100 protein-coding genes and 9 pseudogenes (2 of these 109 only partly in view) are annotated in these 115,343 nt (G+C 63.1%); 20 read left to right on the top strand and 89 right to left on the bottom strand.

The annotated features are described in order from the left end of the window. Positions 1-1,137, bottom strand: partial view of a phytoene desaturase family protein gene (locus QGN31_RS25400; RefSeq protein WP_043955550.1) — the 5' portion only. The gene continues 192 nt to the left of window position 1, outside the view; only the first 1,137 of its 1,329 coding nucleotides appear in the window; it begins with the start codon at positions 1,135-1,137; its stop codon lies off the left edge, out of view. 71 nt (positions 1,138-1,208) lie between these two features. Here QGN31_RS25400 and QGN31_RS25405 point away from each other — a divergent pair, with 71 nt between their 5' ends. Continuing rightward, complete coding sequence (locus QGN31_RS25405; protein WP_014941038.1) at positions 1,209-1,796, top strand: TetR/AcrR family transcriptional regulator; 588 nt, start codon at positions 1,209-1,211, stop codon at positions 1,794-1,796. Here QGN31_RS25405 and QGN31_RS25410 read toward each other — a convergent pair. The 4 genes from QGN31_RS25410 to QGN31_RS25425 all read right to left on the bottom strand — a co-directional run bounded on the left by QGN31_RS25410 (position 1,789) and on the right by QGN31_RS25425 (position 5,717). Continuing rightward, positions 1,789-2,622 (bottom strand): mycofactocin-coupled SDR family oxidoreductase, encoded by an 834-nt coding sequence (locus QGN31_RS25410; RefSeq protein WP_014941037.1) that lies wholly within the window; start codon positions 2,620-2,622, stop codon positions 1,789-1,791. The genes QGN31_RS25405 and QGN31_RS25410 overlap by 8 nt on opposite strands. A gap of 53 nt (positions 2,623-2,675) precedes the next feature. Next, a complete protein-coding gene (locus QGN31_RS25415) occupies positions 2,676-3,869 on the bottom strand; it encodes a cytochrome P450 (protein WP_007170537.1) in 1,194 nt (397 codons plus the stop codon). Positions 3,870-4,011: 142 nt separating this feature from the next. Further along, positions 4,012-5,124 carry a homogentisate 1,2-dioxygenase gene (locus QGN31_RS25420; protein WP_014941035.1) on the bottom strand — a complete coding sequence of 371 codons (1,113 nt, stop codon included), beginning with the start codon at positions 5,122-5,124 and terminating at the stop codon, positions 4,012-4,014. A gap of 35 nt (positions 5,125-5,159) precedes the next feature. Next, complete coding sequence (locus QGN31_RS25425; protein WP_014941034.1) at positions 5,160-5,717, bottom strand: MarR family winged helix-turn-helix transcriptional regulator; 558 nt, start codon at positions 5,715-5,717, stop codon at positions 5,160-5,162. A 111-nt stretch (positions 5,718-5,828) separates the two neighbouring features. On the opposite strand from QGN31_RS25425, the gene QGN31_RS25430 reads away from it, so the two are divergent. Beyond that, positions 5,829-6,944, top strand: a complete 1,116-nt coding sequence (locus QGN31_RS25430) for a CaiB/BaiF CoA transferase family protein (RefSeq protein WP_014941033.1) — start codon at positions 5,829-5,831, stop codon at positions 6,942-6,944. 10 nt (positions 6,945-6,954) lie between these two features. Here the strand turns inward: QGN31_RS25430 and QGN31_RS25435 are convergent, their stop codons facing one another. The 14 genes from QGN31_RS25435 to QGN31_RS25500 form a co-directional block, all read right to left on the bottom strand. Next, complete coding sequence (locus QGN31_RS25435; RefSeq protein WP_014711232.1) at positions 6,955-7,092, bottom strand: ferredoxin; 138 nt, start codon at positions 7,090-7,092, stop codon at positions 6,955-6,957. A gap of 73 nt (positions 7,093-7,165) precedes the next feature. Next, positions 7,166-8,725 (bottom strand): aldehyde dehydrogenase family protein, encoded by a 1,560-nt coding sequence (locus tag QGN31_RS25440; RefSeq protein ID WP_043954260.1) that lies wholly within the window; start codon positions 8,723-8,725, stop codon positions 7,166-7,168. Between the two features lie 147 nt (positions 8,726-8,872). Further along, positions 8,873-9,760: an FAS1-like dehydratase domain-containing protein gene (locus tag QGN31_RS25445; RefSeq protein WP_043954258.1), complete on the bottom strand. Its 888-nt coding sequence runs from the start codon at positions 9,758-9,760 to the stop codon at positions 8,873-8,875. 44 nt (positions 9,761-9,804) lie between these two features. After that, entirely contained in the window at positions 9,805-11,421 is a 1,617-nt protein-coding gene (locus QGN31_RS25450) for an FAD-dependent oxidoreductase (RefSeq protein ID WP_014941030.1), read from the bottom strand. Between the two features lie 12 nt (positions 11,422-11,433). After that, a complete protein-coding gene (locus QGN31_RS25455; RefSeq protein ID WP_007170544.1) occupies positions 11,434-11,625 on the bottom strand; it encodes a ferredoxin in 192 nt (63 codons plus the stop codon). Then, positions 11,625-13,010 (bottom strand): aldehyde dehydrogenase family protein, encoded by a 1,386-nt coding sequence (locus tag QGN31_RS25460; RefSeq protein ID WP_014941029.1) that lies wholly within the window; start codon positions 13,008-13,010, stop codon positions 11,625-11,627. Before QGN31_RS25460 ends, QGN31_RS25455 begins: the two co-directional genes overlap by 1 nt. 39 nt (positions 13,011-13,049) lie before the next feature. Continuing rightward, on the bottom strand, positions 13,050-13,841 hold the full coding sequence (locus tag QGN31_RS25465) for a coniferyl-alcohol dehydrogenase (RefSeq protein ID WP_014941028.1): 792 nt from the start codon (positions 13,839-13,841) through the stop codon (positions 13,050-13,052). Positions 13,842-13,848: 7 nt separating this feature from the next. After that, positions 13,849-15,114 carry a cytochrome P450 gene (locus QGN31_RS25470; protein WP_014941027.1) on the bottom strand — a complete coding sequence of 422 codons (1,266 nt, stop codon included), beginning with the start codon at positions 15,112-15,114 and terminating at the stop codon, positions 13,849-13,851. Beyond that, complete coding sequence (locus tag QGN31_RS25475; protein ID WP_083862978.1) at positions 15,111-16,649, bottom strand: acyl-CoA synthetase; 1,539 nt, start codon at positions 16,647-16,649, stop codon at positions 15,111-15,113. The genes QGN31_RS25470 and QGN31_RS25475 overlap by 4 nt, the downstream gene beginning before the upstream one ends. Positions 16,650-16,653: 4 nt before the next feature. Continuing rightward, the gene (locus tag QGN31_RS25480; RefSeq protein ID WP_014941025.1) at positions 16,654-17,058 is read right to left on the bottom strand and encodes an SCP2 sterol-binding domain-containing protein; all 405 of its coding nucleotides are present in this window, start codon (positions 17,056-17,058) and stop codon (positions 16,654-16,656) included. Between the two features lie 187 nt (positions 17,059-17,245). Beyond that, on the bottom strand, positions 17,246-18,316 hold the full coding sequence (locus QGN31_RS25485) for an ABC transporter ATP-binding protein (protein WP_014941024.1): 1,071 nt from the start codon (positions 18,314-18,316) through the stop codon (positions 17,246-17,248). 176 nt (positions 18,317-18,492) lie between these two features. Further along, positions 18,493-19,611: a phosphotransferase family protein gene (locus QGN31_RS25490; RefSeq protein ID WP_014941023.1), complete on the bottom strand. Its 1,119-nt coding sequence runs from the start codon at positions 19,609-19,611 to the stop codon at positions 18,493-18,495. 9 nt (positions 19,612-19,620) lie between these two features. After that, on the bottom strand, positions 19,621-21,267 hold the full coding sequence (locus QGN31_RS25495) for a phytoene desaturase family protein (protein WP_043954255.1): 1,647 nt from the start codon (positions 21,265-21,267) through the stop codon (positions 19,621-19,623). Then, positions 21,267-22,313, bottom strand: a complete 1,047-nt coding sequence (locus tag QGN31_RS25500) for a DUF7064 domain-containing protein (protein WP_014941021.1) — start codon at positions 22,311-22,313, stop codon at positions 21,267-21,269. Before QGN31_RS25500 ends, QGN31_RS25495 begins: the two co-directional genes overlap by 1 nt. Before the next feature lie 298 nt (positions 22,314-22,611). Here QGN31_RS25500 and QGN31_RS25505 point away from each other — a divergent pair, with 298 nt between their 5' ends. Continuing rightward, complete coding sequence (locus QGN31_RS25505) at positions 22,612-23,259, top strand: TetR/AcrR family transcriptional regulator (RefSeq protein WP_014711219.1); 648 nt, start codon at positions 22,612-22,614, stop codon at positions 23,257-23,259. 51 nt (positions 23,260-23,310) lie between these two features. On the opposite strand, the gene QGN31_RS25510 is transcribed toward QGN31_RS25505, so the two are convergent. Genes QGN31_RS25510 through QGN31_RS25555 form a run of 10 tightly spaced genes read right to left on the bottom strand, consistent with a single transcriptional unit; the run spans position 23,311 to position 33,168 of the window. Beyond that, positions 23,311-24,507, bottom strand: a complete 1,197-nt coding sequence (locus tag QGN31_RS25510) for an acetyl-CoA acetyltransferase (protein ID WP_043954253.1) — start codon at positions 24,505-24,507, stop codon at positions 23,311-23,313. Then, positions 24,500-25,858, bottom strand: coding sequence for an OB-fold domain-containing protein (locus tag QGN31_RS25515; RefSeq protein ID WP_014941018.1), 1,359 nt, complete (start codon positions 25,856-25,858; stop codon positions 24,500-24,502). The genes QGN31_RS25510 and QGN31_RS25515 overlap by 8 nt, the downstream gene beginning before the upstream one ends. Before the next feature lie 46 nt (positions 25,859-25,904). Further along, positions 25,905-27,116, bottom strand: coding sequence for an acetyl-CoA C-acetyltransferase (locus QGN31_RS25520; protein ID WP_014941017.1), 1,212 nt, complete (start codon positions 27,114-27,116; stop codon positions 25,905-25,907). Next, positions 27,113-27,367, bottom strand: a complete 255-nt coding sequence (locus QGN31_RS25525; protein WP_014941016.1) for a hypothetical protein — start codon at positions 27,365-27,367, stop codon at positions 27,113-27,115. Before QGN31_RS25525 ends, QGN31_RS25520 begins: the two co-directional genes overlap by 4 nt. Positions 27,368-27,374: 7 nt before the next feature. After that, complete coding sequence (locus QGN31_RS25530; RefSeq protein ID WP_014941015.1) at positions 27,375-27,905, bottom strand: aromatic-ring-hydroxylating dioxygenase subunit beta; 531 nt, start codon at positions 27,903-27,905, stop codon at positions 27,375-27,377. Further along, positions 27,902-29,173, bottom strand: coding sequence for an aromatic ring-hydroxylating oxygenase subunit alpha (locus QGN31_RS25535; protein ID WP_014941014.1), 1,272 nt, complete (start codon positions 29,171-29,173; stop codon positions 27,902-27,904). Before QGN31_RS25535 ends, QGN31_RS25530 begins: the two co-directional genes overlap by 4 nt. Continuing rightward, on the bottom strand, positions 29,170-30,819 hold the full coding sequence (locus tag QGN31_RS25540; RefSeq protein WP_014941013.1) for a class I adenylate-forming enzyme family protein: 1,650 nt from the start codon (positions 30,817-30,819) through the stop codon (positions 29,170-29,172). Before QGN31_RS25540 ends, QGN31_RS25535 begins: the two co-directional genes overlap by 4 nt. Beyond that, positions 30,816-31,601: an enoyl-CoA hydratase/isomerase family protein gene (locus QGN31_RS25545; RefSeq protein ID WP_014941012.1), complete on the bottom strand. Its 786-nt coding sequence runs from the start codon at positions 31,599-31,601 to the stop codon at positions 30,816-30,818. Before QGN31_RS25545 ends, QGN31_RS25540 begins: the two co-directional genes overlap by 4 nt. Next, the gene (locus QGN31_RS25550) at positions 31,598-32,401 is read right to left on the bottom strand and encodes an enoyl-CoA hydratase/isomerase family protein (protein WP_014941011.1); all 804 of its coding nucleotides are present in this window, start codon (positions 32,399-32,401) and stop codon (positions 31,598-31,600) included. Before QGN31_RS25550 ends, QGN31_RS25545 begins: the two co-directional genes overlap by 4 nt. After that, the gene (locus QGN31_RS25555) at positions 32,398-33,168 is read right to left on the bottom strand and encodes an enoyl-CoA hydratase/isomerase family protein (RefSeq protein ID WP_014941010.1); all 771 of its coding nucleotides are present in this window, start codon (positions 33,166-33,168) and stop codon (positions 32,398-32,400) included. The genes QGN31_RS25550 and QGN31_RS25555 overlap by 4 nt, the downstream gene beginning before the upstream one ends. A 294-nt stretch (positions 33,169-33,462) precedes the next feature. Here QGN31_RS25555 and QGN31_RS25560 point away from each other — a divergent pair, with 294 nt between their 5' ends. After that, on the top strand, positions 33,463-34,260 hold the full coding sequence (locus QGN31_RS25560) for an SDR family NAD(P)-dependent oxidoreductase (protein WP_043954249.1): 798 nt from the start codon (positions 33,463-33,465) through the stop codon (positions 34,258-34,260). 99 nt (positions 34,261-34,359) lie between these two features. Here QGN31_RS25560 and QGN31_RS25565 read toward each other — a convergent pair whose 3' ends face one another. The 15 genes from QGN31_RS25565 to QGN31_RS25640 form a co-directional block, all read right to left on the bottom strand. After that, the gene (locus QGN31_RS25565) at positions 34,360-34,875 is read right to left on the bottom strand and encodes a hypothetical protein (protein WP_014941008.1); all 516 of its coding nucleotides are present in this window, start codon (positions 34,873-34,875) and stop codon (positions 34,360-34,362) included. 189 nt (positions 34,876-35,064) lie between these two features. Next, the gene (locus tag QGN31_RS25570) at positions 35,065-35,418 is read right to left on the bottom strand and encodes a hypothetical protein (RefSeq protein ID WP_083863033.1); all 354 of its coding nucleotides are present in this window, start codon (positions 35,416-35,418) and stop codon (positions 35,065-35,067) included. A 68-nt stretch (positions 35,419-35,486) separates the two neighbouring features. Continuing rightward, on the bottom strand, positions 35,487-36,077 hold the full coding sequence (locus tag QGN31_RS25575; RefSeq protein ID WP_233425303.1) for a hypothetical protein: 591 nt from the start codon (positions 36,075-36,077) through the stop codon (positions 35,487-35,489). A 39-nt stretch (positions 36,078-36,116) separates the two neighbouring features. Continuing rightward, positions 36,117-36,698, bottom strand: a complete 582-nt coding sequence (locus QGN31_RS25580) for a hypothetical protein (RefSeq protein WP_043954245.1) — start codon at positions 36,696-36,698, stop codon at positions 36,117-36,119. Positions 36,699-36,782: 84 nt separating this feature from the next. Next, entirely contained in the window at positions 36,783-37,496 is a 714-nt protein-coding gene (locus tag QGN31_RS25585; protein ID WP_014941006.1) for a hypothetical protein, read from the bottom strand. Positions 37,497-37,529: 33 nt separating this feature from the next. Beyond that, a complete protein-coding gene (locus QGN31_RS25590) occupies positions 37,530-38,483 on the bottom strand; it encodes an MlaD family protein (RefSeq protein ID WP_014941005.1) in 954 nt (317 codons plus the stop codon). Further along, positions 38,480-39,475: an MlaD family protein gene (locus QGN31_RS25595; RefSeq protein WP_176218135.1), complete on the bottom strand. Its 996-nt coding sequence runs from the start codon at positions 39,473-39,475 to the stop codon at positions 38,480-38,482. The genes QGN31_RS25590 and QGN31_RS25595 overlap by 4 nt, the downstream gene beginning before the upstream one ends. Further along, positions 39,472-40,503 carry an MlaD family protein gene (locus QGN31_RS25600; protein WP_014941004.1) on the bottom strand — a complete coding sequence of 344 codons (1,032 nt, stop codon included), beginning with the start codon at positions 40,501-40,503 and terminating at the stop codon, positions 39,472-39,474. Before QGN31_RS25600 ends, QGN31_RS25595 begins: the two co-directional genes overlap by 4 nt. Before the next feature lie 89 nt (positions 40,504-40,592). Beyond that, positions 40,593-41,555: an MlaD family protein gene (locus QGN31_RS25605; RefSeq protein WP_014941003.1), complete on the bottom strand. Its 963-nt coding sequence runs from the start codon at positions 41,553-41,555 to the stop codon at positions 40,593-40,595. Beyond that, positions 41,552-42,613, bottom strand: coding sequence for an MlaD family protein (locus tag QGN31_RS25610; protein WP_014941002.1), 1,062 nt, complete (start codon positions 42,611-42,613; stop codon positions 41,552-41,554). The genes QGN31_RS25605 and QGN31_RS25610 overlap by 4 nt, the downstream gene beginning before the upstream one ends. Further along, positions 42,610-43,695 (bottom strand): hypothetical protein, encoded by a 1,086-nt coding sequence (locus QGN31_RS25615; RefSeq protein ID WP_014941001.1) that lies wholly within the window; start codon positions 43,693-43,695, stop codon positions 42,610-42,612. The genes QGN31_RS25610 and QGN31_RS25615 overlap by 4 nt, the downstream gene beginning before the upstream one ends. Before the next feature lie 21 nt (positions 43,696-43,716). Continuing rightward, a complete protein-coding gene (locus tag QGN31_RS25620; protein ID WP_014941000.1) occupies positions 43,717-44,481 on the bottom strand; it encodes an ABC transporter permease in 765 nt (254 codons plus the stop codon). Between the two features lie 110 nt (positions 44,482-44,591). Continuing rightward, positions 44,592-45,578: an MlaE family ABC transporter permease gene (locus tag QGN31_RS25625; protein WP_043954238.1), complete on the bottom strand. Its 987-nt coding sequence runs from the start codon at positions 45,576-45,578 to the stop codon at positions 44,592-44,594. Between the two features lie 1,050 nt (positions 45,579-46,628). Continuing rightward, complete coding sequence (locus QGN31_RS25635; protein ID WP_014940998.1) at positions 46,629-46,958, bottom strand: YciI family protein; 330 nt, start codon at positions 46,956-46,958, stop codon at positions 46,629-46,631. 291 nt (positions 46,959-47,249) lie between these two features. Beyond that, positions 47,250-48,890: a 2-oxo acid dehydrogenase subunit E2 gene (locus QGN31_RS25640; RefSeq protein ID WP_014940996.1), complete on the bottom strand. Its 1,641-nt coding sequence runs from the start codon at positions 48,888-48,890 to the stop codon at positions 47,250-47,252. A 257-nt stretch (positions 48,891-49,147) separates the two neighbouring features. Between QGN31_RS25640 and QGN31_RS25645 the strand changes: the two genes are divergently transcribed. Beyond that, complete coding sequence (locus QGN31_RS25645) at positions 49,148-49,918, top strand: TetR/AcrR family transcriptional regulator (protein ID WP_139811232.1); 771 nt, start codon at positions 49,148-49,150, stop codon at positions 49,916-49,918. 57 nt (positions 49,919-49,975) lie between these two features. Here the strand turns inward: QGN31_RS25645 and QGN31_RS25650 are convergent, their stop codons facing one another. From QGN31_RS25650 to QGN31_RS25670, 5 genes are all read right to left on the bottom strand, one after another. Next, complete coding sequence (locus tag QGN31_RS25650; protein WP_014940994.1) at positions 49,976-50,512, bottom strand: chromate resistance protein ChrB domain-containing protein; 537 nt, start codon at positions 50,510-50,512, stop codon at positions 49,976-49,978. Positions 50,513-50,518: 6 nt separating this feature from the next. Then, the gene (locus QGN31_RS25655) at positions 50,519-52,231 is read right to left on the bottom strand and encodes an AMP-binding protein (protein ID WP_014940993.1); all 1,713 of its coding nucleotides are present in this window, start codon (positions 52,229-52,231) and stop codon (positions 50,519-50,521) included. Then, positions 52,204-53,496 carry an alpha/beta hydrolase gene (locus tag QGN31_RS25660; protein WP_014940992.1) on the bottom strand — a complete coding sequence of 431 codons (1,293 nt, stop codon included), beginning with the start codon at positions 53,494-53,496 and terminating at the stop codon, positions 52,204-52,206. Before QGN31_RS25660 ends, QGN31_RS25655 begins: the two co-directional genes overlap by 28 nt. A gap of 22 nt (positions 53,497-53,518) precedes the next feature. Then, positions 53,519-53,908 carry an acyl-CoA thioesterase gene (locus tag QGN31_RS25665; protein ID WP_139811233.1) on the bottom strand — a complete coding sequence of 130 codons (390 nt, stop codon included), beginning with the start codon at positions 53,906-53,908 and terminating at the stop codon, positions 53,519-53,521. A gap of 115 nt (positions 53,909-54,023) precedes the next feature. Beyond that, positions 54,024-55,211, bottom strand: coding sequence for an acyl-CoA dehydrogenase family protein (locus QGN31_RS25670; protein WP_014940990.1), 1,188 nt, complete (start codon positions 55,209-55,211; stop codon positions 54,024-54,026). A gap of 186 nt (positions 55,212-55,397) precedes the next feature. Between QGN31_RS25670 and QGN31_RS25675 the strand changes: the two genes are divergently transcribed. From QGN31_RS25675 to QGN31_RS25690, 4 genes are all read left to right on the top strand, one after another. Then, positions 55,398-56,366: a VOC family protein gene (locus QGN31_RS25675; protein ID WP_014940989.1), complete on the top strand. Its 969-nt coding sequence runs from the start codon at positions 55,398-55,400 to the stop codon at positions 56,364-56,366. 48 nt (positions 56,367-56,414) lie between these two features. Further along, the gene (locus tag QGN31_RS25680) at positions 56,415-57,296 is read left to right on the top strand and encodes an NAD(P)-dependent oxidoreductase (RefSeq protein ID WP_014940988.1); all 882 of its coding nucleotides are present in this window, start codon (positions 56,415-56,417) and stop codon (positions 57,294-57,296) included. Between the two features lie 40 nt (positions 57,297-57,336). Then, positions 57,337-58,326, top strand: a complete 990-nt coding sequence (locus QGN31_RS25685; protein WP_014940987.1) for a fumarylacetoacetate hydrolase family protein — start codon at positions 57,337-57,339, stop codon at positions 58,324-58,326. Positions 58,327-58,396: 70 nt separating this feature from the next. Next, positions 58,397-60,376 (top strand): heme-binding protein, encoded by a 1,980-nt coding sequence (locus tag QGN31_RS25690; protein WP_014940986.1) that lies wholly within the window; start codon positions 58,397-58,399, stop codon positions 60,374-60,376. A 122-nt stretch (positions 60,377-60,498) separates the two neighbouring features. On the opposite strand, the pseudogene QGN31_RS26395 reads toward QGN31_RS25690, so the two are convergent. The 7 genes and pseudogenes from QGN31_RS26395 to QGN31_RS25715 form a co-directional block, all read right to left on the bottom strand. Beyond that, a pseudogene (locus tag QGN31_RS26395) lies at positions 60,499-60,694 on the bottom strand (IS30 family transposase); the annotation flags it as partial. 170 nt (positions 60,695-60,864) lie between these two features. Then, positions 60,865-62,283, bottom strand: a complete 1,419-nt coding sequence (locus QGN31_RS25695) for an FAD-binding oxidoreductase (protein WP_014940985.1) — start codon at positions 62,281-62,283, stop codon at positions 60,865-60,867. Between the two features lie 90 nt (positions 62,284-62,373). Beyond that, entirely contained in the window at positions 62,374-62,616 is a 243-nt protein-coding gene (locus QGN31_RS25700; protein WP_014940984.1) for a hypothetical protein, read from the bottom strand. Continuing rightward, complete coding sequence (locus tag QGN31_RS25705) at positions 62,613-63,266, bottom strand: VOC family protein (RefSeq protein ID WP_043954233.1); 654 nt, start codon at positions 63,264-63,266, stop codon at positions 62,613-62,615. Before QGN31_RS25705 ends, QGN31_RS25700 begins: the two co-directional genes overlap by 4 nt. Positions 63,267-63,369: 103 nt before the next feature. Then, positions 63,370-63,564: a ferredoxin gene (locus QGN31_RS26400; protein WP_083862977.1), complete on the bottom strand. Its 195-nt coding sequence runs from the start codon at positions 63,562-63,564 to the stop codon at positions 63,370-63,372. Positions 63,565-63,566: 2 nt separating this feature from the next. Then, entirely contained in the window at positions 63,567-64,766 is a 1,200-nt protein-coding gene (locus QGN31_RS25710; protein WP_014940981.1) for a cytochrome P450, read from the bottom strand. A 39-nt stretch (positions 64,767-64,805) separates the two neighbouring features. Next, positions 64,806-65,735 (bottom strand): PDR/VanB family oxidoreductase, encoded by a 930-nt coding sequence (locus QGN31_RS25715; protein WP_014940980.1) that lies wholly within the window; start codon positions 65,733-65,735, stop codon positions 64,806-64,808. A gap of 710 nt (positions 65,736-66,445) precedes the next feature. On the opposite strand from QGN31_RS25715, the gene QGN31_RS25720 reads away from it, so the two are divergent. The 4 genes from QGN31_RS25720 (at position 66,446) to QGN31_RS25735 (ending at position 71,797) form a co-directional block, all read left to right on the top strand. Continuing rightward, positions 66,446-68,587, top strand: a complete 2,142-nt coding sequence (locus QGN31_RS25720) for a transketolase-like TK C-terminal-containing protein (protein ID WP_237394103.1) — start codon at positions 66,446-66,448, stop codon at positions 68,585-68,587. Between the two features lie 48 nt (positions 68,588-68,635). Beyond that, entirely contained in the window at positions 68,636-69,847 is a 1,212-nt protein-coding gene (locus QGN31_RS25725) for a CaiB/BaiF CoA transferase family protein (protein ID WP_014940978.1), read from the top strand. A 2-nt stretch (positions 69,848-69,849) separates the two neighbouring features. Beyond that, positions 69,850-70,764, top strand: coding sequence for a hydroxymethylglutaryl-CoA lyase (locus QGN31_RS25730; protein WP_043954231.1), 915 nt, complete (start codon positions 69,850-69,852; stop codon positions 70,762-70,764). Between the two features lie 115 nt (positions 70,765-70,879). Next, positions 70,880-71,797 carry an adenylate/guanylate cyclase domain-containing protein gene (locus tag QGN31_RS25735; RefSeq protein WP_014940976.1) on the top strand — a complete coding sequence of 306 codons (918 nt, stop codon included), beginning with the start codon at positions 70,880-70,882 and terminating at the stop codon, positions 71,795-71,797. A gap of 45 nt (positions 71,798-71,842) precedes the next feature. Here the strand turns inward: QGN31_RS25735 and QGN31_RS25740 are convergent, their stop codons facing one another. From QGN31_RS25740 to QGN31_RS25755, 4 genes are all read right to left on the bottom strand, one after another. Next, positions 71,843-72,709: a hypothetical protein gene (locus QGN31_RS25740; protein WP_014940975.1), complete on the bottom strand. Its 867-nt coding sequence runs from the start codon at positions 72,707-72,709 to the stop codon at positions 71,843-71,845. 613 nt (positions 72,710-73,322) lie between these two features. Beyond that, positions 73,323-73,817, bottom strand: a complete 495-nt coding sequence (locus QGN31_RS25745; protein WP_043954227.1) for a flavin reductase family protein — start codon at positions 73,815-73,817, stop codon at positions 73,323-73,325. A 93-nt stretch (positions 73,818-73,910) separates the two neighbouring features. After that, entirely contained in the window at positions 73,911-74,570 is a 660-nt protein-coding gene (locus QGN31_RS25750; RefSeq protein WP_014940972.1) for an NUDIX hydrolase, read from the bottom strand. Then, positions 74,567-75,439: an SDR family oxidoreductase gene (locus tag QGN31_RS25755; RefSeq protein WP_014940971.1), complete on the bottom strand. Its 873-nt coding sequence runs from the start codon at positions 75,437-75,439 to the stop codon at positions 74,567-74,569. Before QGN31_RS25755 ends, QGN31_RS25750 begins: the two co-directional genes overlap by 4 nt. Positions 75,440-75,808: 369 nt before the next feature. On the opposite strand from QGN31_RS25755, the gene QGN31_RS25760 reads away from it, so the two are divergent. Next, positions 75,809-76,450 (top strand): TetR/AcrR family transcriptional regulator, encoded by a 642-nt coding sequence (locus QGN31_RS25760; RefSeq protein ID WP_233425301.1) that lies wholly within the window; start codon positions 75,809-75,811, stop codon positions 76,448-76,450. 330 nt (positions 76,451-76,780) lie between these two features. After that, positions 76,781-76,928 (top strand): annotated as a pseudogene (locus tag QGN31_RS25765) (acyl-CoA dehydrogenase family protein); the annotation flags it as partial. A 303-nt stretch (positions 76,929-77,231) separates the two neighbouring features. Here the strand turns inward: QGN31_RS25765 and QGN31_RS25770 are convergent. The 6 genes and pseudogenes from QGN31_RS25770 to fabG all read right to left on the bottom strand — a co-directional run bounded on the left by QGN31_RS25770 (position 77,232) and on the right by fabG (position 83,006). After that, positions 77,232-78,413, bottom strand: a pseudogene (locus tag QGN31_RS25770) (acetyl-CoA hydrolase/transferase C-terminal domain-containing protein). Continuing rightward, the gene (locus QGN31_RS25775) at positions 78,410-79,267 is read right to left on the bottom strand and encodes an HpcH/HpaI aldolase/citrate lyase family protein (RefSeq protein ID WP_014940969.1); all 858 of its coding nucleotides are present in this window, start codon (positions 79,265-79,267) and stop codon (positions 78,410-78,412) included. The pseudogene QGN31_RS25770 and the gene QGN31_RS25775 overlap by 4 nt, the downstream one beginning before the upstream one ends. A 128-nt stretch (positions 79,268-79,395) precedes the next feature. Beyond that, complete coding sequence (locus QGN31_RS25780) at positions 79,396-79,848, bottom strand: MaoC family dehydratase (protein ID WP_014940968.1); 453 nt, start codon at positions 79,846-79,848, stop codon at positions 79,396-79,398. A gap of 870 nt (positions 79,849-80,718) precedes the next feature. Beyond that, positions 80,719-81,510 (bottom strand): annotated as a pseudogene (locus QGN31_RS25785) (enoyl-CoA hydratase/isomerase family protein). Positions 81,511-81,520: 10 nt separating this feature from the next. Then, positions 81,521-82,285 (bottom strand): annotated as a pseudogene (locus QGN31_RS25790) (enoyl-CoA hydratase/isomerase family protein). Continuing rightward, positions 82,282-83,006 (bottom strand): annotated as a pseudogene (gene fabG, locus QGN31_RS25795) (3-oxoacyl-ACP reductase FabG). The pseudogenes QGN31_RS25790 and fabG overlap by 4 nt, the downstream one beginning before the upstream one ends. Before the next feature lie 124 nt (positions 83,007-83,130). Between fabG and QGN31_RS25800 the strand changes: the two are divergent. Further along, entirely contained in the window at positions 83,131-83,928 is a 798-nt protein-coding gene (locus QGN31_RS25800; RefSeq protein ID WP_043955543.1) for an SDR family NAD(P)-dependent oxidoreductase, read from the top strand. 395 nt (positions 83,929-84,323) lie between these two features. Here the strand turns inward: QGN31_RS25800 and QGN31_RS25805 are convergent, their stop codons facing one another. Further along, positions 84,324-85,019, bottom strand: a complete 696-nt coding sequence (locus QGN31_RS25805) for a histidine phosphatase family protein (RefSeq protein ID WP_043954225.1) — start codon at positions 85,017-85,019, stop codon at positions 84,324-84,326. Positions 85,020-85,541: 522 nt separating this feature from the next. On the opposite strand from QGN31_RS25805, the gene QGN31_RS25810 reads away from it, so the two are divergent. Beyond that, a complete protein-coding gene (locus QGN31_RS25810) occupies positions 85,542-86,612 on the top strand; it encodes an ABC transporter ATP-binding protein (protein WP_014940957.1) in 1,071 nt (356 codons plus the stop codon). 358 nt (positions 86,613-86,970) lie between these two features. Here the strand turns inward: QGN31_RS25810 and QGN31_RS25815 are convergent, their stop codons facing one another. The 7 genes from QGN31_RS25815 to QGN31_RS25845 all read right to left on the bottom strand — a co-directional run bounded on the left by QGN31_RS25815 (position 86,971) and on the right by QGN31_RS25845 (position 94,078). Further along, the gene (locus tag QGN31_RS25815; RefSeq protein WP_014940956.1) at positions 86,971-88,359 is read right to left on the bottom strand and encodes an AAA family ATPase; all 1,389 of its coding nucleotides are present in this window, start codon (positions 88,357-88,359) and stop codon (positions 86,971-86,973) included. A gap of 152 nt (positions 88,360-88,511) precedes the next feature. Next, on the bottom strand, positions 88,512-89,324 hold the full coding sequence (locus QGN31_RS25820; RefSeq protein ID WP_326544667.1) for a hypothetical protein: 813 nt from the start codon (positions 89,322-89,324) through the stop codon (positions 88,512-88,514). 56 nt (positions 89,325-89,380) lie between these two features. Then, positions 89,381-89,719 carry a DUF3024 domain-containing protein gene (locus QGN31_RS25825; protein ID WP_014941576.1) on the bottom strand — a complete coding sequence of 113 codons (339 nt, stop codon included), beginning with the start codon at positions 89,717-89,719 and terminating at the stop codon, positions 89,381-89,383. A 5-nt stretch (positions 89,720-89,724) separates the two neighbouring features. After that, complete coding sequence (locus QGN31_RS25830) at positions 89,725-90,303, bottom strand: hypothetical protein (protein ID WP_014941577.1); 579 nt, start codon at positions 90,301-90,303, stop codon at positions 89,725-89,727. A 39-nt stretch (positions 90,304-90,342) separates the two neighbouring features. Continuing rightward, positions 90,343-91,146: an IS21-like element helper ATPase IstB gene (gene istB / locus QGN31_RS25835; protein ID WP_014941578.1), complete on the bottom strand. Its 804-nt coding sequence runs from the start codon at positions 91,144-91,146 to the stop codon at positions 90,343-90,345. After that, on the bottom strand, positions 91,143-92,735 hold the full coding sequence (gene istA / locus QGN31_RS25840; protein WP_043955664.1) for an IS21 family transposase: 1,593 nt from the start codon (positions 92,733-92,735) through the stop codon (positions 91,143-91,145). Before istA ends, istB (QGN31_RS25835) begins: the two co-directional genes overlap by 4 nt. 1,040 nt (positions 92,736-93,775) lie before the next feature. Next, complete coding sequence (locus tag QGN31_RS25845) at positions 93,776-94,078, bottom strand: helix-turn-helix domain-containing protein (RefSeq protein WP_043954221.1); 303 nt, start codon at positions 94,076-94,078, stop codon at positions 93,776-93,778. A 119-nt stretch (positions 94,079-94,197) separates the two neighbouring features. On the opposite strand from QGN31_RS25845, the pseudogene QGN31_RS26405 reads away from it, so the two are divergent. The 3 genes and pseudogenes from QGN31_RS26405 to QGN31_RS25855 form a co-directional block, all read left to right on the top strand. Continuing rightward, positions 94,198-94,554 (top strand): annotated as a pseudogene (locus tag QGN31_RS26405) (TniQ family protein); the annotation flags it as partial. Positions 94,555-94,636: 82 nt separating this feature from the next. Then, positions 94,637-94,813 (top strand): hypothetical protein, encoded by a 177-nt coding sequence (locus QGN31_RS25850; RefSeq protein ID WP_233425299.1) that lies wholly within the window; start codon positions 94,637-94,639, stop codon positions 94,811-94,813. Then, the gene (locus QGN31_RS25855) at positions 94,810-96,351 is read left to right on the top strand and encodes a hypothetical protein (RefSeq protein WP_233425298.1); all 1,542 of its coding nucleotides are present in this window, start codon (positions 94,810-94,812) and stop codon (positions 96,349-96,351) included. The genes QGN31_RS25850 and QGN31_RS25855 overlap by 4 nt, the downstream gene beginning before the upstream one ends. 1,277 nt (positions 96,352-97,628) lie before the next feature. On the opposite strand, the pseudogene QGN31_RS25860 reads toward QGN31_RS25855, so the two are convergent. The 15 genes and pseudogenes from QGN31_RS25860 to dnaB all read right to left on the bottom strand — a co-directional run. Continuing rightward, positions 97,629-98,223: pseudogene (locus tag QGN31_RS25860) on the bottom strand (ATP-binding protein); the annotation flags it as partial. A 72-nt stretch (positions 98,224-98,295) separates the two neighbouring features. Next, complete coding sequence (locus QGN31_RS25865; RefSeq protein ID WP_233425347.1) at positions 98,296-100,083, bottom strand: hypothetical protein; 1,788 nt, start codon at positions 100,081-100,083, stop codon at positions 98,296-98,298. Between the two features lie 150 nt (positions 100,084-100,233). Beyond that, positions 100,234-100,620: pseudogene (locus QGN31_RS25870) on the bottom strand (TniQ family protein); the annotation flags it as partial. Between the two features lie 18 nt (positions 100,621-100,638). Then, on the bottom strand, positions 100,639-101,796 hold the full coding sequence (locus QGN31_RS25875; RefSeq protein WP_043954217.1) for an AAA family ATPase: 1,158 nt from the start codon (positions 101,794-101,796) through the stop codon (positions 100,639-100,641). Then, positions 101,793-102,212 (bottom strand): hypothetical protein, encoded by a 420-nt coding sequence (locus QGN31_RS25880; RefSeq protein ID WP_043954216.1) that lies wholly within the window; start codon positions 102,210-102,212, stop codon positions 101,793-101,795. The genes QGN31_RS25875 and QGN31_RS25880 overlap by 4 nt, the downstream gene beginning before the upstream one ends. A 62-nt stretch (positions 102,213-102,274) precedes the next feature. Next, positions 102,275-103,126 carry an IS21-like element helper ATPase IstB gene (gene istB / locus QGN31_RS25885; RefSeq protein ID WP_014941758.1) on the bottom strand — a complete coding sequence of 284 codons (852 nt, stop codon included), beginning with the start codon at positions 103,124-103,126 and terminating at the stop codon, positions 102,275-102,277. After that, positions 103,123-104,484 carry a Mu transposase domain-containing protein gene (locus tag QGN31_RS25890; RefSeq protein WP_014940946.1) on the bottom strand — a complete coding sequence of 454 codons (1,362 nt, stop codon included), beginning with the start codon at positions 104,482-104,484 and terminating at the stop codon, positions 103,123-103,125. The genes istB (QGN31_RS25885) and QGN31_RS25890 overlap by 4 nt, the downstream gene beginning before the upstream one ends. Before the next feature lie 108 nt (positions 104,485-104,592). Further along, complete coding sequence (locus tag QGN31_RS25895) at positions 104,593-106,332, bottom strand: DDE-type integrase/transposase/recombinase (RefSeq protein WP_202321301.1); 1,740 nt, start codon at positions 106,330-106,332, stop codon at positions 104,593-104,595. Beyond that, positions 106,329-107,069, bottom strand: coding sequence for a TnsA-like heteromeric transposase endonuclease subunit (locus QGN31_RS25900; protein WP_233425297.1), 741 nt, complete (start codon positions 107,067-107,069; stop codon positions 106,329-106,331). The genes QGN31_RS25895 and QGN31_RS25900 overlap by 4 nt, the downstream gene beginning before the upstream one ends. A 391-nt stretch (positions 107,070-107,460) precedes the next feature. Further along, positions 107,461-107,817, bottom strand: a complete 357-nt coding sequence (locus tag QGN31_RS25905; protein WP_014940943.1) for a hypothetical protein — start codon at positions 107,815-107,817, stop codon at positions 107,461-107,463. Between the two features lie 340 nt (positions 107,818-108,157). Further along, entirely contained in the window at positions 108,158-108,913 is a 756-nt protein-coding gene (locus QGN31_RS25910) for a TatD family hydrolase (protein ID WP_043954212.1), read from the bottom strand. Continuing rightward, positions 108,910-110,187: a queuosine biosynthesis protein queC gene (locus QGN31_RS25915; RefSeq protein WP_083862972.1), complete on the bottom strand. Its 1,278-nt coding sequence runs from the start codon at positions 110,185-110,187 to the stop codon at positions 108,910-108,912. Before QGN31_RS25915 ends, QGN31_RS25910 begins: the two co-directional genes overlap by 4 nt. After that, positions 110,184-110,813, bottom strand: a complete 630-nt coding sequence (locus tag QGN31_RS25920; protein WP_158020461.1) for a hypothetical protein — start codon at positions 110,811-110,813, stop codon at positions 110,184-110,186. Before QGN31_RS25920 ends, QGN31_RS25915 begins: the two co-directional genes overlap by 4 nt. Positions 110,814-111,065: 252 nt before the next feature. Next, complete coding sequence (locus tag QGN31_RS25925; protein ID WP_014940939.1) at positions 111,066-112,790, bottom strand: KAP family P-loop NTPase fold protein; 1,725 nt, start codon at positions 112,788-112,790, stop codon at positions 111,066-111,068. A gap of 593 nt (positions 112,791-113,383) precedes the next feature. Next, positions 113,384-115,343, bottom strand: the 3' portion of a protein-coding gene (dnaB, locus tag QGN31_RS25930; protein WP_014940938.1) for a replicative DNA helicase. It continues 668 nt past the right edge of the window; 1,960 of the gene's 2,628 nt are visible here — the last part of the coding sequence; the start codon falls outside the window, past its right edge; its stop codon occupies positions 113,384-113,386.

Below are 115,343 nucleotides of genomic sequence, written 5' to 3' on the forward strand. Positions count from 1 at the left end.
CCAGTCCTCCCCTGCGCAGATCTCGACCGACAAGATGCGGGCGGAGTCGAAGCCCGGAAAGTGTTCGTGCAGATCCGCTTTCAGCAACTCGACCTCGTGGTCGACGTCGAAATCGCCGGTCGCGGGGTGCGGCGTGGAGGCCGCCGCGTACAGGTTCCATCCTGCCGGCGCCATCTCCGGACATGTCGCGGTGAGATTGGCGGCGTAGGCCAGCCGGCGGGTAGGGCCGAAGAACACCAGCCCGGTGACCGAGCCCAACGGCTGCTCGCTGGCAAAATTGACGGTGATCAGGGTGCTCGGGTTCGACTGTGCCCGAACATGGTCGGCGTAACCACCGGGCAAGTTGACGTCGCCGCACATGCGTACCGTCGCAACCGGTCCGGCGTTGCTGACCACCACGCGGGCGCTGATGCGGACCGTCCCGTCGGGCCGGCGGATCGTGGCACCGTCGACCCGACCCGAATCGTCGAATGTCAACGCGACGACCTGGCTGTTAAGCCAGAGCGTGCCGCCGTTGTGCTCGAAGTGATCTGCCAGCTGCCGCCACGGTCCGATGCTGCCCTCCGGATGCATGGCGTAGGTGTCGAGCGCCTTGGGCTTGGTGAGGTAGTCGAAGAATACGGCTGCCTCGACATCGCTGGGTTCGGCGGCGAACATCGCGCTGGTGAGGTTGCGAACCAATCCATGGAGGAAGGCCCCGGCCCGCAGGCGGGACAGCCACTGCGCGGTGCTGATACCGCGTGGCGGACGCATCCGTGGCGCGCGGCGAGCGACGGCGCCGACTAGCGCGAGCAGCGCGCGAAACATCAGGCCCGTCAGCCCGCTCATCATCGGCACATCCCAGCGGCCCAGCCGCAGCACTAGAGGCCGTTTGGGCGTCCGCGCGTTGATGGTGAGGCCGAGATCCTCGAACAGCTTGGCGTTTTCACCACCGAGCTCGATGATCAAGGCACCGGTGTTGACCCGGAATCCGTCGACATCAATGGTGGAAGCCCGCCCGCCGACACGGTCGTATCTTTCCACCAGCAGGGTCGTGAAGCCGCTGGCGTTCAGCCGGGCCGCGGCGGCCATTCCGCCGGCCCCGGCGCCAATCACTATCGCGTCGTAGGTCGCCAGGCTCTCTGCGTGATTGGTCACCACTGCCTCCCACAGGTCGTAAAGTTGCTGGGATGACTCAACCTGGCGCTCGCCGCGGACCCGGCCGTCCGTTGGGCGCCGACGGAGCCGAAACCCGGCTCAAGATTCTGCACAGTGCCCGAGAAGTGTTCAGCACCATAGGATTCGACCGTGCCAGCCTTCGGCAGATCGCCGAGGAAGCCGGCTTCACCCGCAACGCGATCGCCAACTATTACCCGAGCAAGATCGAGTTGTACCGGGCCGCTTTGGCATCCGTGCACGAGGTGGTGATCTCGGAGATCCTCGGCCCGGCGCTGTGCCAGACCGGCTCGATCGACCGCCGGATCGTGGCGGTCTTCGACCGTGCGGTGGCGACCATCCGGATTGACCAGACCTTCGTGCGCTTCTTCGTCACGTCGACGGCCGACGCGATCCATCACCCGGATCTGCGGGACCAGGCCATGCAGCCTCTGGTCGCGGTACGCGAGCACTTTGCTGCGGCACTGGCAGCGGCGCAACGCGACGGCGAAGTCGACGCCGGCATCGACACCGAAGCCACCACGCAGGTCCTGGTCGACCTGCTGTGGGGACTTGCCGTCGACGCCGGTTTTTACTCTGACCAACACCGGACCCGTCGAACACTGGAGGCGCTCGAGCGGATCGTCGTGGCACTCACTTGATGGAGGCACCGGCGTCGATCGGCAGCGACACCCCCGTGATGTAGCGAGCTTCATCGCTGGCCAAAAACAGCACCGCATTGGTGACGTCGATACTTTCGATCCACGGAATGGCCAGTGCGTTCATCTCGGTAGCCGGTACCGCGAACTTCTCCCGGGTGGGATTCGGGTCATCGGGGAGGAATACGCGGTATGTCGGCTCATTCTGGATCATGTCGGTGTCGACATTGGTCGGGTGGACGCTGTTGACCCGAATGTTGAACGGCGCCAACTCAAGTGCCAGTGTCTTCATCAACCCAACGACGCCGTGCTTGGCCGACACATAATGCGCTAGTCCGGGTTGGGCGATCAGGCCAGCGATGCTACTGGTCAGCACGATGGATCCACCGTTTCCGGCAGCGATCATGTGCGGAATGGCCGCCTTGGTGGTCCGCCACGATCCGCTGAGATTGATGTCGATCATCTCTGTCCAGGTCTGCTCCGTCAGTTCGAACGACGGACCGACAGAAAGGATGCCGGCGTTCGCGGACACGATGTCCAGACGGCCGAGTTCGCTCACCCCCTCGCCGACTGCCGCTGTCAACGCCTCGCCGTCGCGAACGTCGACCTGGCGAGCGACCACGCGTCGGCCTCGAGCTTTGATCTCGCGGGCGGTCTCGTCCAGATCAGCAGGAGTGGCCAACGGGTAGGGCGCAGACTCAACCTGGGCGGCGATGTCGAGCGCGATGATGTCGGCGCCCTCGTCGGCCAACCGCAGGGCGTGGCTGCGCCCCTGCCCGCGGGCGGCGCCGGTGATCAGTGCGACCTTGCCCTCGACGCGTCCGGTCATAGGGTTCTCCTCGTTGAAAGATGTTGTGGGGAAGAGGGATTGACAGCGAGTGTCTAGACCTTGTCGAAAATCAGCGGAACACGGTCCGGGTAGTTGGCGATTCCGGGCACCCACTTCAGGTCGGCCGGGTCTGCGTCCAGCCGGAAGTTGGTGACGCGAGCGAGCAATTCCTCGAACGCGATGGCGATCTCTACCCGGGCCAGGTGCATGCCGATGCAACGGTGGATTCCCAGGCCGAAACCGGCGTTGCCACCGCGGGGCGGATCGAACTGCAACTGGTCGGCATTGGGGAACTTGGCGTCGTCGCGGTTGGCCGAATCGAACCGGATGAGCAGACGCTCGCCCTTTTTGACCGGGCACCCGGCGATCTCGGTGTCCTTCATGACGGTGCGCCCGAACGTCCCCACCGGCGACGTCAGGCGGATGAACTCGTCCATGTCGTTGCGCACCCAACGGGGGTCTCGGACCCGTTGCTCGAGTTCGGGATTGAGCGCCATGTACATCGCGATGGCGCCGATCGCAGACCGGGTGGTGTCCAGCCCGCCGAGGAACAACACCGAGATCGCACCGAGTGCCTGCTCGTTGGTCAACCGCTCGCCATTGATAGTCCCGGTCGCCAGCGCCCGTAGGATGCCGTCCTCTTCCGGCGGATTCTCGATCGCCGCAAACAAGTACTCCGCCGAAAGCATCCCGAGGTTCATGAACGACTCCTCGGTGCCGTCCTCGGTAACCCGGTACACGATCTCTTTTGCGCGTTCCATCTTGGACATGTCGTTCTCGTTGAACACCATCCGCGCCAAGATGCGGGAGACGAACGGGCTCGCAAACTCGCTGAGCAACTCGACCTTGCCGTTTTCGATGAATCCGTCAATCAGCTCATTGGCGGTTTTGCGCATCTCGTCGGCGTATGTCAGCGCGAACTTGCGGGTGAGGTATGGGCTGAGCAGCGCGCGGAAGCCGGTGTGCTCGGGCGGGTCGGAATCCAGCGGACCCAACCGCACCGGCGCGGGAGCCGGCGATCCGCCCACCGAGGAGAACGTTTCTGGATCCTCGAGCACTCGCCGGACATCTTCGTAGCGCGTGATCATCCACATCGGCCCGGTGAGCTCGGTCTCGGTCCGCACCACCGGACAGTGCTGCCGCGCGTAGGCGAACGCGTCGTACTTCCACTCGACGTGGTCGCGATCGAACGGATCGTAAGACTCCAGCAGCGCGGCGAGGTCGCGGTCAGTACGTGCAGAGGTCATCGCATAGCTCCCCAAAGGTCGACAGCTTCGTCACTACCGTCACCGTGTTCAAACGCTGTTCGGTATTAATTGGCCACGATGCCATATGTCTTGCATCACGTCTAGGCCGGGGTGTGACGTGGCTCGTCAAGACGGCGAGAGGTCAGCCCTGCAGCACCGGGTCGAGCTTGAGTGGGCGCGAGGCCTCGACCATGATGATTTCCCACTCGATGCGCGGGTGCTGCTCCCACTCCCGCCGGGACTTGATCCGGGCCCGATCAGGGAAGCCGTGGTGGATGCCCTGCGGATCGTGACTGACCAGGCCGGCCTTCAACGGTCGACCGAGAGACTTGCCGCCGTGAATAAGCGCGATCTCGTCATAATCGGCGTTGCGGTGGAACCACGGGATGCGTTCGACACCCTGCACCGACTCGAACGGTCGCGGCAGCAGATTGATGATGTTGATGCCCTCCGCCACCAGGAAGCAATGCATCGACGGCGGGAGGTGCAGGCTGTCAGACATGATCACGTTCCAGTCGCGAATGTTGAATGCGAATGGGAAGTAGTCGCCCTTCCACCCCTCTACATCGCACGGGTGCGAGGCGGCGTAGATCGATGAATATTCGCCGTCGTATTTGACCCTGATCTCGTACTCGTGCTGGTCGGATGTCACCGGCACCGGTTCGGGTACGCGCACGACATCAGGGTCGAACGGAGCGTGCCGGCCCAGGCCGACGTACGTCGGCGCCCGCAACTCGCCGACTGTTTCGATGCCGAACAGCATGGTCTCACCGGGATCGACCACCCAACGATGGGTGACGGCCTTCGGGAGCACGACATAGTCGCCCTGCTCGTAGCTGATCGGCCCGAATTCAGTCTCGACTGTCCCCGAGCCGCGGTGCACGAACCAGCATTCGTCGCCGTCGACGTTGCGCCGGTAGAAGGGCATCGCTTCGGAACGCCGGGACAGCCAGATCGTCGCGTCGGCGTTGTAGTACAGCCGCTGCGCTGCGCCCCGGGCGTCGGTGAGGTCGTCGGTCTTGATATCGGTCAATACCGCGGAGGTGGACTTGAAGCGGCCTTCGGTGCGAAAGACCGTCGGGTCGTTGGAGCGATACAGAACCGCTTCACGTCCGTCGAAGCCGTGCCGGGTCAGTTCGTCGTCTTTGAGCAACGTCCCGTTTGAACTCGAGTCCGGCAGGTCGCGATGGGCCTGCCGGCTTGTCTTGCCCTTGCTGTGCTGGATCAGGGTTCGCATGTTCATGCCCTGCAGCATACGAATATGTCAAGTTTTTGACAATCGCCATTTGGTTATGGGGTCCGCCGATCCGCGACGGTGGCCAAAAGGCGGCTGAGCAAGCGCTGTTCGGACGCGTCCAGGACCGAGAGCCACTGCCGCTCGCGGTCGGCCTGTTCGCGGATCGCATCGCGTAATTCCGTCCGTCCTCGCTCGGTCAACTCCAGCCGGACCAGCCGCCGATCGTGGCTGTCTCTGGCGCGGTCCACCAGGCCGTCGCGCTCCAAAGTGTTCAGCGCACTCGAGATCGCTGCGCGCGATCCGCCGGACAGCCGGGCCACGTCGCGTTGCTCAACAGTGCCGAACACCCACAGCACGTTCATGATCCGAAAGCCCGCCCATGTCCACCCACGCCGGCGGTGCAAGACCTCGAAGTCCTGCGAGATTCGGGCGTGCAGCCGAGAGAGGTTGAAGACCAACTCCGCGTGCTCGGAAGCGTCGGCACCGACCGCGCCTTCCGCACGCAACCGATGCGTGAGCAGCGCCCGATACGCCTCGACGCTCGTCGGGTTGCTCGCGTGGGACTGCGCTCGGCTGCCCCGGGGATCGTCCGACTTCGGCCCAGGCTTCATCGGCGCGAACCTACGCGCCGTCGTCCGACCACACAACCAAACTTTGTTTGATACTTTGATGGCGTGACAGGCGATTCCCCAATTTCGACCGAAGCTCCCCCGCTGAGCGGAGTGCGGGTCCTCGACCTCAGCGCACTCGGGCCGGGCCCGTTCTGTTCCATGCTGCTCGCGGACTTCGGCGCTGATGTCGTCGCCGTCGAACGACCGGGCGTCCCGCTCCCCTTCGATCCGGCCGCGAATCTGTCCCGGGGCAAGCGCTCAGCGGCCATCGACCTGCGCGCGCCCCGCGGTGCCGAGGTGATCGCCCGACTTGCCGACCACGCCGACGTGCTGCTGGAGAGCAACCGTCCCGGCACCATGGAGCGGCGCGGGCTGGGCCCGGACGTACTGTGCGCCCGAAACCCCCGGCTGATCTATGCGAGGTTGACCGGATGGGGCCAGGATGGGCCGTACAGCGACCGGGCCGGGCACGACATCAACTACACGGCGGTAGCGGGCACCCTCGGCACCATCGGCTCCGAAAAGCCTGTCACCCCCCTGGCCTACGTGGGTGACCTGGCAGGCGGGTCGCTGGTCACCGCCCTCGGAATCATGATGGCGCTCTTCGAACGGACCCGCACCGGCAAAGGGCAGGTGATCGACGGCGCTATCGTCGACGGCGCAGCCCTGCTTGCCGCGATCCACCTCGCGGAACTGAATAGCGGGCTGTGGTCCGGTCGCGGCAAGCACCTGTTGTCCGGCGGAGCGCCGTTCTACGGCGTTTACGAATGCGAAGACGGCCGATTTTTTGCCGTTGGCGCGATCGAACCCAAGTTCTACGCGCAATTCTTATCCGCGCTGGACATCGAGGACATCGCCTTAGCCGCTCAACTGGATCCGACCGGCTGGGCGCAGCTACGGGAGCGGATCGCCGAGGCGTTCCGGTCCAAAGCCCGCTCGCACTGGTCGGCGGTGTTCGCTGACATCGATGGCTGCGGCGCGCCAGTGCTGGAACTGGACGAATTGGCCGACGACCCGCACTTGCGGGCCCGCAACACGATCCTGGCAAGCGACGACGGGACAGTCACAGTGGCACCGGCGCCGCGGCTATCCCGCACCCCGGCACGCCTGCGACCGGCACCGGCCAGCCGGGGCGCCGACACGTCAGCGGTGCTCGGCGAGGCCGGCTTCACCGCAGACGAGATCCGTGAGCTGCAGGCGGACGGCACCATCACCACGACGGCTTGACGACCGACACTCAGTCGGACAGCCGGATCGCATTCTCAGGGCAGCTGAAGACCGCTTCGTCGACGTCGGGCGATGACCCGGCCTCGTCGTCCAATACCTTGCCGAAGCCGTCGTCGTCCATGTCGAAATGGGTCGGGGCGATCAGCACGCAGCGACCATGACCCTGGCATTTGCCGCTATCGATCGTTATTCGTGACACACCCATCTCCGCTCCTCAGAAATCATTTCGGTCCGCGCAGCCCAAGCCGGCGACGCCAGTCATGCGCCCCGGTGAGCCGGATCAGCCGCTTCTGCAGGCGACTCATCCGAGGCACGTAGGGATACCAGTGCGGCTCGGACTTGAGCCGGAACCGCTCGGAGACAATCGCCTGTTGCCGGCAGAATTTCAACATTCCCGCGGCTCCCCCGTTGCGACCCCCGACGCCAGAGGACTTCCAGCCGACCATCGGCAACGGGATGAGCATGGTGGCCGTCAGCGCGCTGTTGATGTTGACCGCGCCGGTCTCGAGTCGGCGCGCCACCCGGTCAGCGCGTTGCTCGTCGGCAGTCCAGACACTGGCCGCCAGCCCGTACGACGAGTCATTGGCGAGGCGGATCGCCTCCTCATCGTCCTTGACCTTCATCACCGGCAGCGTCGGACCGAACGTCTCCTCGCGCATGCACAGCATCGAATGATCGACCCCGGTCAGCACGGTCGGTTCGAAGAACAGACCCTCGTCTTTACGCCGGCCGCCGGTAACCGCGACCGCCCCGCGTTCGACGGCTTCGCCGACGTGGCGCTCGACGATCTGCACTTGGCGTTCGTTGGCCATCGCACCGATCTCGGTGGTGTAGCTGCCGTCGGGATCCATGCCTTGCCGCAGGGCTCGGACCTTGGCCACCAGCTTGTCGACGAACTCGTCGTAAACCCGCTCCTGGACGTAGATTCGCTCGACGGACACGCAGATCTGGCCCGAATTCCACAGGCCGCCCCAGACTGCGCCGCTGGTCGCGCGATCGATGTCAGCGTCGTCCAAGACGATCATCGCGTCTTTGCCGCCCAACTCCACGCTGTGCGGGATGAGGCGTTCGCCGGCACGAGCGGCGATCTTTCGCCCGGTCGCGATCGATCCGGTGAACTGGATCATGTCGACTTCGTCGAGCACCGCGGTTCCGGCGGCTCCACCACCGGTGACACACGCGATCACAGGGGGAGCGCCGAGTTCCTCGATCCAGCCGCGAGTGACCTCTGACCACGTCAACGGTGTCACCTCGGACGGCTTGAAGAGCACCGCGGCCCCGGCCATCAGTGCCGGGATGCCGTCGACGATCGGAGTCGCCAGCGGACCATTCCACGGTGTGATGATGCCAACGAGTGGGTGCGGCCGGATGAACACCCGCAGGTTCTTCGTCAACGACACCGGGCCGTCACGCTTCACCGCCCGATCCGCAAGGAAGTCGGCCGCGTGCTTGGTGAAGTAGTTGATGGTGTCGACGGCCACCGCGATCTCCATCGCCGCATCGCCCCACGACTTGCCGGTTTCCTCCTGCATGGTGCCGACCAGCCGGTCTTCGTTGTCCAATATCCAGTCGAGGAATCGGAGCAGATGCTTCTTGCGGCCGTGCGGCCCGAGCTCCTCCCACGCCGGCTGGGCGGCGCGCAGCCGGGCGGCCACCTCGTGCACCTCGGCTGCCGACATCTCGGGGACACTGCCGACAATTCGTCCATCCGCCGGACAGCGCACCACGATCCGGGCCGCTGCCGTGTCCGGATCCCCGACCTCTCGTGCGGTTGCCGTCATCGTGGACTGTCCTTTCCTCGCGAAACCGTCGAGCGCCGCACCATCACCGGATCCGAGAATACCTAACGCTGTTTGGTGGCTGGTGGCCAGCATGACATATGTTGCGCGCAACGTCGAGAGCGTCGGAACGCAGAATGTCGAGCAACTTCAGCGCAATTCAACGTCAACGGTGGCGCGGTCGCGGCCGTCGTCGCCAGTCGCCGACAGGGCGACAGACGGGCTGTCCGACGCCAACCGCTTCAGCTGCGCGGATTGCCCGCAGAACAGCGGCGCGACATTCCGGTGGCGCACGCGGTGCACACCGGCGTCCGGCGTTTCCAACCGCACGATCTCGGCAAGCGCTAACGTCACGAGCGGCCCGTGCACCACAAGCCCCGGATATCCCTCGGCACGGGTCGCGTACGGCCAGTCGTAGTGAATGCGATGGGCATTGGCGGTTGCGGCACTGAATCGCATCAGCAACGACGGATCCGTTTTGAACTCCCACTCCCACTCGCCGGTGCGCCGCAGTGGCGACGGTGTCGGAGGGCTGATCGCGGCGTCAGCGGGATCGGAACCGCCGGAGGTCTGCGACGCCGCCTCCCGGAAGATCAGGTTCTGACGCTCAACGACGGCCAGGTCGGAATGGTCGTTGTACAAGTGCGTCGTCACCCGCACGATGACCAGAGAGCCGGACCGGCCGGTCTTCTCCTCAACGCCATCCACCCACGACTCGCGTCGTATGACGCGACCGACGGTGAGCGCAGCGTGCAATTCGATCTCACCGCCGGCGAACATCCGCCGTGGCAAGTCGATCGGCGGCAGGAACCTACCGCGTCGCGGATGGCCGTCGGACGACAGCGCAGAGGATGAACACCACTGCGGTAGCGCGACCCAGTGCCAGAGCGGCGGCAACTCATCACCCGGTAACGGGGCCGGGTTGCTGTCGTCGAAGAGGGCCGACAGGGCCGCCACACGACCAGCGTCTACGACCACGTCCTCGCGGACGGTCTGCGGCTCCCATCGCGGGTCAATCACTAATGCACTATGGCTCATGGTCTTTCGCTACTTGTGTTGAGGCGGTGATCTGCAAGCAGAAATTAGCAGGCCGCGTCTCTCGAGTTGGCGGCGCTGAGCAGTTCAGCAATGTCAACGAATTTCACGCGTGGCCGCGAAGTTTCGCGACCCCGTTCGCGTTCGGCGGCGTCGATGGCACGCCAACCCTGCCAGTCGACGGGCTCGGCCCCTCGTTCCACGAGCAGATCGGCCATGGCGTCCCGGTCTGCGACCTCACGATCCAGCAAGCCCGAATCATAGTCCTCCCAGAGCTTTTGGACCGTCTGCTCGGCACAGCTCCGATTGGTCCCGATCACGCCGCGCGGACCACGCTTGATCCATCCTGTGACATATACGCCGGGGACGTGCTGGCCGTCCTTGCGAAGTACTCTGCCGTGTTCGTTGGATACCACGCCGTTCGCGTCGTCGAAGGGCACACCGTCGATCGGCACACCCCGCTGTCCGATCGAACGTAGGATCAGCCGGCTCTCGATCACTTCGCTTTCCCCGCCTGCATGCACCACGCGAAGACTCTCGGCATGCTCTTCGCCACCCACTTCCACGGGTGAGACCATGAAACGGAACACGATCCGCTTGTTCTGCGGCTGCGTCGGCCGTTGAGTGAACTCGCGCGCGATCTCCAACTTCATGCGTGTCTCGACGTCGTCGTCGTCGTGCGCGTCGAGTTCGTCGCTGTCAACGATGACATCGACCCCCGGCAGATGGCCCAGCGCCAGAAACTCGCCGACCGAGAAGGCGGCCTCCCTTAGCCCTCGGCGCGCCAAGATGACCACTTCGTCAATTGCGCTGTCCGACAACTTATCCAACGCATGCTGTGCAATGTCGGTCTTCGCGAGATCCTCCGGCGCCATCAGCAAGATCCGGGCCACGTCCAGTGCGACATTGCCGTTGCCGATGATCACCGCCCGCTCTGCAGACAGGTCGAACGTGGTGTCAGCGTGGTCGGGGTGCCCGTTGTACCAGCCGACGAAGTCCGCGGCGGCATAACTTCCGGGCAGCTTCTCCCCCGGGATACCGAGGTCGCGGCCCTTCGGTGCCCCCACCGCGTAGATCACGGCATGATGGTGCGCCAGCAGATCTTCGTGCGTGATCGTCATACCGACCTCGACGTTGAAGTGGCACTCGAAGCGCGGGCTCGCGAACGCGGGATCGAAGAGCTTGACCACCGCCTTGGTGTGCTGATGATCCGGCGCCACTCCGGTGCGCACGAGACCGAACGGCGTCGCAAGCCGATCGAACATATTTACTTCCACGCCGGCGACGCGGGTCAGCTCCGCTGCGGCGTAACAGGCTGCCGGTCCTGCCCCGACGATCGCGACCCGTAACGAGCCCCGCTCCACGGCGGGATGATCAGTACCGGCTCGCTGCGAATCCATCGCCAAGGGATGGTGTTCGAAGTAGCTCGAATTGATGTCTTTGAACCGCTCCAGCTCAGGCGGCAGCTCCTCCTCGTAGTAGATCGCGTCGACGGGACACGCGTCGACGCACGCGCCGCAGTCGATGCACGTGACCGGGTCGATATAGAGCATCTCGGTACCGGTGATTTCACCCGACGCTCCCACCGGCCTGATGCAGTCCACCGGGCACACCGGCACGCAACTGGCGTCCTTGCAGCAACTTTGGGTGATGACGTAAGTCATTGCAGATGCTCCCTATTCATCGATAGACAGCGCGCCGGTCGGACAGTTGTTCACCGCCTCTTCGACTTCTGCCCTTTCGCCCTGCGCTGGTTCGGATTTGATGGCGTGCGCCTGGCCGTCGTCGCCGATCTCGAACACCGACGGTGCGGTGACCTCACACAACCCGATTCCTGAACACTTGGTGGTGTCAACCTTGACTTTCATCAGAACAATCTCCGCATGATGTTGAGGGCGAGTCGGCTGTAGGGCGGGTAGACCAGACGCGGATCGGGCTTCGCCGTTTTGGACAGCACCGCGCGGCGGTGGCTGAGCGTTTCGAAGCCCCATCTACCATGGTAGGCGCCCATACCGCTGGCGCCCACACCGCCAAACGGCAGCGACGGCACCAGACAATGCATAGCAACGTGATTGATCACCGCGCCGCCGGATGGAATGCGATCAACAAGGCCGCGGCTAGCGCGTCCGGAGCCAAAAACGTATAGCGCCAATGGTTTCGGTCGGCCGTTGACGAAGTCGACTGCTTGGTCGACTGACCTGTAGGTGATGATCGGCAGAAGCGGACCGAAGATCTCGTCGGCCATGACCGGGTCGCTGGGTGACGGATCAACGATGACGGTCGGTTCGATGCGCAGCGTGCTGCTGTCCCAATGGCCGCCGGCGGCCACTTCGCCTTCGGTGCTGCCGATCAGCGAGACCAGCCGGTCGAATTGACCCTGGTTGACTATCGGTACCCCCAGACCACCTTCGTCCGAACGAAAGTCGCGAAGGTTGCCGACGATCTTGCCGACGAGTTCGTTGGCGATGCTGTGATCGGCGAGCACGTAATCCGGCGCGATGCACGTCTGACCGGAGTTCAGCAGTTTGACCCATGCGATGCGACGGGCGGCGACATCGATATCGGCATCGGCCGTGACGATCACCGGGCTCTTGCCGCCCAGCTCCAGCGTGACCGGGGTGAGCGTTGGTGCCGCCGCGGCCATGATCTTCTTGCCGACTTCGGTTCCGCCGGTGAAAAGAGCGTGGTCGAAGCCCGCCGCCAGCAAGTCTTGGGTGACCGCGGCGTCACCTTCCACGACACGTACGGCCTCGGAGTCGACGTACTGGCTGAGCTGTCGCGCCAACAACGCCGATGTGGCAGGCGCGAGTTCGGACGGCTTGATCACGGCGCAGTTGCCGGCCGCCACCGCGGCGACCAGCGGCGCCAGACTCAGATACAGCGGATAGTTCCACGGACCGATGATCAGCACAGCGCCCAACGGGTCGTATTGCACCCATGCCCGGCCAGGCAACTGCGCCATCGGCAACGATTCCCGTCGCCGGCGCATCCACTTCTTCAGGTGCTTGCGCGCATAGACGGCCTCGCCCTTGGTCGAGGCGATATCGCCCAGCCAGGCCTCCGCAGGGCTGCGGCCGAGGTCATCGGCCAAGGCCGCAGCGATCGCGGGCTCGCGCTCCTCGACGAACCGCTCGATGCCGCGTAGCTGTTCTAGTCGCCACTGCAAGCCCCGCGTTCGACCGCCGTCGAAAACTGTCCGAAGATCGGCGAGCACGTTGGCGCCAGCGGTGATCTTCGGTGCCGAGATAGTCACAGATTCTCCTGAGCGGTATAGGTTCTTCTTTGGGCGGTATCAGATTTCGGGCGCGGGGACTACGCCACTCGCGACCGCTCCGCTGATTCCGCCATCGACCGCGATAGCCTGGCCGTTGACCCAGCGAGCGTCGTCGCCGGCCAGAAAAAGCACCACGTCGGCAACGTCGCCCGGATCGGCGTGACGCCCGAGCAGATTCTTCAATCCGTCGAGCGTGTCTTTGCCCATCGATTCTTCGAAGTCGACCAAGATCGGAGTTTCGACCGGTCCGGGCAGCACCGCGTTGATCCGAAAACCCATCTCTGCCACCGCCAAACCCATCGACATGGTGTAGACGGTGGAAACTTCCTTCGAGAAATTGTAGGCGTTACCCTGCTGCGGGTTGGCCTTGAACCACGCCGCGCCCTCCTCAAAGGTGTCGGTCGCCAACAGATCCCGGATCAGGTTGAGCCGTTCCGGCCAGCCGAACCCTGCCGTCGACGACACGATGGTGATCGCGGCGCCCGGCTTCAGTCGTTCGAAGAGCGACTCCGTCACGTGACGAACCGCAAGGCTGTTGACGGCCAGCACCAGGTCGGCCGGCGCGGTTCCCGGTATACCGGCGATGTTCATCAAGCCGTCGAATTCTCCGTCGAGTTGCTCCACCGCCGTGTCGATGCTGTGGGGGTTCGCCAAATCGACTTCGATGTGTCGGGTCACCGGCGCTGTCGGTTGGTTGCGGTCCAGGCAGTGCACCTCCGCTCCTGCGGACAGCAAACGTTCTGCCACCGCGTGTCCGATGCCTGATGCGGCGCCGGTGACGACGTAGCGTTTCCCGGAAAAGTCGGCCATAGCTCTCCTAGTCGATCGTGTAGGGCAGGGATTTGACTGCGGTGATGAAGTTTCCGGTCAAATACTCGGGCTCGCCGACCCGCAGGCCCGGCGCCCGGAAGATCAGCTCGCGGAACATCGACTCCAGCTGCATCTTGGCCATGAACGCGCCCATACAGAAGTGCGGGCCGCCTCCGCCGAATGCGACATGCGGATTGGGTGAGCGGGTGATGTCGAATACGTTGGGGTTGTTGAACACTCGCTCGTCGCGGTTGGCCGAGGAATAGACCATCGTCACCCAGTCGCCCTCGCGGATGTGCTGGCCGTGCAGCTCGGTGTCCTGAGTGGCAGTGCGCCGGAACGTCATGACGGGGGTCGTCCAGCGGACGAACTCGTCCATCGCGACTTTGATCCGCCCGTCGAAATCCTGTGCCAGCAAGGCTTTCTGGTCGGGAAATTCCTGCAACGCAATTGTGGTGAAGGTGGTGGTGGTGCGCGTGGTGTCGTTGCCTGCCACCGAGAGCAGGACGAAGTAAGGCCCCAGTTCGTCGTCGGTGAGCTGCCGTCCATCGACTTCCGCTTGGACCAGGGACGTCATCAAGTCATTCTGCGGATGCGCCCGGCGCTTCTCGGCGAGACCGATCCCGATGTTGAGCAGCCCGACAAGGGAGTCGGTCAGCACTTCGCCGGGTTCACGACCGGCCGCGACATCGGGATCGGCCCATGCCACCATGCCCTCTGCCAGATGCGCCGCCTCGTCGCGCTCGTCCTCGGGCAGCCCGAGCATCTCGTAGATGGTCCACATCGGAAGGCGTTTGGCCACCTGTTGTACGAAGTCGCCTTCCTTCGCCTTGATCAGATCGCTGACAATCGATTCCGCCTGGTGCTCGATCTGTTCTTTGATCTTGGCGACCTGGCGGGGCGTGAAGACTGAACTGACCAGCCGTCGCAAGCTCGAGTGCTTCGCCCCATCCATACCCAGGAAGGACTGCGTTGCATCGAGCATCTCTTCGGGAACGGCCTCGAACGTAATGCCCTGCCCGGAGCAGAAGATCTCAGGGTTTTTGCTGACGTAGCTGACGTCCTCGTGGCGGGTCACGACCCAGACACCGTCGATTTCTGGCTCCATCATGGAGCCTTCGATCGGCCGGTGCCAGCTCACGGGGCGTTCGTCGCGAAGGATCTTGAATGCCTTCTCGCGCTCGTCGAAGCTTTGCGCCCAGAATGCTTGTGACGAGATGTCTACCGGGTCGAAGGGCGGGCGGTCGGTTTTGGCTGGTGTCTCAGTAGTCATGCGGGTGCCTCCATATAGCGGTCTTTGAGACTTCTCTTGGCGAGCTTTCCGGTGGCTGTCCTGGGCAGCTCGTCGACGAAGTCGACGGAGCGGGGTGCTTTGAAATGCGCGATGCGCTCCCGGACGTAGGCGATGATCTCGTCTGCCAATTCAGGAGATGGCGTTGCCTCAGAGCGTAATTGGACGACGGCTTTGACCTGTTCCCCCATCTCCGCATCGGGCACGCCGATGACCGCGACATCGAAGACCTTCGGGTGCAGCGTCAAGACGTTCTCGATTTCCTGCGGATAGATGTTGACTCCGCCGGAGATGATCACGAATGCTTTCCGATCGGTCAGGAACAGGTAGCCGTCGTCGTCGACGTAACCGATGTCGCCGACAGTGGTCCAGTTCTCGTGGGCCGGATGCCTCGACGAAGCGGTCTTTTCCGGATCGTTGTGATACTCGAAGGGCGCCACGTCGCGCTCGAAGTAGACGGCCCCGACCTCACCCGGGGGCAACTCACGGCCCTCCTCGTCGCAGATGTGCAGGACACCCAGCGCGGATTTGCCCACCGATCCCCGCTTGTCTTTCCACTCCGCGGCGGTGATCACGGTGGTGCCGTGTTGCTCTGTCGCGCCATAGTATTCGACCAGCACAGGGCCCCACCAGTCGATCATGGCGTCTTTGACGTCTGGCGGACAGGGCGCTGCCGCGTGCACGGCCAGCCTCAGTGACGAGAGGTCGTAGCGGTTGCGAACTTCCTCTGGCAACTGCAGCATGCGGACGAACATCGTCGGGACCATCTGACTGACTGTCACTCGGTACTTCTCGATGGCGGCCAGTGCCTGTTCGGCGTTGAACCGCTCCATCAGAATTACGGTGCCGCCCAATGCCTGAACCCCGCCACACCACTTCAGCGGGGCGGTGTGATAAATCGGTGCGGGCGAAAGGTATACGTCATCGCTGGTGATCTTGAAGGCATGGGCCAGCAGCCCCACCAGCGGATCCCCGGGCTCGTCAACCTGGATCGGAAGCAGGTGCGGCCTGATGCCTTTGGGCCGTCCGGTGGTTCCGGATGAATACAACATCTCCGAACCGCGCGGCTGATCCGTGATCGTCGGGTTAGCGCTGGCCAGTAGGTCGTCGTAGGGCAGATAGCCGGCGATCGCATCGCCGATGGAGTACCAATGTCGTACCCCTGAAGCCCGATCACGCAGGTGACTGGCCAATTCCCGCACCCCGGCCGAGGCGAACACGACACTCGCGCCGCTGTCCTGCAGGATGTACGCCGCTTCCTCTGGAGCCAAGTGCCAATTGACAGCGGTGATGTACAGACCAGAACGTAATGCGGCCCAATAGATCTCGAAAGCTTCAGCCGTGTTGTCCGAGACCAGCGCAATGACGTCGCCTCTGCGTAGGCCCATTCCGTGCAGCGCCGCCGCGAGTCGGGCCGAATGATCGTCGAGTACGCCGTACGTCAGTGTCCGGCCCGACTCAGCCATGATCACAGCCGGTCGGTCCGGGGCGGACCGCGCGTGTGTACCGGGGAACATCGGCCTAAACGAGCAGGTCGTCGCGACCGTCGTTCTTGAGCCGCTCGATGTAGCTCGGGTACAGCTTCTTTCCAAGCGGGGCCAGCTTGAGCAGGCTCGCGACGTTGCCGTCGACTTTGATCTTCTTCTTGGCCATCGCCAGTGGCAGGTTGACCTTGCCCTGCCAATACCCGTTGCCGGTCTCAGCCGTCATGGACATAGTGGCGGTCGGCGGCGACCCGCCCTCGAGTCCTTCCCGCACGGATTTGTTCGCCATGTCGATGACCACAAGCGCCTCGGGATCGGAGAAGTCGAACGCCACCACGAGTCCGGTGGCAACTAGCTTCGGCCCGATTTCTTCATCCTCGAAGGCCGTCTCGAAAATCCCGCCGATGTATTTTGTGACTTCCGCCGAGTCCTTGAACCCCATCGTTCCGCGTCTCCTTAATCTCCGTTTAATTTAATTCAGATTCAAATCTTCGCCGAGTCAGGTTTCGTGCCACGAAGTGTGCTCGGCATGGTCTATGACCCCCGTCACAGGGACCATACCATAAGTCAACTTATGTTAAGGCGCCGCTCCTCGTCACCAACCCCGACATCCACCCTTGCGGCAGAGATCAGGCCCCTCGCAGGATCGGGATCGAAGCGGTATCGGCCTCGTCGTGCTGGTCGGCGTAACCGTCGTAGTCCTGAACTGCGGCATGTTTGCCGGCTTTCGCGAACGATTCGAGGATGGCCTCCTGGGCATCCTGGGGCAGCAGGTGCAGGTTCTCCCGAACCCGGGCCTGACGGCGGGAGACAGCTTTGCGCTCGGGCATGCCCGGAGTGCAGGTGATCTGTGGGGGCACGCCCTCGACCTCCTCGACACCACCGTCGTGGTGACCGGCCTCCATTTGGGCCTGCTCCTCGGCCATGGTGGCCTCGTCCTTTTCCTCGGACATGCCGATCGGCCCGATACGACGACCGTTGAGGAACTGCCGCACCACGGGCTCGTCGCTGGTCAGCAGCACTTCGCGGGGCCCGAACATGACCAGCTTGCGACGGAACAGCATGCCCATATTGTCGGGCACCGTCCGCGCAATGTTGATGTTGTGCGTCACGATCAAGATGGTCGCGTCGATCTGGGCGTTGATGTCGATCAGCAACTGCGACAGGTAAGCGGTACGGACCGGATCCAGACCCGAGTCGGGCTCGTCACACAGAATGATCTGCGGGTCCAACACCAGCGAGCGGGCCAGGCCGGCACGCTTGCGCATACCACCGGAGATCTCACCGGGGAACTTCTTCTCATCCCCGCCCAGACCGACGAGTTCCAGTTTCTCCATGACCACGTCACGGATCTCGCCTTCCTTCTTCTTGGTGTGCTCGCGCAATGGGAACGCGGTGTTGTCATACAGGTTCATCGACCCGAACAAAGCGCCGTCCTGGAAAAGCACGCCGAACATAGTGCGGATGTCATAGAGCTCCTTGGGCGAACACTCGGTGATGTCGGTGCCGTCGACCACAATCGAGCCGTGCTCTGGGCGCAGCAGACCGATCAACGACTTCAAGAACACTGACTTACCGGTACCCGACGGGCCCAGCAGCACGCTGACCTCGCCCTCCGGAATGTCCATCGTCACGTCTTCCCAAATTCGCTGAGCGCCGAATGACTTCGTCAGCCCCGTAACCGAAATACCGATACCCACGCCAAACCCCTCCCGTTTCGACACTTGCTCATCGCCGGTTCGCTCGGCGCGCGAGCAATCCGCTCAAGCGTGTCCGCCGGGGCCAGCATAACTTCGCTGCGTCGACGTGGCAGCAAGATTTTTATCTTAAATAGAAAAATTTCGGGCTGGTGCATGACGCCAGCGATCGCGTCGCCTCACTGGCCACGATTGCCGATGAAGCTGATGCTGACCGCGTCCGGAGGGGTCATACCGAGCAACTTCGCGACCAGTTGGGTAGCCGGATTGCTCAGCGCCATCGTGGCGTCCGGCGGCAGAAGTCCGGCACCGATCATCAGGTGCGCGGCCCGAACCATCAAGATCGCCAACCGGGTTCCGGCCAAGACCTCGTAATAATCCAGGTTTTGCAGCCGGTGACCCGTGAGTTGCTCGTAGTAGTCGACCGTTTCGGCGTGATCGGGAATACCCTCAGGCAGCGGCAGGCCCACACCGTCGGTGTGATGGCGCTGGAGGAACAGCCACCAGCCAATTTCTTGCTCACGGCTGGCCAGGACGACCATCTCCCAGTCGAGCACCGCCGCGGCCGCCAGGCTGTCGGAGAAGATGATGTTGCCGACCCGTGCATCGCCCCAATTGAGCACCTTCTCTGTATCGGACTCAGGCCGGTTCTCGTCGAGCCATGCAAGGGCCGCTTCGATCGTCGGGTTCGGCTCGCCCTCGGCCGCCCAGTCGAATGTCTTCCGCCAATGAGCCAGGCCGGCGTCGAGACCGCTGTGGTTCTCGGGTGCGTCGAGGAACCCCAACCCGGCCCCGCGCCAGTCGACGCCGTGAATGGCGGCCATCGCGTCGATGCCGTTATGCCACATCCGACGTCGCTGCTCAGGCGTCAGGTCGAGCACCCACCCGGCCGCCGTAAACGGTGGGTCGTCAGCCGGGATGCGTCCGTCGATGCGCTCCATCACCAGGAACGGCGAACCGAGGATGGACGGATCCTCTTCGTAGAAGTAGGCCGCGGGGACCGGCACCTTCGTGTGTTTGCCCAATGCCTTGATGACGGCCCACTCCTTGTGCAGGTCGTAATCCGGGAACACGCCGGGGCCGTCGGGCTGCACCCGGGCGACCATGCCTCTCGTTACTGCCGCACCGTCCTGCTGCCAGCACGCGGTGAACAGCACCGTTTCGTTCGACAACCCGCCGGCACCGGGCACCTGCAAGTCGGCGATCGTGATCTGCTGGGCCTCAGGTATTTTCGAGGACAGCCAGGAAGCCAGCTTGGCGGCTGCGACATCGGTGTCGATCACGTTCTTCAGTGCCATGAGATCTCCTCAACGAGAGTTCGAGAGTCGCTGCCTGGCGCGACCGACCAAGCCGTTGGACCGCTTCATCTTTTTCAGTAGCCATTTGGCCGATTGCTGACCGGGAATGGCGCTGATACCGCCCGTGGGATGCGTCCCGGCGCCGCTGAGGAACAACCCCGGAACTGGCGTGTCGTAACTGCCGAAACCCGTTGCGGGCCGTAATGGTCCGAACCGCATCCCGGCCGGGTCGACGTGATACACGTTGCCGCCCGGCACATTGAAGCGCGTCGCCAGGTCCGGAATGTTGAACACCCGTCGCTCGATGACCATCGAGTCCAGCCCTTTGTAGAAGTCGGCCGCTGCGCCCAATGCGCGGTCACCTATCTTGTCCCGGACGTCCTCCCACGGCTCGTCGGGATGCGCCGGCGTGATGCCGGACCAGTACCAGAACGTGTCCTTGCCGGCCGGGGCCTGGCTGGGATCCAGGGCTGTCGGGATGATCCCGATGCCGCAGATCGGGTCCGGCCAGCGGCCGGCAATGGTGTCCTCCCACGCCCGGATATGCTCTTCGAATGTCTGCCAGGCGCAGATCGGTTCGCGCAGATCCAAGCCGTCATCTCGCCAAGCCTGGTGGCGCGGCAGGGACAACTGACCGTCGAGTGCGACGTCGATCTTGAGCGTCGCGGCCTCGACCACATCGACCGGGATGGCGTCCGCGCGTCGTTGCATGGTGTCGTCGAGAACCCCGCGTGGCAATAGCTCGCACAGCGTGAGTTTCGGGCTGCACGACGCCAACACATAAGGCGCCCGCACTACCTCGCCGCTTTCCAGTCGAACACCGCTGATCTGACCGCGGTCGAGCAACAACTCTTCCACGCGTGCGGACAGCCGTACCTTGCCGCCATACGCCTCCAACGAACGCTGAATGGCCCCCGGCAACGCGCCCGAGCCTCCGACCATCCGAGACGAGTTGGTACGCAGGCACATTGCGATATAGATCAACGCCCAACCGGTGCCATCCTGCGTCATCCAGCAAAACGGCGGCATCGACGCCAGTGCGGCGCGCAATAGCGGAGTGTCGAAACGCTCGGTGATGATCTCGGCATGCGACCGGGTCAGGAAGCTGATCAGAGGAAGCAGATCCTTGCGCCGACGCATCGCCACGGGTATCGCATTGAGGATCGCTTTACCTGATGGGTGGGTGGGGTGTCCGTTCATAAAAGGCAGCGCGAGATCCATTGCCGCGTCGAGCTGTTGGGCGAACTCGAGATAGGCGCGAGCGTCTTTGCGTGAGAAGTACTTCAGCTCGTCAGCCGTACGCGCCGGGTCCTTCCAGAAAGCCAGCGATGGTCCGTCAGGATCGAGGTGCACGTGGAACGGATCGGCGATGACCTGCCGCAGGCCGTGGCGTTGCAGGCCCAGATCGGCCTCGACAGTGCTCGAGCGGAACAACGAAGCCTGGATACCGCCTTCGTTGATCAGATGTTGTGGTGCACTGTCGAAGATGGCGTTCGTACCCAGCATGCCGCCAGGCGTGGGCGAGGCTTCCAGCACGACCACCCGAAGTCCGGCCCGGGCGAGGTAGGCCGCGGCCGTCAACCCGTTGTGGCCGGCGCCGATCACTACGACGTCGTAGTCATTGCTCTTCGAATGAAACACTTCCTGCCCTCCCATTACGACTGCCACGCGGCCAGCGCACGGCGCTTCATCAGTTGCTGGTACTCGTGAAACCACAGTTCTTGGTACGTCGCGTATGTCATTCGGCCGTGTTCGTCGGTCCAGCGATAGACGCTGTCGTGAAAAGACGTGTTAGGCCACGCCGGCAGCGACGCGCAGGCGATCGCCTCGCCCTGAAACCGGTACACCTCGCCAAGCTCGTCCTCTGTAGTGATCTCCTGACGCATCGGCAGGTACGTTCGCTGGTGGTATTCGAGGACGTTGCGGCGTACCCACTTGATCGACCGGCTTTCGTCGCCGCGCTGAATCCAGGCGAAGTGGTGCGACGCGCGGTCGCCGACCTCGTAGAGCCCGGCCCATGCGGGATCGGTGTCCAGCGGTTCAAAGCTGATCTGGTTGAAGATCAAATCCGGACCGAAGTACATCGGTGACCAACCGACCGGCGGAACCGGGACTGCGCCGCGGCGTTCCACCCGGATCTGGCTCCACGATCGATCTCTGGGTGCATAGCAGTTGACCGCGTGAACCTCGCCCCGCAGTCGTAGTTCGCCGGTCACATGCATGAATTGCTCAGTACCGCCGGCCATCCGGGATGCTTCGTGGTGATCTTCTTCCCCCGGCATCACATGCCCTCGCGCCAGAAGCGGGGTCACCGCCTCGGCGATGACATCGATCGCGGCGGCTCCATCACCGCTGTCGTAGGTAAGCCGCGCGGTCTTTCCGGGCTCGATGAAGTCGATCGTCAGCCCATTGTCAGTGGTGATCGTGTTTCCCGACACTGTGGGCCACGGCATCGTTATCTCGTAATCCAGGAAAGCCATGTCGGTGTATTCGATGTTGTCGGTGCCCTGAAAGATGCAGACGCCGCCCTGTGACAACGGGAACGCCGGCTGGTAGCGGACGTAGAGGAATACGCCGATCGCCGCCTCGGGAACCGAGAAGCCGAAGTAATGCGTATGGATGAGGTGTGGATCCCACTCCTCCCCTGCTGCAGGCAGCGGTAACAGCAGGTCGGTTGCGGCTGGATGAGTGTGTATCGGCATGAAAGCTCCTATGCATCAAATGGTTTGACGGCAGACAGCAGCCGGCGGGTGGGCCAGCGATTACCAGCCCGAAGCACGCGCGACCGTGCTCCCGACGCCGCCACGCCGGACACCAAGGTGTTCACCATTGCCTCGCCGCCCTGGGCATCGCCAGAAAGATCGGCGGCTTCGGGATCGCCTAGGGCAGCGGAGAAACCATCGGAATCTTCCTACTCATGTGAGCCAGTTCACGGCGCCACCCATCGAAGCTAACATGAAAGTGAATAGGATTTCAAGCATGAATCCGCATTCAGCGCGTATGAATTCGGGCGTGGCCTCTGCTCCCGAAAGCAAGACGCTGACCCGCGTCGAGCGTCAGCGACTCCGCACGCGGCAGTCGCTGATGGATGCCGCTCGCTCGCTGATCGCAGCGAAAGGCGTTGCTCGCGTGCGTATTCAGGACATCACCGAGGAAGCAGATATCGCCTTGGGCGGCTTCTACAACTACTTCTCCTCCAAAGAAGAGCTGCTGGAGGCGGTGATCACCGAGAGCCTGTCCAAACTCGCGTTGGCAACGATCAGCGACATCAACGCGGACACCGATCCAGCGATCGTGGTGGCGCTGGCCAACCTCAGGGTGATCCGACTCGCCTACGACGAACCTGACTTCGCCCGGCTGATCGTGAACATCAGCCATTCGGAGGCCCTGTTCGGCGAAGCGGTCCACCCCCATGCTCGGGTCGCCGTCGAACGCGGTATCGCGAGCGACCGCTTCGTCGTCGCCGACATCGAGGTGGTACTGACTGCCGTGATCGGCGGCGCCTTCGCTCTGATTCGCGAGGTCCTCGACGGACGGCACGGTCCAGACGCCGACCGGGCATTTGCCCAGCATGTCCTCGCGGCGCTCGGAGTGCCGGCCACCGAAGCCGAAACCATCGTTCGCACGGCCGCCGACGAGCTGCTCTGATTCAGCCTGTCCTCGCGGAGCCGAAAGACACGCCCAACACAGCGTCGCGCTCTAGATTCCTTGAGTCGCGCCTACTACCGAAACAAAAGAGACACAACTGCCCGGACGCCCGCCCAGGTTGTGGGTAAGCGCGGTGTGCGGATCGCGCAGTTGTCGCTGGCCCGCCTCTCCGCGGAACTGCAGCCACGCCTCGTACAGCATCCGCAGCCCGCTGGCGCCGACGGGATGGCCGAATGACTTCAGGCCACCGTCGGGGTTGATCGGCAACCGGCCATCAGCGTCGAAGTCACCCGCCAGCACGTCTTTGCACGCCTGACCGGGGTCGGCGAATCCGAGATCTTCCATCAACACGATCTCCGTGGGAGTGAAGCAGTCGTGGACCTCGGCCAGAGAGAATGCGGTCCGCGGATCCACTATGCCCGCCTGCCGGTAGGCGTCCTGGGCCGAGCGCACAACCTCGGGGAAACTGGTGTAGTCGTAGCTGGGATCCATCGCGCCGCGGCCCGAGCCGGCCACCAGTGAGAGTCCGAGAACATACATCGGCGTTTCGGTGTATTCATGAGCGCGTTCGGCCGGCACGATTACTGCGCAGGCGGCACCGTCGGACACCCCAGAGCAGTCGAAAACCCCGAGCCGTCCGGCCACCTTCGGCGCCTTGTCGATGGTTTCCCTGGCGACGGCAGAACGGAACTGCGCCTTGGGGTTACGGGCGCCGTTGGTGTGGTTCTTCCAGGCAACGTGAGTCATCGCCGCACGCATCTCGTCAGCGTGGGTGCCGTACTTCGCGCAGTAGGCCGGATCCAGTAGCGAGAAAGCCGCAGGTGCCGTCATCGACAGTTCGGGCGCGGTGCCATCGCTGGGCGGATCTTGACGTAACAACCCGGAGAAGCCGGAATCCTTGAGCTTCTCCACCCCGAAAGCCATGGCCACGTCGTAGGCACCACTGGCGACCGCGTAACAGGCGTTGCGGAAAGCCTCCGATCCGCTGGCGCACATGTTCTCCACCCGAGTCACCGGTTTGTCGCCGGTTCCCAGTGGTCGGCTCAGAGTCAGGCCCGACATCCCCGAGCTCAAGGTGCCCAGCCAGTAGGCGTCAATATCGTTGGCGCTCAAGCCGGGAACCGACGTCATGCACTCGCTGTAGGCCTCGAGTAGCAAGTCGTCGGCAGAATCGGCCCACCGTTCGCCGAATCGCGAGCAGCCCATCGCCACGACTGCGACCTTGCCCGCTATTCCCCTGCTAGCCATCGCCGCTCCCGTCCAATCGGGCTTTCCAGAAATAGTTGTGCACGTCGCCTGCGGTGAACAGGCGCCGGAAGGTGAATCCCACCGTTGAGCCGACCTGGATGCGTTCCGGCTCGGCATCGGCAACTTGGCAGGCGAATCGGCCGCCACCGGACACGTCTACCACGGCCTGCACGACGGGCGGCGACGGTGAGTACGCCAGGTAGTCGACGGTGTAGGTAACGACGGCCCCTCGCATGGCCGCAACGGGCATCACGCCCATCTGGTCGGTCGCACCGCAACTCTTACAGACGCGGCCCGGTGGGAGATGAACGAATCCACAAGCCTCGCAGCACGATCCGCTGAGACCGAACTTCCACGGCGCAGACCGCTGCGCCGCCGGGCCCGAGGGCCGGTCCGGCTCCGGACGGCGCGGGGGTTCCATCTCGACCAACCCGCGCCACGACAGGTACGTCAAGTGCGCGACGGGCAGGCCGTCGGCCCGTTGCCGGGTGACCGGCCGTGGTTGACGGGCGCCCGGCAGCGCGGTCGTCGCCCGCAACAACATCGCGTCACAGCCATCGACTGCCCACAACACCAGGATGGTGTCCCCCGCATCGGCGGTATCGAGCACGCTGCACAGTGCCAGTGCGGCATCACAGGCACCCGAGAAGCCTATGGGCGAGGTGACCACCGACTTCTCCCCTTTGACCAAGGTCGCCGCTCGCTTGACGATCGCACTATTCGGGCAAGCGAGCACCACGTGGTCAACGTCGGCTACACCGGCAGGTTTCAGAACGCGTTCGACCGCGGCGCGGATGAGCGCCGCGTAACGCTCGGCACCGAACCGCTCCTCCCATTGCTCGCCAGTCACCGAAGTAACCGCGCGCCAACGATCCAGGAATTCCGCTGTCAGCGATGTACTAGCGACGACTTCGGCGAGAGCCTCATCGCTGTCTCCGAACAGCAGTGCTGCCGCGCCGTCGCCGCCAAGCTTCTCGTCCGCCGACCCGGGCCGTCCCACCCGGATGTCGGCGCTCACCGCGAGGCCGCCGGCGCGCGCGGCGGCCAAGACTGCCGCGAACCCGCTTCGGCCCGTCCCGCAGAAGTCGACGGCCAGGCTGTCTTCGGCCAGACCGAGCGCGGCGTGGATCGCGGTGGCGTTGGTCTTGTCGGCGTAAGCCGGTGTGCTGGTGGCGAAATACAGCGCAGTGGTGTTCTGTACGCCGGGTATCGCCGCTGCGGCCGCCACCGCCATCGTCGTGCTGTCCTCGTCGAATCCACCGACTACCCGGTCTCCCCGACGTAGCCCGATGTCGGCGCCGGCCAATCGGTAGCGGGGCAGGTATGCCGCGTAGCCGACCAGACCCTTCATCGGCACACCACCTTCACCCCGACTCGCCGCGCACCCTGGTCGCCGGTCATGATGACGCTCCGCGGAATATCGCGGCAATGCCCTGCCCGCCACCGATACACATGGTCTCCAATGCCAAACCGCCCCCACGCCTGCGTAACTCGTGCAACATCGTGGTGAGTATGCGGACCCCAGTGGCGCCGATGGGGTGTCCCAGGGAAATGCCCGAGCCATTGACGTTCAGCCGGTCCCCGACGTCGTCGAGCTTGACGCCCCATCCGGCCAGCACCGCCAATACCTGCACCGCGAACGCTTCGTTCAGCTCGATCAGATCCAGGTCATCGAAGTTCAATCCTGTTCGACCGAATAGCTTTTCCACTGCACCGACCGGGCCGATGCCCATCCGTGACGGCTCACAACCGACGGCGGCCCAGCCCTCGAAATAGCCGAGCGGTTCCAGGCCGAGATCGTCCAGCCGACCTTCGGCCACCACCAGGCAGGCTGCCGCGGCATCGTTCTGCTGGCTCGAGTTGCCCGCGGTAACGGTGCCGTCGGGCATCACGGTGCGCAGGCGGCTCAGCGTGTCCGATGTGGTGTCCGGACGGACGCCCTCGTCGCGGTCGAAAATCAGCGCGTCGCCTTTACGCTGCGGCACCTGCACCGCGACGATCTCCTCGTCGAACAGACCTGCCCGCTGGGCCGCCGCGGCGCGTTGATGGCTGCGCGCGGCATAGCTGTCGGCGGCTTCGCGGTCGATGCCGTAATCGGTGGCCAGGTTCTCGGCCGTCTCGATCATGCCGCTGATCGGGCCGAATCGCGCGGGCGGCTGCGATAATTCGCGCCCGCGGTCGAGGCGGTCGTAGAGAGTCTGGTTGCCCGAACGGGATCCCCACCTCGCCGTCGTGGTGTAGTGCTCGATGTTGCTCATCGACTCGACGCCGCCGGCCAGCACGACGTCGGCGGCGCCGGTCTGCACTGTCATCGCCGCGGTGACAACCGCCTGCAGTCCCCCACCGCAGCGCCGGTCGATCTGCAGACCGGGGACACTGATCGGAAGTCCGGCGTGCAGTGCGGCCCACCGTCCGATGCACGGCGCCTCGGAATTCGCGTAGGACTGCGCGAATATGACGTCCTCGATGGCGGCCGGATCGACGGCGCTGTGCTCGACGACCGCGTCGATCACTCGCGCAGCGAGGTCCTCGGCGCGCAGCGGCCGTAGCGTGCCGCCGAAGCCGCCGACGGCCGTGCGCAGCGGGCTGACTATCGCCGCGCGCCTCACGCGTCGCCCCGCCAACGATCGGACGAGGGATTCATCAGGGCGGTCAATCGATCCTCAGGCAGCCAGACGATGGTCTCCAATTCCAACGCATCGAGGTAACGCACGCGGCCAGATCGAAGGTCCTCCAACCTCAGCCGCGGAGAATTACCTCTGGTATCGAAATTTACTGACACTTGGGCGAATTCACTGCCGATAACCGGACCCACACCGGCCGCGCTGACGGCATCGCCGTCGCCGAATTCAATCGTCATCAAAGGCTCAGATCAGAAATCCGAGGGTAGGAATCGGCCGGTCTTTATCCACCAGATCCACCTTCTTGTACACCAGTCGTAATTCCCCGTCCAGGCAACGCACCCGGTACGTGACGCGGCCGCCCCACAGGTGATTGCCGCGAGCCCGCGATTCCAGCACCATGAAGTTGGCGCCCACCTCCAAGTCGACTCCGCCGCTGGGATTTGGCTGAGTACCGAGGATTTCGATGTTGGACAAAAGACGGCGAAGATTCGACGGCGGCGCCTGGGCATAACGCTTGCCGGTGCGAACCTGCTTGAGGCGAGTCGCGATGCGACTGCGGTTGTCGTAGATCACCGACATCTCGCGCAGCGGATCGTCGGTCGAGGCGACCGGAACCCAGTAGAGCGCGTCATCGGTCCACAACGCCTCCCAGGCGTCATAGTCGGACTCGTCTGCATAGCGCGCTTCCCGGTACAGGAATTGCTCGACCTCCCAGCGGTCGAAGCCCTCAGGCAGTCGCCCTACGGTGGCGGCGTCATCGCGTGTGCTCGTCACGATTCAGTCTCCATCAGCCTCTTGTATTGCGACCAAAACCCGCGCATCCCAGTCTCATCGGTGGCTCCGCCGATAGTGAAGCCGTTCTCGTCGACGCTTTCGCGACTGAGTCCACGACGAACGTCGAGCCATTCTGGCGTCAGGTTTTCCAGGCCCAGTTGGTTACGCTCATACATCTCGGTGTCGTCGGCCAGCAGCATTCCGGCCGGCCCGACCGAACCCATGCACTGCGACACCATGCGCTTGTTCATCTCCGGCGCGCCGGCCAGTTGCACGGCCGTGGAGTACTGGATGCACTCACCCACCGACACCGGTTGGATGTTGAATACCTGGATCTCCGCGATGAACAGGTTGGGGAAAATCATCACGTGCGGCCCACCTTCGATGAGGATTTCATCTGCCGCATCGCCGTATCGCTTGCGGATCGCCGCGACATAGTTGGGCACCCGGTCCTCGCTGGTGCCGAACCACCGCAATGGCTGGGCGAACTTGCGGAACTCCGGCCGCAAGTCGTTCTCGCTATGACCGTTTCCCAGGTCTCGGGTCACCGCGGTCGACGATTCGCTGTACAAAGGACCGATCGGGCTACCGGTGACGCCGAAGATCGAGCCGTGCACGAACTGGGGGTGGTAACCGTCGGTTTCGTTCTCCGCCAACAATTTCCAGTTGGCACGGGTCTGATGCTGCAACCACCCGGCGGTGAGCTGGACTTCCCCCTCCGGCGAGAGCCTGACTAGCCGGTCTATCTCACCGGCGGCTGCGCCGAGGTGCTCGATAAGGCTGGGGCCGTCGACGGCGAAGCTGCCGAACACGAACCCGCGGTAGGTATCCATTCGCGGCACCCTGCCCATTGGCAAGTCCAGCTTGCGTTCGCCGTAACCCTTGAAGAACGGGAACCCTACGAGTTCACCGTCGTTGCGGTAGGTCCATCCGTGATATGGACAACGGAAGGTTGACGAGTTGCCCTTGGCGTCGTCGCAGACCTGGTTGCCACGGTGCGCGCAGCGATTGAGCAGTAGGTGCAGCTGCCCGTCGCGGTCGCGGGTCATGATGACATCTTGTAATCCGAGGCGCTTACGCACATAGTCGCCCGCCTGGGACACCTCGCTCTCGTGACCGACGAAAACCCAGGACCGATACCAAACTTTGCGTAGCTCCTCGGCAAAGATGGTGGGGTCGGTATAGAGCGATCCGTGCACCTTGTCGCGTTTGATCAACTGGTCGTAGCGACTGCCGGTCGCGGAGGCTGACTCGATCAACGAAGTCATTCTTGGGGCTCCTCTCGGGAGATCTCGCGCACGCTACCGTTTGCGATGAGGTCGGGTAAGGCGAACTTGCGCACCTTGCCGGTGGGCGTTCTGGGAAGGTCCTCAGTGGAGAACCAACGCTGCGGAACCTTGTGCGGTGTCAAGTGTCTGCGCGCATGCGCATGCAACCGATCAACGAGATCTGTCGGCGACGGATCCTGGGTCTCGATCACCGCGCCCACGACTTCGCCCAAGCGGTCATCGGGAAGACCGAAGACGCACACCCGGGCGTTCGCGTCATGCGTGGACAGACATGCCTCGATTTCTGCTGGGGCGATGTTCTCGCCACCGCGGATGATCAGCTCTTTGAGCCGGCCGGTGATGGTCAGGTAGCCACGCTCGTCTATGGCACCGATATCGCCGGTGTGCACAAAGCCGTCCGTATCAACCGTCGTAGCTGTGGCCTCAGGATCGTGCAGATATCCGATCATCTGCTGATAGCCGCGCGCGCAGATCTCGCCCGGCTGCCCGACCGGTAATACCACACCTGTGGCCGGATCGACGACTTTGCAATCAACCTGCGGCAGTGCGCGACCCACGGTATGGAGCTGATCGGCACGGGCGTCGTCGGGCCGCGTTGCAGTGAGAACCGACGCCAGCTCGGTCTGACCAAAGACGGTCACCACCGCCGCGCCGAAAGTGCGTTCGGTCGCCTCGATGAGCTCCGCCGATACGGCGGACGCCCCGCCGAGGCAGATGGACAGCCGGGGTGGAGGATTGGTGGCGGTGCGCTGCGCTGCGACGAGACTGGACAGAATCGTAGGTACGAAGAACAGCACCGACGCCTGTGTGCGACGCAGAGTCTCCAGCACCGCGGTGGGCTCGAACCGGCCGATCAGCACCTCGGTACCGCCGATCCACATCGGGCCCAGCGTGCTGATCACGCAGGCGGCGGTGTGAAACATCGGCAGCGGGTTCACGGCTACCGCGCCGGCGGGGATGCACGCAGACTGGACGGTCAGCTTCGCGACGTTGATCAGCGAACGGTGCCGCAGCAGTACTCCTTTCGGCGTGCCGGTGGTGCCCGAGGTGTACTGCAGCATGACTGCTTCATCAGGGTCGGTTGGAGCCGCGGCGATCACCGCGCCGTCGACAGCGTCAGCTCGCCACTGCGGTCGGGACGACAAGCTGATGGTGCGCAAGGCCGGGAGCGACTGGGCGATCTCGGCTACGACGGAGGCACAGTCGTAGTCGCGGCTGCGGTCAGCATGGATCAGCACCGAGGCACCAGAATGCTGCAGCGCGTAGCGCAGTTCGCTGGCACGCATCGCAGGGTTGAGCGCGACAAGGACCACGCCGGCAAGGGCCGCGCCATACTGAATTACCGGCCACTCCACCACATTCGGCGCCCACAACGCGACATAATCACCGGGCTGCGTCAACCGGGACAGCGCGGTCGCTACCCGGGAGGCCTCATCCAGCAGCTCTCCGTACGTGAATCGCAGCTGCGCCCCATCGCCATGACGCGGGCCGACCAAGGCCTCCACATCGTGGTGGGTATGGGCACGTTCGGTCAGCAGGCCACCGACGGTGTGGTCCACCAACTCCGTTCCGGTGTCGGCGTCCAGGTACGACCAGTCAAGGCGCCCGGCTAGTTTCGCGCTCACCGCGCCAGCGCTCCGAATTCCGGTCGTCGCTTGGTGCGGAAAGCGTCTATCCCCTCGGCGAAGTCGTCGGTGCCGAACAATTGTGCCTGGTGCTGAGCCTCGCGATCCAAGACGTCGAACGGGTCCATCGAAGGCCCCCGTGCGAGTAGCGATTTGATTACGCCGTATGCGTGCGTGGGACCGGCGGCGAGTCGCTCAGCGTCGATTAATCCGGCTTGTAAGGCAGATCCCGGCTCGGCGAGCGCATCGACGAGACCCATGCTCAATGCCTCGATCGCGTCAAATGGCGTCGGCATCATCAGCATCTGCCGGGCGCGGGCCACGCCGACACGGGCCGGCAGCGAGACGAAGGTGCCCATGTCGCCCGCCAGGCCCACATTGGTGAAAGTCGTCGCAAAGCGTACGTTTCGGGCGGCGACCACACGGTCGCACGCGGCCGCGAGCGCGACGCCCGCACCGTAGGCGGAGCCTTCCAAAGCGGCGACGACGGGCTTTGGGGTTCTCCAAATCGCGCGAATCACCTGCTGCGCCAGCTGAGCCCGTTCCAACGCCGGCTCGGGTTCCATACGTTGCATCGATGTGATGTCGCCACCCGAGCAGAATGCCGGCCCCGCACCTGTGAGCAGGATTGCATGGATCGCGGTGTCGGCGTCGGCGCGCTCGAACGCGCCGGCAAGCTCGATTCGGACCCGAAGATCGATGGCGTTGCGCTTGTCCGGCCGGTTCAAGGTGATGATCCGCACCGCACCGCGGTCTTCGGCGACTACACAATCGGCGTTCATTGTCCGGTGAATTTCGGCTTGCGGCGTTCGATGACAGCCCGCAGGCCCTCGAGTGCGTCGGCGGTTCCGGAGAGTTCGGAAACCGTGCGCGCCTCTTCGGCCAGGCGTTCTTCGACCGACGACCCCAATCCGCTCCATACCAAGCGCTTGGTGGCCGACAGGGCGCGGTTCGGCAGCGTCGCCAGCTCGGCCGCCAATTCCTCTGCGCGATTGAGCAATTCGTCATCGTCGACGACCTCGGTGATCAACCCGATATCAAGCGCCTCGTCGGCTGTCAGGGTGGGATTGGTCAGCAGGATCCGCAACGCCTGCCGCAGACCAACCAATTGCGCCAGCGTCACTGATGAGCCACCATCTGGTGCCATGCCGACCCGGACCGCGCCGGAGAAGAATCTTGCTGATCGCGCCGAGATGACGATGTCGGAAGCGCACACCAATCCCAGTCCGCCTCCCCCGGCAGCGAAGCCCTGGACGGCCGTCACCACCGGCGCCCGAAGCTGGATCAGCGCGGCAGTGGCCAGTTGCAGCCATGCCGTGGCCTCGCGCAGATAATCGGGGAGATCTGCACCCTTGGACTCGAAGGTGTGAATATCGCCGCCGGCGCAGAAATTGCGCCCCTCGCCGGTGAGCAACACCACGCGTACCGCGGGATCCGCATGACACGCCAGCACCTTCTCGTGCAGGGCCTTGAGGAACTCGACATTCATCCCGTTGGACGCCTTCGGCCGGTTCAGACGCAGCCTGGCAACGCCGTCCGCGACATCGAGGGCGACCGGCGCCACAGCTTCTTTGACGCTCATCGTTTGACTCCTCGCTGTCTGAATGCGGCCGACCCGTTCTGTCCGGCACCCTCGCAGATGTGGTTGACCACCGTGTCGATTTCGTCATCCAATCCGCGGGGTGATGCCACCTCGACTCCGGCGTAGACGAGGCGCTTGATCGACGTGACAGCCTCTCGGCGCCGCCCGGCCAACGCGGTGACGAACCGTCTCACGCCCTCGTCGAAACCGGCTTGCGGAAAACTTCGATATGCCAAACCGTGGCGCACCGCCTCGGCGCCGGAAAGTCGATCGCCGGAGAGCAGCAGTCCCAGTGCCTGCTGACGCCCCACCAGCCGGGCCAGCCGCTGACTGCTACCGCCGCCGGGAACCATCCCGAACTTGATGTGGTTGTCAGCGATTTTGGCGTCGTCGCTGACCAGCGCAATGTCTGCGGCTTGCATCAGCTCGAAACCGCCGGCCATTGCGGCACCCTCGACCGCCGCGATGACCGGAACCTTGACGCGGGCAATGGCTTCACACGCACGCCGAAACCCCACGAAGAGTTCCCGCAGCGCATCAGATCCCTTCGACCGCAGGCGCTCTACTTCCTCGAAATCGCCCCCCGCGCAGAAGTTTCCGTTGGCGCCCCGGATGACGGCAACAGTGACGTCGGGGTTGTCACCTACCTCCAGGATGGTCTGCGACAATTCCTCGTTCAGGCCGACGCTGATCGCATTGAGCTTCTCCGGTCGATTGAGCGTGACCCACGCTATTCCATCGACGACATCGCGTCTCACCAGCGTCATCGCTTGGGTCCTCCGGTGAACTGCATTACGGTAACGGTCAATTCGGCCAAATCAGCGGTACCCCTCACCCGACGCCCTCGTCGGCTATCGCCCTGTGGGCGTCGAGCCCCATCCCCGGTCGTAGCGCCGGACGGCCGGAGCCGCTGCCATCGCCAGTGGTAGCGCGAGCGCACTGGTCGATCAACGACTCAGCCATCGTGACCTCTCTCTATCGAATCCAGTTACCCCTATTTCTAATCCACGTTAAACTAAGATGACGGCGGTCACAACAGCCGCCCCAATGAGGAGCTTGGAATGGACCTTGGACTGAAAGCTGCCCGCGTGGTAGTGACCGGCGGCGCTTCGAACATCGGACGCGGCATCGTGCATGTGTTCGCCTCGGAGGGTGCTCGAATCGTGATCAGCGATATCGATAAAGCTCAGGCGGACCGGGTTCGCCGCGAAGCGCAAGATAGGGGCGCCGCCGAGGTCGAAGTCGCGATAGGTGATCTTACGGCTCCCGACCAAGCCGAGGCCGCAATTGGCGTCTCGGTCGATAGTTGGGGCGGCATCGACGTCTTGGTCAACAATGCCGGTTGGAGTGTGCCCGGTTTCATCGCGACCGACACCGACCGCGAAAAGTGGGAACGCACCATCGAAGTCAACCTGTTCACTGCGATCGCGGCCACGCAGGCCGCGATCGGCCCGATGAAGGAGGCCGGCGGCGGCGCGATCGCGTTTATCGCCAGCGACGCTGCATTCGGTCAGATACGTCAAGGCGTTTACGGTGCGTCGAAAGCAGCGATGGTCGCCCTGGCCCGCACCGTGGCGCGCGAACACGGCCGCCATGGGATCAGGTCCAATGTCATCTGCCCGGGCCTGGTGATTCCCGAGGGCCCGGAGGCGATCGGCGAATCGAGCCTGTGGTCCGTCGGCCAGGATGAGGTCTTCAACCAGGATCAAATCGACTACATGATCAAGGGCACTCCGCTTCGCCGCTTGACCAGCGCCGAGGACGTCGCGAAGGCAGTGGCGTGGTTCTGTTCGCCGACGGCGGCGCGGCAGGTCACCGGCCAACTCATCTCGGTCAGCGGCGGCTACACGATCCCGTAACAGCGGCCATCCCGGCAAGGGCGAACGCCAGCATCGGCGCGCCGGCAGCAGCGCCCGAGAGCAGTCGCGATTTCGCGTTCTAGCTTTGCGACTTCGTCACTACGAGTAGCACGGGCCGCCGCCGGGTGGCGCACACGATGCCGGCCCGAGCTGGACCCAGGCCAGGTCTATCCACGGCGCCGACAGCCAGGTCTTGGTGGGTTCGATGACGAACCTCATTGGCCCGCGCTCACAGTAGGTTCTGTTGTCACCAGTTGCCGCGCAGCTCGTTCCCTCGTGGTCGATGCGGGCGTGCGGCGGCAACGGTTTGTCGGCTTGGTTGCCGGGAAACCGCGCCGCTACCGACCAGTCATAGTGCACTGCCCGGTCTCCCTCGATCCAGCCGATATGGCCGATTCCCGGACCGGTGCCGGGAATATCGCCGGCACAGCCGAAGCTGCCCCGGCGCCAGATCCCACACGTCTGTCCTGTCGGGGACAAGAAAAACACTCCACCCGGAGATGCGAAGTCTTCAGCGTTGACCTCGTCGTAAAACCGGATATCCGGAAAAGGGTCGGGCCCGGCGCCCGGTGCCGGATCGGCATGCGCCACCCCGGGATCGCCGAGGGCCAGCATGCCTACCCCGACAGCGGCCGCAGTGCGGAGGCCATCTCTGATCCCTCGACCGAATCCGCGTCCGCGTCGAACAGTTCTTGGCTTTGACCTGATCACCAATTCTCCCGACCACCTCTCACGGCCCGCTTAGCGAAACGATGGAAATCTGCTCTGGCTACTAAGGCGATAAGGGTGGGTCTCATCGCGGGCCTACGTAATACGTGGCGTAATGCCGTAGCAAGCGGCATCACCGACATCGAGAGTGTTCTGGCACAGGAGCTTGCCCTGGTAAAAGATGCGCGCACTTACCCATTTGGAAGGGCCCGCGGTCGGACGCCAATCTGCGCGAACCTGGCTTCCATTCGGTGGCGGAGCTTTTACCGAGGCTATCGTCGCTTCAATCCGCCAGGGCAGCGGCACGTTCGGTATCGCCACCCGCCCTGACGAATCCTCGTATTCGATGTTTGCCACGGTAATCACGTCGGACACGACTTCATAGGTGACGGATTCATCAGCCCGCGCAGTCGATGGGTTTATGAGCGCGGAAACGCTGATCGCCGCCAAGGCGGCGATCGACCCCGCGGCGCGCCGGAGACCGCGACTCCGCCGCTGCGCGCGCTGACCAGCCAAGATCATTTGCCCGCCAGGACGACGACAGCAAGCGAGAGGCCGGTATCTGCATTGTGGAGAAGGCTGACACCGAAATCGGTGTAGGAGCAATTCGCCAATGGCGCTGGACCCGTGTCTTCCAGCGTCTTGAACACACCCGGGCTGACATTCAAGCTAACGCCGGCGCCCTGCGTAGTCCCTTCCAGTATCGCTCCTTTGATCGCGTCGGCGTCGCTGTCGTGCCCAGCGCCCTGCAGCGACCACGATTTGCCCGCGCTGCTGCCGAGGTCCTTGAGGATGGGCAGTGCGCCTGTCGGCGAGTCCGCGGGGGAATTCCTCGTTGTGTGGCTGACGTAGGCGTCGGTCGAGTGATTCACGATCTCCGCAGCGTGCTCGACGATCGGGTCATACCGCAGCGGCGGGCAACTCGTGCCACTGCGCGCCGACATGACGGCTTGTTGGAGCGCGGGGGACGGATCGGCAGTGCTCGGCGGAGCGGACAGTACAGCGCTACTCAAAGCCGCGGCGAGCGCGACCAACGTCGCGCCGGCTGCCGGCGCGCGCCCTTGACGTGCCCGTGCCGGCACAGCCGTGCCGACATGGATTCTCAACACGTGTGCCTCCTCATCGAGATGCCGCCCACCGGACCACTTTCAGTCGCAGACATGGGACCGCTGGATCTTGCTGCCGTAGTGCATTACCCGCTGAAACGATGGTCCGGTGAACCAGGTCGGCTGATGGCCCTTGATGCCCGCGCTGACGTTCGACAGGTTCTGCCAGAGGATGTAAAAGCTTTGACCCTCGTAAATCGGGAAATACATATCTCCTGCGTGGTCATAGCTCTGAGTCAGCGACTGAGTACGGGGAGCAAGGAAGTCCACCGACTGATCAATATTCGCAGTCATGGCAGCTTGCCGCTCCGGAATCCCCTCAGCATCCCAGTTACCGTTCCTGCTCAATACGCTGTTGTTGAATCTCTCGATCTGGAGCCTCAAATCCGCGTAATCCGCATTGAACCACCCACACATTTCTCGCTCGGCATTGATATCCGCGTCGGTGACGTTCCCCCGAGTCTGGTCGAACGGAAATGGAAATTTGGGCTGCCAATTTGCCATGGGCTTGACCGGCGCCAACGGCGGAGGCACCGAGTCGCGGCCCGGTGGATCTAGCGGGTCAGCGCCGGCGCGAGCCATGAGAATTGCCGTCCCAGAGAGAACGAGCAGCATGCACATCATCACGAATCTGCTCCGGAGACGAGTTCCGGTCCGGCCGGTTGCTACCGATTCCATCCCTCAGCACATCCTTTGAAACATCGCCCGTTATTTCTGTCCAAGAGCTGCGGCGATGCCGCCGACGTCGCTGATTTGCCAGTCCTTGTTGCTGTCGATTGTGAGACTATAGGTAGCGGTCGACTGCAGTCCCTCAGGAGCTTGCATTGTCTTGGTCAGAACGCTGACGAAGGAGTCGACGACATAGGTCCCGCCCACATCTGAGCGAACTTTCGCGGCCAACGGCCGCGCGGTCGAAACCCATTGCAGCGGAGTAAGGATCTGTTCCATCTCACCCGCGGCCTTGGTGAGCTTTTCCTTCAGTTCCGGGGAGGTGCCCTTGACGAGTTGCACCTTCCAAGCGTTGAGGTCCTGGAAGTTCATCTCGGCGGCATGCACGGCGTAGTCCTGGGCTATTTCTTCCGCATGCTTCTTGTTGCTGGTAGCGCGGGCTTCCGCACTCAATTTGTCCAGCGCGCCGATGTACAGCCACGTCAGCACTCCGATCGCGCTGGCAGCAACGCAAATGACGGCCGAGATGACCAACGTGCGCACCGATATCGACACCCGGGCGCGGGACTTGTCAGAGTCCGCCTTGGACTTGCTCTTGACGGTCGCTGCTTCGTCAGCTTCTGAAGTTGTTTCCTCTGGCTTCTCGTCCTTTGCCGGCTTCTTGTCGGCTTCTGGCTTCTTGTTCACTTCTGGCTTCTCGTCGTCGACGACGTCCGACGACGCGTTCTCGATGTCGTGGTCAGTGATGGACACGGCTTCCCCTCAAAACTTCGATGATTGCCCGGCCTACCGGTCGGGAACGGCAACGTGCAGTGTAATCGCGCCCTCCTTCGGGATGCTCTTCAATATGTTTGAGAGAATTTGTCCACTGTCGAAATTCATCAGGGCTCCGCCAATGCCTTTGAAATGCGGCAAAAGCGTCTCCGTCAGAACTTTGAGGTCAGGAGCCCGCGTGTCCAGAAATTTCTGAATTCGGTCCAGGTAATCACCGAACAGCGCCATGTCTCGCGGGTTATTCCATTCCAGGGTGTGCATCATGCCTTGATAAGTACCGGCGGCCCCGAAACCCGCCGCTCGAATGGGTGAAATGAGATCACCGAGCAGGGGACCAACCCAGCCCGCGTTGCGCAGCAGCGCCTGCAGATTGTCGATCACTTCCTGTCCCCGGCCATGCATGCTTGTCGCTTGACTCCGCAGTAGCGAGCTCGCATGTGCCAGGTTGGGCAGCACCTGCTCGGGCGCGGGCAGAGCAGCGTCGGCCTCGCCCAGAATTCGTTTGAGCTGGCCGGGATCGAGCTGGTTGAGCACGCGCACCACGCTGGTGGCCAGCTCCGAGATGGACGGCGGCGCTTCTATCGTCTTCGGCGAGATACGTTGGCCGTCCTTGTATACCGGGCCTCCGCTCGTCCGTGGCGCCAGTCCGATGTAGGCCTCACCGAGCGCGGACAGATTGTCCAGCCGCACGTCGGTGTCGACAGGAATGTGGTGATCGCCGTCGACGTAGAACTGCACGGTAGCGTCGCTAGTCGCCGTGTTGATTTCGGTCACCTTGCCGACCGGCTGGCCGCGGAGCAGCACATTCGAACCGACAACGAGGCCCTTGATGTCGGGGACCGCCATACTCAGGTTGGTCCGCTGAGCAGGCGGGCCGGTCCGAACACCGAACGACCAGATCACGCTGAGGGCGAACGCGATGATCACTCCGAACATCGCGAACGACAAGGCGCCCTTTAATTTCATGGCGTCGCTCCAAGAATCCGCAGCACGTCCTGCACGTTGTCGATCAGCTCTTTCCCATCCGGCCCTTTTATCGACGTGATGTTTATCGCCGGGTACTTATCTGCGGGAAGGAAGTAGTCCGTGAGTAGCCGCTGCCACGCGGGCGCTTCGTTCTCGAACGCCCATTTGCTCTCTTTCAGGGCTCCAAGCGCTCCGCCGAGCGACTTCAGCAGGGGCACAAGCCAATAGCCACCGCTGTAGATACTGCCGATCGAGGGCAACACGGTAGCGATGTAAGACCCGACTTGGAATGAGCGTTTCCAGCCCAGCATCCCCTCCGTCGACCAGAAGTACTTGTATTCGGGTAGGTCGTTATACATGACCTGGGCTGTTCCGGATACGCCCGTAAGCCACTGATCGACCATGTCCATGTTGTTGCTCAGATCCGCGAGGTCGGTGTCTACCCGCTTCACCAGGTCGCGGAACTCACCGCTTCGTGCCGGCGTCACCCTGTTGATCCCGATGATGGTGTTTTGGGCACGCTGAATGGATCCGCTGCCGACGAAGTTCGCCAAGTTGGCGATCGTGTCCTCCAGTTGGGGAGGCGACGTGGTCTGTGCCAACGGAACCGTCCCGGCCGGGCGCAGTGCCGGCGCCGGCGGACCCGACTCAGGACGCTCGAGCGCGACATAGGTGTCACCGAGCACCGTGGCTTGCTGCAACGTCGCATGCACGTTTGCCGGCACCACCACGTCGGGGTCGATCCGCGTTACGACGTCGACGTGATTGCTCGCCAGATTGATCTTGGTTACCAGTCCCACGGTCGTACCGTCCTGCACGACCTTCGCACGGTCGGGCAGGCTCAGGACGTTGGCGAACTGCAGGACGATTTCGTAACCGTCGCCGTAGCTCTTACCCGGTTGCGGTAACGAGTTGACGGTCATGGAAGCACACGACGGAACCAACATGGCACTTGCCGCGACGGCGACAGCCGACCATATCCGCCGCCTCATCGCTTCGCCGCCTGCTGTAGCACGTACTGCAGGAGCGCGACGTCGACGGCAAAGGGCTGGCCGTTGACATCAGCGCAACTGCCGGGCATCGACGCATTCATCATGCCGCAGAGCGCGAGCCCATCGTGGGTCCGAACCCGATACAGCGGGGGCCGATAGGCGAGGTTGAACGTGTGGAAATCACGCCTGTTGAAGTGATTGGCGATCGTGTTGATCCACCACGGCACCGGGGTGAAAAGATCCGACATCGCGGTCGCGTGGGGAGTCAGCTTCCGCACCGTGACGCTGACCGTGTCGAGCGCTTGCTGTGTCTCGTCACCCAATCTGGTTTGCAGGATCGCCACCAACTCGGCCAGTGGCCCGAGGGTCCCCATTCCGCCGCCGGGACCGGCGAGCCCTGTCGTACCGTCCAGCGCCAACGCCAAGTCCGGCGTCGTCTTGCGCGCGTCGTACATGATCTGCTTCAACGGCGGCATCAGTTCGCGCAGCACACCGGTCAGCTCGGCGGTGTTGCGGATGATCGAGCCGATGTCACTGATCGCTTCGTCCGGGCTGTCAAGTAGCGCGGAGGTCCTGGTCACAAGCTGGTTGATCCCGGCACCGTTGTTGTGCGCCAGTTCGTCAAGTCCGCGAACTGTGTCACCGACGTTCGTCGACCCGTTCGGGTTGATCGAGTTGAGAAAGGTGTAGGTCGATCCGACCACCTGCGAAATCGTCTTGGCCGAAAACGAGTGGTCGAGCCGAATGCACTTGCCGGCCTGGAGCCGCGGACCGGAACTATAGTTGCCGACCAGTTCCAACGAACGGTCGGCAAGGATCGATGGCGACCGGATGACTGCCCTGACGTCGGGCGGAAGTGCCCTGCTCTGTGTGATTGAGAAGTCGACCCGGACCTGGGTGGGGCCGGCGGCGATGGACGTGACCTTGCCGATCTGATAGCCCATCTGGGTCACCGGGTTGCCGGCATACAGACCGATGGTGTCTGGGAACATCGCGCAATAGGCGACGCTCTTCTCGCCGCCCATCATGGAGCACGACGAGGCACCAGCGACGGTTGCAGCGCCCGTGAGTGTAGCTACGGCGGTACGAAATATGCGGCGAACCATTCGCGAGACCATCAGCACGGACTCCCCGCCATAGGGATGCAAAGATCTGTGGCAAGCAACTCGGGCGGCGCGTTCTGCGCGTCCAGCATCCGCTCGATCTTGTTCCTGATCCGCCGAAGTCTGGGAATGATCCGGCTGTTGTGGTCCTTCCACCGGGTGACTCTGTCCTGCCAATCGCGAACCTTCTCGATGAACTCCTCGCGGTGGTTCACCCAGAAGTCGCCGAAGGGACGCAGGAACGCATCACCGACGTCGCCCATACCTTTCAGGGCCTCGCCGAAACCCTTGCCGTACAGAACGAGCGTCTCCTCGAGGATGGCAAGCTTGCTCACCAGGACCTTCAATTCGCCGGTGAAATTACGCAGCGCCTCGATGTACTCATCGGACAGATTGAGGATCGAAGTAACCTGCCCCCGCTGACGCTCGATCGTGGACGTCAGGGCATTGCCCGCATCGATAACGGCGGAAAGAGTCTGCACGTTTGTGCCCGTGAGTCCCTCCTGGATTTGATCCAATGATTCGCGAATCGGCTTCGGATTAACTCGCTCGGTGATTTTTGTCGAATCGGTCAGCGCCCGCATCAGGCTGTACGGCATCGTCACGCGCTCTACCGGGATCGGATTTGCACCTAGTGGCTTTCTGCCCAGCGATACCAAATTGACATAATAACCGCCGACCACCGTGAGCATACGGACCTGAATTTGTGACTGATCACCGACAAATGCGTCGTGATCCACGGTTGCGCGAACCTTGACCTGATTCGGTTCGATTGACAGATCTTTCACTTTGCCGACCGTGATCCCGGCAATCCGCACGGTATCACCTGGATGGATCGCCGCCGCATCATCGGTGTAGAAGGAGATCGTCTTCTGGCCCGGAGGACTGATGTTGATTTCGGCAGCAGTGATCGCCAGCACGGCGACCAGTACCAGCGCGGCGACACCCCAGAACGTCGAACTCTTGAAAATTTTCATCGATTGCACAAGATCACCCTTTGGCCATTCAAGAGCACGTCCATTGAGTCGGGCAGTTGCGCGCGACCCCGCGAACAGGGCAATGGTGTATCAGGCGCCCCTGGCGAGGGAACGTTATCCCACATCACCGGTATCAGCTTGAGGACGTCGCGACTGTAGTCATCGAAACGCGTGATTGCCTTGTCGAGACCGTCGGCGATGTCGCTCCGCGAGGAGTCGACGACGTCGATTCTGCCGTCGGGTTGCTGCACCCGAGTGGCGGGCCCCAGCGGAAACCCTGCGTTGGCAAGGACTTGGAGAGTGGGCCCGGTGAAGGCAGGGCCATACAGCTCCGACTTACGAAACTCGTCCATGACCGAGATCGCCGCGTCCAACGGCTGATTCAGCCACTTCAGGACCTGGACGAAATCTTTCGAATGCCCGCCGAACGTGTCGGCCACAGCGTCGAGGTTGCGCATCACCGTCGCGATGACTTGTTCGCGGTCGGACGCGAACTGAGTCAGCTTTCGGACGCTGTCAAGCATTGGCTTGAGTCCGCCCTCGCCCGACAGATACGTCGCGGCATTCTCGGTGAAGGTGTCGATATCGCTGGGACTCAAAGTCGCGATGACGGGCTGCAGGCCGTTGAACAGAGTGGTGATGTCGAACGACGGTTGCGTCATGGTGATCGGAACATGCGACACAATGCTCGCCGCCGGCGCCGTCTCGGACGGATTGACGACATCGACGTAGCGCAACCCGGTGAGCGCCTGGTATTTGATGGCCAACCGCGACGTGGACACCACTGCGTAGCGCTTGTCGAGACTGAACTCGACCGTTGCGAGGCTTTGTCCAGCCCTACGCTCGAGCGCCAGCGATTTGACTTTCCCGACCCGCACTCCCCGGACCCGCACGTCAGCGTCGACGTGCAGGCCCGACGCATCCGTGAATTGAGCTGTGTAGGAGCGTGTGGGTGCGGCAACTGGTTGTCGCAGGACATTGACCAGGACGATGAACACCGCCAGTGCGGCGGCGGCGGCCAACGCGAATCGCCATAATGCGGCCTTGGGCGTGATCACTGGCCTCCTATCGCACCGAGCGGGGCAGCCACACCGGGTAATTCATCCAGGACGATGTGTGTCTGTATCGCCCGTTGTTCAGGGGATCCCGCATACAGATTTTCCAGTCGAGTTCGCAATTCCACCAAGTCTGAGGAAATATTGGCCGGTGTTATCAGACCGGGCACTACATCGGTCAGAGTTTTGACCAGATCGACCGCAGGCATCAAGTCTTGCGGGTGGGACGACAATAGCTTGCCTAATGCACCGAAGAATCTATTCGCCAGCAGGTCAAGCGTCGCTATAGACCTCTTGTTCCAATATTCATCTGTTTGATACTGGCCGAGGGAAGGGGCAAGGTTGACAAAATCTTGACCGGGCAGGCAGCCGTCGGCGGTCTGCATGAACCTCACGAATCCAGAGTTGTGATCGAAGTTATAGCCAGCAGAAGTAATCGAATCCAGCGTGCCTGGGAATGCCACACTCACACCGGTCGTATTTCTCAAAAGTTGCTCGGTACTTACCGTCTGCACCTTGGTCACCGCCTCGGCCGCGACCACGATCGTCTCGATGAGTGGATTGAGCCCGTCGGTGAACCGCGTGGCGCGGTCCATCACGCGCACCAATTGCGGCGTCACTACGCCGCCGGTGATTTCACCCAGCCGGTAGAGCAACGCCTGCAAGGTGAAGTTCCCCTTTGGAACGGTGTCGATTCGCGAGCCATTTCGCAGCGGTGCGCCGCCCATGCCGGCAACCAGGTTGATGGCGGTGACACCGAAATAATTGGACGGCCGGAAGTCGACGTTCAGCTTGTCAGTTAAACCGGCAGTGGGTCCCGATCGGACGTCAGCGTTGAGCCGGACACCACCGCTGGCAAGGCTCGACACGGAGGTGACTTGGCCGACGTTGACCCCGTGCATTATCAGGGCGGTACCCGCGGTGACTCCCTGACCCAGATACGGCAGGTCCATGACGATTGAGATCCGGTTCGCCGGGCGGCTTCGGAATGGGTTCACGGCGATCAACACGCCTGTCACCAACAAGCACAGCGCGAGCACCGCGCCGATGATAGTCAGCCGGCGCGCTTCGGCAGCCTCCGACATCCGGAATAGCAAGCTTTTCCCCTAGCCCTTGAACTCGAATTTCGGCGTCCAGCCCCAAATCATGACGGTCGTCATAATGTCGAGGACCATAATGGTGACGAGACTCGCGCGAATTGCGCGTCCGGAAGCCTGTCCGACCCCAACGGGTCCGCCCGACGCAAAATAACCGTAATAACAATGAATCAACGTTGCGGCGGCGCAGTAAATAATCGCCTTGGTGAGCGAATACGCAATGTCCGTCGGGGAGAGGAATTGAACGAAATAGTGATTGTATGTTCCGGCGGGTTGATTGTAGGAAACGCGAATCACCAGATCCGAGGTGAAGAAAGCAACCATCAACTCGAGCAGAAAGCCGGGTACCACACATATCATTCCGCCGACGAGACGCGTGCCCACGACGAACGGGATCGATCGCAGCCCCATCGACTCGGTGGCATCGATTTCGTCCGCGATCCGCATGGAGCCGATTTCGGCAGTCATCCGGCAGCCGGCTTGGGAGGCGAACGCGACGCCGGTGACCAGCGGTGCCATCTCCCGGACGTTTCCCCACCCGCCGATGATTCCGGACAGCGCGCCGAGGCCGATCAAGTTGAGCGTCGCATAGGCTTCGATGGCCACCATCGCGCCGATGGTCACACCAAGAATTGTCAGGATGCTGATCACGCCGCCGTCGACGACTATTGAACCCCGGCCCCACGCCAGGCTGTTCATCACTCGCACTGTTTCCCGTGAGTACCGCCGAACAGTAGTCGGTAGCAGCCACAGGGTCTGGGCGATGAACACCACCCATTGGCCCGCGGTCCTCAGTGTCCCATTAACGAGTCTGATCGGTCCCCGGCCAAAATTCAGATACTTTGACGGGACGGCGCGAGAGCCTGGCAGTATCGGCGGCGCCACTATGCCACCGCCATGGGGAAGAACATCGTCTCCAGCTGAGTGATCGCCAGATTGGCGGTCACGATGCAGACGACGTTGAGTACGACAGCGGCGTTGACTGCATCCGCGACACCGCGCGGTCCGCCCTTGGCCTCCATGCCCCGCATCGAGGAGATGATTGCGACAAACGCGGCGAAGGTGACGGTCTTGCCCATCGCAAACCAGACGTCGACCATCTTCGCAAACGAGCCGAATGACAGCCAGAAGCTTCCGGGCGTCACGTCATTGACGGTGACCGAGATCGTGAAGGCTGCTGCCACGCCGGATGCGATGACGATGGTGCACAAGATCGGCGCGATGAGGACCAGGGCCAGAAAGCGCGGCACGACCAGACGCTGCACCGGATCGATACCGAGTGTTCTCAGTGCGTCGAGTTCCTCGCGGATCGCTCTGGCCCCGAAGTCGGCAGCGATCGCCGAGGCCGCGGCGCCACCCATCAGCAAACCCGCGGTCATCGGTGCGCCCTGACGAACCACACCCACGCCAATTGCCGACCCGATAAGTGAGTTTGCCCCTACCTCGTTGACGAGGCCGGACACCTGGACAGCGATCATCGCGCCGAAGGGCACCGCCATCAGCACCGCTGGAACTGCCGTCACCTTGAGCAGGGTCCAGGCCTGCACGATGAGCTCACCGACGGGCAACCGCATCGAAATTGTGTCGATGACGGCATACCGCAAGACCGCGGCCGCCATCAGTACAGCGCGACCCGTGGTCGCCGTGCTGCGCGCCGGAATCGTGCCGACTCGCGATGCAGCCTTGGCGACGCTAGCGCCGGGCTGCGTCAGTACCGCGCGCCAGCCATCCGGCGGGGCGCCGTTCCCGAAAGGTGCGTGATGCAGGGCGCCGTTCCCGAAAGGTGCGTGATGCAGGGCGCCGCGGTGCCCGCTGTCGCCGTTTGCTGACCCGGCGTGCGTAGTCGCCGCCGTCGGCGTCTCTGTCGCCATCGAAAACTCGCCTCCTCCCCGTCGCGCTGACCACTGTCGTTGCCTTGTGCTCCGGCTCACAACGCTGCTCCTGAGGCAAGGTACACCACATCGGAGCATTTTTGAACACAGTCTCAAAAATTCTCGATAGAACTTCCAAGGGACCAGACGGCGCGACGCCGACACACCTGCAGCGGTTCCCGAGTCGTCCCGCAAGACGAAGTAAGACTGAAGGTCAGCCGCGTTGATTCCGTTGACCGGCAAGGAAATTCGCGTGACTCGGGGCTCAGCGCGGACATGGGTGTCATTGACGGCGCCGATCGCGTCACCCGTTGGCCGCCTCGGACAGGATGCCTCATTGCGGCGCCCGACAGGCCGCGGCGCCACCCCCCTACGCCCTTGCGGGCGGACTTACCGGCTGCTTGCAGGTCCAGGCGCGGCATACCCCTACTCCACATATGACAGCCCTTAGAGGCACCGCCGTGCCACCGCGAACGCTCACTGTAACGGCTGTCACAGTAGCCGTCCGCCAACGCAGTTGTCAAATAGTCGGCATCACCGTAACCTGGCGTCCGGTGGCGTCGAAGTTATGGCAGGAATGGACAGGTCCGCACGCGTTCCTAACATCGCCATGTCTCCCTATGGTCGGTGACCCGGCGCTTGTGTCCGGACCGTTCTGGACTTCACCAAGCGCACGGTGACTCCCGGGTAGGGGAGTTAATCAGCTCGACAACATCCCGCTTGGTGGTGGGGGACTTGCCATTTCGGGTGAACGGCGATACTTCGGAGAATCCGCGCCGCAGGCAAGCGGCCGAGAGGTTTCGGTGTCGGTAATCCACGGCCCCGAGAGGAGCGTGACGGCCCTGCGTGCATCACGGGCGCGGTTCCGGCCCCGGCCAGCAGCTCGGTGATTTCTGTTGGCAGATTGACGCCACCGCCCAAGGCCAAACGCCGGAGCCCGTCGAGGCATCGGGGTCGTACACCGTACGGCGAAACTATCTGTCTCTGTTCGAATTCCGGACCACCTCAGGTGAGGTGAGATGTCTGACCGCCAGCCGGCTTGACCCCGGTTTAGGTCAGGTACGAGAAGTCGCCCGCGGTAATCATCCATGGCAGCACGTCGGCGACGACCAAACCCGACTTGATCGCCGGGTCGTTTTCCGCGATGCGGGAAGCCTCAGCCGCGTCGATGCGGGGACTGAGGACCATCAGGCCACCAGCGCCTTCGGCCAGCAGCGGTCCACTCAGCAGGATCGCCCCCGCCGCTTCGAGTTGCTGGACGTAGGCAAAGTGTTCGGCGACGCCGTCCTGTTCGGTGGGCGCGACCTCAGGTCGAAAGTTCGGGCCTGGGAGGTGCCTGATTACGAACAGAGTTGGACGGTTGTCAAACTGGTCGGCCATTGCTTTCATACCTTTCGCTACCCAAGCCGGGGCGCTCACCATCGGCAGTGGCGCACCACTCGACAGACGATGCTACGTTTGCGTTGATAAATCAACTACATCGTAGATCTGCCAACGATTGTTGCTCAACTGCTCGGTGGCCGGGTTGTGGCCGAGCCGGGTGATCAATTCAGGCGGCGGCATCGGCCGCGAAAACGCCGACGGCGCAGAGCTTGTCGCCGAATCAAGTCGGTGCGCGATCCCGCGGTGGAGCCCGATTTGATGACTCAGTCCGTAAGTGGTCCCACGCCGTCACCCGCGCTCGTGCTCTAGATCGAGCTCGGCGGCAAAATCCGCAGCCTCGAGGCGACGCTTGATCGTACTTAAGAAACGGCCGGCATCGGCGCCATCCACCAGTCGATGGTCATAGGTCATTGACAGGTAGCAGACCGACCGCACGCCGATTGACTCGTTGCCGATCGCGTCGAGCACCACCCTGGGTTCCTTGCGGATCACTCCGGTGGCCAGGATCGCCGCCTGGGGTTGCACCAGGATCGGCGTGTCAAACAGCCCACCCTCGCTGCCAATGTTGGTGATGGTGAAGGTTCCACCCGACAATTCGTTTGGAGCCAGGTCGCCAGAACGCGCCCGCGCGGCAACGTCGACGATTGCCCGCGCCAACCCGCCAAGCGAGAGGTCACCGGCATTGGACACCACAGGCGCCAGCAGTCCTCTCGCCGTATCGACGGCGAAACCAAGGTGTTCGGCGTCATGGTAGGTGATGGTTTTGGACTTCTCGTCATAGCTGGCATTGATGTTGGGATGGGCTTTCAACGCATCGATCGCGGCGGTCGCAATGAACGGAAGGAACGTCAAGTTGACTCCTTCCCGCTCGGCGAAGGATTTTTTTGCCCGCGCCCGAAGCGCCGCGATCGCCGTCATGTCGACCTCGTGGGTCTGCGTCAATTGCGCTGTGGTCAAGAGTGATTCGTGGGTCTTTGCGGCGGTGAGCTGGCGGATCCTGCTGGCCTTTTGGACCGTGCCGCGCACCGGCGCATCGGCACGCGTTGATGAGATTTGCTGACTGCGGTCTGCTGGGTGCGTGTGTCCGGCAGTGGAGCGCCCGTCCACCGGTGCCGGCGCGGGCGGTGCGGCGGGCTCGGGGGTGGGCTCCGGGGCGAGCCTGGCTGCCGGCTCAGCACCGGGCGCGGGGTCGTCACGGGGCTCAGCGTCCGCCACGAACTGCGGTGCCGGCTCTCGTGCCGTCTGAGCTTCTCGTTGGGATTGTGGCGGCGCCTCTGATGCTCGCGGCGGCGCGGATGAAAGTGTCCGAGCCGCGCCGATCTTGCCCAGCTCGGCACCGACTGGGACGACCTGGTCTGCAGCGGCGGTGATGGCCAACAGCGTCCCCGCACCCGGTGACGGGATCTCCGTATCGACCTTGTCGGTGGACACTTCTACGAGCGCCTCATTCACTTCCACGTAGTCGCCGACGTCCTTCAGCCAGCGAGTCACCGTGCCCTCGGTGATCGACTCGCCCAGCTCGGGCATCGTCACCGACAACGTCTCAGCGTCCCCGCTGGCGGCCTGTTCTGCGGCGTCGAGTTCCGATCCGGACTGCCTGTCGGGAGCGGGCCCCCGGACGGGTTCGGGGGGCGCACCGACATGAGTCGGCGGCGGCCGGTCGTCGACCATTACGTCGGTGGGTGCGGAATCAGCTTCGCCGATGAGCGCCAGATCGCTACCCACCGCGACGGTTTCATCCTCGTGCGCGAGGATCTCTGTGAGCACGCCCGCCGCCGGGGAGGGTATTTCGGTGTCGACTTTGTCTGTCGACACCTCCAGCAGAGGCTCGTCGAGGGCGACGGTGTCCCCCTCCTGTTTAAGCCACCGGGTCACTGTCCCTTCCGTGACGCTCTCGCCGAGCGTCGGCATTTGGACGGTGATGGCCATGTGGCGACTCCTTGAGTCAGAGCAGCTGCGAACGACATGAGTTTACACATACGACTGATAGTTGACTGTAGCGTTGATTCGATCACTGGCGCGACATCGGCTTGCGGTTCGGAGACACCCGACGCATGGCTGTTCACCGCCCCGCAGGATGACCCGATGGGTGCCGCGCGTCTTCGGCGAGCGTGGCGTGGGGTCTCTTGGCGCACCGCGCGTCCGGATCTCCGAAGATTAAGCGTTTCACCAATTAAGATGGTTCGATGGCGAAAGCGACAGAGACCGCGTCGGGTTCCGGGGCGCGTGAGGCAACCCGGGACGGCAATGTGCAGTCCCAGCCGGCGGTCAGCATGCGCAAAGAGCTAGTCGAAAACCAGATGTACGAAACCGCGGCCAAGCTTTTCGCCGAGCGCGGCTTCGCCGGCACCAGTCTCCAAGATATCGCCGACGCCATGGGCATCACCCGTCCGGCTCTTTACTACTACGTCAAGAGCAAGGAAGATCTGCTCTCCAGGCTCGTCACCGAGATCACGGCGGGAAACACGGCGCAGATCCTGCGGGTGACAAACAATAAGACGATCGACCCTGTGCAGAAACTGTCCGAGGTCGCCTATCTGATGGCGCATAACCGTGCCCTGCACCCCACGCGCTTCTTACTGCTGGCTCGTTCCGAAGCCGAATTGCCCGAAGATCTGGCGAAGGTTCACGAGACCACCAAGCGCAAGATGTTGCGCAACCTCATCGAAGTCATCCAAGCTGGCATTGACGCAGGCCAGTTTCGCCCGGTGAATCCGCGGATCGCCGCGTTGGCCGTGATCGGTATGTGCAACTGGGTAGCGTGGTGGTTCCACGAAGACGACGCGGCCAGCGCTGAGCAGGTCGCCACCGACGTCGCCGACATGGCAGTGGCGAGCGTGCTGCAGGCGGAGAACCGGGTGACAGCGGCGACTGGACCCCGAGCCGCGTTGTCGCTGCTCCGTCAGGATGTCGCCTACCTCGAGCGCTTGCTCGACGATGCCGACAAGAAGCGCTGATCCCCTACCGGCCGAGCAAGCCCCGCCAGCACCGGTGCGGTTCGCGATTGGCCGCCGTCAAGCTTGCCCGGACGACAGTGGAGATTCCTGCTGCCACTGCGATCTGAGCGAAGCCATACGTTCCCAGAAGACTTCTCGACCGCTCCTGGCGTCGAGTCGACGAGCCCACAACGCGGCGAAGAGTGCGTCGTACGCCTCCATCGACGCATCGATGATCGCTTGGTCGTCGCCGCGCTGAAGCATAAGGCCCTCCGATAAGAGAGCCCATGCAACGCCGAGTTGGATCACCGAGTCCGGGGTATCGCCCTGATCTTCTTGCAGGACGTGGTGCACGCCCGCGCGAATGACAGCGGCCATATCCGCCAGGACCGGTGATTGAAGGCTGTAGGCGCGCAGAATCTTGTCGAAAGTCGTGCCGTCGTGATCATGCATCCCCAACGCTGCGCCCGGAAGTGCGAACGGTGTGGCGTCTTCGGGCCACGGCCCGTCGGCGTCGACAAAGAGAAATTGCGCCTCCGGATCCACGAAGCGTTTGATGAGCCACGGCGAGGCGACACGATCGAGGTGCACCGTCTGGCGCGTGACCCATTTCATCGACGATTACCTTTCGTCGGCGAGCAATGTCGCGATCTCTTCGCGAAGAATCGCCTTGTTCACTTTGTGGATGTTGGTCAGCGGGAGTTCAGTTCGGATCTCAAGGCGCTCAGGCCATTTGAACTTTGCCACGCCCCGATCCGAAAGGAATTGCTTGATGGTCTCGAGCTCGATTGCCTCGGATCCCTGACGTAAAACCACGAAGGCGCAGGCTCGCTCGCCTAAACGCGAGTCGGGCATCGCCACCAGTGCCGCACGCTCGATGCGCTCGTGCCTGAGTAGTAACAGCTCGACCTCTTCGGCGTTGATCTTCTCGCCACCCCGATTGATCAGGTCCTTTATCCGGTCCTCGAGTCGGTAGTAGGACTTGTCGCCGTCGGGAATCTCTGTGACGATGTCGCCCGTACGGTAGAAGCCGTCGGAAGTGAAGGCTTCGGCGTTGCGTTCCGGAGCAGCGAAATAACCGCGGATGGTGTATGGACCCCTGGCGCACAGCTCCCCCGATGTTCCCGGCGGTACCTGTCGCTCATTGCCGGGTTCGAGTACCCGCACTTCGTCCCCGGGAGAGATTGGGGTTCCCTGTGTTCCGTGCCGGATCTCCGCCGATGCGTCGCGTGGCGAGAACATGCACAGGCCCTCGCCCATACCGAACATCTGGATGACCTTGCACGCTCCGGTCTCGTACTCGTCGATCACTGCGCTGGGCACTGAGCGGTCGGCCCAGGCGACCGTGCGCAGCCCCGCCAGGGCCGCCCGCAGCCGCGTATCAGCCTCGATGACACGCGCGATCGGTCGCGTCATCAGCATGTGGGTGATAGTTACAGTCGACGCCAACCGCAGGAAGGCCGCGGTATCCGGCGGGCTGGTGGCAAAACACGCCCCGACTGAATGTGCCGCGTGAAGGGCACACACGATGCCGGCATTGTGGATCAACGGAAGCAGATGCACGGCAACGCTGGTCGAGTCCATGTTCATCGCGTCGCCCCACTGAGCGGCGTTGTACCAGTACTCGGTGCTCAGGCGCGGAATGAGTTTGGGGACACTCGTTGTTCCGCCGGAGAGTTGTAGCACCGCCAGACTCTCCGGGGAGAGTTGGCGTTGCACCTGCTCTATGGTGAGGCGTCGCTGCTGAGCCGTAGATTCGTTGGCTTCGGCCAGCGATTCGATCGAAAGTTCGTCCGCGGCAGGTGCGGTCGTTCCGACCGTGAGCTTGATGCGCAGGCTCGGTTGTGCGTGTGCGATTTCTGTTGCGAGGCTGCGCAAATCATGACCGGCGAACCCGGGCTCGTACAGGTGCGCGGCCGGCGCACACTGCCCGGCGATCGCACTGATTTCGTGCCAACGATGCTGGGCCAGCGTCGCAACCGGAACGAGGCCGGCTTTCAGCACGCCGTACCAGCCCAGTACGGCCCAGACGTGATTGGTCGTCTGGAACAAGACACGCTCGCCGGGCTTCAGACCCGCCTGAAGCAAGCCGGTCGCAATTCGATCGGTGAGATCTCCCAGCTCGGCGTAGGTCAAGCTGACACCGGGATCGACCACAGCGAGCCGATCGGAAAAGCGTTCGACAGACTCCTGCAACTCCTGACACAGCGTCCGAGGCCTCCAGAACCCGGCTGCCCGATAGCGTGCGGCCAACGAATCAGGATAGGGAGTTACCTTGTCCGCGATGTCCACGTCTTCCGTCCCGATCATCGCGAAGCCCGTTCGCTGGCCCAAGTGGTTATCTTGTGTCCCGCCAACGGCATACCGTCAGGCTCACCGTCGGCGAGCGGTCGACCGAAGTGGTCGGCGCGAATCGGATGATGGGTCACGTCATCAGACGCTGCACTCGCCATCGCCTCGCTGATGTCGCTGGGGAACACCGAGCAGTCACCCGTGAACTCGATGATGAGTACTGGCACGGATACACCCGCCAGGGAGCGGGCCACCGATGCGTTGGCCGACAGACCAGACCAGGTCGACAGCCAGGCCTCGGGTGTGGTCAGCCGACCGAACCCGTTGACGCCGTAATTTGACACTGACGGCTTGGCGCTGATCACTGAACCGTAGGGCCGCTCGGATTTGTCGAGCCGCAGGTCCGTACAGCGGAGGTCCGCGTCGGTGCGGTAGGTGGTGATGACCGGGGTGAGGATGCTGCGGCGCTTATCCGCGCGAGTAGCGGTACCGGCCTTGATCTTCTTGCGGGCCGATAGCTGCTCGGCAATCAGTTCGCGCGCCCGCGCGTCGATGCGGGCCACCCGCTCTGCCTGTGCATCCCGGTAGGCGATAACAAAAGCCTTCGAATACTGTGAGCCGCCCTCTTCAGCGGTTCCAAAGCCATTGGCAGGATCGAAGGGATCCAGGGCCGGATCGACCGAGAAAGGATCGGCTTCGTCGGTAACCGATGGGTCGATGGCCGCTTGCAAGAGTTTGCCTTGGCCGGGATGCGGAGCGATGAGCACCAGGCCGTCGGGTGCAGGCATCGGCGCATCCCCGAGCTTCGTTGGCGCGCCGCCCGGGGTACGTGAGATTCGCGAATCCGGTTGCGCTTCTGCTTGTTCGGCGTAGTACGAGTAGAGGCCGCCGCCTCCCGAATGGCCGATCAGGAAGATGCGTTCAAAGCCTTCCCGCCGCAGCCACTCCATCGCAGCGGCCACGTCGAGTAACGCGTTTTCGTGCACAAGCCGCAGATCGTTGCCGACATCGCGCCCCACCTGTGCCCATACCGCGCTCCCCGATCTCAGCAACTCGGGGATCAGCGGGTGTTGACGAAGGTCTTGACGTGGATGCATCAGGCAGAACACGGTGCGTGCGCGCGCAGGCGGTTGATACAGCGTTCCGCGGGTGACTTCGCCGTCGAAGGTAATCAGGGTTTCCGAACGCGCGGATACGCCATCGGGGAGGCGTGCGGGCCAAAAGTCGATCGCGAGCGCCGCGCGGCCCCTGCCCGAGGGTTGATAGCCGGCCGGTGCCGGCGCATGCCCGGTGGTGGTTTGAGTCATCTGTCCCTACCTAGTGCTGCTATTACGTCGGTGTTGCCGTATTGCTCAGTGCTTCAGCTAATTTGGGAAGCAGGCGGACAGATCGGAGACCGGACCCATCGACAGCGGCCTGAACCTGCTTCACACGCACGATCACCGCCGGGTTCGTTTCGCCGACCTTGGTGAATTCGGAACGAAAGGTGACCGATCGCTCGGAGAGCGTGTCGACCGACAATGTGGCCTGCACTCGATCATCGAGCCGCAGCGCCGACGCATATTCCATTTCGCACCGCACGGCGGGCAGACCATACCCGTTGGCCAGCGCGTCAAAGGTTCCGCAGCCCACGTCGGCGAGCCAGGTGGAAACCAGCCGCTCGGCCCATAGCAGGGGGGCTCCGAAGTAGATAACCTGCGCCGCGTCGGTGTCGGCCATCACCACTCGGAATGAGCTCCGTGTCAACAGAGACGAGCTATCACGGGCCCGGTCTGACATAGACACGCGGAATTCGCTCCTCGCTGCGACGGCGGTGATCGGTGGGCCCGACAGATCAGAAGAACGGCACGTCCGGAGCCAGTCCGCAGCGGACCCGGCCGTGCAGTTCGGCATTTGTGCTGAAGACGAGGAATGAGTGCACCGTGAGCGCTTCGATGTCATCCACGATGCGGCCCATCGGATTCGACAGGGTCAGAGCGCTTGCGCCGGCGGCTTGGCGGATGACCTCGATCGCCTCACGGCTGCGGCGAAAGCACCAGGCTGCATCCGACCGGATTCGCACCCGGCTCGCCACATCGGCGAGGTTCTCAGAGACCTTCAAGGCAGTCTCGACGGCCCGCTCAGCATGGAAGCGCGCCTCGTCGATCTTCATGATCGCTTCATCCATCTGCAGATGCGTCACCACCGCGTCGGACTGCTTGGCGTAAGTCGTGTACGTGATACCACGCTTGTGAATTCGGGATGCGAACAAGTCCATTGCCGCCCTCGCCATTCCGAGTGGGGCACCGGTGGCTCCGGCAGTAAAGAACGGGATATGAGGCACCTTGAAGTAGCTATCGGAGGCCAGCGATTCAGAACGGGTCTCCGCCATGGCTGCAACCGCGATGGGCTGCACCATGTGCTCAGGAACGAACAAATCCTCAACCGAGAGCGTGTTGGATCCCGATCCGCGCAGACCGCTGACGTGCCAGTCGTCAGCGGCCACCATGTCGGAGCGTCGGATGATGAACGTGGCGGGCTCGGGATCTTGACCGTCGCGCACGATCATCGAGGCCATCAGGCCCCAGTCAGCGTGATGCTGGCCGCTGCAGAACCGCCACGAGGCCGTGATGCGATAGCCGCCATCGGTGGGAATGGCCTGCCCTGAGGGTGTGAAGTTCGAACACATCAAAGGCGCACCATCGGCAAACACCTCGTCGAGCGCCCGGTCCGGGAAGGTGCAGCTCATATAGATGCCGCCGTTGTAGATGCTGGTGACCCACGACGTTGATGCACACCCGCGCGCCAACTCTTCGCCGATCCTGATGAAGGTCGGTAGCGACACCTGGTAGCCGCCGCGTGATCGAGGCGTCGTCAGCTTGAACATGCCGGCGTCACGAAGCGCCTCGATGACCGTATCAGCTGGCCGGGTCAGTTGCGACGCTTCGTCGGCGTGCTCGGCGAGTAGCGCGGACAACTCCGCAGCCTTGGCGATCAGCTGCTCCTCTGTATCCGGTTCCAGGGCCTCGTCAGTGGTGGTCATTGCGGACACAGAATTCCTCCCAGGCGATGTTCTTGTGCGCGAGAATCGCTGTAATGCCAGTCACGTTAGGGGCACCCAACGCTATTGTCAAATAGTCGGCGTCACCGTAAGCTAACACCTGCCGGCTGGTGGCAACACCGAACAAGCAGCCGCGTCGCGAAACCAACCCGACATCAGGAGGCAGCGTTGTCACCGATCGGCATCGAGCGTGTCAACTACATCGCACTGAACGCTAAAAACCCGGAGACGGCCGCGGTATTCGCGGCTGAAAGGATGGGATTCTCGCTCGTCCACGCCGATCCTGACGGTACTCACTATCTCAGTGCGCACGGTGTCGATCGATACTCCCTGGTCTACACACCCGGCGACGATCACGGTCTGCACCACGTGAGTTATCTCGTGCACGATGCCAAGACACTGGACGCAGCGGTCAGCCGCTTGGAAGCGACGGGCGCCAAGGTATCCAAACTTGAATCGGCCGGGTGGGAGGGAGCGCCCGCGGTCAGGGTTTTGACGCCGGCCGGTCACTGTCTCGAGTTGACGACAGGCGTGAGCACTGCGATTCCGGTTGCCCATCTCATCGAGGCACCTGAGACCGGCGGGCCCGAACCCGTTGTCGCCGATCATCTCGGACTTGGAGCCACGGATTTCGAGGCCGAGGAAGCCTTCATGCTCGACACGCTCGGTCAGCTGTACTCCAGCCGCATCATGGGTCCTGGCGGAGTACAGGTGATGGGCTTCATGCGTTCCCCCGGCCGCTACCTTTATCACGATGTGGTGTTGGTGAGGACGCCGGCCACTGCGCTGCACCATTTGCAGTTCAGCATGAAGAATGTCGATTCCTTTTACGCCACCGCCGAAGCTCTGCAAGCCAACGATGTACGCATCGAATGGGGCCCGTTGCGGCACGGCCCAGGACACAACATCGCTCTTTACTTCCGCGACGCCGAGGGCTACTGGTTCGAATACTCGGTGGAAGAGGAGATCATCCTCCACGACCCGACCTACGTGCCGCGCACGTGGACGGTCGCCGATTCACACGCCGTCGATGAATGGAACACCGGCGCACCCCCTGCCGAGTTGATGGGTCCGCCCCCACCCGATGCGTTGCTGGGAGCGGATCTCAACGAGACCTTCGCAGTCACCGACAGCTGATACCGGCGCGGCGGGTCTTCGTCGTGGTCTTGATCAGAGGAGTTTTACATGAGTGCGCTCACAGTGGGTTTCATCGGCGTGGGCCGGCTGGGCTTGCCCTTGGCAAAGGGGTTGCTTGACAACGGGTTTCGTGTCATCTCCACCAAGCGCGGCCGATCCGAGGAATTGATTGCCGCCGGCGGTGCTGTTGCAGGCGACGGCTCGCCCCGCGACGTGGCCGAAGCCGCCGACGTCATCGTGACCTGCATGCCGTCCGCAGCGGCGTTTCAGGACGTCATCGACGGCCCAGACGGAATTCTTCGAGCCAGTGCAGTCCCAACCGTCATCGAGTGCAGCACCCTGCCCTTGGATGTCAAGCAAGGCGCGCGAAAGCTGTTGATCGACAGGCGTTCTCAATTTATCGATGCGCCAGTGAGCGGTACGCCACCGATGGTGGCTATGAAGATCGCGATGATCTATGCCAGCGGCGACCGCGACGCGTACCTCACTTACGAAGCGGTACTGCAGGCCATGTGCCCCAAGGTCACCTATGTCGGGACCGAATTCAACGGTTCGAAGATCAAGTTCGTCGCCCAGTTCTTGGCGACCATCCATGTCACGGCCGCCGTCGAGGCGATGGTGTATGCCCAACGTGCCGGTCTCGATCTCAGCCAGGTCGCCGAACTCATCTCGGCGAGCCCCGGCGCCACCTCGGGGCAGTTTCAGATTCGCGCCCCGATGATCGCCGCCGGTAACTTCGACGCAACACTTGTCACAGTCGACATGACATTGAAGGATGTCGACGAGGTCATTGCGTTCGCCCGAGAAATCGGTGCTCCCACTGATTTGTCGCAGATCGTCGCAGATCGCTATCACCGGCTCAGCGATGCAGGCCACGGCAACGCTGAGCCGGCGGCGCTGTTCCGCGCTCTGTGTGACGGCGAACAATGACCGCCTCCCGACGGTTCGCCGACGATCGAGGCGAGCGAGGATGAGGCTCGTCCGTGCACACGGTGGTGCCACCGGCCTGATACTCGAGGCCGATGGGCGCCTCGAGGTACTCGACATCGCTGCAGCCGGCGAGACGCTGCGCGCTGCGAAGCCCCACATCGCCGACGGGATTCAGGCTTTGTTTGATGACAAGCGGCAGAGCTGGCTGCCGATGATCGAGCGGTGGACCGAGGCGCGCGAGACGTTTCGGTTGCTTGCCGAGCATGCCTTAGGGTGCTGGGACAGCAGTACTCATGATCTCCCGCTGACACCCCTGAATGAGTTGGAGCTCGAACCCCCGTTGCCCGATCCGGGCTCTCGGATCTTTGCAATGGGCGGTAACTTTCCGGCCCACGCCTCGAAGATGTCCGGAGTGCTGAATCTGCCGGAGTCCGTGACGAATTCAGCTGCCCACGATGCGCCGCCCTGGGGGTTCTACGTGATTCCCGGCACGGTGGTCGGACCGAACCACACGATCGTACCTCCGGCAGGAACCAAATACCTGGACTACGAAGCTGAAGTGGCCGTGGTGCTCGGCAGCGATGCGCGCGACGAGCTATCCGCTCGTTGCTGGGGATATACAGCATGGAACGACTTCAGTATCCGCGACACAGCCCTCGGCGCTGCACAAACTGACCATGGACCCTTGACCTGGTCGTTGACTAAGAACTTCCGCACCGGGAATAGCTGCGGGCCCTGGATGGTCGTCGACTACCCGCCCGTCGACAATCTTTCGATCACCTGTCATGTCAACGACGAGTTACGACAGTCGGGCAGCACCGCGCAGATGGCCCATTCGTTTGGCCGAATCGCCAGCTATATCAGCGAATTCGTTCCGCTGAGCGCTGGCGACATGATTCTGTCCGGGACACCCGCCGGCACCGCGATCGAAGGCGGAGTTAATGGCGCATTCCTGCAGGCCGGCGATCACGTTGATGTTCGGATCGATGGGGTCGACACGTTGCGCAACGTGATCGGCGCCGGTGACTGATCGTCTTCGCTTGATCGGAAGCCTCTTCCCATCACCTGCACAAATCTTCTGACGGAGGCATAGAGACACCATGCTCGTAAAGATCATCGGCGGTGGGCCCGCCGGCGCATTAACCGCCAGGTTAGCAGCCTCGCGTCACCCCGACTGGACGATCGAGGTTTTCGAAAGGCTGCCGCCCGATGATACTTTCGGATTTGGCGTCGGTCTGACCAGGGCTCTGTTGCACGCCGTGCAAGTAGCCGATCCGGTCGTCTTTGATCGGCTGATGGCGGCTACCTTCCCCTTCTCTTCCGCCAGCTTCCGCCTTCCCCAGGGCACAACGCAATTCGGGCAATTCCATAGCGGTGCCATCAGGCGTTCGGAACTGCTCCGGATACTGCTCGAGAGTGCCGCTGAGGCCGGCGCCGACGTCAACATCGGCAAGAGCGTCCATGTCGACGATCTAACGGAAGAAGCCGACATCGTCGTCGGAGCCGACGGGCTATCGAGCTCAACCCGCGCACGATTCGCGCCGCAGCTGGGCGTCCACCAGTCCAACGGCCGCGGCGCCTTCATCTGGTGCGCCGCTGACATCGAGTTGGACGGCACAGTCTTTCATCCGGTGCAGACGTCGGCTGGGACTTTTGTGGCGCATGCCTACCCCTATGCCCCCGGTCTTTCGACGTTCGTCATCGAAGCCAGCGTTGACACGCTGGAGCGCGCCGGGTTCGTCAACCGCACGTGGGAATCGGAATCCTCCTCCGATGAGGAGTCTTTGAACTATCTGTCCGAGGCCTTCGGCGCGTTGCTCAAGGGCGGCCACTTCTTCGGCAACCGCTCACGTTGGACGCACTTCACCACGTTGGCATGTGACCGTTGGTCCTACCGCAATGTCGTGCTGTTGGGTGACGCGGTGGCAACCGTGCACCCGTCGCTCGGCTCGGGCACCAAGGTGGCCCTCGAAAGTGCCATCGCACTTGTCGACTACCTGGACACTGTTGAGGGCCAGCCCGTCTCTGATGCCCTGGCCGGGTTCAGTCGAAGTCGGCGGCCCAGTGTCGCGCGCCTGCAAGAGCGAGCGGCACGCAGCCAACTCTGGTGGGAGTCCTTTTCCCAGCGGTTGCACCTCTCGCCATCGCGCGTGGCAGTGGCCTATCTCAGTCGCGCCGGCGTGGTGTCGCTGGACAGCCTGGCTAAGACAGAGCCGGCGTTGGCGGCCAACGCAATTGCGGACTTCGCGGACGTTCCTGTCAACGATGTACCCGATTCCAACTTGACAGATTGGGTTTTGAGTCTCCCGCTGCATACTGAGGCGATCAAGCTTGACGACCGCAGATTGCCGCCGCCGTCCGGACACGACGCTGCTTCGGGCATCGCGACGATCGAGGTCAACTCCGGGGATGCATGGGGGCCGCATGGCGAAGACTATCTAGATCTGGCACGCGAATACTTGCAGTCCGGCGCCACCGTTATCGCGTTGCACGGGGGCGACACCCGCTCCGATGTGATGGATCGGTTGGCTGTCGCGGAGCGCATCCGCATCGAAACGGGCAGCGTCGTCGCCGTCCGAGCTCGACGAGACCACCAAGACATCGTCGCCGACGGCATTGTCTCTGGGCGAACAGACCTCATTCAACTCGAAGGAGTAAGGAGCCGTCCCGTGTCGAAGTTCAACAGCAATTCTCTGCTGCCCGAAGGATCGGTGCTGGCGATGGTCAAGGCGGCGGTCAACGCGGCGCGCGAGCTCGAGGCGCCGTCGGGCGTGGCAATCGTGGACGCTACGGGTCTGTTGCGAGCCTGGGTGCTGATGGACGGCGCCACCCGGCTCGCCGTGGAAATCGTGCCGAAAAAAGCACGCACTGCCGCGTTCAGCGGCCTACCCACCGGTGATGTGCCGGCCGAAATCTCAGCCCAGCTCGCCACGGCGTCGCAAACATTCGTCGCGTTGCCTGGCGGGTTGCCGATCGTCATCGACGGCGCCATCGTCGGTGGAATCGCCGCCGGAGGTGAGTCGGCGGAAAACGATGTCGCGATCGCTCAGGCCGGGCTCGACGTCCTGGCAACGCTTTAACCGGGTCGATCTAGCTCGGGCTCATCGCAAGGCATCGGGTACGTTTTCCTCGGCGACGCATGGGCTGGGCCGCTCGTAAAGTTTCAGCGATGCGGGGAACACGCGCCTGAGCGGTTGCCGCCCTCAGCCGACAACCGCGGCCGTTTCTGCCCGTGGGGTACTGACGATCGCGGATTCCCATCACCAGACCGGCGAAACCACTTGCTATTACACGTCGCCGACACACCGCCGCTCCCCGGCACCCTTCGAAGGTACCCCGGCTGCGGTCAACTCCCAATGCCGACGTCGCACCGACAACAGCTGAGGCTGGCCCGTCATCAACACCCCTGACTACGAAGTGTTGCAATCACCCCATGAGTCCAAGCCGCCGCCGATCGTAGTGTTCACCGACCCTGACCGGTAGCCATGACTGGCCACGTCATCCACCAGGCGGTGACGCGTCGATGCGGGGGTTGGCCTTATCTGTAGCGACGGCCATCAAAGGCCGGTCAAACGGCGCTAGTTGGGGCCGGATCGATATTCTTGTTGTATCGCAGCATGTTCTGCGGATCCCATTTGATCTTCGCATCGACTAGGCGGCGATATTTCTCGGGTGATCCCCACGCACCTTTGCGCCACGCGGAGCCCAGGTCGGTTGTGAGATTGATGTAGCAGTTATCCCTGAACTCAGGCCGCAGTTCAGCATCGAGGGCGTCAGCCCACGCCATGAACGTGGCGTCGTCGGACGGGTCATCCCATTGCGTCGCCACTTCCCAGAACCAGGTGGCGCCCTCTCGGGAGAAAGCGCAGGAATCTTCCTCGAAGTCGTCGCTGATCGCACCGCCGAGTGCCCAAAGGTTCTGCACGGTGCTGGGCGTCGGAGGTGCCGTGGGAGCAGGGGCGATCCCCGCGTGCTTGATGGTCGCGTCGATCGCACTGTCGGACAGCTCGCTCAGGTACCCGCCCTTGGTGTACACACGTCGCCCGTATGGCGCGATAACGTCGAGCATCGAATTGGCTGCGGGCCACGGAACCGGTTGCACAGCAACGGTAGCCGGCCTACCCAAACTTGCCAGTTGTGCCATCACCCGATCGGAGTCGCTTTGTGGACCGGTGAACACCACGACGAACATCAGAACGTCAGTGCCGTGTGCTTCGACCGGCACCGGCGGCAGGGGGGGACACTGGGTGAGGGCAGCAATCAGCGCCAATTCCCTTGGCGCCGTGGGCATATACTCGCGGACAGACTGGAGGACCTCGGATGCCTGATCCAGCGAGAACGGGATCATGCCGGCTGACACCATCTGCGGTATGGGATGGGCCTGGAACTCGAAGTTGACCACCACGCCGAAGTTGCCGCCTCCACCGCGAACCGCCCAGAACAAGTCTGGGTTCTCGTCGGCGCTCGCACGTACTAGGCGCCCGTCGGTCGTGACGATGTCGCATGCGAGAAGGCTGTCTACCGTCGCGCCGCGGGCGCGCATGTTGTAGCCCACGCCTCCGCCGATTGTGAGCCCGGCGACCCCGGTGGTGCTCACCGTCCCGGCAGGCACCACTAGACCATATTCGGCGAGCGCTCCATCCATCTCGCCCAGTAGCACACCGGCGCCGAGTCGCACCCGACGCGAGTCGGGTTCGACGGAGATCTGCTTGAACTCACTGAGGTCAACTACCAGTGCATCGTCGGGCATCGCGCTTCCGTCCACCCCGTGCCCGCCGGCCCGGATCGCAAGACCGCGGCCCTGCTCGGCAGCGAATCGCACGGCGGCGATGACGTCGTCGGCGTCCAAAGCACGTGCGATAGCCGATGGCTGTTGATCGCTCATCCGCGTGTTGTAAATGGCGCGCGATCGCACGAACATTTCGTCGCCGGGCGTATATACCGGTCCCCGAAAGTTGGAAAGGCCTTTCAACACAGGCACCGACATGTCACTCCTCCGAAATGTAATCGCGGTTGATTGCCAAAGAGCTGCCGAGGTGCAAGTTGTTCTCTCGTCAGATCGATTTCTCGCCGGTCGTCACTCCGGCTGGATATGCAGCTGGTCGCTGTCGAACTGGGTCACCTTGCCGTTGCTCAGTGCGCCGATCGCGCTGAACCAGACTGCGCGTCGCGCACGCGCTTTCTTTCGGTCGATGATCAACGAGCCTTCACTGCTGATCTCGACGTAGTGGCCGATCACCCGCGCATGGTCGGCGACGGCGCTGCCCTCGTCGATGACGGGCTTGAATTCGGGCGCGTTGAGCACATACAGGCGGATCACCGAATGAGCTCCGCGGCCGGCGAGATATCCTCGCTGTGTTTCAGGATAAGCTCGGCTTTGCGCGCCCACAGCGCCGCCAGCGAAGGCTTTTCCGACGACGCCACCACATCGAGCAAAGCTCGCACGGTCAATTCGGCATCATCATCGTCGGCAACGGTGGTCGCCCTCGTGGGATAGGTGAATTCGACGAGATACCCGTTGGGGTCATGGGTGTAGATCGACTCGATCGTCTCGTGCTTGACCCGCATTTCGACACGCCAGTCGTTGGACTGCATACGGCGTTGGTATTCCTCGAGGACGTCAACCGAATCCACATGGATCGCCAAGTGACGGGAATCTCGGAAGAACCCAGGAATTTCCGGGCCGTGGGTGGCGTACGCGTCGCCGTCGGGACTGAACCGCTCCACCCCGAAGTAATAGAAGAACGCGATTCGATCGCCTTTGCCGATGTCGAAGAAGAAGTGTACGAAATCCGGGTGGTCCGCCGGACCCCAGCCCACTGCGCAGACCGAGTGCACGATCGGAAAACCCAAGATGTCGTGGTAGAAGCGGACGGTGCCTGCGGGGTCGAACGTCGGGAATGCCGCATGGTCAACGCCGCGCGCCAAGTGCTCAAGCCCCGTGGGCGTGCTGTCAGCCACGTGTTCCACCTTCCTCGATCCAGGTGCTGCTGTCGTCCAGCCTAGGCGGCACTGGACCGCTCGTCAACACCATCGTCAACTATTGGTCTTATCCGTAAAACCCGGTGTGCGCTTATCCGTCGACGATGACCGCTTTGGTGGGGCACAGCTTTTGTGCGAATTCGACTTCTCCTCGCATGCTCTCGGGGGGGCTTTCCAGTACGACGTGTGCGATTTCGTCGGAGTCCGCCATGTCGAAGACCTGCGGTGCTGCGCTTACGCACTGCCCGTGGCCTTCACAGAGTCCGGTCTCGATCCTCACCTTCATGGTCACGACTTGAACACCGCGGGAAGCGATGGGATCGCCGCGGTTTCGGTCCCGCGGAACTCGTAAACCGCAGCCGCGGGATCGACCAGGGCGATATCGGGGGCCCGCGTCAGAAGCTCTTCGAGCGCCACCTTCATCTGCATGCGGGCAATGGGCGCTCCGGGGCAGGCGTGGATGCCGAAGCCGAAAGTCAGGTGCCTGTTACGTCGAGACTGCTTGCGGTCCAGGGAAAAAGCATCGGGGTCGTCGTAGACCTTCGGATCACGGTTGGCCGCAGCCCAGCACAACAGCACCGACTCGTTCTCGGCAATGTCGGCGTCACCAATGGTCGCCGGCTTGACCGCACGGCGGAATAACCCGAAGAAGGGGGGGTGGAGACGCAGTGTCTCTTCGATGGCTACGGGAATCAGGTCGTGGTCGGCAGAGAGCCGAGCTTTCACTTCGGGTGCCGATAGAACGTCGCACAGCAGACTTGACAGAGCCGCCACGGTGGTGCCGTGACCGGCCACGAGGAAACTACTCATGGTCATGGCGATCTGCTCGACACTGAGCAACTCGCCATCAATCTCGGCGGTAGACAACTCGGTGAGGAAGTCGTCGCGCGGCTGGTCGCGTCGCGCGAGGACCTCTTCGACACCCAATTGAGCCAGGGCCATGAAAGTGGCCCCCGCAAGCTCTTGGTCGCCCAGGCTTCCCACCATCTCTAGTGCCTTCGCGCGGACGGCATCCCGCTTCTCGGCGTCGAAGCCGAGAAAGTGACACAGCGCCAACAAGGGCAACTCCTCGGCGAAATCCGCGACGAGATCGAAGGAGCCACTCTCACGCAGCCGGTCGATCAGTGTGATGACATCGGCCCGGACAAGAGGTTCTATCTGGGCGGCGGTCTCGTTGTTCAATATCCGGCTGAACAGCTCGCGCCATGAGGTGTGTTCGGGTGGATCCTGCTCCAGCGGTGGAAAGGCGGGGCGTTCGGCGAACGGGCGCGTCACGCTCGGTGACGATGCGTAGGTCTTCCAGTCACCCTGGACAGCCTTGACGTCGTCGTAGTTCAGCAGGAGCCGGAAGCCACCTTGCTTGTCACTGCGACCGACAGGGCAGGCTTCCCTGGCTTCCGCAAACAGTTCATAAGCGAGTTCAGGGGTGGTCTCGTCTGAGGAGAAATTGCGGAGTTTCTCGATGAGGTCTTCGTGGGACGCGGACAACGGGGGTGGCCTTTCACTCGAATTACTGGGTCGCTGGGTTCAGATATCGATAGTCAATTTTGTGCCGAGGCAGCGTGATACGCAGATCATCATCGACTCGTTCGACGCGCGCTCCTGAGGGCTGAGAAACGAGTCCCGATGGTCTGGTAGGCCTTCGAGAACATCTACCTCGCAGGTGCCGCAGGTGCCTTCCATGCATGAGCTGAGCAGCTCGAGTCCGGCTTCTTGGGCGACTTCGAGAATGGATTTACCGGGAGGCACGGTAAGAGTGAGATCTGAAGTACTGCAATAGACTTCGAATGCCGACTCGGGCTCGAGTATCGCGTTCTGCCTGGGCGCGAAGCGTTCGACGTGCAGTGTCACGTCGTCTCGGGTCTCGCAAATTTGCTCCGTGGCTTCGATCATCGGCTCCGGGCCGCAGCAGTACACCGCCGTCCCCGACTCTAGCTCAGCACATATAGCTTGGGGGTCAAGCAGGCCCTCTTCGTCTTCAGGGCGGCTCACGACTCTGGTTCCGTAACTGGAGAGCTCGGCGAGAAAGGGCATCGCTGCGCGTGTCCGCCCGCCATAGTACAACTGCCAGTTCGCGCCTCGGCGCGCAAGCTCGGCCATCATGGGTAGCAGCGGCGTGATGCCTATGCCGCCGGCGAGAAAGACATATCGTGGAGCGTCGCTGACGAGCGGAAAGCCATTCCGCGGGCCGCGGACAGTCAGCACCGACCCCTCAGTCACTTGGTCGTGCAGTCGAATGGATCCCCCTCGGCCGTCGGGCACTCGACGCACCGCAATCTGCCATCGGCGAACGTCGTCGGGGTCTCCGCACAGTGAGTACTGGCGAACGGTTGCCTCGTCGATGATCACATCGACGTGTGATCCCGGAGTCCAGATTGGCAGCGGCCCGCTGTCTTCGGCTCGTAAGGTGAGCTTGATGACGTCGGCAGCGGCGTGCTCGACGCTCTCGACGGTCATTTCTGCAACGGCCTCGCCCCCGGGTGGCGCGGCCGCACCCGTGGGGGTCCGTGAGGTGTGGGTCACAGTCATTGAAGCGATAGTAAACTATTCGACGTTGCCGTAGCAATGCATTGGGCTATGCGGGCGTCGAACAGCGACGGGGCCGCCAGGAGGTGGCCGTGGGTCGCTCGAGTGATCGGTGCCGATACCGGTCAGTCTCCCCGCTACCGCGCACCAACTTCGATCGTTCTACGAGTATGATTATTTTTCGACAAAAAAGTCAGGGCCGAGGCACACTGTAAACCCGCGGCCGCGGCCGGCGTCACCAACGGCCAATTGCGCGTGACAACAGACAAGAGGTGCTGATTGTTCGAGCCTGAAAACCGTACTGCGGGGAACGCTGCGAACGCTGGCCGGATCCTGCATCGCACATCGTGCATGCGCCTTCCGGGCCCCGGCCGGCCCCGATCCACCCGCGGCGTCGGGTGCCGGGCGCATCGCCTGACACGTCCGCATGAACCTGCCCTACTTGCCCGCCAGGAGCGCCCGTGACAACTGCTCAAGTTGATGACCACACGACGTCAACAACCGAACCCCTTCAGCGGATCGCCGACCACGTGCGGTGGCTGGCAACTGCGATCGTCCATCACGCCAACCACGTCCGGCCAAACCCCAGCGGGCTGAAAGTCGGTGGGCACCAGAGTTCATCCGCGTCGATGGTCGAGATAATGACCGCGCTCTACTTCGAAGAACTCCGAGAAGGTGACCGGGTCTCGGTCAAGCCGCATGCGTCGCCGGTCCTGCACGCGATCAACTACCTGCTTGGTTGGCTCGATGCGAAGTACCTGACCACGCTGCGCGATTTCGGTGGGCTGCAAAGCTATCCCAGCCGGTCGAAGGATCCTGATCCCGTCGACTATTCGACGGGATCAGTCGGCATCGGCGCCACCGCGCCCATCTGGGGGGCCTTCGCGCGCCGGTACGTCGACGCGAACTTCGGCAGCACCGGCACCGGTCGCCAGTATTCGCTCGTCGGAGACGCCGAACTGGACGAGGGTGCGGTCTGGGAAGCGATTCTGGATCCATCTGTTCAAGAGCTGGGCGAAATCGTCTGGATCGTCGACATGAATCGTCAATCGCTGGACCGCGTCGTTCCCAACATAGCCGCCGGCAGACTGGCGACGATGTTCGACGCCGCCGGCTGGCAGGTGATCAATGTCAAATTCGGTGCGCTGCTAGAAGAACTGTTCACCCGCCCGGGCGGTGCGGAGCTGAGAACCCGCATCGTCGAGATGGCCAACCCCGAATACCAGCGCCTGCTGCGCTGTCCGGCTGACGAGTTGCGCGCCCGACTGCCGGGTGACGGCCCCGGCTCGGCGGCGATCGCGCAACTTATCAGCGCACTCGACGACGAGACCGTCGTCGCGGCCATCAGCAACCTCGGTGGGCACGACCTCACGGCCCTGCGCAATGCGTTCGCACAGATCGACGACACTCGCCCCACGATCATCATCGCCTACACGATCAAGGGGTTCGGCCTTCCCACGCAAGGACATCCGCAGAATCACTCGTCGCTACTGAGCGTGGAGCAGTTCGAGCAACTCGCGGCAGCCACCGGCCAGGATGCTGCTCACCCATGGTCAAAGTTTGCGTCCGGCACTCCAGAGGGCCAGATCTGCGAGGCCGCCGCTCGGCGGTTACGCCGCTCGATCGGCAAGCGCAATTCGCCGCCGGCACTGCCCGTAGAGATCGGACGTACTCCGCTAGCCGTCACCACCACCCAGGCGGCCCTTGGGCGTACTCTGCTCGACCTGACCCGCGAGGCCCCCGAGGCCGCCCGCCGGGTCGTCACCGTCAGCCCCGACGTCAGCTCGAGCACCAATCTGGCCGGCTGGTTGAACAAAGTCGGCGTGTGGTCGGCGGCCGAGCGGCTCGATTGGTTCGCCGACGACGCGGAAACCATCATGCATTGGCGCGAAAGACCAACCGGCCAACACATGGAGCTCGGCATCGCTGAGACGAATCTCGTCGGACTCATCGGCGAACTCGGCGCCACCTGGAGCCGTTGGGGAGAACCGCTATTGCCAATCGGTGTCTTGTACGACCCGTTCGTGGAGCGCGCGCTCGAGCCATGGTCCTACGGCATTTACGCCGGTGGGCAATCTATTCTCGTCGGCACGCCCTCCGGTGTGACGTTGGCCGCCGAAGGTGGCGCGCACCAGTCGATCAAGACACCATCGATCGGTTTGGAGCAACCGGGCTGCCAGAGCTACGAGCCGGCTTTCGCCATCGAGGTCGAGTGGATGTTGTTGCACGCCCTGTCTCGATTGGGGCGCCCCGACGGCGAATCCGCCTACTTGCGCCTCTCGACGCGTCCGGTCAAGCAGGAGCTCGCCGATTTACCAACCGACCCGGCCGCGCGGGAACGTCGCCGCCAGCATGTCCTGGCCGGCGCGTACACCATTCGAGCCTGCTCCAACCCGCAGGCGACGATCGTGTCAATGGGTGCCGTCGTGACCGAAGCCCTTGACGCCGCAGCCCGATTGGAGCAACTTGGGGTGCATTGCGAGGTCATCGTCGTCACGTGCCCAAGTCGGCTCTTCGAGGCCGTTCAGGCCCGACGAGGTCTCGCCGATGCGCCCTCGTGGATCGTCGACCAGGTGTTCCCCGCGCACCGCGCTGCACCTATGGTGACCGTTCTAGATGGGCACCCCCACACGTTGGCATTTATATCGACGATCAACCGGGTGCCGACAAAATCCTTGGGAGTCAGCAAGTTTGGACAGGTCGGGTCTCTGGACGCCGTGTATCGCTACCACAGCATCGATACCGACAGCATCGTCCGGGCAGCTCTGGACCTTCAGGACTGACCGGAACCAACCTGCGCATTCTCCCGACCACACCCCACAGAAGGAACGATGACCGAGAATCTCATGGGTCCGCTCGCCGGGATACGCGTCCTCGAACTCGGCAATTTCATCGCTGCTCCCACGGCCGGCCGGATCCTCGCCGATTTCGGCGCCGACGTCATTAAAGTCGAGCGGCCTGGAGTCGGAGACGAACTGCGTCGGTGGCGGCTGCACGCAGGTTCGACGTCACTGCTGTTTCGCACCCTCGGCCGCAACAAGCGCAGCATCACCCTGGATGTCGGGACGCCGCAAGGCAAGCAGGTCGCCCTGCGGCTGATCGAGAAATCCGATGTGATCCTCGAGAATTTCCGACCGGGCACGCTCGAGAAATGGGGCCTTGGACCCAGCGAGATCAAACAAAGGAATCCCCAAGCCGTCCTCGTCCGCATCTCGGGCTATGGGCAAACCGGACCGTACCGCGACAGGCCTGGATTCGGTGGCGTCGCTGAAGCCATCGGCGGCCTGCGCCATGTCGTCGGTTACCCCGATCGCCCACCGGTGCGGGTAGGCGTCAGCCTTGCCGACACCGTCTCCGGCCTCTACGCGGTGATCGGCGCGTTGATGGGCTTACTGCAACGAGGCCGCGAGCCCAGCGGCGAAGTTGTCGATGTTGCGCTCTATGAAGCCGTGTACTCGCTGATGGAGTCGCTGGTGCCCGACCACGACGCCTTCGGTATCCGCCGCGCGCCAGAGGGAGCCGGACTACCCGGCATCTCTCCGTCGAACACCTTCGCCTGTGCCGATGGCAAATACGTGGTCATCAGCGGTAACGGCGACGCCATCTTCAAGCGGTTGATGAACACAATCGGACGCCCCGACCTCGCGCAGAACCCAGAGCTTTCCGACAACGCCGGGCGGGTGGCCCACAATCAGGAATTGGAGGACGCGATCGCAGGCTGGGCGGCGACCCTGCCGTCCGACCATATCCTCGCCGAACTCGAAAGAGCCGCAGTACCTTCCGGTCCGATATATCAAGCCAGCGACATCCTTGCCGACCCGCACTTCGCTGACCGAGGGATGCTGGAAACACACTGCGTCGATATCGGGCATGATCGCCCGCAGCCGGTCGTGTTCCCAGGGATCGTGCCGGCGCTGCAGAACCGCCCCGGCGCCACACGATGGCTTGGACCGGACCTGGGAGCGCACACCAGCGAAGTTCTCCGCGAACTGGGCTTCGACAGTGAAGCCGAAAACGAACTGCGCGAACAAGGAGTGATATAGCGATGCCTGCAGACGACACAGTGGTGGTCACCGAGGTCTCGCTCCGGGACGGTCTGCAGATCGAGCCCGTGATCGTCCCCACCGACAAGAAGGTGGCCTTCGCTCATCGACTCGTCGATGCCGGCTTCACCCAGCTCGAAGTCGGTGCCTTCGTCAATGCGGCCAAGGTACCGGCCATGGCCGACTCCGCGGAGGTGGTGCACCAGCTCGGCGACCTTCCGGTGACCCTGCATGCGCTGGTGTTCAACCTGAAAGGCGCCCAGCGTGCCATCGCCAGCGGATGCCGCAACGTGCGATTCGTCGTGTCGGCCAGCGACGGGCACAGCCATGCCAACGCGGGCGTCTCGACCTCTGATGCACTCGACCGCGTCGATGAAGCCGCAGAACTGTTGCGCGACAACGATGTACACCTCGAAGCCACCATCGCCACCGCTTTTGTCTGTCCCTTCGACGGCGACACCCCGGTCCAACGGGTGTTGCGGGTCGCTGAGCGACTTACGCATACCGGCATCGATGTCTTGCATCTCGCCGACACGATTGGCGCGGCGTCACCCGGCGATATCAGACGCACAATCAGCGCCGTCAGCGCTGAGTACACCGATGTGCCACTGGGACTGCACCTGCACAACACCTACGGCATGGCGGCCGCCAACGTCTGGGAGGGGTTGCAACTTGGAATCCGAAGGTTCGACGCCGCGCTCGGGGGTCTTGGCGGCTGCCCCTTCGCACCAGGAGCCGCCGGCAACATCGGCGCCGATGATTTGGTGCACTTCCTGCATCGCGAAGGCTTCGTTACCGGCGTTCAGCCAGATCGCCTGGCGGACGCGCGCCAGGAACTGACCCAATTGGTTGGGCACCAACTCGATTCGTCCCTCGCGCGTGCCAACAAGCCACCGGCCATGCTGCGGCTCGCCTGACGGCTAGCGACGTGTAGGCCGGCCAGTGTCCGACGGTGTAGGCGCAGAACCAGCGGACGCCGGGCCCCACAGCGCCAGCGGTGCACGCCACACCGAGCTCCTAACTGATGCGATCTTGGGTGCGCCGCGGGAGTTCACCAGCTACGAGATCGCCGCCGCAGCAGACGTTCCGGTGTACCGAGCCCGGCGTTTCTGGCGCGCGCTCGGGTTGGCCAACCCCGAGGAGGGTGCCGCAGAATTCACCGCTGCCGACGGTGATGCGCTACGGCGCCTACTCCTTCTCATTTCCGACGGCATCCTCGACGAGAGCCACGCACTGCACATAACTCGATCGCTGGGTGGGTCAACGGCACGGGTAGCGCGCGCATTCGTCGAGGCGATGCTCGATCCGCTCCCGCCCGACGCCGATGGGGCTGAACGCACATTCGCCGTCGGCACTGAGGAACTCATCCGTGCGCTGAGCGACATGGAGAGCCTTCTGGTCTACAGCTGGCGACGACAGGTCACCGCCGCGCTGCCGGTGCTTCAACGGCGCGGTCCACGCAGCAGCATTGCCGTCGGATTTGCAGACCTCGTTTCCTTCACGCATCTCAGTCGCCAACTCTCAGATCGCGAACTCACCAGTCTCGTCGCTCGATTCGAGGAGCGAGCAGGCAACCTCATCACTGCCTACGGCGGACGGATAGTGAAGTCGATCGGTGACGAAATCTTTTTTGCCGCCGACTCCCCTTCCGTCGCAGCTACCATCGCGCACCGGATAGCCGAGAACGTCAAGCGGCGCCGTGTCCCCGGAATACGGATTGGAGTCGAATACGGGCCAGTCATCACCCACGGCGGGGATCTATTCGGTGACACAGTGAATCTTGCGAGTCGACTCACCGCAATGGCCGCCCCCAACCAGATCGTGGTCGGACCGTCGATGATGGCCGCCTTGGCAACGGTCGCGGGCTTCGAGATCCAGCCGCTCCCAGTCACTGACGTGAAGGGTTTCGGCAGCGTGACGCCCGGAGTTCTGAAGGCGTGCGGCCGCTAACCGGCCCGGACTCGACCGCTCTGACGTAGGGCGAGGCGCCGGCGGTCACGCGCCGGCGGTCGCCAGCTCCCCGTGGTCAATCGAACCACCCAGCGCGGCTTTGAGTAGTCCCAATTTCGATCTGACATGCACCTCGTCTTCGGCGCGACCGACAACGAACGACAACGCCCACACGAAGGTCAGAGCCAACCCGAGTGTGACCAACCAAGCCAGATGGGTCACCCATAGTGGTGCGCTGCGGTTGAGTGCCGTCCACACTGGCCATGCGGCCGCGCCGTTACCGATTCCGTCGGCCATCGGTATGAAGGCGATGACGAGCGCCAACCTCCAACCCGGCAGGTGTGGCCGCAATCGATAGATCAGAGTGCCCGCGGTGAGTGGCATGAGGGGATTCACGCACACCCACCACAGCGGGAGCCCCCAGAAGTTCAGCGGTTGCGGACCGTAGTACTCGTAGGCCCCCATCAGGACTCCCGGACTTTCCAGCCAGATGTTGATGAACACATCGATCAGGTAGATGGCGAACACCATCCGGCGGGTGATTCCCACGTTGAAGATTCGATAGGCGAGGTAGGCCAGTCCCCCGACGTACCAGATGTAGACGAAGTTGATGAACAACGGGAAGTCTCTGCCCATCGAGTAAAACGTCGTCGTAGCTGCTCCCTGCCGGATATAGCAGAGACCGAGGGTGTCGACGATCGGCTCGAACAGGCACGCAATCCCGCCGCCGATCAGGCAGTACGTCAACAGCGGACCACGCCCGTTCAGCAGGTGTTTGACGGCGAAGAAACAGCCGATCAGAACGGGCACTCCCAGGAAGATCGTGAACAGCACCTCGGGCATGAACGGCATTGGAGTCTGAGGGTGCGCGGGAACGGCGCGCGCGGCCACGATCTCGTAATGCGAGGTCATTGTCGTCTCATCACCCGTCTGTGCGTGGATGCTCAATCAGGAATCGTGCGGCCCTTTGGTGGGCTGTTCGAGGTTTTAAGCCCCGCTCTGGGTCAGCTTAGCTTCGTGCTGAACGTATTTTCAAGGATGAACCTCAATTCATTCGACGGTCGCCCAGGGTCTGTATCCCTGCCTCAAAGGGTGCCCAACGCGGCACTGCGTCCTGATGATTCCTAATGTGGAATCATTTTCGGGCCTGCGTCCCGAACCGACGCGCCGTCAGATGTATATCAGCCAAAGAGCGGTCTCATGCGTCGTCTCGGTCTCCTCCGCGGCATCATCCAGAGTTTCGCCCAGCTGCACTGCGCCATCTTCGGACCTCGCGCAGCAGCGGCGGTCGAGCAAGTGGCGCAGGATGATTCGCTGCTGCGCTCGGCAAAATTCCGTGACAGCGCCGGGACCCGTTCCGGGTAGCCGGCCATCGGCAGACCGGTGCGACGGGAGGCCGTCCTCCCGGTACGGCGGCTCAACGGATACCCGAGGACGGGGCGCCGGATCGTCCCGGACAAGCTCGACGAGATTCGAGCGAAATTACTCGGCTAGTACGCGTTGCCCGAGAGTCGACGCACCCTGCTCATCGCGCAGCCAAACGGTGAAAGCCACTGCGGTGAAAGATGATCGGTTGCACGTCGGAGTAAAGAGTCACGCCCAGAACCGAAAGCACCACCATGGTGTGGTCACCGACACTGACGAGCTCGTGGATCGCCGTCTCCAGCCAGGCACTGGTCCCTTCGAGGAACACCGCACCCGTCTCGGCGGTCACCGTGGTTAGCTTCACGAATCGGTCGCCGCTCTTGGCCGCCAGCAACCGTGCAGCATCCTCGTGGTCTTCTGCGAGCAGGCTCAGGCCGAGCCGCGGCCGGGCGACCAGCTTCGGCCAGGTGGTCGACGTATTCTGTACGAAGAACGCCACCAGCGGTGGATCCAGGGATACCGGCACGAATGTGCTCGCGGCAAATCCCACCGGCTGATCGTCGACTGCCGCGGCCACGGCGACCACCCCCGAAGGAAAGTGGCCATACGCAGCGCGGAGCGAGAGTTGGTCGGTTCCTACGCCAGCTGGACCCACCGCGTCACCCCTCTAACCATTTCAACGGATACGCCAATTATTCAACGCTACCGTATTGCGCGATTTCGGGCGCGGAGGGCGAGGTTCGGCCCGTCACGTCTCGATCCGTGGCTCTACGATTGCCGCCACGCGGGTGTGGCGCCCGCGCAGCACCACCTCCGCGAACTGATACAGCAAGGCTCCGGTCGCGGCGTGGATGATGACGCCGAGCAGCGGGAACTCGATCAACAGGAGGCCAGTCTGGGGATCGCGCGGAAATCGCGGTGTCACCAGCAGATCGGTTAGCGGCACGAAGTACGCGCGAGCGACCTCGCCAGGATTCGGACGAATCGTCGGGTGAGATTCTGCCCAGCACACGATCGTGCTGATGAGATGGCCGGAGCGCGTTACATAGTCATCAAGGCGCCCCAACACATCGTGGCGCCCCAACACGATCCCCGTTTCTTCTTCGAGTTCGCGTAGACCGGTGGCGATGACGTCCTCGCCCGGTTCAGACCGCCCGCCCGGCAATGCGTATTGGCCGGGCGCATGACGCAGTCCCGACGCCCGTTCGATGATCCAGATCCCGAATTCCTCGCCCCGACGGTGAACGACAATCACCACGGTTGCTCGTCGCAGCCCGCCGCCGTCGAACGCCCAATGCGAGAAGCGTTGCAGCGCAGCGATGATGGCTTCGCGAGCCAGGTTCGAACGCTCTGGCCGAACTTGCCGGCCTGCGCCGTCGACATCGATGTCGGTTGGTGAGTCCGTCACGGCGCGGTCGGCGGCGGACCGTACTCCCTTGCGGCCACGTCGTCGATCGTTGCCGGCGGTCGTCGCAGGAGCTGGGTGAGCATGAACGGGTTACCGCGAAACCCGTGGCGGTCGTAGTGGGCGTAGGTGGAGATCATGTCAGCGGCCGCCACCGGGTCTTCAATCGCTCGGGGCGGCAGGGGGCCTTGGGCAACTGGAACCGTGCAGGCATGCAGGTCCCTTCCGCGCGCCCGACCGAGCGCGCGGGCCGCCTCTCGCATCGTCGTGGCGGGACCGGCTAACTCGTAGCCCGCGTAGTCATGCGCACCGGGCTCGAGCAACGTTCGCAAGGCGACCGCAGCCCAGTCATCGAGATCGATGACTGACACTTTGGCGTCGATGTCGAACGGGACCCGCACGGTGCTGTCCTGAGTCGGGCCGAACATCGCCAATGCCACTTGCGCATACATCGACGGTTGCAGGATGGTCCATTTCAGCGAGGCACTCGCGCGCAACACGCATTCGACACTGGCTTTGCGCTGATGGTTTCGTAGGAAGGGCGTATTCGAGTGCAGCACGGAGTGATAAACGAATCGCTGCACGCCGACGGCTTCGGCCGCCCGAATGGCGTTGATGAGGTATTCATCCTCGCGAGGATGCAAGGCGGGTGGGATTGCATACACCACAGAGGTATTCGTCAACGCCGGAGCCAAGCTCGCGGGCTCACCCAGGTCCGCGACGACAGGTTTGGGCGCCCCTGCCTTCACCAACCGGGCCGCGCCCACGTCGCTATGGCTGACCACGCGATAGTCGGCCCGCGCAGCGTTGAGGGCGCGGACCAGACGTAGACCGGCCGTGCCCGCCGCACCGATGAGAACGATCTCACTCACCGCACTCCATTCCCCGCTCCGCTAACCGAATGGCCGTGCAGGCAGATCTACGGGGCCGCGTGTGCGCTCGCGTCCGAGTCCCTCACCGTCGCCAGGTCAGTCATTTCGAGCATCCGTCGCCGGCCCTGAAGGATAGCGGCGCATGTCAGGATCGTCAACGAATTGGTCAAGAATTAGTCCCCAGCGTAAGCTGCTGATCAACTTGCTGGGTTCCGCATTCGGTAGACCCGGCGCGACAAGAGCGGGGAGATGGTGACACCCTCCGACGGCGCCAGGCCTGCTCGCCTCAAGCGGCAACGCTCAGAAGAGACCTCATCGAGTCTGCGTCGAGACCTCGTCGAGCACCGGATGTATGCCACCGCAACCGAATTGTTCGCGCAGCGCGGTTTTGCCGGCACCAGCTTGCAGGACATCGCCGACGCAATGGGCATCACCCGGCCTGCGCTCTACTACTACGTCAAGAGCAAGGACGACTTACTGGCTCGACTCATCGCCGAGATCACCGCGGGCAACACCGCACAGATTCGCGAGGTCGCAGAAAACGCGGCCTTGGACCCGGTCGCGAAGCTCTCGCAGATCGCCGAAATCTTGGCGCTCAACCGAGCACGGCAACCGTCGCGGTTTGTCCTGCTGGCGCGCTCCGAAGCGGCGCTTCCGGCCGATCTGGCCACGATCCACGAAACGACCAAGCGCGCAATGCTGCGCATACTCATCGGCGTGATCCGTGATGGCGTCGACACCGGCCACTTCCGCCACGTGGAGCCGCGGATGGCGGCATTGCAGATCATCGGCATGTGTAACTGGGTCGCGTGGTGGTTTCACAAAGATGACGCGACCAGTGCCGAGATTGTCGCCGCCGATATCGCCGATCTGGCGGTCGCAAGCCTGGTTCGGGCGGGCGAACCGGCAGCGGCCGCCAGCGGCCCCCGCGCGGCGGTGGACCTGTTGCGCCGCGACCTGGACTATCTCGAACGCCTCATCGCTGAATCCGAGCAGCCCGAGCCGATTTAGTCTTCGGTCGCCTCGAGGCGTTCGCGAAATACCCGCGTCATCGATCGCCAATCGGTTCGGCGGCCCGAGGTCGCATGACAGTGTCCAAGATGAGGATCAACTCCCGCCGAGTCGGCGGTCGCCCGGTGACAACGAAGTGCTGGCTGACGAGCGCCGGGCCAATCTGTACGCTCCATGGCGTCACTGAGGCCGAGTCGATCTCACCCTGCTCCACAGCTGTTCGCATTGACCGACAAACAACACGTGCGATTCGAACTTGCCGAAATGTCGACGGAGATCGACATCGCTCAGGCATACGTAGACAGATCCGTGTTGGCCTACAACGCCGGCCGCTGCCTACAATTGCACGGCGGCTACGGGTATATGACCGAATACCCGGTAGCACGAGCGTATCTCGATACCCGTATTCAAACGATCTACGGCGGCACCGCCGAAATAATGGAAAAAGATCATCGGGCGAGACATCGCCGCCACCTGAGCACAAGGCGGTGCGACCGAGCCGCCAAGCGGGAATGCGGTCTGGGCTTTGTCACCGTGGTGGCTGCTATTGCAGCGCACCGCAACAGGATGCACCCACTTGCCAACCGCTCTCCACCATGTGCTGTCCAGTACCTGCGCGCAACGGACGGTGTCGCGGCACCAACATGCGCTATGGCAATGCGTCTCCGTGCTAACGGCGGTAGCAAGGTTGCTGCGACGATATGCCTCCAGCTGGGTTCGTGATTAAGTCCGTATGCCGCTTAGCCACTCGTCAACCAGGAGGTTGCGACCAAGGCATCGTTTAAGCGGATCGCTCGAATAGATCCTCGATGAAACGCCGTCGTTCAGGCCAATCGGCCGAACGCAGATCGGCATGGCCGAATTCGGTAACGATCACTTCGATATCGTGCGCGGCGGTGGAGACTGGCCGGCTCAGCTGTTCGACAAAGGGTGAGCGTCCCTTAAAGCGCGCGGGAACGGCGATGATCGACAGGCCACGGCGATTGAGCCGCGCGGCGGTGCAATAATCGGGGTGGCCGCCAATGCCGCCCACGACGTTCTCCGCGACGCCTTCCACGTTGATCTGGTCCACGGGATCGATCTCGATAGCCGTATTGACCGCCACGAACGGCGCCCCACGAGATAGCCGAGTGACATCATGGGTGTAATCGACGCCACGCAAAATTGGTTTTCGGTCGGCCCACCGGTAGAGATCGGCGCTGCCGAAGAGGTAGGTCGCAGAGGGCCGACCTACCAACAGACCCTGCCGTTCCAGGTCGATGACGGCGTCGGTGAGATAGCCGGTGTCGATCGATAACGGTTTTCTTGCGCGCTGCAAGATTGCGGTGCCCAGTTGTCCTGGGCCGTATTGCAGAGTTGCTCCCTCCGGGATGAACCGCAGAACTCAGTCGGCCAACACGGTATAGACTGGATCTGCTGGGCGAGAAGGTATTTCGGCCGAAAAGTCGCCGGCGTGCCCGACGACGGTGACCGCGTCCAGTCCTATGGGTGCCTGAGCACTGGCTATTGGTGCGGCCTCGTCGAGCACTACCCACAGCGCCACCCCGGCGTCAACAAGTGCCTGCTGCCAGGACACCTCTGTGCAAAATTGCAGACCATCGCCGATGCGAGTCATCCGGGTGATCAGCAAGTCGGGGCAAAGATGTCCTACCAGTAGCGCAGGAATCGCGGCCATCCTGGTTGGAACTGACCGGGTGACCGGCTGAGCCAATAACTTTCGCATGCCCCATCCTGGCATCAGGGTGACGATACGAGTGAAGGCGTCGGGTGCCAAACCTCGGCGGCAGGACCGGATTCCATCCCAGAACAAAGGTCACCGAATCTGTGTCCGCGGCGAACCGGCTGAGCGTCTCGCCCACGCAGAGGCCATGTTCTATAAGGTGTTCAGTGCGCCAACCCCGTCACCAAGAGCGATAGTCACCTGGGGGCCGGCAAGCTGACGCAGCTTCGTCGACAATGTCATTGCTGCACGCGGCTTAGGTAGCCGACGCTCGTCTCGCGGGAGAAAGCCTCATCCGTGCGCGCCAGGATGCGGGCCGCGCGGTCGATCACCGGCTTGTCAACCATGCGGCCATCAACTGTCCGTACTCCGCCGTCAGCGGCGGCAGCAGCTACCCGTCGGGCCCACGCCAGTTCGTCCGCCGATGGACTGAAACAAGAGTTGACGATGCCCACCTGCCGGGGATGAATGCACAGTTTCCCACCGAATCCCAGCCGCACGGCACGAGCGGCATCGGCACTTACGGCTCCGTCGTTGTGCACCGCTGTCGTTACTCCATCCAGCGGCGCTGCGCGTCCGGCGGCAGCGGAGCCCATTACCAGCGCGCTACGCGCGTACTGCAGGCAGTCATGGTCGTCGGGATCAATGCCAAGCTCGGCGCCCAGGTCGACGCTGCCGAACGCCGCACGCGCCACGGCGTCTGCGGCGCAGATCTCGGCCGCGGCCAGCACGCCCGGGGCCGTTTCGATGAGCGCGATCAACGGTGTGTCGGTAGGTAGCTGACCCGAGATTTCGGCGAGGTGAGCAGCGCTACGCGCTTTGGGGACCATGACGCCGCACTCGCGACGCGCAACCATCGCGAGATCCTCGTCGTGCCAATCGGTTCCGGTTCCATTGATGCGGACGACGCTAGTTGCGCCCGCGGCCAGCCACTCGGCTACGGCATCGCGCGCATTGCCCTTCGCCTCTGGGGCGACGGCGTCTTCGAGATCGAGCACGATTGCGTCGGCGCCGCTGGCGGCGGCCTTGGCGAAGCGATCGGGACGGTCACCGGGCACGAACAGTAAGCTGCGGGCGCCGGTGAGGATGTCGTGCATCTCAGTCACTGCCGCACCGCCGGTTGATGGCTGACCACGATCTTGTCCACGACGAGTTTCGCGGGATCTCCGCTTGCAAGCGCTTGGTAGAGGTCCAGCACTGCCACGACTTCGCGTGCCGAGACAGCTCATCCGACATAGCGCACGATCGATTCGATGACGGTGGCTGGTTTGGATGCGCCGTCAATCTCGATGGTGGTGGTCAATCTCGCCTGGACAGCGACGTCGACACGGTCCACCTGTTCGATGCGGCAGCGCGCACGTAGTCTGGCGTCGACAGGGACGGGAGTGATAAAGCGAACTTTGTTGAGTCCGTGGTTGATTGTCATTTTTACAGCATCGAGGCGGTACATCTGATGCATGAACCGGGGCAGCAAGGACAGTGTGAGCAGCCCATGTGCGATTGCGCCACCGAATGGTCCCGCGGCAGCGCGGTCGGGATCGACGTGTATCCACTGGTGGTCGTCGGTTGCGTCCGCGAACAGGTTGATCCGTTCTTGTCCGATTTGCATCCAGTCGGTGGGTCCGAGTTCGCGTCCGACGACCGCCTCGAACTGTGCCAGATCAGAAAATATTTCCATGCCAATGCCCTCCTTGGCTCTATCTGGCGCCCGCCGCGCTGACTATCCAGAAGCGGTTCATGGCACTCGGGGATTGCTGTGCATCGGTGCGCCAAAGTGGTTGCATCTCGCATGCCTTCCTGGCGCGGGTCGCTCCGCGTTGATGAAGCGACATGCACCGCACTGTGGCGCCACGAACACCGTATACCCTCCCCAGTGCGATCGCTGACCGTGCGAAATCCCGCTTAAAGATGCATTTGTCGGCGTCGTCAGCCTATCGGTGCCGGCCAGGTCGACAACGTTTTCTAGTATACATTAAATTTGTAGACCCGCGAGCGCGGCCGGGACACAGGAGGTGGCGCCCGACGTTTAGCCACCGGCGCACGGTTTCCTTGACGTCCTGAGACGGTCATTGGGCCCCGACGTCAAGGCGCCACCGCCGTTCGCCTGACGGACAACGATCGACATAATCGGATCGGCCAGGTGCACGGCATGGTCGCATGGTCGCCCTGGTCGACCGAGATGGGACAACAGGGCATATCCGGTGGCATTGAAGATCCCTCGGACGCACCACGAACGCAGCCCGAGACGGATAAGCGTGGGTGTCCGCTATTCAAAAATTTGGAAGCTACTGTCGCCGAACGAATATCTGCCGTGGTGCTTGATGAGCTCGGATTCTCTGCGCTGAGGTCAGCGGACCGGAGACACCAACGCGTGCGAAGCTGCTCGATGAGTCGGAACTTCTGCACCTTGCCTGTGGGGGTGGTCCCCAGGTCCTCGGCGGTGTAAAACGCCACCCGTTTCGGAACGTTGAACCGCGCCAGCATGTTTCGACAGATGGTCAGTTGTCAGACTGGGTTGGTGGTACCGTCGTCGCGGTCAGGATGTTCGTCATCGGCCAGTGAACCTGGCAGGTCGGCGCTCGATGACCGCGCGCAGTCCCTCGACGGCATCGGCGGTCCCAGACAATTCGGACACGATGCGGGCCTCTTCTGCAAGGCGGCCCTCCACCGGCGCGCCGACGCCTGCCCACACCAGCCGCTTCGTCGCCGACAACGCCAACATGGGCATCACGGTGAGCGTTCTCGCTGTCTCTGCGGCGTGACCGGTCAGGGTGTCATCGTCGACGACCTCGGTGATAAGCCCGATCGCGGCCGCCTCCTCCGCGCTTAAGGTCGGGTTGGTCAAAGATCCGCAGCGCCTGGCGCAGGCCGACCAATTGCGTCAGGATCACCGACCGAGCCACCGTCGGGCGCCATACCCACCAGAACCGCACTGAGAAGAACTTTGGCTGAGCGCGCGGCGATGACGATGTCCGATGCGCACACGAGTCCCAGCCCTCCGCCACCGGCGGCAAAGCCTTGCACCGCGGTCACCACAGGAGCCTTCAGCTGAATGATGGCCGCGGTGGCCAGTTGCGGCCATGCCCTGGCCTCACGCAAATAGTTCGGCCGAGGCCGCACCTTTGGATTCGAACGTGTGCATGTCGCCACCCGCGCAGAAGTTACAGCCCTCTCCCGACAGCAACACGACTTTGACGGCGGGGTTGGCGTGGCAAGTCAGCACAGCGTCGTGAAGCGCCTTGAGTGTTTCAACGTTGAATCCATTCGACGCCTGCGGGCGATTGAGTCGGATCCGTGCGATGCCGTCAGGGGTCGACGTCGTGCAGCACGGGCGCGTCAAGGGTGTTTAGTCATGTGCCCACCTCTCGCTTCTTGAATGCCGACACTCCGTCGCGGCCGACTTGACCGCAGATCCGATCGACGACACCGTCGGTTTCATTGTGGAGGGCTTGAACGATCGGCTTATCAAGACTGTTGGTGACGAGTCATTTGATCTGCGTCAGTGCGCCGCCGTCGCGTCCCCCTAGCCGGGCAATAAACGTTTCGACGCCGTCGTCGAAGTCGGAGGGAGAGTAAACGATCGGTATGCCCGACCCCGCTCGATAGCATCGGTGCCGGAGAGACGGTCGCCGGAGAGCGGCAGCGCCAATGCTGCTTGGCGACCGACAATTCGCGGCAGCCGGGCGGTGCTGCCGCCCCCGGGGATCATCCCGAAGTTGATGTGATTATCGGCGATGCGCGCATCCTCGCGTACCAGCACGATGTCGGCGGCCTGCATGAGCTCGAATCCCCCGGTCATCGCCACTCCCTCGACCGCGGCGACTACAGGTACATCGACGCGATCTTCGCGCAAGCGCTGTGAAAGGTGGTGAACAGGCCGCGCAATGCCTCGGGCCCCTGAGACCGTAGACGTTCGACTTCTTCGAAATCGCCGCCAGTGCAGAAGTTTCCACCCGCGCCGCGAAAATGGCATGGACACCCTGCTGCTCGCCGACGTGGCGGAGTGCGGCTGCGAGCTGATCGGCCAGCGTGACGCTGATCGCGTTCATCCGGTCCGGACGGTCCAACGTGATCCGTCCAACGGCACCGTCGATACTGCACTCAACTTCGCTCACATGTACCTCCCGCCGCCGACCTCCACGACAGTGCCGGTGATGTAGCTGGAAAGGTCGGAGGCTAAAAACACCATCGCACCGGCAACCTCGGCGGGCTCGCTGGCGCGCTTCATCGGCACCGCGGCCTCACGTTCGGCGAATACCTCCGGCGGCATCGCCGCGGTCATCGGGGTCCGTATCAGGCCGGGCTGAATGGCATTTACACGGACGTTGTGATGGGACACCTCTTTAGCTGCAGCCTTGGTCAAACCCACGATGCCGGCCTTGGCCGCACTGTAGTTGGTCTGTCCCGGATTGCCGGCCTTGTCCGACAGAGACGAAATATTGACGATGCTGCCCGCTTTCTGCTCGCGCATCACCGCGGCGGCTTCACGGACTCCCAGCCACGTGCCACGCAGATGCACGGTAATGACTGCATCGAAGTCGGCCACCGTCATTTTTTTTCAGAGACGCGTCGCGTGTGATGCCGGCGTTGTTGACGAAGATGTCCAGTCGCCCGTAATCGCGCACCGTGGTGGTGACAAGGTTGCGCATCTGGTCTTCGGAAGTCACGTCGCAGGCACTGCTGGCCCCGTCCATGCCCAGCCCGTAGATCTCGCTGCCAGCATCGCGCGCGGCGCTGCCATCAAGATCGGCCAATATCACCTGCGCCCCGTGGCAATGCAGTGTGCGTGCGATCTCACACCACGGCGACCTTGTCTGCCAGCAGCGGCCTCGTCATCGTCGAGTGGCTCCATTCTATGTGGATGTAGTCGAGTCATGGACAAATCTGATCGGGATTTCTAATCTAGGTTAAACCAGTGGGTGGAGTGCTCTCAACCACGCTGGGCCGGAAAGGAATGATTGTGGACTTAGGTTTGGCCGATGCCCGGGTGTTGGTGACTGGCGGGGCGTCGAATATCGGGCGGGCGATCGTCCACGAGTTCGCGTCCGAAGGTGCTCGCGTCGTACTGAACGATATCGATCAGCCGCAGGCGGAAAAGGTACGCGCGGAGGCGCTAGAGCGGGGTGCGTCAGCTGTTGAAGTGGTGATCGCCGATCTGACCCGTCCTGATGGTGCCGACACTGCAGTGGGGCGCGCCGTCGATGCCTGGGACGGAATTGATGTTCTGGTCAACAATGCGGGCTGGACAGTACCGGGATTCATCGCCACCGACACGGATCGGAGCAAGTGGGAGCGCGTTATCGAGGTCAATCTGTTCAGTGCGCTCGCGGCAACGCAGGCGGCGATCGGACCGATGAAGGACGCCGGCGGCGGGGCTATTGTTTTCGTCGCCAGCGACGCAGCGTTCGGTCAGATTCGGCAGAGCATTTATGGTGCGTCGAAGGCGGGCATGGTGGCGTTGGCTCGCACTACCGCGCGGGAGCACGGCCGACACGGAATCCGCTCCAACATCATTTGTCCAGGTTTGGTTATTCCCGAGGGGCCCGATGCTGTGGGCGAGGCCAGTCTGTGGGCGGTGGGACAGGACAACGTGTTCAATCAGAAGCAGATCGACTTCATGTTGAAAGACACCCCGCTGCGTCGTTTGACTACAGCCGAGGACGTGGCTCGCGCCGTGTTGTGGTTTTCTTCGCCGCGTGCGGCCCGGCAGCTTACCGGCCAAATGATCTCAGTCAGCGGTGGATACACCATGCCATGAGGACGGTTCGCACTGGCCGCCGCTAGTCTCCGTTAGACACTGCGCTCCCGTATGGTTGAGCATCGGTGCAAGCCAACAGTTTTCGAGGGCAAGGAAAAATGAGGCACCTTGCGGCGATCGTCGAAATGAGACGCCGCCGGGGTGGACTGCAACGTGAGTACGCGGGTGAGGACTTGGTTTCCCGATCGCGTCAGGCTCCGACCAAACCGGGCATTCCTCCACCGGCATCAGGCAGTAGCCAGATAGTGCAACGGAAGTCGAAGTATATCCGCGCCTGCTCCCGAACGCCCTCTACTCGTGCGCGTCCACGGTCGGTGAGCGAGCGCAATCTGCCTCAAAACACGCGCCTCATCGAGGATAGCGACGACAACGGCATATGGATCGCCACCGTGAGGTCAGCACGGCGGGGGATCGGCGTTCCATTCGGTCAATGTCCAGCCTTCGGACGGATTTCCGGTGACAACCACATGCCCCGTATTCGTCAGCTGGTTCTCGGTCAATAGCGACGTATCGGCGTTATGCACGTTCATCAGCACCCAGAGCATGATCGCCGCGCCATGCGAGAACGCGATCGGGTTCTGCTCGCCACTCTCGTAGATGTGTCGTACCGCGTCGTCGAACCGTGCAGCGAATTCGTTGCCGTCCAGCGAGCCCGGGATCCGCGCACTGTAGTCTCCTCGCAACCATCGGCGCGGGGCAGCCAAGTAGGTCTGGGCGTTGGCTTCGGGCTGGCCTTCGAACTCACCTGCCTCGATCTCCCGGAGACCGGGCAACACGGTGACGGGTTCGCCGAGCGCCTGCCCTAGCGGTGTGGCCGTTTCCTGGGTCCGGATCATGGTCGAGGCGTAGATGCCGTCGTAATGATTGGGGCTCAATCGCCCAGCGGCCAGTGTCGCCTGACACCATCCCTCGGGTGTGAGATCCGGGCCTGGTACCGAAGTGTCGATCAAGCCTGAAGCGTTGCCAGCCGATTGCGCATGCCGCACCAGTGTCAACGTGATGGTGCGTGGGACGGCCGCCTGCGCGGATCCGCAGCCCACGATCGATGCCGCCGCAACCATGACGCCAGTAAGGAATCTCCCCACGGTCATACGGATTTCGATAGTTCGAGCAACCAGAGCATGGCGAGGCTTCGTGGTGGACAACGTGCGCGCAGAGACGGTACGCAGGTTCACGGGAGAAGTCTAGAGCTCCTTGAGCAGCTACGCCGCATCAATCTTGGCCGCTGAACCATGTTTTGGCGCGGCCGTAAGGTCACCATGGTCAGTGCGCAGTCAGGTTCGAGGCGGCGTCGTTGTGTGAAATCGCTTGAAAAAGATTCTACGACGCCCTAGAAAATGGAGCGGAAAGCGTGCTGTGATGGTTCAGGCGCCAGCCCGGGGGTGGGCGGCCCGCCACACGAACGGAGGTTTGATGAAACCGAGCTCCGATCACGGAGCCTGCGTAACGCTGGCTGACTGTCAGATCATGGCCTTCGGGCTGCCAGAGGACCAAGGCACGCAGTCGGGGATCTCGCGGCGTAACTCTCGCGTGCGACGCAAGCAGCGCGCGACACTGCCGACTCGGCCGACAACAGCAAATTCACCACTCCCATATCGACGGAAGGATTTCCCATGGGCGTCGCTATCGAGGTGAATGGGCTGACGAAGTCCTTCGGTTCCTCGAGGATTTGGGAAGACGTGACGTTGGAAATCCCCGCCGGGGAGGTCAGCGTGCTGCTGGGGCCCTCGGGGACGGGCAAATCGGTTTTCCTGAAGTCCTTGATCGGTTTGTTGCGGCCCGAGCGCGGTTCGGTGGTCATCGACGGCACCGACATCCTGCAATGTACGGCCAAGGAGCTCTACGAGATCCGGACGCTGTTCGGGGTGATGTTCCAGGACGGTGCCCTGTTCGGTTCGATGAACCTGTTCGACAACGCGGCGTTCCCGCTGCGCGAGCACACCAAGAAGAAGGAAGGCGAGATCCGTGACATCGTCATGGAGAAGCTGACCCTGGTCGGTCTTGGTGGCGACGAGAAGAAGTTCCCCGGCGAGATCTCCGGTGGTATGCGCAAGCGCGCCAGCCTGGCCCGTGCCTTGGTGATGGATCCGCAGATCATCTTATGCGATGAGCCGGACTCCGGTCTGGACCCCGTCCGTACCGCGTATCTGAGCCAGTTGATCCTGGACATTAACGCGCAGATCGACGCCACGGTGTTGATCGTGACGCACAACATCAACATCGCCCGCACGGTGCCCGACAACATGGGCATGTTGTTCCGCCGCAAGCTGGTCATGTTCGGCCCGCGTGAGGTGTTGCTGACCAGCGACGAGCCGGTGGTGCGGCAGTTCCTCAACGGCCGCCGGATCGGGCCGATCGGCATGTCCGAGGAAAAGGACGAGTCGACCATGGCCGAAGAGCAGGCCGCGCTCGAGGCCGGCCAGCACGCCGGCGGCGTCGAGGAGATCGAGGGTGTGCCACCGCAGATCGTCGCCTCGCCGGGGATGCCCGAGCGCAAGGCCGTCGCCCGGCGCCAGGCGCGGGTGCGCGAGATCCTGCACACCCTGCCCAACCAAGCACAGCAAGCCATTCTGGATTCGATGCAGAATACCGTCGACTACCCCAACGAGTGGGCCGAAGACGGTCCTAGTCACCGTCGCGATGACTCTGCGGCCGCACCGATCGTTGTGCAAACCCAGGCTTGACATCGGGTGGCGATCAGGACGCACCACGCATCGCGTCAGATCCTCGGTGCGTCGAGCAGAAGCCGTGAATCGCCGTGGCGTGGGCACTACGCCGCCAGGGCAGCGGCAACCCCGCGCCCATGGCAACGGGTCTCGTAACACTAAAGACTCGTCGCTAGGACACGCTCATGGCGAGCTTTACGCTTTCCTTCGTGGCGATGCAGCCGAGGTGCCACACTCGGCGAGCCGCGTCGTGCCGATAACGACCAATTACGTCGCGCCACTGAGAGACCGCGAGCGGCTGCCTACCTCGGGAGGCGCCACCCGCCAATTGGGCCGCTTCGCCGTGGTGATTTCTGGATGTCGTTTTCCCACCTGTCTACAGGTACATCCCGCCAGGAATTGTGGGACGGTAGCGGCCGGTTCCGACTTCGCGGAGCAACGCCGCGGTGCTGATGTTTTCGTCAGCGCCGGCTAGTACGGCACGGCGGACGACTTCGCGAATGTCACTGCCGCTGGTGTTTTCGGGTAGCTCGGCTACCACGGTCGCGGTATCAACGGCTTGCCCGCCGGGCAGGTCGCGGATGAGTGCCTCCAGGATTTCGGCGGCGTGGGCGCGGCTGGGGTAGCCGACTTCGACGATGGAGTCGAATCGCCCCGTACGGATGGCTGCCTGATCGAGTGTTGCGGCGTCGTTGGTGGAGGCCAGTTTCAGGATGCGGGCGTCGGGTTGGATGTCCATGGCCTGCAACAGCTCTGACAGTCCCCCGCCGCCGGTGGTGCGGTCTCGGCACCACAGGTCGACGTCTTCGAGGACGAGCAGGACTGGGCCCTCAAGGCGCTGCGCCTCCTCGACAACGGCACTCAGCAGTTCAGCGCCGGCCTTGGCTGCGACGTAGATGACGGTGAAGTCGCCGACCACTTCCCTGGCTATGACCGCACTGACTGCCGATTTGCCGGTGCCGGGCGGTCCGCACAGCAGCACCCCGCGCCGCGCGCCGAGGCCGTGGGCGTTGAGCACCCGGTGCCGCTCGCGTATGGCGGTCACTCCGAGGTCCACTTCGGTCCAGACCTCGTCGTTGACGATGATGTTCTGGCGCGTCGCGGTCGACGGCAAGTCGATGAGGGTCAACCTCAAGCCATGGTCGTCAGTGGCGCGCACCGCGCGGCCCCGGTAAGGGTTGAGCGCGTTGGCGCGTTCGGCGAGCCGATCCAGTACCGCGCGGGCGTGCGCCTGGTTATCTGGGGTCATGTACACGCTCACTTGAGCCGAGCGCATGAAGGTCTCCCGTGTTTCGATGTGGATGACGCATCCGGTGTGATCGAGCAGCGTTCCGGCGGGAAAGTGCACGCGCAGGCACAGCGGGTGGCGGTAGCGGTGCTCGCCGATCTCGGTCTGCGTCCAGGTGGGTGGGCGAGCCAACTCGCCCGGGCCGATTTCGCAGGCGTGCACATGCTCGTCGATGCATTGCGCCAGGGCCATGGCGGTGGTCAATCGGGATACTGGAGGTAAAGGGCGTTCCTCGTCGAGCAGATGTCCGCAGTCCGGCACACCGAGGCAGCGGGCGGTGAACCGGTCGGCATCCTCGGCAGTATCGCGGTCGGTGACGCCGACCAGCAGCTCGCCGAGCGCGCGCAGTGTCGATCGGACATCGCCGTCCAGGCCGTCCAGCCAGCCGTTGATGTCGGTGATGGGCCGGCGGGAGACGTCTGCGCCGCCGGGCAGCGTGGCAGGCACATTGATTGGTTCGTTCTCGTTGTGCTTCATCGTTTTTGAGGTGGTTTGCTGACAGGGCAGCGCACCAGATTCTCACTAGCCCCATAGGTCGTCAACTGGTTTACACTTCGGCTGCCACGTCGCAACCCTGGCGCTTCACGCGTAGTGGGCTGGCACTGACAGCGAGTGCTGACTGCCTGGGGTCATCGGGTGCCTAGGCGGGTTCCGCAGGAAGGACACCATCTGATTTCGATGCCCAGCCAGGCTTGGTCCGATGACAGGTCGTGGTGCAGTGTGCAGGACTGCCGGGCGAGGTGGATGCGGATGGTGTCGATGATGAACTCTGCCCGCTGCACTGGCGTCGTCCCGTATCGCTCGACATCGATGGTGCCCGAGGCGATTACGTCGCCCACCTCCAGCTCGCGCTCGTGGTATTGGGTCACACCATGGCTGTCAGTCCCGGCCAGAGTTCGTACAAAGCGACCGCTTGGCCGCAGATCGAGCTCGAGGCGCCATTCGCCGTGGCGTTCACGGAAGTAGAAACTGTGGCCATCCACGTCGCCGCTCCATTGCTCGGGCACCAGGCCGCCGTGGTCGTCGACGGTGACTCCCTGCTGTGCAGCGAGCCATGCCTGCAATTCGGCTTCAGCGGCCTGCTGTTCAGCTTTGATCTGCTGGCCTTCTGGTGATCTCCAGAACGCGTTGATGTCATCGAGCCAATCGTGAAACGCGCGCCTGCGCTGCTCGGGTGTGCGCGCACATACGCAGTCGAATCCGTAGTCGTGCAGATCACTTTCGGGCAGGCGGGGGTGGCACGAACACCGGCATGGGTTGCCGCTGTCGATGTAGCGCCAGTCCGTCAGCGCGTTAAGTGCCAGCTCGGCCAGCGCTCCGGGTTGCGCTGAGCCGTGCAGATCGAACACCGCGGTCAGGTGCTCGCGATAACGCCGGCGCGCCTCGGCGCGGGCATGTTCAATCTGTTTCCGGTACTCGGCGGCACCGGGTGGCAATGTCAACTTGAACTGGCCCCGGTGTGACGGCCGGATTTGGCCCCGGCCCAGGGTTCGGGTGGTTAGCCCCAGAAGATGCCGGTGGGGTCTTTGTCGATTTCGGTGAGCAGGTCGGCGATGCGGGCTGAGGGGTCGAGCAGGTCGTAGCGGTGGAATCGTTGGTGGCGGTCACGCCAGTAGAGGGTCCAGGTTTTGTTGGTAGCGGTGTAGCGCAGTCGGGCGATCGGGAAGCTGATCCAGTCCGGGCCGAAGTCGTCACGCCAAGGCGGGCGATGCTCGGTGATGGTCAGATACCTGGACGCTACCTCGCATTCCAGGCGTACTTCGTGGCGCGCGTCGTCGGGAACCCTTGCCGCGCACCAGCGTTGCACGCGTGCGACGTCAAGTTCGGGCAGTGCCATTCTGATTACCAGCGGGGTTGGCCGGCGGCGGTGGTGAGGTGGTCGTAGGCGTTGTCGAGTTGTCGTTGGCGGCGGCGGTTGGGTTCGTGGTTGGCTTCGGCGGCCAGGGAATCTATCAGTTCGTTGAGTTCGGTGTCGGTGACCGTGAGGTGCAATTCGTTGCCGTGGGCGTGGATGGCGAAAACTGCTCTGTGGCAGTCATGGTCGAGGAACGGCAGGGTCCGCAGGATTGCCGCGGTGTCGGCATCGACGAGGACATTCTGGACGGGTTCGGCCGCGCTCAACTGCTGGCGACGCAGGTCGTAGATCGAGGTGGCCCAGTTGCTGATGGTGCCGTCGTCATCGCAGTGGCTGCAGCACCAGTTGATGGGGTGATCGGGTTGGGTCCAGCTCACGACGATGCGGCCGGGGCAGGCACGGTGGGCTGGCCGGCGCCGGCACGGCAGGGCGGTTTCCCATCGGGTGTGAGCGTCGCCGGCCGAGGCTGCGGCGACAATCGCGCTTAGGTGTTCGGCGAGCTTGCGGGCCGGGCCCGGGGTGTCGGGTCCCACGTCGAGGAAGTGGTGCAGATCGGCGACCAACATGACCTGGTCACTGTAGCCGCCGCAGGGTGTAGGCGCGGGTCAGCTGCGGGTGGACTCAGTGGCTGTGCTGGTGCGTCTTTTGCGGGCATGGGCCAGCCGGTAGGAGGTGGTTCCGGTTTCGATGATCTGTCCGGCGAAGGTCAACCGGTCGACGATCGCCGCGCACAACCGCGGGTCGGTGAATGTCTTGGTCCAGGCCGAGAACGGTTCGTTGGAGGCGATCGCCACGGCAGAGCGTTCTTCGCGTTCGGTGAGCACCTGGAACAACAGTTCGGCGCCGCGGCGATCCAATTGCAGATAGCCCAGCTCATCGATCAGCAGCAGATCGACCCGCCCGTAGCGGGTGATCAGTTTGCTCAGCTGGGCGTCGTCGGCGGCTTCGACGAGTTCGTTGACCAGCTTGCTGGCCAGGGTGTAGCGGACCCGGTAGCCGGATTCGGCGGCCAGGGTCCCCAGGCCGATCAGCAGGTGGCTCTTGCCGGTCCCGGAGTCCCCGATCAAGCACAGCGGTTCACCGGCCTTGACCCAGCCGCAGGTGCGCAAGGTTCCAATGACAGCCGGGTTGATCGCCGGGTTGGCCTCAAAGTTGAACTCCTCGAGCCGTTTTGGTCGGGGAAATCCCGCGTCGTGCACGCGGCGTGCGGCGCGGCGCCGATCCCGGTCGTCACACTCGGCGATCACCAACTCCGACAAGAACCCCAGATAGGACTGCTGCTCGCGTTCGGCGGCCGCGGCGATCTCGGCGAAGCGGTCACGGATCGTGGGCAGCCGCAACATTCGGCAGCCCTGCTCGATGGCCGAGACCGCGGCTTGCTCGGTGACATTGCGTCGCGCAATACTCATGACGTTTCCCGGCCCAGCAAGGTGTCGTACTGGTCGACCGAGGGCAGCGCACGCGCATCGAGCAGACGGCGCTCGGCTAGCACCAGGACCTGCCCACCGTGAGCGGGCCCGCCCGCGGGGTCGGTGTCGCTGCCGCGACGGCGTCGTTCGGCGGCTTTGCGTGCTTCCAACGCGACCACATCGGCATTGGTGGCATCCACCGACAGTGCGGCGGCGATCCCGGCGAGCACATCGGCGTGGTCGAGACGGCGATGCAGCAGCAACACCTCCACCAGCGCCCGGGTACCGGCCGCATCGCCGTGAGCCCGCCGCGCTGCCGCCCACCAGGCGTCGTGCTCGGCGGTGAACACCTTGGCCGCCCGGGCTTGCAGCAAGGCGGTGGCCCCAGGCAGAGCGCCGGGTTTGCGGGCCAGGATCTCCAGGTAGTGATCCAATTCCAGCACCTTGGTGCCCTTGCCGACCGCCCGCGGATGCCGTGCGACCACGCTGGTGCGGTCATAGACGGTGACGTGGGAGGCCGACAGTTTGACCCGGAGCCGATGGCCGATGAACCGGGCCGGCACCGAGTACTGATTGCAGCGCACCATGATCTGGGCGTAGCGGTCCACCCGCGGGGTCAACGTCAACGCCGTATCGAACGGTTCACCGGGGATCGGCTGCAACGCCAGCTTCTCGGTCTGCCAGTCCTGCCCAACAGTGTTGGCGCGGTTGGCGATCCGACGCCGATCATCAGCATCATCAGCCGCAGCCAGCATCTCGTTGAGCTCGTCGATCGACTCGACCTTCGGCATCGGCACGCAATGGGTGCGGCGAAACCGCCCGCCTTCGCCTTCCACGCCGCCCTTCTCGTGACTGCCGTCGTGACCGGGCTGGCAGTACCAGGCTTCGAAACCGTAGTGCGAACGAAACGCGATCCAGCGTTCGTTCTCCTGACGAGAACGCCCAAACAGCACCTGCTTGACCGCGCTGTTGAGGTTGTCGTAGCGGATCTTGTCGACCGGTACGCCGCCGAGCCGGTCGAATCCGTACACGTGACCTTCCAGGAAGGCCTCCTGGCCCTGGGTCGCGAACGCCCGATGGGCCGCCCGCCCCGAGAACGACAACCGCATTGTGAACAGCGCGGTCTTGGTCTTCACCCCGGCCAGCACCACCCACAGATCATGGAAGTCGACCTCGGCTTCAGCGCCGGGCCGATACGTCTGCGGCACGAACCCCGCCTCCAACGCCCGGCCCGCTTCCGCGGCGATCTGCGGGCGCCGCTTGCGGACATGATCACGCACCGTCGAATACGACAACCCGGTCGCATCGTATTCATCGACCAGACGCGCCAAAACCCTTCGGGCGGTGTGACGTTGCTTCTTCGGGGCGTCCAGATCCGAGCGCAGCATCTCATCAATAGCGGCCTTGAACGGCTCAAGCCGCGGTGCCACCCGCGCCGGAACTTTGCGTGCCGGCGGCACCGCCGAGGCCAACGCCTGACGCACCGTGCGCCGGTGCACCCGATGCTTATCGGCCAGCGCCCGGATCGACAACCCCTCAAGCCGATGATCCCGGCGGATCGCCGCGAACTGCTCCACCTTCGACCTCACCCTCCAGACCCTCACCTTCATCACCACGCGATCCAGGCCATCCGGAACGCACGCGATCACCGTCAGGTGGGGCCAATCCACGTCGTCATAACCAACGCGGCGTGTCGTGAAGACGGAGCCAAATCAGACCGTCAAAACAGCACACCCGCGACCACACAGGTGGAGCCACTTCAAACCGTCCACCCGGGGCCAAGTCAGGCTGTCACAGCCAACCGGGAATATGGGAGAAGTCGACTACATTCACCTCCGGTTGTACATCCATGCTGTGGCGCGCGCCAAGGGGTCACCGTGTCGTCACATTAATGTCGGGCCAAGCGCTGGTTGACATCGAACCGCGGACAAAGAAATAGACTCCTGGCCGGGCGCCGACTCACACCTCCCGAGCGCTGAACCGAAACGATGTAACCTGGACGTAGGGCGAAAAGTGTTTTGTCTTGCTCTGTTTCGTGGGACGTCCACCCAACCGCCGCTTCCTCCAACACAATTGCACGGTGTTCGGTGAAGGGGTTGTCCCAGTATTGAATTGATGCAGTACTTCGACGGCGTAACAAGTGGGAGCCAGCCCTCCCCGGCGCTAGAGGCAATAGCACTTGGTAGGCAGCCTTGCTGCTGGGGTGTGAAATTTCCGGCGGCGAGCCATTGCTGCCAGCCGTGGTGTGCCACATCCACCTCCGTCACGCTTGCGCTAGCCACGTGCGCACCAAGCAGTCCGCGATAGCGCTGGGTGGGCCTGGAAGCGGCAATTCGGGGCGTCTGATCGGCGGTGAACCGCCCCTAGCGCGGCCGGATCCTCACCTTCTGTCCGACTCTTTAGGTCAGCCGGCAGACCAGACCCACCAAACCCAGTGTAGCACTAGTAGTGCTACAGGTCCGCTCGTCTACGTGGCTGTGCACCCTGAGCCCTGGACAGGGGGACCGGCACTAGCGAGCAGCGGGCCCGCGGCATCGCCGGCAACGCGTGGTGTCGTCCCGCATGTGTTGACCTGAATTGGGTTTTGGGTCGCGAATATGCACGCAACTTCGTCAACCGGAATCCAGCATCACTTCATCGGACGCCTGGACCGCCTTTTGCGCTCTGGCGCCAATTTAGGCACGGTAAGCAGATCAGTGACAGGCACATCGAGGGCCTCTGCGAGGTCAAAGAGCCGCTCATAGAGCAGTCCACGGCGGCCGAACTCGACATCGATCAACACATTGCGTGTCACACCCGAGTGCAGTGCGAGGACTTCCTGCGTCATGCCGCGTTGGACGCGGAGCTCGCGAATGTTGCGCCCGACTATTTCTCGCCAACGTTCCCATTGGGCAACCCGCTCTGGGTTGTTTTGACTCGGGCGTGTGGGCACGCTCTCAGGTAATCGGGGAGCCCTACCGATGTCTGCCCTACTAGTAGTACATTCATTTGGTGTCGGCGGCATGCTCCCCGCCTCGTGTACTAGGCGCTAGTCCGATTCGGACTCTTCCCGTGCGCCTTAGGCCGCTGCCGGGAGAGGCACTGGATTCCTGGCTGGAGGCACTCGCGGCGCGTGCCGACACGACGTGGGGCGACATGACCGCAGCGGTGGGCCTCGGCGGACATGACCTGCCCGACAATGGGATCGCTCGGCGGGGCTGGCTTGTCGTGCTTGCACCGAGGCAGCGGGAGGCGCTAAGCCTGGCTACCGGGGTCGAAACGTCCTTGATCGAGGCTATGACGCTCGAGCGGTTTAGCGGACGATCGCCGAACGACCCCGCCGGCCGAGCCGCGAGCCCACCGCTGCGCTGGCTGCATTCGTATGTTTCGCGCTTCTGCCCCGACTGCCTTGCTGAGACGGCCGGTCGCTGGCAGTCGTGGTGGCGACTCAAATGGGCGTTCGCCTGCCCGCAACACCTCTGCCTTCTGGTCGACGCCTGCCCTAGCTGCCATGGCGTGCAACGTCATCGAGATCTACCTGCCGGCCTCATCCCGACCCTGGGGCAGTGTGCGCGAAAAGCCCCCACCGGCCGCGGCCGCAGCCTCGACCGATGCGCTGCCCGGCTTTCGGAAGCGCCAGTTGTCCGACTTCCGATCGGCCACCCCGCACTACACGCCCAACGCGTGATTCTCGACGCCACGCTGACCGACCATGTGTCATCCGGCATCTACACCCGTGAACCAGTCCCGGCCGCGGTATTCCTGAACGATGTGCGCGCCGTGGGTCGACGAGTGCTGGTCTACGCCGACACAGATGATTTGCGTCATTACCTGCCGGACGACTTGGTCGCGCTGGTCCGCGGCTCTATCGCGTCCGCTTCTGCGACGCCACCACAACCGGATAAACCGCGATCGGTGTGGGCGTCGGCGCCCATCGCGGCAGCCACCACCACCGCCGCCCTGACCGTACTGGGCACCTCCACCATCGCTGATGCCGGAGAGCGACTGCGCGATCTCGTTGCGCACTGTCGTAATCGCGGGCTTAGCGTGTCAGCCTCCAACATCGGGTGGGGACATGGAGTCAGCCAAACCCTGATCGGCGTCCAATTACACGCGCTGGCACCATTTCTCGGTCCCACCGGCCAGCTACGCCACAGATTATCGACCCAGCGACCAACACGACCGGATAGTTCGCGCGCACCCTCTGTTGAGGACGCTATTCCAGCGCTGTTGTGGCCGCGACTGGCTCTACACTTCGTGTGCCCTCACAGTGGCGACACGCCATTGCGTTCGGCTCTCGCGGCGGCGGTCAGCATCGTCGGGACGCGGATGTCCCTAGCACAGGCAGCCAACCGCCTGGGCTCGGCCACGACGGGCCCCGCGACATCGCGGATTCTGCAAATACTGCATGCCGACCCGCACTGGCCGGCAATGCAGGCCGCCCTCACTGGCCTGGCTGACTATCTGCAGGAGAATTCAACGCCCATCAACTATGCACGCCGGCGAACACTAGACTTCAGCGGCCTGCTAGTTGACGCCGAATGGACAAAGATTTGTCGGACGACAGGCACACCGCAGGGACGCGGCGTGAAGCTCCGCGTCGCGCGCTGCTGGCTGTATGAACGACTCAGCGGCTCACCGGCGGTCATGTGTCTGGATGCGCTCAATACAATCGACTTCAGGGGCAAACTGCTTGGCTTCTCGCGCCATCTGACCCCAGGGCTCCTCGGTCAACTCGATGCGGCGGCCCGCAGGTTCCTCGACCGCCACCAACTCAGCGGGGAACCGCTCACCTGGTGTCCGCCAACAGCGATCATCGAGAATCTGGATCTGCCGGGCAAAGGTCCGGCCACGGTCAACACCGGTGAACTACGCCGCTTAATACGTGAGGAGCACTTGGGCATTTACCAAGCGGCCGATCGGCTGGACACCGCTCCTTCGACGATTCGGTATGCGTTAGAAACCTCGCCTCTGCCCCTGTGCCTGAACGGCGCCGAACGTCGCGCCCGCGGAACCGTGTCGGCTCAAGCCCGCGCCACCTTGACGCAGGACAAATTCATCGACCTCTATCACATCCAACGTCGTAGCCTTCGCGATATCGCGCAGTTAATTGGCACTTCCCGCCAGACGATCTCTCGACTGGCGCATGAATATGAAATACCGTTAAGGCCCGCACGTCGACCACGGCGGGCAAGGCGGATTCAATCGGTCCGGTCCACCTTCTAGGAGAACTTGCATCAGCGCGACTACTGCGGCCCTCACCCTCACCTCGGCATACCTCGATTAGCTACAACGGATAGAAGACCGCCGGTGCATCATGTGTCCTACCTCAAGTGTCTGAAATGCAGTTGCTACGTGAGCGCCCAGCGGCGTCGATGCCATGGGGAGCGTCTTGCTGACTCTTAAGGACAACTGCCCGCCAAAGCCCTTTTCTAGCAGGCGTATCCAACTTAGCCAGTCGATGACACCGAACCTCGTGGCGTGTCTCGACCGATCGGCTACGTAATTTTTGGAAAGACACGGGTGTGGCGAAGAGCCTCTATGCTGCCACCCACCCGACGAACTCCTTTCCAGTTGACCTGCGATGATCGACTGCCGCCAGCGACTCGAACGAGGGTCCGCCGGGCCAACCCAGCGCTGCCCCGCGGGCAATCAACAGCGCCGCGTGCCTGACCAGGGTTCCCCGTCCCCGCAGGACCCGCGGCTGCTCGAGATCACGGTGTCACATTGACATCACACCATCGGTCCACCGGGCGCCTCGCGGTCATGATTGCGATCTAGGATTCTGCGCAGTCGACGGCGTGCGAGGCTTACGAAGCCCTTGCGGGACGGGCGGTACTCCGGTCGCCGGTTTCGGCCCTGCCGGGTACCCGCCCTTCTTCTCACCGCGAGCGCCCCCGATGGCCTCCTCGGACCGCCGGCCGCCGTCGGCCTGATTCAAGTCATGCGCCATTGTCCCGTGCCTCTCACCACCTGCACCCAAGTTTACGAATACCCTTCCGAGCCATGACCAGCTCGTCAGCGCCCCGCAAAAAAGCCACCGCTTGCTTGATCATCCGCAGTTCCTCACCTCTGTCAAGGAAGCTGACGCTAGAGGGAGATCTGTAGGCCCCGCGCATATTTCGGCTGCAGCGACCGACCGCGTCCAGGTAAACGTCCAGCGAAAGGGCCGCCCTGGGTTGTTTGGCTCGGACGCGTAGGAACACTCTCAGGTAATCGGCGAGGACCGAATGGTCTGCCCTACTAGTAGGATATTAGTCTGGTGCTGGGCCACGCTTAACGCTCGGTGCACTTAGTGCTAGGCCAATCGATCTCCTCACCTGCGCTGGCACGCCATGGCGAGGTGACGTGCTGGATTACGGAGTGGATACCTTCGCCACTAGTGCCGAGACGGCATAAGGCAACGTGAGCGCCGCGGTCGATCGGCAGTCCTGATCTGGCCGGCACAGGGTCGCCAGCCATACTGCCGCGTCGTCCTTGAGTCACAGTTGAGGACGATGACACTCGGCATGGTGCACGAGTCGGTCGATCATCGCGGCGGCTACGCCGTCGTCGCCGAACACTTCACCCCAGCGGCCAAACGGTTTGTTGGAGATGACAATCAGGCCAGCCCGCTCATAGTGGGACCAGCTAGAACAACGGGTTGGCCAGTTCGGGGTCGAACGGGATGTAGCCGACTTCACCGACGACGAGCAATGGATAGCGGCACAATTGGACGAGGTCTTGCTGGAGCGGTGCGTGGTAGGCCACGGCCAATCGAGCAACCCATTCGACCGCGCTGACGACCAGACGCGCGTGGCCGGCCTGGCGGGCGCGGATTGCGACACAGGAGCCAGGTGCATTGTGCTGGTGTCCGATGACTGAGGAAGACCACGCTGTTTTGGCGACAGCGAAGTCCGGGTGCATAACTCGGCGATCAGATCGCGTTAAGGCGACGTGCGCACGCGAAGTTGCACTCCTCCAACGACTTTCGGGAAGTAATGTGGGCTGAGTGTATGCGGCCCTCACCGTCGCGGGAATGGCGACCGGAGACCTCACGCTGCAAGCAGGCCACCAGGAACTCTCATGTGCCCATGGTTTGGTGCAAGCGCGATCAGCCGGGCCGTCTGGCTGCTTCGCGCAAGGTCGTGGGTATGTCGGGTCGTTTGTTGGGCGGTCCCTAACTTAACTTCATGGCTTATCGTCTGCCGCAACATTTCTGGGCCCGCGCCTCCTGTGGGGATCGTGGCACATGGCGATGCCGTATATCTTGGCCCTTCGATACAAAGTGGAAATGTCCACCCCGAGTTGTTGAGCCATATCGGTGATGGGCCGCTGTTTTTCGACGTACTCTCGATAGATCCAGTCGCGTTCATCGGGGAGCCTGAAACGGGAACTGCGTACCTGAATCTCATATTTCCGGGCCAAGTCTGATACGGCTTGTGGTTGGACTCCGATGCGGGTTGCTATCACCTTGATCGGCAACCGATCCTGCACGTGCAGGCGAATGAGCTCTGATTCAGGCAACTGGGATTGCGCGTACTCGAACTGCGTTTGGTCGCGAATCCACGTGCGCGTCGGACGTGGCGGTGGTGAAGATTCCAGCAGATAGCGTAGCACCGCGATGGACACACCAAAGCGAGATGCCACCTCCGTCATTGATGCGGACGTATCAGTGACTGCCTCATGCAATTCGGCGATCGAGATCGCCGCCGGATTTGGTCCAGGAAGTACAAGATCTGCAATGATGGATTGTGGCGGTGACCATGTGACCGGCTCGCCGAACACGTTGTGCTGCTCGAGAAACCGTGCGCCCGCGTCGTCCAGTTCCTCAATCACCTCGGACGTGAACATTGCCACGACTTTGGATCGCAGGCGCGCAGCACGAGGAATGTCTGCAGCAAACGGTGAGCGGCTGACTGGCTGCATACTTATTCGTTCGAATAACCACGATCGCGCGAGTTCGCCAGTCTGCGCGCGGGGACGACGTCCGAGATCATTTTCGTCGCAGATCTGGGTCCAGCGCTCAGGAGGAAGTAGCCCTCGGTAGTCGAGCTGCCGCCGTCGCTGATAGTCAATCGGACTGGGATGTTCACTTAGGTAATCAGCAAGTCGGATCAACGCGACCGAAACGTTTGTCCACAGCGGATGGCCATGAAGACTCGCTAGAATGTGCCAGCTTGTTGGGTCCATTGGCCGCGAGCCCAGACGGCGCGCCGCGGTTGGCATTGAGAGCTGGCGCCCGGTGCTGAGCAGCAGCAGCGACAACAGCGGTCGCATAAGTCTGGGAGGATGGTTTCCGACGGTCAATCGAAAAGACCAATCGCGCCACAGGCAGGTGGGGATGCCACGTAGCACCGCCTCGGTGAATTGGCGGGGGTAGCACGGGAATGCGGCCGCAGTGCGGTATCGCAATTGTTCGTTAGGGGCTAAAGAATTGGCGAGGGCTTTGAGCTGCACGGCGTGCATTACCGGACTCACCCCTCCGAACCGTAGGGCTGACGGTTTTACGATCCGTCCGGATGCTTGACCGCTTTTGAAGATCGGGCGAAGTCGAGCGCTGGCATCTTCGATCGTTGCACACCCGACTACGTTGAGGGCCAGTTCGATTCCGAGTCCGGTAGTTGACGCAGATGCACGCGCCGCAAAGGACGTTGGAAAGCTGCGCGAGCTGGGATCGACTTCCGCGAGCGATTCGGTAATCGAATCGAGCTGGCGAGGGCCTAGAAGATCATGAACGTCCTCGGCGCGCGCCATGGATAGGATCCGCGCCGCTAGCATGTGTAGGTCCCTGAGCACTTGCAGGCTCGATGTGGGCGCCTCGCCATAGACGCCGAAGGTAATCAACTTGGTTGCCAGGACCTGGGATAAACGAGTCTGAGTCCTCGCCAGCGGATGATGAGGCCTTAATGTGGTAGTCACGGCCTCCAATAAATTTCCGTGGCAGCGCTGTGGCTCGCCGCCATGCTTGGCATTCATGCCACATTGACCAAGTTGCGGAACTTCATGCATTGACAGCCACCGGGGCCTCACGGACTGGGACTGTCCACATTGTGGGCAGGTGTCAGCGAGAGTGCATGAGTGCTCTTCGCAGGTGAACACCCAAGGAAGGCGCCACGACAGTTGCCACCGGCCGCCCGATGCGCGTAGGCATAGGGGACAAAATCGCGATCGTTTGGGGGATCGCTTGGGGAATCGATTCGGCGTCCATGGCGACTATAGGCATCCAGTGACACCGTCGATGGTAAGCAGATGCCCGTCGTAACGACTCAGCGTGAGCGCTTCGACCGTTGCCTGCCAGGTATCTGTCGCGGCGGCGATCGCCGCGGCCTCATCTGGGTTGAGGTACACCGTGAGGTCGGGACGATGTAGACACAGGGGTTTGGTTGGTGGCGCGACCGCGGTGAGAAGATCGCCCCACCATGTGTCGAGCCGCTGCGCAACCGCTCCCAGCCATGACTCCAAGGCTTCACCGGGCAACGGCGCAACTCTAATTGGCAGCGTTCGTGGCCTCATCGGTCGCTGTCGTCGACGCTAAGACGCGTGGGCTTGCCGCGTGGGCCGGGTGGTTAGGCGGCGGGTCCGAAATGCCACCGCGAGTTCCTGCCGGGCCTTTTCCGCGGCGCTGTCGATCTTGATTGTGTCGAACAACTTCTGGCTCAACGCTTCTGCGCCGGTGCGAATCGCCTTGGCGCATCCGCGTCGGATGAGTTCCATCAGCGATCCGATGTGTCCGGTGCTTCGTATGAACAGGTAGTCCGAAAGGTCGACAGCGAGCATGCCGGGCCGTTTTGAACCCAACACGAGGCGCTCCTCGATGGTGGCCAACAGGGCGCGCCACTGGCGGCGTCCCTGTTCGGTGTCGACGTGGTACGGAAGCATTTCCAGCATGGTGGTGCGGCGAGTGGTCTGTTCGAGGACGATGTCCTTGTAGCCGGCGCCGTCGATGTTGCAGTGGAGGTCTTCCATCAACAGGCCGCGATCTCCCAAACCGATCCCGATCGACAACAGGGTCATCGGGAACTCATTGGCGATGTATTTGAAGTGGTTGCTGATCTCCACTCCCCCGCTTCGCTGCCAGTGCAAAAAATGCAGATCATCGATAATGAGCAGTCTTGTCTCGCAACTCAATACGAGGTCTAGAGCTCTCTTGCCGAACTCTTCAGTAGTACCGCGACGACTGCGATCCGGATGAGCATAGAAGTCGCACAACGCGGCGTTGAAGTCTTTCATGCTGGTGTTGCCACGCATGCCGATGCGGCATACCGGCCATCGCTCGTTGCCGGCACGAGTGAAGTCACCATGACGCCGCACCTCTCGGCAATGAAAGTCTTTGGCGAAGGCTTCCACCGCCCAGGTCTTGCCCAACCCCGGATAGCCGTCCAGGGCAACAGCGCCTTTGGCGTGGTTTCCGTCCTGAGTACTACCGTCCATGATGTCCCACAGGTCCTCGTGCAGCGCGGCGAGCTGCGGGGTTTTCAACGGCCCGATGTTGTTGTGCCAGTCGGCGCGCTGCTGACTATAGATGTCGGCGGCGGCCTCACTAAGACGGCGGATCTGCGCCCTCGACAAAGTTTCCGGCCTTTTACGTTTCGGCGCCTCGACATAAGCGCGCCAGCCCTCCTTGCGGGACAGCGTCATATTGTCGAGGTTGGACGACTTTGCCCGACGCTGGGCGGTAGAGGTGGTCATACATCCTCCAGGATTTCGTCGTAGAAATGGCCGTCATCGACGGTGAAGTCTTCGTCGAGTTCGTCGACGAACATGCCGGCGTCATCCACGCAAGGCTCGGGAGCGTTGTGAACCCGTGTGCCCGCCGGGAGTTCGGGAACACTGATGCTCATCTGGACGTCAAGCTCTAGGGTGGATTGTTGTCGTGAGAGGCGCAGTGCCGCACGGCGTTCGGCCATGGTGTGGCCTTGGCTGAGTTTGCGTCGCGCTAAGAGTTCGGCCAGTGCCAACTTGTCGTCAAAATAGCGGTGCTTGGCTTTGGCAACCTTGCGCGCGAAGTCCAGCCCGTCTTGGTTCATGGGACCATCGCAGACGTCTGCTTCGGTCCAGCGCAGAGCGTGCCACTGGCGGGTGTTCTTTAGGTCGAAGAAGTACACTGACGGCGCTCATCGAAAATCCCCGGCTGTGCTCGCCGAAATTCCTCACCTGTGAGCAGCGGTCAGTGTAGTTGTTGGCGGGTGCCGGTGGTGGTTCGGCGCAGGGTTTCTGCGGCGGCGTGGTGGTCACGTAGCCGGTAGGACTCGCCGTCGAGGTTGATGACCACGGAGCGGTGCAGCAGGCGGTCGAGCATGGCAGCGGCCACGGTGGTGTCGCCGAGGATCTCTCCCCATGCACCCACCCCGCGGTTGGTGGTGATCACGATGCTGGTCTTCAAATACCGTTGGGAGACAACCTGAAACAACGCCGAAGCAGCTTCGGCGGGCAGTGGAAGGTAGCCGAGTTCATCGATCACCAGCAGGGTCGGGCCGGCGAAGAAGCGCATGGTGGTGGCCCAGCGTCCCTCGATCGCGGCGCGGTGGCAGCGGGCGGCCAGATCGGCGGCGGTGGTGAAGTACGTCCGGTATCCGGCATGGGCTGCGGCCCTGGCCAACCCGACGGACAGGTGCGTCTTGCCGGTGCCGGGCGGGCCGATGAGCAGGATGTTGGTCGCTGATTCCAGATAGCGGCAGGTGCCCAGCTCGTCGATGAGCTTGCGGTCGATCCCGGCGGCAGCATCGACGTCGAAGTCGGCCAGGGTGGCTGGGGTGGGCAAGCAGGCGAACCGCAGCCGCCCGGCCAGTCGGCGGGCGGTGGAGGCTTCGACCTCGACGGCCAGCAGCCGCTCCAAGGCAACGGTCAGCGACAGCCCCTCAGCGGTGGCCTGGTCGAGCACGGCAGGTAGGGCTTCAGCGGCCGCGGCCAGTTTGAGCTCGGCCAGATGCGAGCGTAGCTGCTGATAGCGGCTCGCCGCCGCCGACGGCGATTCCTCGGTCGTGGTGGTGGTCTTACCGGTGCGCGGTGTGGGGGTCATTGGATGGTCCTGTTCTGGGCGGCCCGCTCGTAAGCGGACAGATCGATGACGGTGGAGTCGGTTGACGGAGTCGACGTTTCAATTGCGGTGGCGGATGGCTGCTTGAGTGCAAGCAGTTGCGCGGCAGCGGCTTTGGCCGCCGGGCCGGGTGGGATGCGTTCCTTGCGGCGGTGCGCCCGTCCGGTGGTCGCGGTGGCGATCGCCGCGGCGTCCAGGGCGATGACATGGCCGTTGTCGCGCACCATGACGCCGAGCCCGTCGGCGGCCATCCGGTGCCTGGCAACCACGATCCCACTGGCGGTGGCGATGTCGCAGAACTGACCGCCGACCGGATGCGACACCACCACGTTGGCGGCGGCCAGCTCCGGGGGCACCGAGTAGCGGTTACCGCGGTAGGACACCATCGCTTGGCGCGATGCGGTGCGGGCCTCGGAAACGATCACCGGATACGCCTGCGCCGGTATTGGTTGTAGTGGCTCCGTTTCGGCCACCACGGCGACCGAGCAGCGGCCATCAGCGGTGGCCCGCAGCCTCGTGTCACCACGCACCCGGGCGAAGCGATCCAGGTTCGCCTGGGCCGCCTCGACGGTGACGTCGTCGGCCAGGGTACGCCACCAGCGTTGCGCGGCGGTGTGATTGACCTTCTCCACCACGCCCTTGCGGTTGCCGCGCCGCGGCGGGCAGATCGCCACCGAGACGCCATAGTGCTTGGCCACCCCGGCGAACGAGGAGCTCACCCGGCCGCTACCGGGATCGCAGACCGTGGCCATCCGGTCGAACCGCCACACCCGCGAGACGCCGCCCAGACCGCGGGTGACGCGGTCCAGGCCGGCGACCAGGTGGGGTTGGTCCTCGCTCGGCGATAGATAGCCGCGCCACTTGCCCGAATGGGCCAGCGAGCCGACCAGCAGGTGTGCGGTCTTGCCCCAGCCCCACGATTCCGGCGGATCGGGCAATTCCAGCCAGTCCCATTGAGTTTCATCACCCGGTGCATGGGGGATCACCGCGTTCGGACGCTGCGTGGCCGTCCGGCACGCCTCACAGACGGGCCGCAGATTCCGGGTCCGGATGTTGCGGGTCAGGCTCTGATACGACAGCCCGAACCCGAGGTCCTCGAGTTCGTCGAACAGGGTGCGGGCCCACAGGTGCGGGTCCTCGGTCAGCCTGGCGGTGACGTAGTCGATGAACGGATCAAACGGGTCCGGGTCGGGCCGGGCGCGGACCCCGGGTGCGCCGTCACCGGCCAGATACTTGCGGACCGTCTTGCGGTCGAAGCCGGTGTGGCGGGCGATCGCCGAGATCGACCAACCACGTTTGCGTAGGGCATGTACTTCCACATCGTCCTCCCATGTGAGCATGAGAAAGCGGGCCTCCTTCGGTGGAGCTACTGGCGTCAGACACCAGCAGCTTCGAGGGAGGCCCGCCCTTCTCGGCGGAGCCACACGGGTGGGGAATTTCGATGAGCGTCAATGGGGAATTTCAGTGAGCGCGGTCAACACCTGCCGCACATCGTCGGGATCGACGTGGATGGGCCACTGTCCTTTGCGGTTCTTGTATGGGCTCTTTTCGCGGGCGTGATATCCGATGAGGCCAGGACCCCGGTAAACGCGGTGGTCGATCTCGATGCCATAGTGCTGGATGGTGCGCCACTTCACCTGCAAGAACTGGTAAGCCAGGCACGGGTCTCGCGGTGCTTCGATGTATCCGGCACGGGCGATGCCATGTTCGAACATCTGCACCGGGGATAGCCGCAATGCCCACAAGCCCGGCTCCCCGATCCCATCGTGGGGTCGGCGGTGATACACCGTGGCCACCCATTCGCGCAGGAGCGCTTCGAGTTCATCGATGAAAAAGAAAGCGTCTTGTTCGGGCGCTACCCCGCGCGAATACACGTCTGGCCCTTTGTATCCGGGCAGTTCCTGCAGAAACCCCTCCCGAATAGTCCTGAAAAACCGTTCTAATGGGCCCTTGTCATAGCCGACGCGCACCCGGGCGGGCTGAATCGATATGCCCATCTGTCGGCACGCGCTGGTCAGATGCTCACCGACATAGATCTTTCCGTGATCGACTACAACGGTCTCGGGAACAATTGCCGGCGTCGCCGCGAACACACTTTTGGGATCCACGACCTCGCGCTCAACAAGCACCGAGCGCGGTATGCCATGCGGCGGCCACGCCGCCTCAGTGGGCCAGTCCCGGCCCGCCGGCGTGGGGCGAAAACACTGATACAGCACCGACGCGGCATCGATCGCCTTCGTCGACACCGGAGTCAGCCGCAACCCAGTGATACACCGGGAATACCAATCCATCCCCACGGTGAGATCCACCCCCACCCAACGCAGCGTGTGTGGGTCCATCGCGAACACATCCAGATGGGTTGTGTCCATTAACAAGTACTCACCGGGGCGCGTGGGATGCATCTTCCCGTACGGCAGTACGGGACGTGCGGCGACGTCTCGGTTGCGTTTAGTGCTGTGGGTAAAAATCGGATACAAACGATCGAGCTTCTCTAGGATCCGGTAAGCCGTCGTCTTGGATGGAAGCCGCACGGCGCCGGCCCCGTAGGTGGCAATCAGGCGTGCCTTCGCGTGGGCGACCACGTAGCCTCGCGTCGGTCTGGACAGGTCGGTGTGTTCACGCATGACGTCCAGTGCGGCTTGCTCGAATAACTCGAAGGTTTTGCTACCGAGTGCCGGTTGCAGTGCTTTGGCCGAAAGCAATCCGACTTCGCCCTCAGTCTCGTAGCGGCTGACCCAACGTTCGAAAGTTCGCATTCCGATGCCGAGCTCTCTTGCCTTGGCCGTCATGCGATCTTGTTTGGGCAGCTTTATCGTATAGCGGGGACGCGGCTCGCCGGGTAAAGCTGTCAATGCGCACCCGGACTTATAACCTGTCAGCGCCTCACGCACATGCGCGGCGCGCTCACGCGCCTGTCTGCGAACCGACTCGGGAACAGCCGACCACTTCACCGACGCAACATCACCCCCGGTCTCAGCGACCTCAATGACTAGGTCCTCGCTGAGCAGACGCGCCCTATCGGAGTACATCAGCTCATCAAGGGCGAATCGGCGCACCGCCTGAGACCGCAAGTCGCGCGTCACCACTTCCGGTATCCCGCCGACGAGATGTGTCTCGACGACTTCGACCAGCTCTCCTTCGTAGGTGAACCGCGTTCCCACACCTATTCGCACACCCGCGCGTTTCATCGAGGTGCCTCCAACACAGTTGATGGACGAAGTGGCACGTCGAGATCCGCGCAGTATTCGTGCCGCCACAACAGATGCATCAACGCCGGGCGGACCAGCTGATGCGGATACCCGTCGACGGTCTGTTCGGCATCAGCGATCGAGATGCCACTGAATCGCACTAGGCCGCAACGTATCTCATCCAAGAGGGATCGATTGATCAGCCAGTCACGGCGATAACCAGCCAGGAAACGCACGTTGGACAAGCGGATTCGGGGCGGTTCATGCACCACCCGATACGACCAACCCAACGATTCCACAATTTGACGGGTCCAGCTGCACAACAATACGACCTTCGGCTGAATCATCCGCTCGCTGCGGATGACATCGACCACTACCGGACCGGAGTCACTGTCCCACAAGTAGTCCGGAATGTGTTTCCGCACATGCCCATCTACCTCAACGGACATCAGAAATGGTTGAGCGACAATGTGACGTACCGCGGGATCAAAATCAGCCAGCAGCAGATTCGCCAACTCCAACCGCGACTCATAGACGACGTGGTCACACTGAGTAGCAGACCAATAGGTTCCCGAATAATGGCGCTGCCCGAAATACCAACGAAAAGTACGCCAAGGGGCCGCACAAAACAGCGCAGCGGGTGACACCCGCTCGGCAAGTACCGACCGCTCTTCCCCCACCGCAGGCCGATAGGCAATGGCCGCGGTATTCAGGTCGACAGTAGGCTCGAGCGACACCGTGATGCTCCGAACACCACACGCGCTGCCAAACGGCACTCGGCACCACAACCGGCGTTCTGTGGCAATCATCGGAAACTTTGCGGCGAATTACAAGACTTCCTCACATCTGAGCACGGCGTGGGACGCATCCAGCACACACTCGCAACCAGCCGAATCGGCGCGCCCGTCGAATCGTTGCAGTGCACCAGCTTGTCGATCACAGGACACTCGGGCAGTTGATCGGCGAACCGCCAGCGCCCTAAATCCACTACCCGCCGGTTGCCATCGACATCGTGCCAAAGCTCGAATAGCAATAATTCGCAGTAATTTGGAATCGAGAGTCCTCATTCGACGGGGCCGCGCGTCGGGTCGCCTGGATAATCGTCATTATCCATGAAATGCACGGACGTCATCTGACGCAGTGGCACCACGCGCGATCGGGGCTGGCTTGCGTTACTGGTGGCACGATCTCGTACTTGGTCTGGAACTGCGGGGCCGCCGCAGTCGGGTATGCGAGGGCTTGCAGGACCTGCCGGGCATCGTGGATGCAGCCGACGATGGTCCAGGCATCGGTGAACATTCGCACGCGGGCACTGTGATTCATGGATCGCGCGGCCTGGTCGCCGTGGGTTAGAGCGGTGAGTCTGATTGCGTCGTAGCTAGTTTCGACGGCGTCGGCGCAATCGACCAAGGTCTCGATGAGCACGGCCTGCTCGGGCGCGAAGCCTGTTGGGAGTTGCCGCAAGAAGGCGTCGTCCGCGAGCATCGGCTAGGGCTCTAGCGGCAATCTGAGCAGAGAGGGTGTCAGGTTTTCCGGAGCAGCACCCCAGTCGGCTGCGAGTCGATCGAACCGTTGCCCCGCGCCCTCGACGCTGACATGCACGGACTTGTGTATCGCTCCATCGGCCGGGCAAGCGACTTCGAGGAGGAACACATGTGTCGGTTCTTGGGCCGGCTGCTGCCCTTGAGCCAGCATTGAGCCCATGTCCACGACACCGCCTTCGCCTGTGCCACTGAGCATCTTCACGGCGACCACCCTATCGGCACCGAGCGGTGGACGCCCTCAGGCGTGAGCGAACACAGTGACCGCTGGTCACCGTGTTCGCTCACGTCGCCACGACGATGTCAGCAACGTGTTCAGGTAGCGTTTCGATCGCCCCGCTGTCGATGGCGAGCTTTTTGAGATTGCGCCACAAGCGGTGTCGAACGTCCGGACCGCTTTGATTCCAGAGGTTGGAGAGTCTCTCTTCAAGAGGCTCGATTTGACCGGGTCGCTGTGTGCGGACTTTCCTTGCGGGGAAATCGGTTTCGGGAAGTATGCGGTCGTGCGGAATCGCCTGGATCAGCGTGTCGTGCATCGCATTGTTCACCGAGAAGTACAGATTCATTTCGAGTGCGCGGGACAGATCACGCAGGTCGCCTGTGAACCAGTGCAGTATCAGCCCGGGATGCCTCCGGTGTTCAATTTCATCGAGAACCGCCGTTGCTCGCCCCGTGCCGTGCACAGAGATCAGCACTGGTTGATCCCTGCACGCCGCGAGGATGTCGGTGAAGACGCGTCGTCCGTCGTCAAGTGGGGTGCGGCGGTCTAAACCGACTTCTCCGATTAAGGCGAAGTGCGGGAGTAGCGCGCGGAGGCGGTCTGGGTCGTAGGCAGCGATTGCGGCGGGGATGGCTGGATGGACTCCGATTCCCCAAACGAGTTTCTCGTCTTGACGTTTGGTGACCAGTTCGGCTTCGTCGAGGTCGCGGGTTACCGCGAAGACGGTCGCACCCCCGAGGGCGGCGAGTTGGCGTTGTGTGACATCGGGTGCAATGTGAGCGTGGCAATCAAGTGCGGGCAGTTGGTGGGTTGTTGTCATGGCAGTGCCAGCATGGCGAGTTCGTCGAGACCGCGCTGTACCAAGTGCTCGGCGCGGTCGAGGTCGTATCCGGGTGGCCAAGTCCCCGCATCGATCGCGTCGGGGTCGACACCGCTGGCGATAGCGTATTTGACGGCTTCGATGTCCCCGCGGCGCGCCTCAATGAGTTTGTGCCGTTGGTCTTGGGCGATGTTGTCGAATACGTAGGTGGTGCCGTCAGGGACGTCGGCTTTGAGGAATGTCGCCCTCCGCACCATGCACGGGACACACAGTCCGCAGTTGAAGGAAGGCGGGGCTCCGAACCAGCGGCCGTCGAGCTTGCTGCACGATAAGGTGTGCGCGGCGGCCGTCTGCCACCCATCGGGCGGTGCGCTACCTGCGAGAGCAGCCATCATCTCCCCCTTCGTCATCCACTCGTATGGGTTCTCGACGGCCACGTCGATGTTCAGCGTCCGGAGGATGCCGGCGAATCGGTGCAACGTCTCCGGGTGGGTGGAGCGGGTCGAAAGTGCGCCGCCACGATTCGGGCGCAACGGGAGATTGATACTGGTGTAACCGTTCTCGGGGATAACCACCGTTCGGGCGCCGAGGCCGGTCGCGACGGCGACACCGAGGCTCATGAACATCAATGCGCGGCTGCGGCTTGACGCCTCGATGCGCTGTCCCGCCTGCGTCAGCGCGACGCGGGTGTAGGACGGCGGGGGGCTGAAGGAGCGTGCGAGCCACAGCCAGGTGCGTCGTTGCGCGGCGCGTACGGCAGTAGCGGAGTCCTTGTGCCCCGTCAAAGAGGGTGTGGGACCGGATTGCATGAGCTGCACCGCTCCCATGAAGGAATCCAGTCCTCCACTCAGTAGGCTGACCGGCCGATCGTTGCTTTCGCTTGGCCAGCGGTCCGGCAAGACAATCCGCGGCGCGGGGGTGATGGTCACGTCCCAAACGTCTCCGGTCAGCCATCCGAGGAGGTCGGCAACCACGTCGAGCACGTCGTCGCTCCACGCGTCGGGATCTAGCACTGCCACCCTGAGCGCTAGGTCGCGGCTGAATCGCACACCGCGCGCGGTGTTGCGGTCGGCCATGTAAGCACCCGCGGTCACGTGCACCAGGTCGGCGACCCGCGCCGTGGTGGCGGGCAGCGGCACGAGATTCCAGGCGAGATCGGAGATGACCGTCGACGTGGCGCCTTTCGGGCGGGAAGGCCATTCCAAGACGGTGTAGCCCGCCGCTGTGATCTCTGCAGCGCCCTTCGGTCGCACGAGATGGGCGCTGCTGGTCATGGTCGGCCCCGTAGGAGACGCAGGACGTCGGCCGACATCTGGCGGGCGAGTTGATGGAGCTGGCCGGTGGACACCTGGCCGTAGCGGGCCAGGTTGAGGCCCGCGATTTTGGCTTTGACCCACTGCCGCAGACCTTTTTCCCGCTGTCGCGATTGCGCGACGGAGGTGGCGTTCGTCAGGATCTGGTCGCGCAGTTCGATGAGGCCCAAGCGGATCGACAGTTCGCCGATGAAGTCCCGCACGGCCTCCACCGGGGACAAGGCGGCGGCCTCTGCGTTGCCGGAAACCAATGCCTTGATCTGTGCGAGGGATGCTTCCCGCATCGCCTGTTCGTCGGGGTGTCCTGCTTGGCCGATGGCGACGTCGAGGATGCGCGCGCAGCGCATCCGTGGGGTGAGCGTGTCCAGTTCATCGAGGGTGAGGCCGTATTCGGCGAGGGCGTTGGCGTCACGGTCCCGGTAGGCGGCGGCCGCGCCGATAGCGGCGCCGCCGCGGCCGGCCTGCGAGGTGATGCGCCGTCCCCCCACCGAACCGCCACCGCGCGGCCCCACTCCGCCGCCGCCTCCGCCAGCACCTCCGCCCCCGCGGCCCCCGCCGCGACGCGCAAGCACCGACCCGAGCGCCACGGGGGGAACCCTGCGTCGACGCGCGTCGGTGTCCTCACCGAGTAGGGCCGAAGCGATCGCCGAGGTCAGAGCGTCGTATGCAGCGCCGCCGTCGTCGGCTCCCGTCCCGCTCTCGGTTGTCTGGTCTGCCGCACCACCGGAGCTTCCGCCAGCATCGTCATCGCCGGACGCGGGACCCAGCCCGCCCCATTCCTCACGAACGCGTTTCCACGCGCTGGAATCGCTGCCACCGTACGCGCCGCATGTGCCCATCTAGTTTTCGAGTTCCATGCGAGCCGCGTTGCCGACCATCTCGTCGACACCGTCGTCGTTCGCGAGACGGCTGATGATGCCCGCGTATTCGGCCTTGAGCGGTGAGGCGCTCATCATGGGCGGCACTCCGGGACCCAAACGACGCAGCGCCTGATCCGCTGCGGCGGTAACGAGGTCTACCAGACTCGGTGTCGCGTCGGCCCACTTGATGACCATCTCGATGAGCACGTCGATATCGGGAAGCCGCCGGGCCTGCTGCAACGCGAATTCCATGGCGGCACGCTGCTCGGACTCGCCCAGCTGGATCAGTTCGGCCAACGCGGCGTCGCGGGCGGCCTCGCCCTCACCGAGCAGCGTGCTGACCAGCCGAATGACGTTGTCGCTCACTTGCTCTCCGGCTCCCACGTTGATCAACGACGCGGCCAGATCCAGGTAACGGTCGAGGCGCTTCGTCGCGAGAGAAGGCGGCGCGGCGGCCCAGTCGCGGGTCTCCGCGGCGATGCCGTCGGGCTTCTCAGCGTCGATGTCGGCACCGGCGGCCCACAGTTCCCATGCGCTGAGAAGGTCAGCGCGCTGCGCCGGTGGCGTGGAAGCCAACGTTTGAAACGACGAGCGGAATAGGTCCTCGAGCAGCAACATCTTGATCAACACGGCGGGTTCGATGTCGACAGAGCGGGACTTCGCCGCCAGCTGACGCACCCCGAAGGCGTTGAGGAAACGTTTGATTTGACGAGGATTGGCCAGTCTATCCGCCGACAGTCCCTGCGCCAGTTGCGTTGCCAGCGCTAACGTCGTCTCTGTCGGGCTCCACGCCAGCTCTCCGAGATCACCCAGGAGGGGTAGCAGACCCTCCTTGCGGCGGGCCGAGCACTGATCTGCAAGCGCGACCAGGTCGTCTGGGGTCGCCGCCTCAGCGGCGGCCAGAAGCAGACCGGTGTAGGCCTCCGCGTCCGAAGGCGCCAGCCGCGGCAGCGAAACGGGGATCTGAACGATCTTCTCCAGGTACCGGACCGCGAAAGCGTTGCTGCGGTTGGTTTCACCGAGGCTGACCGCGATCGATTCGCGCACCATCTCCTGGTCTGCGGCGATGACGAACACCATCTTGGGCACCGCCAGGAACAGCTTGATCGCCTCCAACGTCGCCATCACCGCCGGCGGCAGGCAACGATCCAGATCGTCGACCAGTACTACCACGCGCTGCACGTGGGGCAACCCGTCGATGAGGGTGGCGAACTGATCTTTGAATCCGGCCATCGATCGGTCATCTGTGCGCCCGCGCGGCGTGAACGCTTCAACGAGTTCGTCGACCTTCCACTGCATCGTCAACGCACCCTTGCCCAGGGTCAATCCGATGCGCGACCAGCTCAGGCGTTTGACCAGGTCCTTCACCGCGCCCGTAACCGTGCCCAGTTCGTTGAAACGGGCCTCGACCTGGTCGAGAACCTCGACGATCAGATCACCGCGTACGTCATCGTGGTTGTCGTACTGCCATGGGTCGGCGCGGACCACTAGATACTGGGGCTGCTCGCTCAGCTGCTTCTCGAGCAGATTTAGCACCGTCGACTTTCCCCCACCCCAGGGGCTGTGAACACCGATGGCCAACGGATCGATGTCCGGTGTGCCTATTGCCGCGATAATCGGCGCCACGACGGCATCGAAACCGAGGAAGTCCACCAGACTTGGGTTGTCATCCCACAACTGCAACCGCAACTCATCGGCCGTCACTGTCCGACCCTCACGGTTTCATCCATAGGTTCAAGTGTGCTTGAAATGACCACGCCTGGTGGGTGAACCGGCAAGTGTCTGCATATCGCTCGAGGAATGCGGCGCGAACGGGCGACACGACGTCGGTCATCAGGGCAACCCAGGTGTCACCTCGTCACCGACATCGGCGACACCCTCAGAGCGACCGGATTAGTGACTTTCGCTGACCGCGCACTCGACACTTCGCAGTACCTTCATATATAACCGCTGGTATCCACGAACGGGGCCTATGCGCACTCCCCCTGCCGGCGTCGGGCGACACGCCACTGGCTTTCATGGATAACTGCTGATATCCATGCACTTTGCCGTCACGAGGGCCGTCGCTACAGCCATCCGCCTGATGTCCGATCGTCAACACTCCTGGTGTACACCGCAATTCGCGAATCCGATACGTTGCCACCGAGAGCGAGTAGGTTACAGCCGAGGGACGCGCTAACGCTTAGGTCAGTTAACGATATTCCCATCTTTATGGCGGATCCGCCATTTCTACGTCACGAAGATGGGAATTCCGCCATCTTGGATGGGAACCTACAAGAACCTACAGACGTCGGACGTCACCGCGCCATGTTGGCGAAGCGCGAGAGGTGCAACTGGTGCGCAACGGTCACCGTCTTGGTCGGGCCGTTACGGTGTTTGGCGAGAATGAAATCCGCCTCTCCCCCGCGCGGATCGTCCCTTTCGAATGCGTCCGGCCGGTTCAACAGAATCACCATGTCCGCATCCTGCTCCAGCGATCCCGACTCACGAAGGTCAGACAGCATCGGCTTCTTGTCGGTGCGCTGCTCGGGACCGCGATTGAGCTGGCTGATTGCGACCACGGGAACCTCGAGCTCCTTGGCCAAAAGCTTGAGCTGGCGGGAGAATTCGGACACCTCGAGCTGTCGCGACTCCACCTTCTTGCCCGACGACATCAGCTGCAGGTAGTCGACCACCACCAAGCGCAGGTCGGCCTTCTGCCGCAACCGGCGCGCCTTGGCGCGGATCTCCATCATCGTTAGGTTCGGCGAATCGTCGATATAAAGTGGTGCCTCGCTGATTTCGCTCATCCGCCGCGCCAGCCGCGTCCAGTCTTCGTCGCTCATCCGGCCCGAACGCATGTCGGCGAGTTTGATTTTCGCCTCCGCCGACAGCAACCGCATGACGATCTCGGACTTGCTCATCTCCAGCGAGAAGATGACGCTGGCCATGCGGTGTTTGATCGAACACGACCGCAGGAAATCCAGGCCGAGGGTGGAGTTATGAGTAGGGACCATCGCCCTGCTCGCCAGATACAGGTGACTGTCGTTGTCCACTTCGACACAACGCACGGCAACCGTATCGACCGGGCGGACGTCCACAATGAAGCGTGATCCAGAACGCGTAGTGCCGGCTACAGCGCGGCGCTCTTTGTGCGCTAGGGCCTTTCGCTCCAACGCGAACACTTTGTCTTCCGTCGAAAAAGTCAGGGTGTAAGCGATGCTGGACGCTTCATTGCGCCCCCGGACGCGCTTGGCCGAGGTTTGGCAGCGATAGCCGAGGCTGACGATAAGCTCGGCGACATCGCACACGAGCCGCTGGTTGGTGACCGAAAACTGCACGGCACCACCCGCTGTCACCGTTCCATCGGTGTCGAGCAAGCCGGCGAGTAGCGCGCGCCGCTGCGTCTCGGATCCCCGCAGGTATTCGGTCGGGATGTGTTTGTTCCCGAGCACGCCGATTGTGCGCAGGCGCGCCTGCAAGGTACCCACAGTCGAGTGACATTTCTGGCACAACCGCAGCCCCGCGGATGGCCCCCCGCAGCGAACGCAGGTGGGGCCCGGCACCGGGGCGGAGACAAACCGTGCCCGGCCACCGCACGATCGTCCACAAGTCCGTACCTGACTAGTTTGGGGAATGAACGACTTGCCGCATACCACGCACTGGCGCGGAGCCTGTTCGGCGCTAGCCGGGAGTCGCAAGTGGTACCGATACCGAGCGGATTCCGACGGAACCGCCACAATGCCGTCCGCTTCGATCCGCATGATGATCTCAGGATCGGCCGCGGTGATCTGGGCTGCGGCACTGGTGCCATCCCCGAGCCAGGCGCCGAGAGTGTAAGGGGGCACCAAGAACTCGCGATCCGGCAGGTCAAGTGCGCGCGCATTGACCACGCTGTGGTTCAGTCGCCGGTCCAGAGTGGGGCAACGCAAGGTTCCGGCGATCTCGGCCGTCGTTCGCACCGCCGCGAAGGTGCGCTGATTCTTGTACCGGTTGTAGCCCGCGGCGGCCGCCTGCGCGGACTTCCGGGACGCACGTGTCTCGGTCAGCCACTGATGCGCGGCGTCGGCGACGATCACCGTCCCGTCGGAGAATTCCACTTCGTAGCATGGCCGTCCCAGCAGCACCTCGGTGGCGGCGACCACCCGCGTCGGCTTCCCATCGGCGCCGAGCAGCTCATCGCCGACCGCGACATCGCCCATCGTCGTCCACCCGGTCGGCGTGGGCAGCGGCGTATCCAACGCCAGGGCCTTCCCGACTCCAGGCCTGGCCGCCACA

It is taken from the genome of Mycobacterium sp. 2-64 (genome assembly GCF_035918375.1).
GTDB classification, from domain to species: domain Bacteria; phylum Actinomycetota; class Actinomycetes; order Mycobacteriales; family Mycobacteriaceae; genus Mycobacterium; species Mycobacterium intracellulare.

What these genes read in the sequence shown, in the direction of transcription:
- QGN31_RS25410 (WP_014941037.1), bottom strand. Translation starts at nt 2,622, where the DNA reads ATGACCGGACGCGTCGAGGGCAAGGTCGCACTGATCACCGGCGCCGCC.
- QGN31_RS25415 (WP_007170537.1), bottom strand. Translation starts at nt 3,869, where the DNA reads ATGACCTCTGCACGTACTGACCGCGACCTCGCCGCGCTGCTGGAGTCT.
- QGN31_RS25420 (WP_014941035.1), bottom strand. Translation starts at nt 5,124, where the DNA reads ATGCTGCAGGGCATGAACATGCGAACCCTGATCCAGCACAGCAAGGGC.
- QGN31_RS25425 (WP_014941034.1), bottom strand. Translation starts at nt 5,717, where the DNA reads ATGAAGCCTGGGCCGAAGTCGGACGATCCCCGGGGCAGCCGAGCGCAG.
- QGN31_RS25440 (WP_043954260.1), bottom strand. Translation starts at nt 8,725, where the DNA reads ATGACGGCAACCGCACGAGAGGTCGGGGATCCGGACACGGCAGCGGCC.
- QGN31_RS25445 (WP_043954258.1), bottom strand. Translation starts at nt 9,760, where the DNA reads ATGAGCCATAGTGCATTAGTGATTGACCCGCGATGGGAGCCGCAGACC.
- QGN31_RS25450 (WP_014941030.1), bottom strand. Translation starts at nt 11,421, where the DNA reads ATGACTTACGTCATCACCCAAAGTTGCTGCAAGGACGCCAGTTGCGTG.
- QGN31_RS25455 (WP_007170544.1), bottom strand. Translation starts at nt 11,625, where the DNA reads ATGAAAGTCAAGGTTGACACCACCAAGTGTTCAGGAATCGGGTTGTGT.
- QGN31_RS25465 (WP_014941028.1), bottom strand. Translation starts at nt 13,841, where the DNA reads ATGGCCGACTTTTCCGGGAAACGCTACGTCGTCACCGGCGCCGCATCA.
- QGN31_RS25470 (WP_014941027.1), bottom strand. Translation starts at nt 15,114, where the DNA reads ATGACTACTGAGACACCAGCCAAAACCGACCGCCCGCCCTTCGACCCG.
- QGN31_RS25475 (WP_083862978.1), bottom strand. Translation starts at nt 16,649, where the DNA reads ATGTTCCCCGGTACACACGCGCGGTCCGCCCCGGACCGACCGGCTGTG.
- QGN31_RS25480 (WP_014941025.1), bottom strand. Translation starts at nt 17,058, where the DNA reads ATGGGGTTCAAGGACTCGGCGGAAGTCACAAAATACATCGGCGGGATT.
- QGN31_RS25490 (WP_014941023.1), bottom strand. Translation starts at nt 19,611, where the DNA reads ATGGCACTGAAGAACGTGATCGACACCGATGTCGCAGCCGCCAAGCTG.
- QGN31_RS25495 (WP_043954255.1), bottom strand. Translation starts at nt 21,267, where the DNA reads ATGGGAGGGCAGGAAGTGTTTCATTCGAAGAGCAATGACTACGACGTC.
- QGN31_RS25500 (WP_014941021.1), bottom strand. Translation starts at nt 22,313, where the DNA reads ATGCCGATACACACTCATCCAGCCGCAACCGACCTGCTGTTACCGCTG.
- QGN31_RS25505 (WP_014711219.1), top strand. Translation starts at nt 22,612, where the DNA reads ATGAATTCGGGCGTGGCCTCTGCTCCCGAAAGCAAGACGCTGACCCGC.
- QGN31_RS25510 (WP_043954253.1), bottom strand. Translation starts at nt 24,507, where the DNA reads ATGGCTAGCAGGGGAATAGCGGGCAAGGTCGCAGTCGTGGCGATGGGC.
- QGN31_RS25515 (WP_014941018.1), bottom strand. Translation starts at nt 25,858, where the DNA reads ATGAAGGGTCTGGTCGGCTACGCGGCATACCTGCCCCGCTACCGATTG.
- QGN31_RS25525 (WP_014941016.1), bottom strand. Translation starts at nt 27,367, where the DNA reads ATGACGATTGAATTCGGCGACGGCGATGCCGTCAGCGCGGCCGGTGTG.
- QGN31_RS25535 (WP_014941014.1), bottom strand. Translation starts at nt 29,173, where the DNA reads ATGACTTCGTTGATCGAGTCAGCCTCCGCGACCGGCAGTCGCTACGAC.
- QGN31_RS25545 (WP_014941012.1), bottom strand. Translation starts at nt 31,601, where the DNA reads ATGAACGCCGATTGTGTAGTCGCCGAAGACCGCGGTGCGGTGCGGATC.
- QGN31_RS25550 (WP_014941011.1), bottom strand. Translation starts at nt 32,401, where the DNA reads ATGAGCGTCAAAGAAGCTGTGGCGCCGGTCGCCCTCGATGTCGCGGAC.
- QGN31_RS25555 (WP_014941010.1), bottom strand. Translation starts at nt 33,168, where the DNA reads ATGACGCTGGTGAGACGCGATGTCGTCGATGGAATAGCGTGGGTCACG.
- QGN31_RS25560 (WP_043954249.1), top strand. Translation starts at nt 33,463, where the DNA reads ATGGACCTTGGACTGAAAGCTGCCCGCGTGGTAGTGACCGGCGGCGCT.
- QGN31_RS25565 (WP_014941008.1), bottom strand. Translation starts at nt 34,875, where the DNA reads ATGCTGGCCCTCGGCGATCCCGGGGTGGCGCATGCCGATCCGGCACCG.
- QGN31_RS25580 (WP_043954245.1), bottom strand. Translation starts at nt 36,698, where the DNA reads ATGATGTGCATGCTGCTCGTTCTCTCTGGGACGGCAATTCTCATGGCT.
- QGN31_RS25590 (WP_014941005.1), bottom strand. Translation starts at nt 38,483, where the DNA reads ATGAAATTAAAGGGCGCCTTGTCGTTCGCGATGTTCGGAGTGATCATC.
- QGN31_RS25595 (WP_176218135.1), bottom strand. Translation starts at nt 39,475, where the DNA reads ATGAGGCGGCGGATATGGTCGGCTGTCGCCGTCGCGGCAAGTGCCATG.
- QGN31_RS25600 (WP_014941004.1), bottom strand. Translation starts at nt 40,503, where the DNA reads ATGATGGGCGGCGAGAAGAGCGTCGCCTATTGCGCGATGTTCCCAGAC.
- QGN31_RS25605 (WP_014941003.1), bottom strand. Translation starts at nt 41,555, where the DNA reads ATGAAAATTTTCAAGAGTTCGACGTTCTGGGGTGTCGCCGCGCTGGTA.
- QGN31_RS25615 (WP_014941001.1), bottom strand. Translation starts at nt 43,695, where the DNA reads ATGTCGGAGGCTGCCGAAGCGCGCCGGCTGACTATCATCGGCGCGGTG.
- QGN31_RS25625 (WP_043954238.1), bottom strand. Translation starts at nt 45,578, where the DNA reads ATGGCGACAGAGACGCCGACGGCGGCGACTACGCACGCCGGGTCAGCA.
- QGN31_RS25635 (WP_014940998.1), bottom strand. Translation starts at nt 46,958, where the DNA reads ATGGCCGACCAGTTTGACAACCGTCCAACTCTGTTCGTAATCAGGCAC.
- QGN31_RS25640 (WP_014940996.1), bottom strand. Translation starts at nt 48,890, where the DNA reads ATGGCCATCACCGTCCAAATGCCGACGCTCGGCGAGAGCGTCACGGAA.
- QGN31_RS25645 (WP_139811232.1), top strand. Translation starts at nt 49,148, where the DNA reads ATGGCGAAAGCGACAGAGACCGCGTCGGGTTCCGGGGCGCGTGAGGCA.
- QGN31_RS25650 (WP_014940994.1), bottom strand. Translation starts at nt 50,512, where the DNA reads ATGAAATGGGTCACGCGCCAGACGGTGCACCTCGATCGTGTCGCCTCG.
- QGN31_RS25660 (WP_014940992.1), bottom strand. Translation starts at nt 53,496, where the DNA reads ATGACTCAAACCACCACCGGGCATGCGCCGGCACCGGCCGGCTATCAA.
- QGN31_RS25665 (WP_139811233.1), bottom strand. Translation starts at nt 53,908, where the DNA reads ATGGCCGACACCGACGCGGCGCAGGTTATCTACTTCGGAGCCCCCCTG.
- QGN31_RS25670 (WP_014940990.1), bottom strand. Translation starts at nt 55,211, where the DNA reads ATGACCACCACTGACGAGGCCCTGGAACCGGATACAGAGGAGCAGCTG.
- QGN31_RS25680 (WP_014940988.1), top strand. Translation starts at nt 56,415, where the DNA reads ATGAGTGCGCTCACAGTGGGTTTCATCGGCGTGGGCCGGCTGGGCTTG.
- QGN31_RS25685 (WP_014940987.1), top strand. Translation starts at nt 57,337, where the DNA reads ATGAGGCTCGTCCGTGCACACGGTGGTGCCACCGGCCTGATACTCGAG.
- QGN31_RS25690 (WP_014940986.1), top strand. Translation starts at nt 58,397, where the DNA reads ATGCTCGTAAAGATCATCGGCGGTGGGCCCGCCGGCGCATTAACCGCC.
- QGN31_RS25695 (WP_014940985.1), bottom strand. Translation starts at nt 62,283, where the DNA reads ATGTCGGTGCCTGTGTTGAAAGGCCTTTCCAACTTTCGGGGACCGGTA.
- QGN31_RS26400 (WP_083862977.1), bottom strand. Translation starts at nt 63,564, where the DNA reads ATGAAGGTGAGGATCGAGACCGGACTCTGTGAAGGCCACGGGCAGTGC.
- QGN31_RS25715 (WP_014940980.1), bottom strand. Translation starts at nt 65,735, where the DNA reads ATGACCGTCGAGAGCGTCGAGCACGCCGCTGCCGACGTCATCAAGCTC.
- QGN31_RS25720 (WP_237394103.1), top strand. Translation starts at nt 66,446, where the DNA reads ATGACCGCGCTCTACTTCGAAGAACTCCGAGAAGGTGACCGGGTCTCG.
- QGN31_RS25725 (WP_014940978.1), top strand. Translation starts at nt 68,636, where the DNA reads ATGACCGAGAATCTCATGGGTCCGCTCGCCGGGATACGCGTCCTCGAA.
- QGN31_RS25730 (WP_043954231.1), top strand. Translation starts at nt 69,850, where the DNA reads ATGCCTGCAGACGACACAGTGGTGGTCACCGAGGTCTCGCTCCGGGAC.
- QGN31_RS25740 (WP_014940975.1), bottom strand. Translation starts at nt 72,709, where the DNA reads ATGACCTCGCATTACGAGATCGTGGCCGCGCGCGCCGTTCCCGCGCAC.
- QGN31_RS25775 (WP_014940969.1), bottom strand. Translation starts at nt 79,267, where the DNA reads ATGCACGACATCCTCACCGGCGCCCGCAGCTTACTGTTCGTGCCCGGT.
- QGN31_RS25780 (WP_014940968.1), bottom strand. Translation starts at nt 79,848, where the DNA reads ATGGAAATATTTTCTGATCTGGCACAGTTCGAGGCGGTCGTCGGACGC.
- QGN31_RS25805 (WP_043954225.1), bottom strand. Translation starts at nt 85,019, where the DNA reads ATGACCGTGGGGAGATTCCTTACTGGCGTCATGGTTGCGGCGGCATCG.
- QGN31_RS25810 (WP_014940957.1), top strand. Translation starts at nt 85,542, where the DNA reads ATGGGCGTCGCTATCGAGGTGAATGGGCTGACGAAGTCCTTCGGTTCC.
- QGN31_RS25815 (WP_014940956.1), bottom strand. Translation starts at nt 88,359, where the DNA reads ATGAAGCACAACGAGAACGAACCAATCAATGTGCCTGCCACGCTGCCC.
- QGN31_RS25825 (WP_014941576.1), bottom strand. Translation starts at nt 89,719, where the DNA reads ATGGCACTGCCCGAACTTGACGTCGCACGCGTGCAACGCTGGTGCGCG.
- QGN31_RS25830 (WP_014941577.1), bottom strand. Translation starts at nt 90,303, where the DNA reads ATGTTGGTCGCCGATCTGCACCACTTCCTCGACGTGGGACCCGACACC.
- istB (WP_014941578.1), bottom strand. Translation starts at nt 91,146, where the DNA reads ATGAGTATTGCGCGACGCAATGTCACCGAGCAAGCCGCGGTCTCGGCC.
- QGN31_RS25850 (WP_233425299.1), top strand. Translation starts at nt 94,637, where the DNA reads ATGGCGTGCAACGTCATCGAGATCTACCTGCCGGCCTCATCCCGACCC.
- QGN31_RS25865 (WP_233425347.1), bottom strand. Translation starts at nt 100,083, where the DNA reads ATGAATGCCAAGCATGGCGGCGAGCCACAGCGCTGCCACGGAAATTTA.
- QGN31_RS25875 (WP_043954217.1), bottom strand. Translation starts at nt 101,796, where the DNA reads ATGACCACCTCTACCGCCCAGCGTCGGGCAAAGTCGTCCAACCTCGAC.
- istB (WP_014941758.1), bottom strand. Translation starts at nt 103,126, where the DNA reads ATGACCCCCACACCGCGCACCGGTAAGACCACCACCACGACCGAGGAA.
- QGN31_RS25890 (WP_014940946.1), bottom strand. Translation starts at nt 104,484, where the DNA reads ATGCTCACATGGGAGGACGATGTGGAAGTACATGCCCTACGCAAACGT.
- QGN31_RS25895 (WP_202321301.1), bottom strand. Translation starts at nt 106,332, where the DNA reads ATGAAACGCGCGGGTGTGCGAATAGGTGTGGGAACGCGGTTCACCTAC.
- QGN31_RS25905 (WP_014940943.1), bottom strand. Translation starts at nt 107,817, where the DNA reads ATGCTCGCGGACGACGCCTTCTTGCGGCAACTCCCAACAGGCTTCGCG.
- QGN31_RS25910 (WP_043954212.1), bottom strand. Translation starts at nt 108,913, where the DNA reads ATGACAACAACCCACCAACTGCCCGCACTTGATTGCCACGCTCACATT.
- QGN31_RS25915 (WP_083862972.1), bottom strand. Translation starts at nt 110,187, where the DNA reads ATGACCAGCAGCGCCCATCTCGTGCGACCGAAGGGCGCTGCAGAGATC.